The following is a 102,723-nucleotide window of genomic DNA, read 5'->3' as shown; positions in this document are numbered from 1 at the left end:
CCCTCAACCCCCCCACTCCTACACTAACCCCCCCCCCCCCCCACCCACCCACCCCCCTTGTTTTTTAAAAAACACCCCCACACCCCCCCCCCCCCCCCCCCCCCCCGCCCGGCGCGCACTAGGAACTCGTCATGATCCGCTATGTCCTGCGACGGCTGCTCCAGCTGATCCCGGTGTTCTTCGGCACCACGTTCCTCATCTACGTCCTGGTCTGGGCCGTGCCCGGCGACCCGTTCTCCGGCAAGTGCGGCCAGACCGCCTGCCCCGCGTCCTACGTCGCCCAGATGACCGAGAAGTTCCACCTGAACGACAACATCTTCGTGCAGTACTTCAAGTACCTGGGCAGCCTCTTCACCGGCGACTGGGGCGAGACCTTCAACGGCACCTCGGTCGGCGACCTGATCGCCACGTCGTACCCGATCACGCTGCGCCTGGCCGTGATCGCGGTGCTCATCGAAGCCGTCATCGGCCTGTCCGCCGGCGTCCTGACCGGCTTGCGCGGCAAGGGTTTCCTCGACAACCTCGTGCTGGTCTCGACGACGTTCCTGATCTCGATCCCGGTGTTCGTCACCGCGATCGTGCTGCAGCTCGCCCTGGGCGCCAACGGCCTCGGCTGGATCGAGGCGAGCGTCTCGGACGACCCGAGCATCGGCGAACTCATCGTGCCGGGCATCGCGCTCGGCAGCCTGTCCATGGCGTACGTGGCCCGGCTGGCGCGGACGAGCATCGCCGAAAACCGCCGTGCCGACTACGTCCGGACGGCGATCGCGAAGGGCCAGCCGCAGAGCCGCGTCGTGCTCGTCCACCTGCTGCGCAACTCCGTCATCCCGGTGCTCACCTTCCTGGGCACCGACCTGGGTGCGCTGATGGGCGGCGCGATCGTCACCGAAGGCGTGTTCAACATCAACGGGCTGGGCGGGCTCATCTACCGCGGCATCCAGAACCGGGAGAGCGCGACGGTCGTCGGCGTCGTCGTCCTGCTGGTGCTGGTGTACCTGCTGATGAGCCTGGTCGTCGACCTGCTGTACGCCGTTCTCGACCCGAGGATCCGCTATGACTGACCCGAACCTGGTGGGCGGCGGCGGGGCCGACGCGGCCGAGCTGAGCCGCATCGACGACTCCGCCGCCGGCCCGCAGAAACCCCGCAGCCTGTGGAACGACGCCTGGCGCCAGCTGCGGCGCAAGCCGGCGGTCATCGCCTCGGCGGTGATCATCCTGCTCATCGTGCTGATCGCGATCGCGCCCGGCCTGTTCAGTTCGCGCGACGCGGGGTTCAGCGACCTCGCGCACGCCAACGAAGGCCCGTCGGCCGACGCCTGGTTCGGCTACGACAACCAGGGCCAGGACGTCTACGCCCGCACGATCTACGGCACCCGCGCCTCGGTGCTGGTCGGCGTGTTCTCGACGCTGGTGACCGTGCTCTTCGGTTCGGTGGTCGGCATCGTCGCCGGGTACTACGGCCGGCTCGTCGACAGCCTGCTTTCGCGCTTCGGCGACATCTTCGCCGGCCTGCCGTTCGTGCTCGGCGCGATCGTCATCCTGACGACGTTCAACGCGCCCGGTTCCAACCCCGGCGCGGTCGCGATCATCGTCCAGGTGGTCTGCTCCATCGCGGCGCTGAGCTGGCCGGTGGGCATGCGGATCATGCGCTCGGCGACGCTGGTGGCCAAGCAGCTCGACTACGTCAAGGCCGCGCGCGGCCTCGGCGCGAGCACGCCGCGGATCATCTTCCGGCACCTGCTGCCGAACACGATCGCGCCGGTGCTGGTGTACGGCACCATCGCGCTCGGCGCGTTCATCGGCGCCGAGGCGACACTCGCCTACCTCGGCATCGGCGTGCGCGCGCCGGTGATCTCGTGGGGCGTGCTCATCGCGGACTCGCGGGACTACTTCCGGAACGACCCGCACATGCTGCTGTTCCCCGGTGCCTTCGTCACCCTGACCGTGCTGGCCTTCGTGATGCTGGGTGACGGCATCCGCGACGCGCTCGATCCGAAGTCGAGGTAAGCCTTGTCCGACAACGAACTGCTCCTCGAGGTCGAGGACGTGCACGTCGAGTTCCGGACCGCCGACGGCGTGGCGAACGTCCTCAACGGCGTCAGCTATTCCGTGCACGCGGGCGAAACCCTGGCCGTGCTGGGCGAATCCGGCTCCGGCAAGAGCGTCACCGCCCAGACGGTGATGGGGATCCTCGACATGCCGCCCGGCGTGATCACCAAAGGCGTGGTCCGCTGGCGCGGCGAGGACCTGTTGACGGCGTCGGCCGAACGCCGCCGCGAGGTGCGCGGCAGCGAGATCGCGATGATCTTCCAGGACGCGCTGTCCGCGCTGAACCCGGTGTTCACCGTGGGGTTCCAGATCGAGGAACAGCTGCGCGTCCGGCTCGGTATGTCCAAAAAGGACGCCCGGAAGCGGGCGATCGAGCTGCTCGACACCGTCCGCATCCCGGCCGCCGAACGCCGGATCAAGGACTACCCGCACCAGTTCTCCGGCGGCATGCGCCAGCGCGCGATGATCGCGATGTCGCTGGCGCTCGACCCCGACCTGCTCATCGCCGACGAGCCGACCACCGCGCTCGACGTCACCGTGCAGGCCCAGATCATGGACCTGCTGCACGAGATCCAGGCCGAACGCCGGATGGGCCTGGTCCTCATCACCCACGACCTGGGCGTGGTCGCCGAGGTCGCGGACCGGATCGCGGTGATGTACGCGGGCCGGATCGTCGAGCAGGCCGACGCCGTCGAGCTGTTCCGCGCCCCGGCCCACCCGTACACCGCCGCGCTGATGGACTCCCTGCCCCGGCTCGACCTCAAAGGACAGACCCTGGAAACCATCAAGGGCCTGCCGCCCAGCCTGCTGGACATCCCGCCCGGCTGCCCGTTCCACCCGCGGTGCAAACGAGCGGAAGCGAAGTGTTCGCAAGAGGTTCCGTCCCAGCACGCGATCGGTTTCGGCCGCACCAGCGCGTGCCACTTCGCCGAAGAGGTGGTGAGCTCCCGTGCCTGATCCGATCCTCTCGGTCAAGGACCTGAAGAAGTACTTCCCGGTCCGCACCGGCATCCTGTTCAAGCGCACGATCGGCCAGGTCAAGGCGGTCGACGGCGTTTCGTTCGACCTGATGCCGGGCGAGACGCTCGGCGTCGTCGGCGAGTCCGGCTGCGGCAAGTCGACGCTGGCCCAGGTCCTGATGCGCCTGGAGGAACCGACCGGCGGCACCGCGCAGTTCGAGGGCCGCGACATCTTCGCCATGCGCGGCGCCGAGCTGCGGAAACTGCGGCGTGAGATCCAGATCGTGCTGCAGGACCCGTACACCTCGCTCAACCCGCGGATGACGGTCGGCGACATCGTCGGCGAGCCGTTCGAAATCCACTCCGAGGTCGCCCCGAAGGGCTCGCGGGCCGGGAAGGTGCGGGAACTGCTGGAGGTGGTCGGGCTCAACCCCGAGCACCTCAACCGCTACCCGCACCAGTTCTCCGGCGGGCAGCGCCAGCGCATCGGCATCGCGCGGGCGCTCGCGCTGCGACCCAAGGTGATCATCTGCGACGAGCCGGTGTCCGCATTGGACGTCTCGATCCAGGCGCAGGTGATGAACCTGCTCGGCGAGCTGCAGGGCGAGTTCGGGCTGTCCTACGTCTTCATCGCGCACGACCTTTCGGTGGTGCGGCACCTGTCGAACCGGGTCGCGGTGATGTACCTCGGCAAGGTCGTCGAGCTCGGCACCGACGAGGAGATCTACGAACGGCCGTCGCACCCGTACACCCAGGCGCTGCTGTCGGCGGTCCCGGTGGCGGACCCGTCGGTGCGCGGGCGCCGCCAGGTGATCCGGTTGACCGGGGACGTGCCGAGCCCGCTGGATCCCCCGTCCGGGTGCCGGTTCCGCACGCGGTGCTGGAAGGCCGAAGACCGGTGCGCGACCGAGGTGCCCGAACTCGTGCCCAGGACGGACGGGCACTTGTCAGCTTGTCACTTCGCCGAGCAGAAGTCGGTTGTTCCATAACGTACTTTTTGCCGTTGTACGTGCTATGTCCGGTCTATACGGTGCAGGAACCGCTTTCCGCGAGGAGGAGAAACGTGAAGAGACCCAGGCTTCTGGCCGCGGTGCTGGCCGTGCCGCTGTTCGGCGCGGTTTCCGCCGTCGCGGTCCCGGCCGCGTCGGCGCAGCCCGCGCTGTCCGGCCCGGCGACCGAATTCACCGTGCTCGCCCAGGACGTCCAGAGCATCGGCACCGCCCAGCAGGCGATCAAGGCCGCGGGCGGCACGGTCCTGGAGACCAACACCGCGGTCGGCCTCATCAAGGCCAGCGCCCCGGCCACCGGCTTCACCGAGCGCGTGTCCGCGAACCGCGCGGTGTTCGGTGCGGCGAAGTCGCAGGTCATCGGCTCGCTGCCGAAGAACGGCAAGAAGACCAAGAACGACAGCGTCGAGAAGGAAGGCCGCGGCGCCGCGTCGAAGAAGGCCGCGGCGAACAAGGCCGTCGGGATGGACCCGCTGGACGACCAGCTCTGGGGCCTCAAGTCCGTCCGTTCGGACCTCTCGCGCACCAAGCAGCCGGGCAGCAGGCAGGTCAAGGTCGGCGTCATCGACACCGGCATCGACGGCACGCACCCGGACATCGCGCCGAACTTCGACGAGGCCGACTCGCGCAACTTCACCCGCGACATCCCGACCGACGTCAACGGCGTCGAGGTCGACGGCCCGTGCGAGTTCCGCGGCTGCGTCGACCCAGTCAACCACGACGACGGCGGTCACGGCACGCACGTCGCCGGCACGATCGCCGCCGCGGCCAACGGCTTCGGCGTCTCGGGCGTCGCGCCGAACGTGACGCTGGTGAACATCCGCGCCGGCCAGGACTCGGGCTACTTCTTCCTGCAGCCGACCGTCGACGCGCTGACCTACGCCGGCGACGCGGGCATCGACGTCGTCAACATGAGCTTCTACACCGACCCGTGGCTGTACAACTGCGCGGCGAACCCGGCGGACTCGCCCGCCGAGCAGGCCGAGCAGCGCACGATCATCGAGGCGACCCAGCGCGCGCTGAACTACGCGCACCGCAAGGGCGTCACGATGGTGGTCGCGCTGGGCAACCAGCACACCGACCTGGGTGCGCCGCAGCCGGACACCACCAGCCCGGACTACCCGGCGAACACCACGCACCCCCGCACGGTGGACAACTCGACCTGCCTGAACCTGCCGGTCGAGGGCAACCACACGATCGGCGTGAGCTCGTTCGGGCCGTCGCAGAAGAAGGCGGACTACTCGAACTACGGCCTGGAGCAGATCTCGGTGTCGGCCCCGGGCGGCTACTTCCGCGACGGCTTCGGCACGCCGTGGTACCGCACGGTCGAGAACGAGATCCTCTCGACGTACCCGAAGAACGTCGGCGTCGCCGAAGGCAACATCGACGCGGACGGCAACATCACCGAGGCCGGCCTGACCGCGGGCGTCAAGAAGGCGACCGCGCCCGACGGCCGCGTCGGCTACTACCAGTGGCTGCAGGGCACGTCGATGGCGACCCCGCACGCGACCGGCGTCGCGGCGCTGATCATTTCGCAGTACGGCAAGAAGTCCCACGGTGAGTTCGGCATGGACCCGGACAAGGTCCAGCGCGTCCTCGAGGGCACGGCGGCGAAGATCGCCTGCCCGGTCCCGCGCACGGTGGACTACCTGAAGGAGGGCCGCGACGCGACGTTCACGGCCACCTGCGAGGGCGACCCGTCGTTCAACGGCTTCTACGGCCACGGCGCGGTCGACGCCTACGCGGCGGTGACCCGCGGCTCGCAGTACCTGAAGTAAGCACGGCGAGAACGCCCCGGGAAGGCAACCTTCCCGGGGCGTTCCGCGTGTACGCCGGGACTGGGGGAGGGTGTTCCGTTGACCGTGCGTGAACCGGCGATGCCGACCGATCCGAGGCTGCCGGATCAGCCGACGGCCGCGGAGGTCAACCTGACGAGGGCGTGGCTGGCCCGCCGCGGCGTCGTCGTGGACTGGCCCTCGCCGCTGCTGGCGGTGCGTGTCGGGGCTCGCGAACAGGCCCGGCGGTCGTACTCGGTCTTCGGCGTCCTGCTGGGCGTGATCTGGGTGGCCGCCATCCTGCCGCCCATCCCGGTGCCGGCCAAGTTCGTGCTGGTCAGCGTGGTCTTCACGGCGTATCCACTCCTGCAGTGGCGCCGGTCCCGCCCGCGTGAGCGCGTCGCCGCCCGGCTGGCCCCCGGCGGCGCCCGGCCGTCGTGGCGGGTGGCGGCGGGGCAGGTGGGCTGGTGGTACCTGACGTCGGTGGCGATCACCTACGCCGGCGGCGTGGTGCTGTGCGCGGCGCGGTTCGCGACCAGCCCGCCGGCGGCCGCGGGCTGGGCGGCGGCGCTGGCGGTCGGGGTCGCGGGCACGGTGCTGGTGCTCGGCCCGGTGCTGCGCGGCCCGGTCATCGCCGACGACGAGACGTCACTAGGCGTCGACGCGGCCCTGCGCGCCGAGGACGCCGTGACGTTCGCGCCCGCGGCGGCGCTGGCGTTGCTGGCCTGGATCGACCTCGACGCCACCTGGCCGTCGGTGCCGCCGTGGTTCCCGGTGCGGGTGGCCTACCTCGTCCTGGCGGTCGGGACCCTGCTCGCGGCCCGGTTCGGCCGCCGGTCCCGGTCCCTGCCGCCGGGCACCTACGGCACGGCGGCAGGGTGAGCCTCAGCGGTTCGACGCCCGCTTGACGAACTTCGCCAGGTCCTTCGACTGCTGCACCCGGGTCGGCTCGTGGACGTACATCATGTGCCCCGCCGGGTAGTACGCCGTGTCGATGTTGTCCCGCAGTTCCTCCGGGATCTGCAGGTGGGCCAGGACGTGTTCGGCGGCGAAGTACGCCGTCGCGCCGTCGTAGTGGCCGAACGCCACGTGCACCCGCAGGTGCGGGTTCGCGCGCATCGCCGCGCTCACCGAGTCGACCACCGACACCGAGCGGCCCTCGAAGTCCGAGTACGACCACGCCTTGAACGTGTCCTCGCTGATGATCTCGTACGGCAGGTCGTTCTCGTAGCCGAGCTCGGCCCGCACGTAGTGGTTGAACGCCGCGGCGTAGGCGCCGACCACGCGGGAGATCGACGGGTCGTCGCTCATGTGCTCGCGGCCGCCGTCGGGCTCCCACGTGGTGAACCGGCCGTCCATCCGGCCGACCGCCAGGCCGCGGTCGCGCAGCAGCTCGGTGAAGAACCGGACGTGCTCGATCCGCAGGTTCACCCGGTCCACATAGGACTCGCTGAGCCCGGTCAGCGACGCCAGCGTGGCCACGGCCTCGGTACGGTCCTGAGTGGACAGCCGGGCCCCGCGGCCCAGCACCCACGGCAGGTCCTTCGCCGCGAAGTCCTCCGCGTCGGCGAGGACGTCGTCGAGCGGGCGCTCGCCGTGCAGGCCGTGGTAGTGCGCGATGGCCGCGTACGTCGGCACGTACAGCGAGTAGGGGAGGTCGTTGCCCTCGGTGAACTGCAGCGTGCCCAGGTCGAGCACGGAGGAGATGAGCAGCAGGCCGTTCAGGTAGAGCCCGTGCCGGTCCTGCAGGTGCGCGGCCAGCCCGGCGGCGCGCAGCGTGCCGTAGGACTCGCCGGCCAGGAACTTCGGCGACAGCCAGCGCTGGTGCCGCGACACCCACAGCCGGATGACCTCGCCGACGGACTCGATGTCGCCCTTGAAGCCGTGGAAGTCCTTGGTCTCGCCACCTTCGGACGCGCGCGAGTAGCCGGTCGACACGGGGTCGATGAACACGAGGTCGCTGTGCGCGAGCAGCGTCTCGGGGTTGTCGGCCAGCCCGTACGGCGGCGGCACGAGGTCGTCGACGTCGCCGGACAGCACCCGCCGCGGCCCGAGCAGCCCCATGTGCAGCCAGATGCTCGAAGAACCGGGGCCGCCGTTGAAGGCGAAGGTCACCGGCCGCTCGCCGGGGTCGGCGTCGTCGAGGGTGTAGGAGGTGACGAACACCTCGGCCTTCGCCTTGAAGCCCTCGGACTTGCCGTCCTTGACGATCTCCTTGCGGAGGACGATCCGCCCGGCCTTCGCCGTGTACGCGAGTTTCTTGCGCTTCACGGTGAGGGTGTGCTGGGTCGTGACGATGTCGTCGGTCGGCGCCGCCGGGATCTCGGTCGTTTCCGCGGCCTTCTCGGGAGCCTCTTCGGGGGTGGTGTCCGCCATGGACCCAACCTAGTCGGCGCGAACGGCCCCCTGTGGCAGGGTGACCTGGTGCACACCGAGGACTGGCCGGCGACGATCGGCGAGGCGCTCGCGGTCCAGGAGCGGCTGCGCGGCCTGGTCGACCTCGCGGACGACTGTCCCGAGCTGCCCCCGACGGTGACCGGCCTCGACGTCGCCTACGACGGGGACGGCGGGGTCGCCGCGGCCGTCGTCACCCTCGAGACCGCCGGGCTCACAGTGGTCGAGGCGCGGACGCACCGCGCGAAGGCCGTCTTCCCGTACGAGCCGGGCCTGTTCGCCTTCCGCGAGCTGCCACCGCTGCTGGCCGCGCTCGGCGAGCTGGAGCGCGAGCCCGACCTCCTGGTCTGCGACGGCCACGGCCTCGCCCACCCGCGCCGCTTCGGCGTGGCCTGCCACCTCGGCGTGCTGACCGGCCGCCCGGCGTTCGGCGTGGGCAAGACCCGGTTCGTCGGCACCCACGGCGAACCGGGACTGTCGCGGGGGAGGTCCGTACCGCTGGTCGACGCCGGGGAGGAGGTCGGCGCGGTGCTGCGGACCCAGGACGGCGTCAAGCCGGTGTACGTCTCGGCCGGGCACCGGATCGGCCTGGCCCACGCCTGCCGGGTGACCCTGGCGCTGACCCCGCGCTACCGGCTGCCCGAGACCACCCGGCAGGCCGACCGGCTGTCCCGGGCGGCCCGGCGATGAAGTCCCTGGCCGAGCTCGACACCGCGGTCGCCGGCTGCCGCGCGTGTCCCCGCCTGGTCGCCTGGCGCGAGGGCGTCGCCGGGACCAAGGCCGCCTTCCGCGGTGAGCCGTACTGGTCCCGCCCGGTCCCCGGCTTCGGCCCGCCGGACGCCTCCCTCGCCGTCGTCGGCCTCGCCCCCTCCGCGCACGGCGCCAACCGCACCGGCCGCATGTTCACCGGCGACCCCTCCGGCGACTTCCTCTTCCGCGTCCTGCACGAGGTCGGCCTCGCGTCGCAGCCGACGTCGACGGCGATCGGGGACGGGCTGGAGCTCCACCGCACGCGGCTCGTCTCGCCGGTGCGCTGCGCGCCGCCGGAGAACAAGCCGACGCCGGCCGAGCGGGACACCTGCCGTCCGTGGCTCGCCGAGGAACTGACACTGTTACGTCCGACACTGCGCGCGATCGTCGTGCTCGGTGCGTTCGGGTGGCAGGCGTTGCTGCCCGTGCTCGAGGCGGCGGGCTGGGCCGTCCCGCAGCCGCGGCCGGCGTTCGCGCACGGTGCCGTGCTCGAACTCGGCGACCTGCGGGTTTTCGGCTGTTATCACGTCTCGCCGCGCAATGTCCAGACACACCGCGTGACCCACGCCATGGTGGCGGCCGTCTTCCGGGCCGCGACCTCGGTGACAGGTCAGAACTGAATCGTTACGGAAACCGCAGCGACGCTGGTCACAGCCGGATGGGGCCCCCGAGCGAGGTCGCGGCGAAGGTGTCACCATGAGGACATGGCTGCTGCGAAGTCGAAGTCGGAACCGACTCGGATCCTCGTCCTCGGTGGTGGGTACGTCGGGCTCTACACGGCGTACGGCCTCCAGAAGATGCTCCGGGCCAACGAGGCCTCCGTGACCGTCGTTGACCCGCAGCCCCACATGACCTACGCGCCGTTCCTGCCGGAGGCCGCGGCCGGCGCGATCGAGCCGCGGCACGTGGTCGTGCCGCTGCGGCGGGTGCTCAAGCGCTGCCACGTGCTGACCGCGCGCGTCACCAAGATCGAGAACGACAAGAAGTCGGTCACGGTCGAGGCGGCCGACGGCCACATCGAGCAGCTCGGCTACGACGTCCTGGTCGTCGCCCTCGGTGCCGTCGCGCGCATCCTGCCGATCCCGGGCCTGGTCGAGGAGGGCATCGCCTTCAAGACCATCGGCGAGGCGATCTACCTGCGCAACCACATCATGACCAAGCTCGACGAGGCCGCCAGCACGCTCGACCCCGAGCTGCGCAAGCGGCTGCTGACGTTCACCGTCGTCGGCGGCGGGTTCGCCGGCATCGAGGCGCTGGCCGAGCTCGAGGACATGACCCGGTTCGCGGTGGAGAACTACTACCCGAACATCAAGACCTCCGACATCCGCTGGGTGCTCGTCGAGGCGGCCGGCCGGATCCTGCCCGAGGTCCGCGAGACCCTGGGTGTCTACACGGTCGAGCAGCTGGAGAAGCGCGGCATCGAGGTCTACCTGTCGACCGCGGCGAAGTCGTTCGAAAACGGCCACGTCGTGCTCTCGGACGGCACCGAGTTCGACACCGACACGATCATCTGGACCGCCGGTGTCAAGGCCAACCCGGTCGTGGGCCAGTCGGACCTGCCGGTCGACAAGCGCGGCCGGCTCGAGGCGACCGCGGCGATGCAGGTCGTGGGTCACCCGGACGTGTGGACCGCGGGCGACAACGCGGCCATCCCGGACCTCTCGCGCACCGAAGAGGACCCGTCGGCGACCTGCCCGCCGAACGCGCAGCACGCCGTCCGCCAGGCCCGCCTGCTGGCGAAGAACATCATCAAGGTCCTGCGCGGCGGCAAGCCGAAGGACTACTTCCACAAGAACCTCGGCGCGGTGGCGAGCCTCGGCCTGCACAAGGGCGTGGCCGACGCGCTGAACCTGAAGATCAAGGGCTTCCCGGCCTGGCTGTTCCACCGCGCGTACCACCTCAAGGCGATGCCGACCTGGAACCGCCGCATCCGGATCCTGTTCGACTGGATCCTGGGCGGGCTGTTCCGGCGCGAGGTCATCTCGCTCGGCCAGATCAACAACCCGAAGGACGAGTTCGCGCGCGTCTCGAAGTCCTGACGCTCTTCCGTCCGAAAGCCCCCGGCCCCGCGGCCGGGGGCTTTCGGCGTTTTCGGGGCTATTGCGGGAAATGACCGGCTGGTTGCCGGTGAGCGGGATGGTCTGGACAACTGGCCCGGTGGGCGGGTAAACCCTTTCTTCACAACGCGGAATAAGTCCGCTCCCGCTCCGCCCCTCGCCTCCCCTGGAGCCCCCATGTCCTTTTCCCGTACCAAAGCCGCCCTCACGGCGGCGGCGCTGAGCGTCGCGGTCGTCGGCGTTCCGCAGGCCGCCGCGGCCGGCGGCGCGTTCCCGGCCCACTACGCGGCGCCCTACCTGCAGATCAGCGACGCCGACGCCGGCGACATGGCCGCCGACCTCAACGCCACCGGCACGAAGTTCTTCACGCTGGCGTTCCTGACCCCGCAGTCCGGCTGCACCCCGGTGTGGGAGGCGAACGGCACCGGCGTCGGCTCGTTCAAGACCCAGATCAGCGCGCTGCAGGCGGCGGGCGGCAACGTCATCCCGTCGTTCGGCGGCGCGGAAGGCGGCGAACTGGCCCAGACCTGCACGAACACCGCCAGCCTGACCGCCGCGTACGCGAACGTGGTCAACACCTACGGCACGCCCCGCCTGGACTTCGACATCGAAGGCGGCGTCCTCGGCGACACGGCGTCGAATCAGCGCCGCAACTCGGCACTGGCCGCGCTGCAGCAGCAGAACCCGGCCGTCCAGGTCGACTACACGCTGGCGGTCGACCCGTCGGGCATCCCGTCGAACGAGCTCGACCTGCTGCGCGACGCGAAGAACAAGGGCGTCAAGGTCAGCGTGGTCAACCTGATGGTGATGGACTTCTACGACGGCCGGCCGGTCCTGTCCGACGCGCTGTCGGCGGCGCGCGCTTCGGCGTCGCAGCTGGCGAGCCTGTACGGCATTTCGACGTCGGCCGCGTACGCGATGATGGGCCTGACGCCGATCGCGGGCCGCAACGACGACGGCGCCCAGTTCAGCCAGTCCGACGCCCAGCAGCTGGAGACGTTCGCGGCCCAGAACGGCGTCGCGGAGCTGTCGTTCTGGGAGGTCCAGGACTACGACCGGGCCACCGGCTACGCGTACTCGCGCATCTTCAACGCGATCACGGGCGGCGGCACGACCCCGCCCCCGGCGGGCGGCGGCACGATCACCGGCTACGGCGGCAAGTGCGTCGACGTGGCCGGGGCGTCGGCGGCGAACGGCACGACGATCGACCTGTACACCTGCAACGCGACGGCCGCCCAGCAGTGGACGTCGACGTCGGGCACGCTGCGGGCGCTGGGCAAGTGCCTGGACGTGGCCGGGGCGGGCACGGCGAACGGGACGAAGGTCCAGCTCTACGACTGCAACGGCACCGGCGCCCAGCAGTGGAGCCGGTCGGGCAACCAGCTGGTCAACCCGGCCTCGGGCAAGTGCCTGGACGCCACCGGCCCGAGCTCGGCCGACGGCACCCCGCTGCAGATCTGGACCTGCACCGGCGCGGCGAACCAGTCCTGGACCCTGAACTGACGGACCGCGGGTGGCCTCCGAGTACGGCGGCCACCCGCTTTTTCACGCCCGGGGCCGGAGCATGGCCGGGTGGAGCGTGGTCGCGGGACCGCGGCGGTAGACCGTCGCCGGCCGCCCGGGCTGCTTCGGCTCGCGTTTCCCGGCCGGCACCAGGAACCCGGCCACGCTCGTGATCTTGCGGTGGAAGTTCCGCGGGTCGAGCCGCTGCCCCCAGACGATCTCGTACACCTCGCGCAGCTCCGACATGGTGAACTCCGGCGGGCAGAACGCGGCCGCGAGCGTGGTGTACTCGAGTTTGGCGCGGGCGCGTTCGACCGCGTCCCCGATGATCTTCTTGTGGTCGAAGGCGAGCCGCGCGCGCGGCTTCAGCACCTTTTCGACCGGCATGAGTTTCGCTTCACGCGCGTCCCCACCGGCCACGGGCTCGGGCAGCCGGGGTGAAAAGGCGACGTAGCAGACCGTGATCACGCGCCGGCGCGGGTCGCGGTCCGGCGTCCCGTACGTGCGCAGCTGCTCCAGGTGTAACGCGGCCGCGTCCAAGCCCGTCTCTTCACGTAGTTCGCGTGCCGCCGCGTCGTCGAGGCTTTCCGAAGCCGACGCGAGGAAGCCACCCGGCAAGGCCGGCATGCCTTCGTAGGGCGGGATTCCACGGTTCACCACCATGATCTGCAGCGAGCCGTCGTGCACGGTCAGCACGGCCAGGTCCACCGCGACCGCGACCTCGGGGATCGTCCACCCGCCGGGCTCAGGCATGGTCGACGGCGCGGCCGGTCGCGCTCGGTGGAGTGTCCATAGTGCACAGTGTACTCGCGGGTCAATATACGTCTTATTGACGAGAATACGCCGATGGGGCTACCTTGCACGGTGCATTCGGCATCCTGCGCCGCGCGCGTCACGCCGCGGGAGCCGTCGATCGAGGGCGCCGCAAGGCGGACAGAGGGAGATCGTCATGGCGGAACGGCACGACGGGGCGGTGGTCGCGTGCTCGCGATCCTGACCGCGATGGAAGTGGAACGGGCCGCGGTGCGCGCCCGGATGAGCGGGGTGCGGCGGCACCAGCACCGCGCGGGCACGGTGTTCGAGGTCGGCGAGCTGTCCGGCCACGAGGTGGCGCTGGGCATGGTCGGCAAGGGCAACGCCGGTGCCGCGGCGGTCGCGGAACGCGCGGTCGCCGAGTTCTCGCCGTCCGCGATGCTGTTCGCGGGCGTGGCCGGCGGGCTGCGGGACTGGCTCCGGCTCGGCGACGTCGTCGTCGCCCGGAAGGTGCACGCGTTCCACAGCGGCTACAGCGACGACATGGGGTTCCGGAACCGGCCGCAGGCGTGGGAACCGTCCCACCGCCTGCTGGAACTCGCGCGGGCGTTGGCCCGGGAAGGCACCTGGGCCGGCCCCGGCAACCGGCCGGAGGTCCACTTCGAGCCGATCGCGGCGGGCGAGGTGGTGGTCGACGGGCTGACGTCCGACATCGCGCGTCACCTGTACGACAACTACAACGACGCGGTGGCGGTCGAAATGGAGAGCGCCGGGTTCGCCCTGACCAGCCACCTCAACGACGTCCCGGCGCTGACCGTCCGCGGGATCAGCGACCGCGCCGACGGCGCCAAGGACGCGGCCGACGGGGCCGACTGGCAGGCCGTCGCCGCCGGCAACGCGGCCGACTTCGTCCGGGCGCTGGCCGCCGGGCTCGACGTCCCGGACCGCGGCCGTCCGGCGGAGCCCGCCGGCGTGCCGGTGCTGCACAACACCAACGTGGCCAACGGCAACGCCCGCGTCGGCCAGCAGATCGGCGCGGTCCACGGGGACCTGAACGTGGCCGCGCGGACCCGGGGAGAGCGCGCGTGACCGAGTTCCACAACACGAACCACGCGGCCGACGAAGCGCACGTCGAGCAGCAGATCGGCGCGATCTACGGCGGGACGTTCCACCGCAACGAAACGACGTACAACATCAACCCGTCCGACCCGCCGGAGCGGCGGTTCGAGGTTGCGCGCGAACGCCTCAAGGGCGGGATGCCCCGGCTCGCCGAATCCCTGTTCCAGGAACTGGTGGAGCAGGGCCGCGACTCGACGATGCTCGCGTACTACTACGCGTTGTCGATCCTCAGCGACCGCTCGCTCAGCGAGGTCACCGACGACATCCACACGCGGTTCTGGGCGGCGGGCCAGATGGCCCGGCGGTTCGGCCACGACGACTGGCGTGGCGCGATCGACGTGGTGGGGCAGCTCATGTCCTGCGTGTGGCGCCAGGAAATGGGCGACGTCCCGGACACGGCCGACCTCGAGAAGGCGACGGCGAGCTTCCACCAGCTGCACCCGGACCGCCAGGCCGAGATCCGCAGCCACCTGGCGCTGATCCTCGGCGGCGCGCTGCAGGACACCCTGGACGCGGAGGACGCGCACCGCATCCGGACGGAACGGCTGGAGCACGACCGGGTCGGCCGGGCGTGGAAGTTCTTCGAGCCGGACCCCGCGCGCCCGCGGTTCTTCGTGCCCGCGCGCACGGCGATCCCGACGGACGAGTGGGTGAAGGCGGCCTTCGCGGGCGTCGGCGTGCTGCTGGGGGTTTTCGCGTTCCTGAACGGGTTCTCGACCGGCCGGCCGGTGGTCGGCATCCTCGCGCTGCTCGTCCTGGTGGCCGGCTTCGCCCTCGCGATCTGGGCGGGTCGCGAGCAGGAACTCGGCACGATGCGGTTGACCGCCCGCGACCGCGAGCACGGGATCCCGCTGCAGTTCCAGCCGGCGGCGTCGCCGGGCCACTGGGTGCGGACCGACTTCGTCGAGCAGATCCACAAACTGGTCGAGCTGCGTTTCTGGGCGGCGGGCCCGAAGCCGCAGGGCAGCTGGGTGAACGACACGCGCGGCATCTGCGAGTACTACAAGTGGCGTTTCGTGGCGCTCTACGGCAACGCCCAGGTCGAAGCGGGCGCGGTGAACTGGCTGATCCGCTGGCACGCCCGCCGCGTGGCGGCGCGGTGGCGCAACGGAACGTTGTTCGCCTACCGCGACGAGGTCCGCCCGGCCCCGTCGGTGCTGCTGGCGCACAGGACCGGAATCGCGGTCGCGGTGGCGGGCGCCCTGGTCATGCTGGGCGGCGGTGGCGGTTTCACCGGCGCGGCGTTCTTCCTGGGTATCGCGGGATATTTCGCGATGAAGCAGGGTCTGCGCATTTTGGTGGCCCAGCAGTTCCACGCGGAGGAGAGCGAGCGCGGCCAGCGTCTGCTGCGGGAGGAGGAGCAGGCGTTCGCGGACTGGACGCAGGTGCTGTCCGACCGCCCGGACGACGCGGAGATGGCCCGCTGGCTGGACCTGGACAAGGCGTACCTGAAGACGGAGGCGTTGCGCCGCTGCGCGTTGACGAACCGCGACCTGGTGGCGCACGTGACGTTGACGGAGGGAGCGGCCAACGCCCGCCGGGCCCGCGTCTTGGGTGGCCCGATGCGCTATTCGCGGTACGTGATCCTGGTGTTCCTCCTGACCCGCAGCGGAGTCCGCGAGATCGAGGTGGACCTGGACTTCCTGAAGGCGAACGTCCACGACGAGCGCCGCACATCGTTCCGTTACGACGCATTGGCAGCAGCCCGCGTATCCGAGGTCGGCGTCCGGTACGCGGCGGGCTGGCGCTACGAAATCATCAACGGGGACAGTCAGGTACTGATGCAATCGCAGTCCCTGCGCAAGAGAGCGTTCCGCTTGACGTTGGTGAGCGGCGAGAAGATTTCGGTGGTGGCCGAGGGATTCGAGGGCCTGACGGACGAGAACCTCGAGAACGAGGCGATGTTGCAGCGAATGGCCATGGAGTCCTCGGGCATCGCGGGAGCGCTGCACGTACTGGAGGCAGTGTCAGCGGAGGGCCGCGACTGGATCACACGGGAGCAGGAGCGCCGCCGCCGCCGATCTGAAGACTGGCGACGTCGCAACCAGGGACCGAGCATGCTGGATAGCGAGGGTTACCGGACAGGAGCGGCCCCGATCACCTAGAGTGTGCGGTGCCCCCGTAGCCCAACCGGCAGAGGCAGTCGACTTAAAATCGATTCAGTGCGGGTTCGAGTCCCGTCGGGGGCACCACGCAGACCATCATCACCTGAACGGCCCCGACTGACCGGCACGCTGGTCATCGAGGGCACGTACGACCTCTCGTCGAAGCGCGGGAGGCCGTGATGGGCACCTCGTCCGGCGTGAGCAGGTTCGTCACGACGATGATGAGCATCGTCATCGGCCTTACTTTCTTGTTTGGCTTCGGGAACGTCTTGGCGCTCGCCCTGCGGATCGGCGTTCCTGCGTACGTCGCCCCGCTGGTTGCACCGGCCGTCGACCTGACCGTGATCGGTTTGCTGGCGGGTACCAGGCACCTGGCAATGCAGGGTGCTCCGGACCAAGTACTGCGGCCAGCTCGGCGCCTTCTGCTGGCGGCCAGCATGGTTACGCTCGCCTTGAACGTCGCTGATCCGGTTTGCGCGGGTGAGTGGGGCAAGGCCGCCTTCGACGCAGTCGGTCCTCTGCTTCTCATCGGCTGGGCCGAAGTCGGCCCAGTCTTGCTCGGAGGCCTGCAGGCCGCGAATGCCGAGCCGGAATCACCTGCGGAACCCGTAGGCGAGTTGATCGGTGCGAGCGTGAACCTGGTGGAGCATTCGCGCCACGACAGCAGCCGGCGAGACGTCATGGGGGCGGAGCCTTGTCGGGAAAGGCTATAGATGAGCTGGACCGCGCTCGGGTGCTCAACCTAGAGCACTGGACGTTGCACGGACGCCCGATCTCCGCGGAAACGCTACGTCGCGAGCTGCGAATCGGGGCAGCGAAATCGCGCGCCCTCTGCGCGGCTGTGCGTCAAGAAGTTCGAGTGCCCTGAGGATGCTCAGGGTAGTCGCAAGCCTGCCGGTGTAGTCATCTGTGCTGAGGGGTCAGACGTCAATGGAATTTTTCAAGTAGGTTTTCTGAGGTGGTGCGGCGTGGTACTCTCCTGAGGTAAGGAGGTGGCCCGTGGCTGCGACCAGAGCGAATCCGATGATGCTGACGCTCGCCCGGGACTCTCGCGAGCTGACCCAGTCGGACGTTGCCAGGGAAATGAGCGAGCGGCGAGGTGACGGTCCGAAGATCACGCAAGGCTACGTCTCGAAGGCTGAGGCCGGGGCGACTTCGGTCAGTGGTGAGCGGCTGGAACTTTTCGCCGCCGTCTTGGGCTACCCCGTCGAGTTGCTGGCATTGCCGGGGAACGTCTTCGGGTTCGGGACGACGTGTGTGCACCACCGCAAGCGTCAGTCCCTGTCGGCTGCTGCCGGTCGGCGCGTGCACGCATACCTCAACCTCGCGCGGATCCAGACCCGCCATCTCCTGCACGGCACCGGTGTTCAGCCGGCGAACGCGTTCTTCCGCGTCCCGGTGTCCGTTATCGACACCGCGCGCGACGCCGCGGCCGAGGTACGCAAGCGTTGGCAGATGCCACCGGGGCCAGTGGAGTCGATGGTTGACCTGTTGGAGCAAGCAGGCGGCATCGTAATTCAACGCCGGACGCCTTCGGCTGCGTGGGACGCCGTCAGCCAGTGGCCTGACGATGAGGCACCAGTCTTCCTCCTGAATGCCGCCACACCGCCGGACCGGCAGAGATTCACGCTGGCACACGAGCTGGGACACATTGTCTGCCACCCGGTTGCCGGGCCGAATCAAGAGAAGGAAGCTGACGAGTTCGCTGCCGAATTCCTGATGCCGGCCGCGCAAATCGTCGCGGATCTGAAGAGCGACTTGGACATCGCCATGCTCGGCGCGCTGAAGCAACGGTGGAAGGTGTCCATGGCAGCGCTCGTCCGGCGTGCCCACGACCTGGGCGTGATCACGGACTGGCGCTACCGAACCCTCAATGTCGAGCTCTCCAGCCTCGGCTACCGGACGGACGAACCCGGTGTACTGCCGACGGAGCACCCGCGGCTGCCGCTCAAGGCGGCACGCGAGTGGATCACCCGACAGCAGGATGGCCTTGATGACCTGGCCGCTCGCACTCTGTTAACAACTGCCGAATTCACCGAGGTGTTCGGGCTCGCCGGGCAGTCCGGTCCTGAGCTCGCCTCGACTCTCGAAGGGGGCACGCGTGGCTGACGACGACCGTGCCGGATCGCATGAAGGCGGCGCGCTCAACGCCGCCATCAAGGACGCCGAACGGCTCCGGCCACCTGGCCGCGTCGGCGTGCTCTTCGATCGCCTGCTGACCGCCGCGGGTACCCGCGAACTGCAGCCGGTCCTGGGGGCCGTCGACCCGACGTGGGGTGGGGTATGGGTCAGTGGCGACAACGCGGCATTGAAGATCGCCGGGTACCGCGATGCGGGCTTCGGCGAGCTGGTTCTCGTGCCGGATCCGGAGGCGTACTGCAAGCGTTGTGCTACGCCGGAAGTGCCGTTCGACTTGCCCGACACGCTTGACGGCGGCTTGGAAGCTGTCCTGGACGACCAGCTGGATCGCGGGGCATCGGTCGCCGCCACGCCCTCGCTTTACGTCGCCGCTGGCGATTCGGCCAGCCTCAAGGCCCAGGTGCGCCGAGTGTCTGAGCTAGAACGCGACGACACGGTGTTCGTCGTCGCGGCAGCGGTCGCGTGGCTCAACAAGACCTTCATTGACCAGTTCAGCGCGTTGCTGCAGGCTGCGAAGACGCCGATCGGGCTGCGGCTGGGCGGCCAGTTCGACCCACTGGCCAAAGTCAAGGAGGCGCCCGAGAACCTCCGTCGCCTCGAGCGCGAAGTCCCCCACCTCATGCGACTGGGGACCGACCTTTCGGCTGTCGACGGGCTTTGCCACAACGCCTTCGCCGGCGCGATCGGCTTGACCTCGACGCGCCGGCACCTCGTCCCACCCGGGGAAATACCGAAGTCGGCGCCCAGCGACGGACCACCGCCGCCGAGCGTGCTCGTCGGCGAGTTGTTGAGCTTCATTCGGACGACGTCGCTCGCCGAAAAGTTCGCGAACTCGGCGCCGCCGTCGTGCTCCTGCTCGATCTGCCACGGACAGAAGCTGACCCGGCTGCTTCACCCGACTGAGGACAAGCTCGAAGCCCGCTCGCACAACATCGCGGTCTGGAGCGCTCTCATGCGCACCCTGCAGCGGGAGCTCCCTCGACGCGCCGATCGAGGGGAGTGGTGGAAGAAGCGGTGCCAGGTCGCGGTGGACCACCACACGCTGTTCAACGACCAGCTGCGCAACCCCAAGGCGTTCAAGTCTCAAGCTGTCCTGACGCGCTGGGCGACACTGCCCGCTTAGTTCGAGCCGGAGAGGTGCAGGGCGTACACGCGCTCGGCGAACGCCCAGCGGGCCGCTGAATGCTGCTGGACGAAGAAGGCGTCGGGTTCCAGGATCCAGTTCCCGTCGTCACCTTCGAGGACTACTCCCACTCCGCTGTAGGACGCCTCGAGCACCTGTTCATGAGTAGGGCTCGACGTGCAGACCAGGACCCGTTCGGCGAACTGGCTGAACTCGAGAACGCGGTGCAACGCTGCCGTCCACGAACGTCGGACAGCTACGGTGATCCGCTCGATCCGCACTGGGTGCCGGGCGAGCCTGCGTAACCTGTCCTCGCTCTGAGACACCGCTGACTCTGGTAGTCGGGCGACGATGCGCTGGACGCGCCCGGACACCGACTCCCGGGAGATGTCCGCTTCCTCCGGCAGTTCCAACATGGCGTCCAGAGCTGCGAGATCATCCAGGCTGCCGAGTTCAGCCAGCTGTCGTCGCTCGTGTTCGCGACGGTCGAGGAGGTAGTGCGCGACGGCCCCAACGCCGCGACCAGGCAGGTGTCGAGCGTAGATCTCCTCGCCGAGGCCGACCTGACGGGTGGAGCTGACCGCGACGTCCACGTTCTGCTCCCTCGCGTTGCTGGTCCTCGATGGTCTACCGCACCATCACCGGTCTCACCAGGCCGTGTATTTGACTGGCGCAGCCTATCAACTATCTTGAAAGTTGATACTAGACACCCGGGAGCGTTCGTGGAGACCGACGAGCTGGGGCGGCTCCTCTTCGGGAGACCCTGCCGGCTCAAGCTCGCGCTCTGGATCCTCGACCACCCGCAACGCCGGTTCTACCAGTCCGAGCCTCCGAGCGAAGTCATCGCCCAGAGCGCGGTCGGCGTCGAGCTGCGTCGGCTGGCATCGCTCGGCATGCTCACGGAGTCAAGAGGCAAGGAACGACGCCGGGTCTACTACGACCGCACCGACAGCAGCCTTTGGTCGATCATCGAGGCGGCCAGGCGATCTCTCGGACGATAAGCAGGTCTCAATCCGTGGTCCGCCGACTATGGCGCGTCCCATCAGGACAAGCCGGCTCACCGGGGTGCGCACGGTCACGGTGCTGGTCAGGGGACAATGCACGGGTGAGCGCTCGACTGGCTGAGGCCGATTACCAGCTCGTGTGGCCGCGGGCCCTGTTCAAATCCGAGGCTGCCAAACTGCTCAACCAACGCGATCTGAACGACTGGAATGATCGCTGCGCGTTGCTTCTGGACGATGCCTTCGTGCGAGGCATCAGAGGTGGGCGTGTGGAGGAGTTCGCTGAGATCGGCGAACTCCCGTATGCCGGTCCTCGAGATGGCCGGGATGCGCCCCGTTCGGCCATGACCTTCAAGCAACAGTTCCTCCGCGATCTCATGGTCAACGCGGACCGCTTGAACGAGGATCCGCCGCCTCGTCGTCCGTACTGGAGTGAGCGGAAGACGGGTCTGCGCTCCGCTCGAGCCCTGACCCGGGACGAGACTATCCGTGAATTCGTCGACCTGGTCCATGAGCTCGAGATGCTGGGCTATTTCGAGAAGCGTTTCGGAAAATATTGCATCGATGATCCGTATGGGGACAGGCCAGCGCGGTGGGTCGAGCGTGAGCTAGGGGTCGCCGACCTGTGGCCCCTACGTACGGATCGCCTGGTGCAGGAACACGATCTCTTCTTCGATGTTGTTGAGTTGTTGCACGACACGGCTGCGCGGCCGCTGCGGCACTGGCTTCACAGCCACGGGGAATGCGGCTGGCACAATGAGCTCTTCGAGATCGAACCGGGGCGCCTCGCTTACCGTTGGCGGGTGAACAAAATCCTCGACAGGAGCGAGTTCGGTTATCGATTGGCCGAAGAGGGTGCCGATGTGGGCCGCCTTGTCTTGGCGACCGACGACGCCCGCTCGACGCTGGTTCGCAAGCTGATCACGCGAGATGGCGGAGGACCGGCCGACCAGGTCCGCCACGCGATCGAGTTGTTCCGCGCCCGCGGGGCGGACCGCAACCAGAAGCGCTCGGCGGTGGTGGCCTTGCCCTCGTCCTCGAGGAGCGTCGGCACAACGTGTTGGTGTCTGCCCTTGTCAAGAAAGACAGTGGTGCGCTCTTCGAGATCGCCAATGGCTTCCACGTTCGTCACCAGGATGCAAAGCAGAGGCGAGACTACGACGAGTTCTACCTCGACTGGATCTTCTGGATCTACTTGGCTACAGTCGAACTGACGAACCGAGTGATCGACGGGCAAGGAACCTGACTACTTGACCGGAATTCGGGCGGCCGCCCCCAGGACGTGCTCGCAGTCGTCGAGCCCCCGGAGGAGTTTGCCGGCGCAGGTGCTCTACCAGAGCGTCTGGACGACCTTCCTGGCTGCGAGCTTTAGCATGAGCTGGTGGAGATGCGATCAGCCTGGCTGAAGTGGGCGCGTGCCGTCGAGCACCAGCGATTACTCGCTCGCCGTACCCGCGAATTCCTAGCCGACGGTTCGTACGAGTACGTCCGTTGGGACAACCTGACCGACAGTACAGACCCGTTGGTGCGGATGCAGTGGCGGGTGAGGACGAAGAAGCAGTTCTCCGAGTCCTGGAGCGTCCTGCTCGGCGACATCTTGACCAACCTGCGAGCCGCGTTAGACCACGCGATGTGGACGGCCGTGGTGATGCACTCCGGCCGGCCGGACAAGCCGAACCAGGTGCAGTTCCCCATCACGACCAAGGCAAGCAGCTTTGCCGAGTCGAGGCGCAAGTTCAGCGCGCTGGTACCGTCGGAGTTCTGGGGGATGATCGAAGCGCTGCAGCCATTTCACGGTGGCGACCGAGCACACACCTCGCCACTGGAGGTCCTTCGCTGGCTGTCCAACCTGGACAAGCATCGCGCCGTCCACATCGTCGGCCGCATCTACTTCGACCTCGCGCCGGTGGCCATCCGCTCCGAGACGCCAGTCAAGATCGTCGAGGAGCGACGCCACGAGGGGCCGATCGACGGCGACAACAAGGCCGTGCTCTTTCTTAAGTTCGAGCGTCCCCGGGGGGACGCGCCGATCGACGTGGTTCCGACGTTCGCTTTCTCACCCTCGATCCAGATCAGCGAGGACCCGGTCGAGTACCGGACACTCGCCAGCGCGATGGAGGTGATGACCGACGGTGTCTTGAAGGTGCTGACCTACTGCACCAGCTCGCTGGGCTTGCCGATGCCCGACATCGATTCTCTCGAGCTGGGAGAGGAGCACGATCTGGTGGCAGCCGAACTGGCAGGTGACGTGCACACGTTCCGGGATTTCGATGGCACGGTCCATCGGTTCACCGATCCGGCTTCGCGGGGCGAAGAAGTCAAGTCCCGCTAGCGAGCCTTCGGTTCGCGGTTCATGAGGTGGTGCATCGTTCCTTGCCGGTTTACAGGTCGGCTGCGCGGGGTCCCGGCGGTCCGCCTACGACCCCAACTGCTACGCCGACACCATGGCCCGGGCGACGACGCAGGCGGTACTCGGCCTCGGCAGCCGAGGACTGGCTCAGCTGACCTCGGCAGGCTCGTTACTCACCGAGCCGACGCTCACCCGCCCATGAACAACGCGGGGCCGGCGCACTGTCCGGTCCCCGGTGCTCGCGCGCGGCGGAACTCCGGCGGCTGCCTCTCGGTGAACGCCGCCATGCGTCAGCTTTACGGCCGTCACCGAGGTTGTTCAATGGCGGTCGCCTTGGTGGGTGTCGTGAGTGAGTCACCTCCGTGTGGAACTGCTGTGCTGGTCGCCAATGCTCGTTGGATCAAGCTGGTAGTCTTGCCTGCCAATTGAGTAGTAACTACGTCTTGGCAATCATTGAAATCAAATTAACGTGCTGCGTAAATCTCCTCTTGAAGTATCGTGAACGCCGCGTTAATCTGGGCGCGGATGACGTTCCATGCTTCGATAGGCTCACGCACCGGGAACGGCAGGCCCAGGTGGTCATGCGCCTGGAGAAGTTGGGTGTTCGGCTTAGGGTACTGGCCCGAGTTGCGAATCACTCGCACTGCCTCCATAGCAGCGATCGCACCCTCGATCCGACCCTTATCGGCGTTCGGGAGCTCCTGTGTCAAGTAGTCCAAAAGGCGCCCTGTTGGATGGATCGTCTTTTTGCCCGGTACATCAAGCTCGCTCAGTATTTCGCCAAGCGCGCTGAGTCCAGCCTGGAGATCGCCGTGGCTTGCAGCGTCAAGCGCGAAGCGTGCAGTGCGGTCAACCGCTGGTTTCTTGATCAGCTTCCGCTTGAGCACCAACTCGCAGGTAACATCGAGGCTGGTAATCGCTCGCGACAGTGTGAGCGGGTTTATGTAATTTGTGGTCGCTGTCGGCTGCTGCGGCACGGTGAGCGCCGAGATGGCGTCGATATACTCCTCTATGGAGTAGAAGTTCGCGTCCGTTAGTACACCAAGCTCGCCTGTGATTTGGCCTGGTTCGGAGTTCGGCGTGACTCGGAACCATGGCGACTCGTGTTCGACTATCGCCGCTACGCTCGGAATGAATTCGAGATCAAAGTTTTGGCTTTTGAACACTTCGTCGATAGTCACAGGTGCTTCCACTACGCCAAAGGGGTTTTGCTCAGCAAGCACCTCGCTGCGCGTGGACAGGGTGCGCAGATAGGTCAGTACGATGTTGATAATTGGCTTGGCTTCATCGTCGAGGTGGTAGAGGCCGGCCATGGTGAGGCACACGGGGCTCTCAGGGAGAGGGTGCGCGCCGCCACGCCACTCCGTCCAAACGGCGCCGTAGCGGCCTCGGTATCCGTTGATGCCAATCGACGGGAACGACTCGAGCACCTGGAAAGCATCCATTCCCAACTTCCTCATACGGATTTCGACGTAGCGGAACACGGGGAACTGCCGATGCTTGGCAAATAACGGCCACACGATGCTCAGCAACGCTCGCTGTGCGTCGTCCGGTGGCTCCGTCAGGTCGATCATCGCAGTAATCCTCTCCGGGGCTTGAGCAAAGCTGACCAGGATACCTTGTCTGTCAAGTGTCCTGGGCGCTTGACCTGTCGCACGAAGCAAGGTTCAGTTCTTCTTGGGTCGTGTCTCCAAGTGGTTCTTGTCGTGGTCCTGCTGGACGACCAGCTTTGCGTTTATCGGTAGAGTTGGCCTCTGTGCTCTAGGTGAAACGAGGTGTCATGAAGTCCGGTCAGTCGGAGCCAGCCAATGTGCATGCACCATGGAGTTGGCTTGAGAAGGTCTACATGGACCATGAGTCCGCATATTTGGGAAGCACGGAGTACCTTTTGTACTCTGACTCTTATTTTACAGGAGGTCCGCAATTTGCAAGCCCGCCATTCACATTTGTCAATTGTATTGCCGATACGCGCGATGGGAACGTTGGGCCAGGAATCGCGCTTCAGCATGAGCATTACATGCCGGATCAAGAGGTTCTTCATGCGAAGAAGACTGTGACGTCGTCGTGGCTGAATTTGACGCCAGATGATGAAATTGCATGCCTTATCTCGCTGGTTACGGGTACGCGTGTTCGTTCAGGGGGTCCAGTCCGAAAGTTCGCGGTAGGTGGACCGACTAGAGGGATTCCGGAGTTTCATTCCCACCGTGTTCCTGTTTGGAACCCTCCGGAGCGACCTCTTTGTCCGATACCAAAGCAAGTTTCGCTTGAACCGGTTGCCGAATGGGTGAGTCGATACTATAAACTGGATGCCGAAGATTCGGTAACTCTGATTCGGTCTGCGCACCAATTCCGTGATGCGCTATGGATAGCTGATGCTGATCCCGAGTTGGCGTGGCTACTGTTGGTCAGTAGTCTGGAAACTGCAGCCAGTCGGCATGCTCAGGCGGACATCTCCCCGGCGGAACTCTTAGGGCAGGAATCCCCGGAGCTTGCAAGCAAGTTGTCACCTTACGGTGAGCGCCACGTAGAAGAAGTCGCCCAAATTCTGACGCCGATCATGAAAGCCACTAAGCGATTCAAGCTATTCGTTGAAGAATATGCGCCTGAACCCCCGGAGGGTAGGCCTGACAAGTATGCACAGGTTGAATGGTCCAGAGTTGTCAAACTATCGATGAAGGTGTACGGTTTTCGGTCAGAAAAGCTTCATGCAGGAATACCCTTTCCTGCTCCACTGTGTCGCCGCTTGTTGTTTCACGAGCCGCCATATGAAGAGCGTCCTTTTGGTATCTCGGCCGCTGTTGGTAATAACACATGGCAAAGTGATGACCTGCCCATGCATCTACATATTTTTAGTTACATTGCTCGAGGCTGCCTCAAGAACTGGTGGACTTCGCGCATAAAATAGCAGCAATTGTCATCCTTATCTCTTTGCTGCCATTGCTTATGTGAACTGTGTTCAGGATCCTTCTCCGGAATCGTTCGTCATGCGCTGCATCACCTCGGCAAAACTAGGTGCCCCAGGCTTCAGTAGGCCGAGCTGGTCCTGTTGGAAGTATCGGGCGAACACGATGCTGTGCGGTCCCGGGAACACCATCGTCTTCGAGCTGAAAGGCCGAAATCCAGCGGGGAAAGTAGATTCCAGGAGACCATCGCTGTCGCGAAGGGTGGTCGTGACGATCTCTGGCAACGCTTCAGGGGCGAGCGGTGTCGCGGCCCAGGGGTTGAGGAACAGTGTCAGCCCTTCGGCAAAGTCTTCTTGCTCACCAGGGCGTTCGCCGACGAAATAGGCGAACTCGCTGGGCGACGCTGAGTTCGGTGTGTAGTCGAAGCAGGTGCCGAAACGTACGAGCGCGGTCTCGTCGTTGCCGAGTCCTTGCTCGATGCCGATGCGATTGAACTTCGCGATCGTGTGGGAGTTGCTGAACAACACACCGGCGAGGTGAGCGGCTTCAGGTTGCTTGAACAGTCCGCTGGGAAGTGGCTTGGGCTTCGCCGACCAGCGGTGCTCCGTCAGTTCCTGCTGCGCGATGGTGAGGTTGCCGGCCTCGTCGTGGCTGAAAGACTGGTCCAGGCCATAGAGATAGCGGGCGAGGAGGGCATCGGGGTGGAGCTGTGCGTGGTCGTTGTGGAAAGCGCCGACAGCGATCACAAAAGGAATTCCTTCGACATGGGGCAATTCCCAATAGGCTCGATCCTGGGCGTCGCGGTGGGTCAGTTTGCGACGGAGGGCCTTGCCGAGCTGGAAGACGAACTCCTGGTCGGCTGCCTCCAGGTCGTCCGGCAGCAAGCTCGGCGTTGGCGGAGCGCCAGGCTGCGATTCTTGGGAAGGATTGGTGGTGGTCAATTCGATGGCGACGGGGTGGTCGCTTCGGATGACAAAGTCGGGCGCGGGGGCGGTGCGGTCGAGCGGAAGATCCTGTTCTTCGATGTAGGCGAAGAGCGCCAGTTCGAATAGTCGTGGTGAGAACCCGGTCGTCTGGAACTCCCGGACGAAGCTGCCATCGACGTCGACGAAGTTCTCGAAGATGCGGTTCATCAGCTCTCGAGCGGCTCCGTGGCGGGGGCCACTGGAGGCGTGCGTGAACAGGCGGTCGAGCTTGCCTGCCGGTACTACAGGGACAAACAGGTCGCGAGACTTCTTGGCCATGATCCCGCTCCTCGTGACGGACGAAGGCTCCGTTGACGTTCAACTGGCTGGCAGCTGATGGTCGGCTTGGTCGGCAATTCAAGCTCATTGCCTTCCTGATGGCCACAGGACCGATCACGACGAGTCGTGCTGGGTCGCTCGGTCAAGCACGCGGCAGAGGGGCTGGATGCATCGCTTCGCGCAGGAACAGGCGCGACGGAGGCCCTGGCGGTCCTGCGCAGCTTCATGTCCGCATGCTACGAGATCCCGTCGATGCGACAAGCGCCTCTTCTGTTGTGCGATCTGGGAGCAGGGCAAATGCCCCTGGCTTGCTCGACAGCGGGCCGGGTGTCCAACGAGTCCACAGCTGGCAGCGCCCGGGCGTTACCTCGCAACTCTTTGGCTGCAGCGGTGGTGAGCGTGACTGGCGACCGGGATCGGGCTGCACCGCGCGGCCGGCTACGCACGCTGGGCGTCCGCGAGCGCATCGCCCAGCGGACGGCGTCTGGCACGACACCGTCTTTCTGGAGCGTCGCAGCCCAGTCGGCTAATAGGGACGAGTGGCCCGGCCCGCGGAAACGACGTTCGAGCAGGCTGTCACTCGACTGGGTGTCCTGTCGGCGGTGTATCCACGCCGGATGAAGCGAATGCACTGTTCACGGCTGCGTCGTGGCGTCCGCCGGTCTCCTGATCCACGAACAATGCCGACCCAGGAGCAGACACACGCGAAGTGGCGCCAGATCGCCACGTTGGCCGAGATTCTGGCCGAGCGCTCGGGCACCAGCAATGGATTCGCTGTCGCCCAGGGCAGCCCGCTCGCGGGTGATGATGTCCACTGCCAGCCGTATCACGCATCCCACGCTGTGCGGACGAGTATCACCGCGGCGGTCGACCACCTGCATGCCTTGTGCGCGTTGGTGGTGGAATCCGGGTACCTCCACCTGGCTGCTCCGGCGACCTTGGCGCGCGGGGTCCTCGAGTGCGCCTCGACCGCGATCTGGATTGCGAGCCCGACCACCAGGGATGAGCGCGTTGAACGCGCCCTGCGGTGGAACATCGCCGATGTCAAGGACGGCGACCGCGCTGCTACGGGGGCGGGCTTGGCCGTTCCGACGCCTCTTCAGGACCGGAAGGACAAGATCGAGGCGGTCGCCAACAGGCGAGCCTTGTCGTTCAAGCGGATAAGCGGCGGCTACACGAGCTCGGAAGCGGTTGCCGCCGCGGAGGACTTCCTGAAGCCTCCACTCGGTGTCGTTCTGCCTTGGCGGCTCGCGTCGGGTTTCGCGCACGGGCGGCGATGGGCGATGCTCGCCTTCTCGGACACCATGCAGAAGCAGGCGAGCGCCGAGCCTGGCGTAGTGAACGTCAAGATGGAGAATGACCACACCAAGGTGTTGTTCCTGGGACTGGCGGGCGCTCAGGTTCTGAAGGGGGCGGTGCGGCTGTTTGAGCAGCGCGGGACGGCGCCGTGAATCGCAATCCCTGCTTGAGCCAACAAACCTTGCCGCGAACGTTGGTGACGTTGTGGTCGCGTCCACCCGATCGTGTGGTTGACCCTGGAGTGTGGTCCGAAGTTACCTCCGGTGCATGACCGACTACCGCATCTCGGAGCTGGCCGCGATGGTGGGACTTCCGCCGACGACGTTGCGTTTCTACGACCGGCTCGGGTTGCTGCCGGCCCCCCGGTCACCGGGCGGGTTCCGGCTGTACGACGACGCGATCGGCCGGGTGCGGGTGATCTCGGCGGGCAAGTACCTGGGCCTGCCGCCGCAGGAGATCTATGATCTGCTGACCGCGCTGGAAGGCGGCCTGTGTGCGGAGGTCCGCGACCGGTTGCGGCCGCCGCTGGCCGCGCGGCTCGAGGAGGCGCGGCGGCAACTGGCCGCCCTGGCGACCGTCACACCGTGCCTGGCCGACGACCCGCAGCACGCCCCCGACCGCGGCGCCGTCGCATGCGCCGGTGTGCCCGCGACCGTCGAGCCCGTGCTCGACGCCGCCCCGGTACCGGCGGAGTCGTCCTGTGCGCACGTCCCGATCGCCTGCTTCCTGACGTCCGGGGACGCCGCGGCACGAGTGGCCGATTGGCGTCGCCTGCTGGCCCGGGCGCGTGAGCGCTGCGACGTGGAGTGCGGGCCAGCAAGCAACGACGCCCCAGGCCTGCAGGTTCTTCGGATAGTCGACGGCTTCGAGCGGTAGGCACGCGGCCGCCGATAATCTGGCTCCGTGATCTCCCGCTACTACCTCAAGTGTCCCGGCTGCGAGGAAATGTTCGTCGCGCGGCTCGGAGTTGAGCCGACCCGCGGGACGCGCTTCTATTTCCCGTGCCCGCTGTGCCGGCTGCCGATTCGAGGGTCGATGTCAGGCTCCGAGCTCTCGAACCACCGGATCGCCATCGACTGCGAGGTTCTGAGCGGCCGTGACCCCGAGCCGGACGGAGTTTCGGTGGTGACCATCAACTCCTTCGTGCCGTCGCTCTACGAAGCGGACTCGTTCTCTCCCGCAGGGGCTTTCCCCACGATGACTCTCATGGGGATCCTCGGTAGTGACGTCTTCCTTGCGTTCGAGTCGGAGCGGCACCAGGCCCTCGAAGCTGGCCAGGCCATGTGGCCCCAGGTCCGGATGCTGTTCCAGTACTACCTCCAAGGCAATGCCGAGATGTTCACTCGCATCGCCAAGAAGCATTTCGGGCTTGAGTGGGATCCAGCTACGAGCCACCAGCGGACCAGCGTGGCGTACCAGGTACTGGGTACAGCCACAACGACGATCACAGGCAGCACAGGGGCGTGCTACGAGAAGGTGATCGGCCGCTTCTCGCGGAAGCACACCGCGGCGATGAAGCGGCACACGGACCACCTAAGGGCCTTCCGGCGTCGGGGTCAGGCGTCTGCAGCGCTGGAGCGAGATCTGTTCACTGAGCTTAACCGTTTCGTGGAGCAGCAAGAGTCGTGGGAGATGGGCCTACTCGGCAGGTTCGTCGGTGCGGAGGAGAAAGCGGCCTTTGATGAGCTGGTGCTCTTCCGCGACGAGTTCTCGACGGTGAGGGACCTCTACCAGCACGGATTCGAGCTCGCTTGTAAGTGCCTGTGGCCGTTGGTGGCAGCTCAGAACACCGTGATGCGCGGCAGCCCCGATGACTTCGGGGACGTCCACCCCGAGAGTGTGCCCGCGAACAAGCGCCCCAGAAGCCTCGAGAAATTCGACAAGCTGTCCAGTGCGTACAAGATCGCTTACGTGGCACAGGTTCCGGGATGGGAGCCGTTCGCGGTACTGCTCGATAACCGCCGGCGCAACACGATCGGGCACGCCACGGCGCACCACGATCTTCAGACGGGCCGCGTGGTCAGCGACGAGGACCCCTCCGGGATGACGTACCTCGAGTTCCTCGGCGAGACTCTCGGCGTCTTCGAGGCGCTCTCGACGCTCGCCCAGGTCTTAAGAGCAAGTCGCGTCGCTTCATCGCCGGATTTCGGCCTGTCGGAGTAACAGAGTCTGAGAGAGCGCCTTGGAGGTCTCTCCGCCGCCATCAAGATCAAATTCAGTTCAGGCATCTTCCTCTCCGTCGACCGCCTCTGCCAGCCGGCGCTCGACGCGCTGAGCGGCCCGGACGCAGACCGGTGCATCGTCCACGCCCTGTCCTGGGCGATCGCCTCGGCGCTGCACCGCGTACCGGCGCCGCCGAGCACCGCGCCGCCGGTGCTGCTGGCCTGCGACGTCCTCCCAGTAGCGGGCGGGGCCACGTCGTTGGTCGGGTTGGAGCAAGGGTTGCAAAAGTGGCATTGCTCCGATCTTCCAGTGCTTTCTGGGCTACACTCCGTGAATCGGCTGCGTCGGCCTGGTGCCGGCTGTCGGCCTGCGTCCCGCTCCGGACCCCGGCGGTACGACCCGGAAGAGGTCAGTTACCGGCGGAGGATCTGATGATCGTCGTGATGGTCGGGCGAGCGGTGGGCGCACGTCTGCGTTCGAGTCGATGAGGCTTTCGCGGCGTCGCCCGAGGAAACCACTACCACCGGACTCACCCGCGAACAGCGCTATCGCGGCGCGCGGATGGTCGCGTCGTGCGCGAGCGACGCGGGTGACTGCGCGTTGCTGCTCGCCGCACTCAGGCTCGAAGCCGCCGACGGAATCGCCGGTGCGCAACCCGTGCCGGCCGGCCTTTCGCGCCCGCTCGGGAGATGACCCGATGCCTTCGTCGTTCAGGCAGCGCCCCACGCCGTCTCCCGAGATCGAGGCGAGTTCATAATCAGCGAAACAGCCTGCACCTGGTGCCGGACTACCGGGTCGAGTCGACGGTGGCGACCGTGACCGGCACTCTGACCTCGGCCAACAGCGCGGAGCTGCGGGACAGCGTCCTCAGGGTGGCCACGGACGCGCCGGTGAGCGTCATCGCCGACATCCGGGGCCTGGACATCCACGACATCGCGTTGATGACGGTGTTCTCCGCCATCGCGGTGCGGATCGATGCCTGGCCGGGGATCCCGTTCGCGGTGGTGACCGACCGCCCGGACCACGTCGAGCGGCTGGCGACGCAGGCGGCGGACCGGTTGGTGCCGACACATGCTGACGTCCCCGCGGCCGAGCTGGCCCGCGACCGCCTGCCTCGTCGACGGGCCCTGCAGCTGCAGGCCGCGTCGCCACGCCCAGCCTCGTAACTTCGCGATGTGTGAGCATTGAAGCGTGAGTACTGCCTCGAAGGTCGTGATCTCTGTCGTCAGCGCGTCGCTGGCTGTCGTTGTTCTCGGGCTGCTCCTGTGGGGCTGGATCGCCGGCATGCACACGGACTGGTGGGCGTCAGCGGGGCAGTGGACTGGTGGCCTCGGGTCGATCGCAGCGGCCGGTGCCGCCATCTGGATAGCCATCAGTGGGTGGAGCCGGTCGGAGCGGCAGCGGAAGGACGATCAAGAGCGTGAGCTGGCCGGCCGGTTCGGCATCTGGGTGCGTCGATCGGGTGGCGGCGATGCCGAGGTGCTCTACGTCAACGCGGGCCCGCTGCCGATCTACGATGTCGTGGCGCAACCGGTCGTCGATGGTGAGCCCGTCGATTTCCGCCTGGATCTCGCGAGCCTGGGTCCCACCCAGGAGCCGACACTGCTCCCTGATCTGACAAGTGTCATTCCTCGTTTCGTGTCCGAACGGTTGCGCGTCGAATTCGACGGCCCGGGCGTTGACGATGGGGACCTCTCCGCGGTCGACGAGACTCTTTCCGGCCTCCTGGAACACATGTCCGGCCGGCTGGCGGTGATCAACAGTGCCTCGGTCAGGGTGACGTTCCGGGATGCCAACGGCCTCCGGTGGGTGCGGGAGGCGGACGGACGGCTTGCCCGGCTGGTGTCGCAGGAAAGTTGAGGCCATTCCGGACGTCCGCCGGGCGGACGGGGCGCCCGGAATGCGGCAGGATGCCCACCATGACACTGCCTGCCCTCCCCGAGGAAACCTTCCAGCGCGTCCTCTGCGTCGTCGCGCATCCCGATGACATGGAGTACGGCGTGTCCGCCGCCGTGGCGAGGTGGACCTCTCGGGGGATCGATGTCGCCTACCTGCTGCTCACCCGCGGTGAGGCCGGGATGCCGAATCCGCCCGAGGAGACCGCCCGGTTGCGGGTTGCCGAGCAGCGGGCCGCCTGTGATGTCGTCGGGGTTGACCAGCTCACCGTTCTCGAACACCCCGATGGGGTGCTCGTCTACGGCCTCGACCTGCGGCGGGACATCTGCCGGGAGATCCGGCGGTTCAAGCCCGACGCCGTCTTCGGGTCCGCCTTCGACGTCGAGACCGGGTTCGGTTTCGACCAGGCCGATCACCGGGCCGCCGGGCTGGCCACGCTCGATGCCATCCGGGATGCCGGGAACCGGTGGGTCTTCCCCGAGCAGGTCACCGACGAGGGCCTCGAACCGCACTCCCCGCGGTGGTACCTCCAGCCCGGCTTCCAGAACGCCACCCACGGCGTCGACGTCACCGGTGAGCCGCTGCGGCGCGGTGTCGCCTCGCTCGAGGCGCACGCCGAATACCTGGCCGCGCTGCCGGACCACCCCGTTCCGGCCGAGTTCATCCCGCAGTTCGCCGCCATGGGCGGGAAACTGCTGGGGGTCGAGCACGCCGTCCTGTTCCGGGCGCACGACCTGCAGGCGCCGCCGGACTTCGACGCCGTGGACTGACTGCGAAAAGCGTGGCCGCGGCGGGGAACCGCTGCGGACAATGGCCGCATGGCGTTCACCGAACCACCCGATCCCGGTCACGCGCGCACCCTCGCCGAGCTCCTCGGGCAGCTGCGGCTGCTCAAAGCGTGGGCGGGCGGGCCCTCGTACGCGCAGATCGCCGAACGGGTGAACCGGCTCTGGACTGCCGCCGGGCGGCCGGCCGCCGAACGGACCGCGCGGACCACCGTGGCCGACTGCTTCAACGTCGGGCGGGCCCGGCCGAACACCGATCTGCTGCTGGCCGTCGTCGAGGTGCTGCACCCGGATCCCGGCTACGTCGCCTGCTGGCAGGACGTGCTGCGGGTCGTGCGCGGCCGCGCCGAGGCGGCGACCTTCGTGCAGGCCCAGCTCGGGCTGCCCGAGGCCGTCCCGCACTTCACCGGACGGCGGGCGGAAGCCGCGCTGCTCGGCGGCGTGACCGGCGGGCAGGTGGCCGTGATCGCCGGCATGGCCGGGGTGGGCAAGACCGGGCTGGCCGTGCACGCCGGGCACGAACTGCTGCGCGCCGGCCGGTGCGACAACGCGCTGTTCGTGAACCTGCGCGGGTTCCACCCCGACCCCGGTCAGCCGCCGGTGGACCCGGCCGCCGTGCTCGACTCCTTCCTGCGGCTGCTCGGCGTGCCCGGGCACGCCGTGCCCGCCGACCTGGCCGCCAAGACGCGGTTGTACCAGGAGCGATCCGCCGGACGGCGACTGCTGGTCGTCCTCGACAACGCGCGCGGCGAGGACCAGGTCCGGCCCCTGCTGCCCGGCGAGCGCGGCGGGCCGGTGCTCGTCACCAGCCGGATGGCGCTCACCGGGCTGGAGGCCCTGCACGTCCGGCTGGACGCGCTCAGCCCGGACGAAGCGCTGGCCTACCTGCGGCGAACCGTCGGCGCCGAAAGAGTCGACCAGGCGCCCGGGGTGGCGCGGCGGATCACCGCCGAACTCGGGCGGCTGCCGCTCGCGCTGACCCTGGCCGCGTTGTGGATGACCGCGCCGGCCCACCGGTCGTGGCTGCTGGCCGACCACCTCGAACGGCTCGAGCAGCGGCGCGCGCACCTGCGGCTCGACAACGCCGTGGACGCGTCGATCAGCCTGTCCTACGACCAGCTCGGCGAACCGGAACGCCGGGCCCTGCGGCTGCTCGCCCTGCACCCGGGCGCGGACCTGGACGCCTACGGCATCGCCGCGCTCACCGGCACCGGCCTGGCGGAGGCGACGCGCATCGCGGACCGGCTCGTCGCCGCGAGCCTGGTGCGGCGCGGTGACGGCGACCGGTTCGAGCTGCACGACCTCATCCGCGCGTTCGGCATGGCCCGGGCCCAGGACGAGGACGCCCCGGCGGGCCGCAAGGCCGCGCTTTCGCGGCTGCTCGACTACTACGCGTTCGCCGCGGCGAACGCGATGGACCACTATGCGCCGCGCACGCGCCGCCACCGGCCGCACGTCCCCGACCCCGGCCTGCCGGTCCCGCCGCTGACCGGCCGCGAGCCGGCGAGCGCGTGGCTGGACGCCGAACGCGCCAACCTGGTCGGGGCCGGCGTCCACGGGGTGGCGTCGGGCCACGCGGGACTGCTGTCGCGCCTGCTCTTCCGGTACCTGCAGACCGCCGGCTACATCCGGGAGGCGCTGGCCCTGCACACGAGCGCGACGGAGTCGGCGGACCCGGTCGCCCGCGGGCACGCGCTGACGAGCCTCGCGGCCACCCACAGCCAGGTCGGCCGCTACGAGGTCGCGACGCGATACGCCGACCAGGCGCTGGCCTGCTTCCGCGCGGCCGGCGACCGCACGGGCGAGTGCCGGGTGCTCGGCACGCTGGGTGCGATCGCCTCCTGGAACGGCGACTTCCTGCGTTCGGCGGAGGTCCTGGGCGAAACGCTGGCCCTGGCCCGCGAGATCCGCGACCGGGTCGGCGAACGCACCGCGCTGACCAACCTCGGCTACGTCTACGGCCGGCTGGGCTGGTTCGCCGAAGCGCTGGAGAACCACGGGAAGGCCCTCGCGATCGACCAGGAAACCGGCGACCTGTGCGACACCGGCCGCACCCTGCTCAACATCGGCGACACGCACCTGCGGTCGGGCAGCCACGAGCAGGCCTGCGCCCACTTCCGCCGCGCGACGGCCATCGCGGAGCAGGCGGGCGACCGGGACCTGCACGTGGAGGCGTTGCTGTGCCTCGCGGACGTGTCACTGGAGCTCGGCGACCCCGGCGACGCCCGGACGACGCACGAGTGCGCGCTCGCGATCGCCGTCGAGCTCGGCAGCCTGCACGCGGCGGCCCGCGCGCACACCGGCCTCGCGCGGGCGCTGACCGCGCTGGGCGATCGGGAGCGCGCCCGGCAGCACTGGCTCGCGGCTCGTGATCACCACCGTGAGCTGGGCCTGCCGGAGTCGGCCGAGATCACCGGGGGCATCGGCGCGTCGGTCGCGGCCGGGAACTGAGGGCGTGTCCGGGTTCGTCCGGGATTGCTGCCGGCGGCGCGGCGCACCGCAATGCTCGCAGCCGGCGCGGGCGGCGGGGAACCGCTTCCCGCACCGTGGACACCCACCGTCGAAGGGAGACACCATGGGGCGCCTGATCGACCGCGTGCTCAACCGGATCGTGCCCACCGCCACGGCTTCGGCCTGCAGCGGCGGCTACTTCTGCAACGCGCAGGGCCACCCCGGCTACTGGTACCGGTTCTGCTGCCCGCAGACCGGCTGCGAGTGGTCCAAGGTCCGCAGCTCCTGCTGATCCGGCGACGTGCCGGGCGGTGTCCGCCGCCTTCCCCGCGGACACCGCCCGGCGTGGAGGAAGCGTCATGGAGTACCTCCGGGCCGCCGGCGCGGCGCTGATCGCCGTGGTGTTCGCCGTCTCGTCGGTCTCGAAGCTGCGGGACTTCCGCGGGTTCGCGCGCTCGGTGCCCGCGCTGGTCCCGATGCCCGCGCGCTGGGTCACGCCGGTCGCGCTGACCGTCGTCGTCGCCGAGGCGGGCAGCGCGGTCCTCGTCGTCGTGCCGGCCACGGCGCCGGCGGGCTTCCTCCTCGCGTCGGCGTTGCTGCTCGCCTTCACCGCCGCCATCGCCGCTTCGCTGCGCCGCGGGCGGCCCGCACCGTGCCGCTGTTTCGGCGTGTCCGAGACCCCGGCCGGCCCGCGTCACCTCGCCCGCAACAGCGTGCTGCTCTGCCTCGCCGTTCTCGGCGCGCTCGCGCCGGAAACCCTGCCGCCGCTCGCCGGGGCCGTCGTCGCGTGCGGCGCGGGCGTGGTCGTGGCCGTGCTCGTCATCGCGATGGATGACATCGCCGTCGTGTTCGCAAGGAGTTCCTGATGCCCTTCGTCGTCGCCGCCCTGGTGCTGCTCGGCCTGCTGTGCCTGCTGAACCTGCTCCTCACCGTCGGGATCCTGCGCCGGATGCGGGCCCAGACCGCCACCGCGGCACCTTTCGCGCTGCGCCCCGGTTCGGCCGTCGGCGAGTTCGCCGCGACCACGACCGACGGCGAGCCGCTCACCGCCGCCGCGCTGGAGGGCACGGTGGCGTTCTTCTCCGCCGACTGCCCGGCCTGCCACGACACCCTGCCGGACTTCCTCGCCTACGCCCGCGAACAGGGCCGCGACCGCGTCTTCGCCGTCTTCGGCGGCGAAGACCCGGAAACCGTGCGCGCGCTCGCCGAGGTCGCCCGCGTCGTGCCGGCGGACCTCGACGGCGGCCCGGTCGCCGCCGCGTTCCGCAACACCTGGACACCCGCGCTGTACGTGGTGGCCGGCGGCCGGGTGGTCGCGACCGCGGGCCGCGTGCACGAACTGCCCGTCCCCGCCGGGCGGTAACCGTGGGGGAGACGCGGATGCGCGCGGCGGCCGCGGCCGCCGCCGTGCTGCTGTGGCGGTCGGGCCCGGCGCGGCTGGCGGCGTTGCTGCTCATGACGGCGGCCGCGGCCACCGCCCCGATCGCCACCGCCTGGCTGACCAAGCTCGTCCTCGACCGGCTCGTCTCGCGGACGGGCGCGGTCGGCGGTCTCGCCGTGGCCCTGGTGTTCGCCGGGCTCGCCCTCGCCGCGCTGCCCGTGGTGGTCCACTACGTCCGCGCGCAGATCGGCCGCGCGGCGAGCACGGTCGCCACCGGCGGGCTGTTCGACGCGCTGGGCCGCCAGGTCGGGTTGCGCACATTCGAAAACCCGGCCTACCAGGATCGGTTGCGGCTGGCCCAGGAGAGCTGCGGCCGGATGCCCGAGATCGTCGACGGCCTCGGCGGTGTCCTCGCCGGAACGCTGTCGCTGGCCGGGTTCCTCGGCTCGCTGCTCGTGCTGAGCCCGGCGATGACCGGGGTGGTGCTGGCCGCCGCGGTGCCCGCGCTGCTCGCCGAGTTGTTGCTGGCCCGGCGCCGCGCGGCGGTGGAGTGGCGCATCGAGCGGTTCACCCGGCGCGAGTTCTTCTACAGCCAGCTGCTCACCGGCATCGCCGCGGCGACCGAGATCCGGCTGTTCGGCATCGGGGCGTTCCTGCGCGCCCGGATGATGGACGAGCGCCGCAGCGCCAACGAAGCGCAGCGCCGGATGGACGAGCGTGAACTGTGGACGATGGGCGGGCTGACCGTGCTGAGCGCGGCGGTCGCCGGGACGGGGCTCTGGTGGGCGATCACGTCGGCGCGTGACGGGTCGTTGAGCGCCGGTGACGTGTCGATGTTCGTCGCCGCCGTCGCCGGGGTGCAGGCCGCGCTGGGCACGCTGGCGTCGTCGATCGCCGGTGGCCAGGCCCGGCTGCTGTCGTTCGCGCACTACGTCGCCGTGGTCCGCGCGGCTCCCGATCTGCCCAGCGGGGATTTCCCGGTTCCCGCGCTGCGGCAGGGGATCGAGCTGCGGGACGTCTGGTTCCGCTACAGCGACGAACACCCGTGGGTGCTGCGCGGGGTGGACCTCACCATCCCGCACGGCACGGCGGTCGCGCTGGTCGGGCTCAACGGCGCGGGCAAGAGCACGCTGGTGAAGCTGTTGTGCCGCATGTACGACCCGACGCGCGGGCAGATCTGCTGGGACGGCGTCGACCTGCGGGACGTGCCGCACGCGTTGCTGCGCAACCGGATCAGCGCCGTGTTCCAGGACCACATGAACTACGACATGACGGCGGCCGAGAACATCGGGCTCGGCGAACTGTCCGCATGGGACGATCGGGCCCGGCTGGTCGATGCGGCGACGCGCGCGGGCGCGCACGACCGGATCGCCGCCCTGCCGAGCGGGTACGACACACCCCTCACCCGGATCTTCGAGATCGGCACGTCGACGGGCGTGGTGCTGTCCGGCGGCCAGTGGCAGCGCCTGGCGCTGGCCCGGTCCCTGGTCCGCGAGGGCCGTGACCTGATGATCCTCGACGAGCCGAGCTCCGGCCTCGACCCGGAGGCCGAACACGAGGTGCACGCGAGCATCCGCGAGCACCGGCAGGGCCGCACGAGCCTGCTCATCTCGCACCGCCTGAGCGCGGTGCGCGACGCCGACCGCATCGCGGTGCTGGCGGACGGCCGGATCGCCGAGCTGGGCACGCACGAGAGCCTGCTCGCCGACGATCGCGGGTACGCGCGCCTGTTCCGCCTGCAGGCCGACGGTTACCAGGCGGTGCCGTGAGAGCGCTGGCTTTCGCTGTGGCGCTGGCCGTCTTCGCCGCCCGCCGCGTGCTGATCCTGACCACAGTGGACGGACCGAGCATGACCCCGGCGTTGCGGTCCGGCGACCGCGTCCTGGTCCGCCGCACCCGCCGTCCCCGCCGCGGCCAGGTGGCCCTGCTGCGGTTCCCGCAGCTGCCGAGCGGAGCCCCGGCGGGCGACCAGCTGCTCCTGAAACGCGTGGTGGCGGTGGCGGGCGACCGCATCCCGGCGGGCTGGGCGGAGCCGGACGTCCACGGACTGGCGGGCGCGGTGGTCCCGGCGGGGTGCACGGTGGTGCTGGGCGACAACCGGGCGACCAGCTGGGATTCGCGGCACTACGGGTTCGTGCCGCGGGAGCAGCTGGTGGGCGTGGTGGTGCGGCAGGTTTCGCGGGGGTAGGCCGTTGGGGTGAACGTGGGGCGGATCGTTCGCGGGAGAGTGCCGGGCCGCCCCTGGGTGGCATGACGCGAGTGAACAAGGGACAGCCGGACGGATCATCACCGGTCGACCGCCTCTTCGTCGGCGCCGGATTCCGGGTCGACGTCGATGTCGTGGCTCCTGACCGACCCTCCGGCACACTGACCCTCCGGCACACTGATCTCGTGGCCCTGCACGAGCTCGGAACCGCCGTCCGCTGGTTCCGCGAGCACACCGACCCCGCCGCCCTCGGCCTGCCGTCCACCCGTGCCAGGCGGGTCCGTGGCCTGCGCCGGGAGGAGCTCGCCGAGCTCGCCGGTGTCTCCGCCGACTACCTCCGACGCCTGGAGCAGGGACGCCGCCGGCCCTCTCCGGGTGTCGTCAACGCCCTCGCCCGGGCTCTGAACCTCAAGCGCGCCGACTACGAACGGCTCTGCGCCCTCGCCGGGTACGCCGCCGACGACGGGCACGTCCCGGCGGACACCGGGCCGGGCGCGCTGCGGCTGCTCGAGCGGTTCGGGGACACCCCCGCCTTCCTCACCGACGCCGCCTGGAACGTCGTCGCCGTCAACACCGCCTGGCTCGCCCTGCAAGCCGGGACGCCGGCCGCGCACCCCCGGGACTGGAACGTCGCCTGGCGCACCTTCTGCAACGCACTCGGCGGGATCAGCCGGACCGACGACCGCGCGGCCGGGTTCCGGGCCGTGCTCGCCGCGCGGCTGCGGGACACCGCCCTGCGCCACCCCGCCGACCCCGCCCTCGCCGGGCTCGTCGACGACCTGCGGACCCGGAGCCGGTCGTTCGACACCCTGTGGCGCACGCCGGAAACCGTGGCCGGCTACGAAAACCAGGCCGTGTTCCGGCATCCGGACGGCACCGACATCACGCTCGACGGAAACCTCCTGCACGTGCCCGGGGACGACCTGATGGCGGTCGTCCTCGCCGCCGCACCGGACTCGGCCGATGCGGCACGCCTGGGGGAGGTCGTCCGGGCCGGCGGGCCGCCGGGTGTCGTCAGGGTGGGCCAGGCCGGCCCAGGCTGATCGCTGCCGCTCCCGTGATCATCGGGGGCGGGAGGCCGGATGGAATCAGGCTCCGTCCTTGCGGCGGCGAGGCGCGGCCGAGCGGGGCGGTGTCGCGCGCATGTGGTCCCGCACCGGCGTCAGCAGGCCGGCGAGCGCCTCGACCTGGTCCCGCGAGAGTGGCGCCAGCAGCATGCTGTCGACCACCTCGACGTGCCCGGGCAGCACCTTGCCGAGCAGCGCGCGCCCGGCGTCGGTGATGGTGACCGTGACGCCGCGCTCGTCGTCCGCCGACGGGCCGCGGACCACCAGACCCGCCTTCTCCAGCAGCCCCGCCTGGTAGGTCAGGCCGCTGCGGCTGTAGACGACCCCGTCGGCCAGGTCGGTCATCCGGTGGCGGCCCGACGGCTCGTCCCCGAGCCGGGCCAGCAGCTGGAACTGCACGTAGCTGAGGTCGCCGGCCTCGCGCAGCTGCTGCTCGACCGCGTGCCGCAGCAGGCTGGCCACCTCGATCAGGGCGAAGTAGGCGCCGAGCTGCACGGGGTCGAGCGACGGGGGTGAGTCAGCCATCCCGCCAGCCTACTGCTTCGAATTCGAAGGGTTGTCAAGGTGACCGGTCTCACTTGCTTCGAATTCGAAGTAGCCGTACTGTCATCGGCAGGTGCTTCGAATTCGAAGCAAGAACGGGAGAGAGTCCGATGAAGGCAGTGCGGTTCCACGAGTACGGCGACGCCGGCGTCCTGCGCTACGAAGACGTCGAGCAGCCGGTCCTCGGCGCCGGGCAGGTCCGGCTCCGCGTCGCCGCGACGTCGTTCAACTCCGTCGACGGCAACATCCGCGGCGGCTTCATGCGCGGCCCCATCCCGGTGGAGCTGCCGCACACGCCCGGCATCGACGTCGCCGGCACGGTCGACGCGGTCGGCGAAGGGGCCGGCCTCGCGGTCGGCGACGAGGTCATCGGCTTCCTGCCGATGGACAAGCCCGGCGCCGCCGCGGAGTACGTCATCGCCCCGGCCGAAGCCCTGACGCCGGCGCCCAAGAGCGTTCCGCTGGCCGACGCCGCCGCGTTGCCGCTGGTCGGCCTGACCGCGTACCAGGCCCTGTTCGACCACGCCGGCCTGCAGGCCGGGCAGCGCGTGCTCGTCAACGGCGCCGGCGGCGCGGTCGGCGGCTACGCCGTGCAGCTGGCGCACCACGCCGGCGCGTACGTCATCGCCACCGCCAGTCCCCGCAGCGGTGACGCGGTCAAGTCGGCCGGTGCCGACGAGGTCGTCGACCACACGAGCACCGCGGTCACCGCGGCGGTCACCGAGCCGGTCGACGTCGTGCTCAACCTCGCGCCGGTCGCCCCGGAGGACCTGGCCGCGCTGGTCACCCTGGTGCGGCCCGGCGGAGTCCTGGTCAACACGACGGTGTGGATGCCCGCGCCGGGCGACGAAGCGCGCAACGTCCGCGGCATCGACCTGTTCGTGCGCAGCGACGCCGGCCAGCTGGCGGAGCTGGTGGCGCGGGTCGACGGCGGCGAGCTGCACGTCGACGTCGCCGAGCGGCTGCCGCTGCCCGAGCTGCCCGCCCTGCACGCCCGGCCGGCGGTGCACGGCAAGGTCATCGTCGTTCCGGCGTCCTGAGGGCGGACGTCGCCGGGGCGGTGCGGGTGAGCGTGGTGGTCATGACGAATTCCGTTCGTGCGAAGGGGATCAGAAGGTGACGCCGGCCCGGGCGGCTTCGGCGTCGTCGAGGAAGTCCTGCTCGATGCGCGGCGAGGCGTGGATGCACATCATCCGCAGCGGCTCGGGCCCGACCGCGCGGAACGCGTGCGCCGTGCCCGCGCCGACCACCACGACGTCGCCCTGGTTCGCCGTCACCTCACCGTCGGACGTGCGGACGAGCGCCTCGCCGGCCAGCACCACCCAGGTTTCCGAGTACGGGTGCACGTGGGCGCCCGGGCCCTGGCCTTCGGTGTTGTGCACGTGGAAGAACGAGACGCCGGAGCCGTAGGCCTCGCCTTCGAACCGGGCCGTGCGGCCGGTGCCGATGCGCAGGTCGTCTTCCTTCGCGATGACCACCATGGGAGTTCCCCTTCCGGGAGTGTTTTCGGACTGGGGACCATCGTGGGGAAGCGCCGCCCGCCGGACATCCGTGGTGGCCACGGAACCCACCACGGAGATCCGGTACGGACACCGCGACCAGGCACGATGCGGCATACTCGGTGCCATGCCGACCGCGCCGACGATCTCGCCGCGCGAGCGCGAGGTGCTGCTGGCCGTGGCCGAGCACCTGACCAACGCCGAGATCGCCGGCCGGCTCTACGTCTCGGTGCGGACCGTCGAAAGCCACGTCTCGGCGTTGCTGCGCAAGCTCGGCGCCCGCGACCGCCGGGAGCTGGCCGCGCGGGCGTCCGGACTCGAGGCGGACGAGGACCGGCCGGCCGGGCTCGTGGTCGGCGCGCCGCGGCCGCCGACCAGCTTCGTCGGGCGGGCGGCCGAACGGGACGCCGTCGTGCGGCTGGTCGCTGAAAGCCGGGTGACGACCGTCCTCGGTCCGGGCGGGGCCGGGAAGACCCGGCTGGCCCTGGCCGCGACCGAGGCCGCCGCCGAACAGTTCCCCGGCGGCGCGACCTTCGTCAACCTGGTGCCGGCCCGGCCGGGTTCGGTGCTCGAGTCGGTCGCCGCCGGACTCGGTGTCCTGCCGCGGCCGCAGCAGCCGCTGCCCGACGCCGTCGCCGGGCAGCTGCCCGGCCGGTCCCTGCTCGTGCTCGACAACTGCGAGCACGTCGCGGACGACGTCGCCGACGTCATCACCGCGCTGACCAGCGCGAATCCGCGGCTGAGCGTGCTGACGACCAGCCGCGAACGGCTCGGCGTCCCGGGGGAGACCGTGCTGCAGCTCGGGCCGCTGCCCGTCGGCGGCGAGGCGGTGGCCCTGTTCACCGAGCGGGCGAAGGCGGTCGATCCGGCGTTCGACGCCGATCCCGCGCAGGTGGCCGAGCTCTGCCGGGAGCTGAACGGCTCGCCGCTGACCATCGAACTCGCCGCCGCGCGGGTCGCGTCGCTGGGCCTCGACGGGCTGCGGACCGGGCTGGCCGACGACCCGCTGCGCGTGCTGGCCACCGGGCGCGGCGAAGCGCGGCACCGGTCGCTGCGCTCGGTCATCGAGTGGAGCCACCGGCTGCTGAACGCCGAAGAACGCACGGTCCTGGCGCGGGTTTCCCGCTTCCGCCACGGCTTCGACCTCGACGGCGCCGCCGCGCTGTCGCCCGAGCTGTCCGTCGGCGCGGTGTCCGACGTGCTCGGGCGGCTGGTCGACAAGTCGCTGGTCACCGTGCACCGGGAGCCGGTTTCCTGGACGCTGCTCGACGGCGTCGCCCGGTTCGCGCGCGAGCAGCCGGAGCACTCGGCCGAGGTCGCCGTCCGGTACCGGCAGTGGGCCGCCCGCCGCGCGCGGGAGCTGACCGGACGCCTCGGCGGCGACTGGCGCGACGAGTTCGACCGGGTCGCCGACGACCTGCGCGCCTGCGTCGCGGACGAGCCGGAGTACGCACTGGCCGCGGATCTGGCCCGGCTGACCTACGCGCGCGGCTTCCTCGCCGAAGCGGCGGCCCACTGGCGCACGGCCGCGGACCGGGCGCCGGCTCCCGCGGCCGCCGCCGCGGAGCTGGCCCGCGCGGGCAGCTGCGTGCACCTGCTCAGCCACGCCCGCGACCACTACGACCTGCTGCTCGTCGCGGCCGATCCCGCGGCCCGGGCGGTCTGCCTGGCCACCGCCGTCGTCCTGGCCGAACGGTTCCGCGGCGCCGGGTTCGTCACCGACCCGGTGCCGTCCGCCGAACTGGACCGGATGCTCGCCGAAGCCGGCCGGCTGGCCGGGGACTCGGCGCCCGTCGCCGTCGCCCGGGCCTGGCACTCCGGCCCGGGCCCGCAGACGGTCACCGCCGAGGCGGCCGGACAGGCCGTTTCGGCGGCGGCCGGTGATCCACTGCTGCTCAGCGCCGCCCTGGATGCCCGGTGCACCGCCGAAGCCCTCGCCGGCCGCCCGGACCTGGCCCACCGCACCACGCAGGACCGCGTCGAGCTCGTCACGAAGGCGGATCGCACCGACCCGCACGCGGCCCTGGAGGTGCTGGACGCGTTCCGGTCCGCCATCACCTACGCCGTCGCCACCGGCGAGCTGTCCGACGCGCTGGCCGTGAGCAGGCGCGCCGCCACCGATCCGGCGCTGGCCGGGCACCCGTACTGGGGCCGCAGCGGCCTGGTCACCACCCTGGCCCTGACCGGCCGGTTCGGCGACGCCCTCGCGCTCGCCGGCGAGATGTGGCGCGCCACGGCGGGGACCGGGCCACCGCGCAACGCCACCCTCGGCGTACCGCTGCTGGCGGCCGCGCTGGCCGCGGGCCTCTCCGGCGACGAAGCGGCGATGACCCGGTGGCGGGCGCGCGCGGCCGACGTCGCGGGCGTGGCGACCCCGGCCGCGTCCGCCAACCTGGCCCCGCTGGACGCGTTCGTCCAGGCTCGGGTGGCCCTGCACACCGGCGCCGGCCTGGCGGAGCTGCTCCCCGTGCTCGGCGCCGAGTTCGCGCCCGGCCGGTTCGACGGGTACGCCATCGGCTTGGCCGCCGAACTGGCCGTGGCGCTCGACACCGACGTCGAACACCACCTCCGGCGCGCGGAGCGGCTCGCCCCTTACAACCGCTGGACGGCGGCGGTCCTGACCCGCGCCCGCGCCCGTCGCGAAGGCGATTCCGGGCTGCTGAAGGAAGCCGCGGACCGGTTCGCCGAACTCGGGGCCGGCTTTGAAGCCGAGGTGACGGCTACCGAGGTGTCGGCAGCCGGATCGTGACGAGGAGACCACCGGCCGCGCGAGGGGTCAGCTCCAGCATCCCGTCGTGCGCCCGGACGATGCTGTGCACGATCGCCAGCCCGAGTCCGACGCCGGTCTGCTCGCCGGCGCGGGTGCGCTCCGACCCGCGCTGGAAGGGCTCGACGAGGGTCGGTACCAGGTCCGGCGCGAGCGGCCGGCCGGTGTTCTCGACCCGCAGCACGCTCGCGTAGCGCCGCGGTTCCGTGTGGACGGTGATGCGGCCGCCGCCGGGGAGGTTGTGGACGATCGCGTTCTGGACGAGGTTCGTCACCATCCGCAGGATCAGCGCCGGGGAACCGGCCGCCCGGGCCGGCTCGCCGGTGACGTCGAGCGTGATCCCGCGCTGTTCGGCCAGCGGCAGCAGCGTTTCGGCGGCTTCCTCGGCCACCAGGGAAAGGTCGACGGCCTCGCGGGTGAAGTTCCGGCCGTCGCTGCGGCTGAGCAGCAGGAGCGCCTCGGTCAGGTCGATCGCGCGCGCGTTCACCGAGTGCAGGCGTTCGACGAGTTCGCCGCGGTCGAACTCCGGGTCCTTGCGGGCGACGTCGAGCAGGGCCTGCGAGATGGCCAGCGGGGTGCGCAGTTCGTGGGACGCGTTCGCGGCGAACCGCTGCTGTTCGGCGACCCGGGATTCGAGCCGTTCGAGCATCGCGTCGAAGACGTCGGCGAGTTCGCGGAATTCGATCGCCGGCCGGCCGCCGAGGCGGATCCGGTGCGCCAGCGACCCGCCGGCGGCCAGCCGGGCCGCGTCGGTGATCCGGGTGAGGGGCGCGAGCATCCGGCCGGCCAGGAGCCAGCCGCCGAGCAGGCCGAACACCAGGAGGAACCCCAGCGCGCCGGCCGCGGCGGGCGCGAACGTGCGCACCAGGAGGAAGCGGTTCGGGGAGATCCCGAGCAGGCCCTGGTCGTTGTCGGGCACGTACCGCAGCAGGTACGCCCAGACGACGGCGAGCAGGACAACGCCGGCGAGGAGGAGGAATCCGGCGTAGCTGAGGGTGAGCTTGAGCCGGGCGCTGCGCATGGCCGGAGCCTAGGACGGACGGGTTATCGCGGGCGTATGCACCAAAGCCGCTTCGGGCGCGGGTGCCTCCGGCCGGGGCAGCCGCTTGCGGGCATCGGCCGAACGCGGCGGACGCTGTTCGCCCGAATCGGCCGTTGGTGATTGACAACCCCGGCCCGGGCGGCGACGGTGTGCACGGGCGTCTGGGAACGCTCCCAGACCCTTCCGTCGTCCGGGTGCACAAGGGAGTGCCGATGTGGGGAAGAGCCGGAAAACGTCCTGCCGTGCTTGCGGTTGCGGGTCTCGCGGCCGCGGCCGCGTGCGTCGTCACGTCGACGACGGCCGTATCGGCGGCGAATGAACCGAGCGCGGCCGCCGCGGCGTTCGCGTGCAAGGTCACCTACGCGGCCAACGACTGGGGAAGCGGTTTCAGCGCCACCGTCGGGATCGCCAACACCGGTTCGTCGGCCGTGACCGGCTGGACGCTGACGTACTCCTACACCGGCAACCAGACCCTGCAGCAGGGCTGGATGGGCACGTGGACGCAGTCCGGCAAGTCGGTCACGGTGACCAACGCGAGCTGGAACGGCACCATCCCGGCCGGCGGCTCGGTCAGCACCGGCGCCAACTTCTCCTACAGCGGCACCAATGCGACGCCGGCCGACTTCGCGGTGAACGGCGCCGCGTGCACCGGAACGCCGCCGACCACGGTCACGACCCCGATCACGAAACCGACGACACCGACCACCACCACGTCGACCCCGCCGCCACCCGGGCCGGCGCCCGCGCTGCACGTCTCGGGCAACAAGCTGCTGACCGCGGCCGGGAAGACCTACCGCCTGCTGGGCGTCAACCGGTCCAGCGGCGAGTTCGCCTGCGTGCAGGGCAAGGGCATGTGGGACAGCGGCCCGGTCGACCAGGCGTCGGTCGACGCGATGAAGGCGTGGAACATCCACGCCGTGCGGATCCCGCTGAACGAGGACTGCTGGCTCGGCCTGTCCGGCTCGCCCGGCGGCGCCGCCTACCAGCAGGCCGTCAAGGACTACGCGAAACTGCTGGAGGCCAACGGGATCAACCCGATCCTCGACCTGCACTGGACGCACGGCCAGTACACCGGCAACTCCTCGGCCTGCACCGACGTCAACGCGACCTGCCAGAAGCCGATGCCCGACCGGCAGTACACGCCCACGTTCTGGACCCAGGTGGCCACCGCGTTCAAGGGCGACAACGCCGTGGTGTTCGACCTGTTCAACGAGCCGTACCCGGACGCGGCCGCCAACTGGTCCGACGCGGCCGCCGCGTGGCGCTGCCTGCGTGACGGCGGGACCTGCACCGGGATCTCGTACCCCGTGGCGGGGATGCAGGAACTCGTCGACGCCGTCCGCGCGACCGGGGCCGCGAACGTGGTCATGACGGCCGGCCTGACCTGGACCAACGACCTGACCCAGTGGCTGGCCTACCGCCCGAACGACCCGGCGGGCAACGTCGTGGCGTCCTGGCACTCGTACAACTTCAACGCCTGCGTCACGGTGTCCTGCTGGGACAGCCAGATCGGGACGGTCGCCGCGCAGGTCCCGGTGCAGGCCGGCGAAATCGGCCAGAACAGCTGTGCGCACGACTACGTCGACCAGGTGCTGGCCTGGCTCGACGCGCACAACGTCGGGTACACCGCGTGGACGTGGAACCCGTGGGGCTGCAGCGGCGGCAACGTCCTGATCGAGGACTACGCCGGGACGCCGACGAAGACCTACGGCGAGGGCTTCCGGGCGCACCTGCTGACCGTCAACCCGTGAGCGGAGCGGGTGCGGCGAGCACCGGCTCGCCGCACCCGTGCGAGTCTGGGGGCGGGAACCGCCGCACTCGCACCGGGAGACGCCATGGGCAGGCTCGTGCTCGTCGCGCTGCTGGTGGCGTTCGCGCTCGTGCCGCCGCCGGGCTCGGGGACGGGTGGTGGGCCGGCCGGCTCGCCCGTCCCGGCCGACCCCTTCGGCTCGCAGCTGCGGGCGCGGATCGTCCGGGCGCAGGCCTACGCCGACAGCCGGCCGGGTGTGACCGGGATCGTGCTGCGGGACCGGTGGACCGGCGCCGTCTACCGCAGTCCCGCGGCCGGGACCCTGATCTGGGCGTGCTCGACGCCGAAGCTGGCGATGGCCGTCGACCTGCTGCTGCGCCAGGACTCCGGCGCCGTCAAGCTGACCGCCCAGGACCGCGAGCTGATGCACCGGATGCTGCACTCCAGCGACGACGCGGCCGCCCACGCGCTGTGGAACCGCTTCGGCGGCGAGGCCGAGTTCGCCGCGCGGTTCCCCTCGTACGGCCTGATCGACATGCAGTTCAGCGACCGGCACCCCCATCACTGGGGCTGGATCCGCACCACGGCGGCCGACCTGGACCGGCTGATCGGCTACGTCCTGACCCGCCTGCCGCCGCAGCACCGCGACTACCTCGTCCGTGAGCTGCGCACGGTCGACGGCAACCAGCAGTGGGGTGTCTGGGGTGCCGGGGCGGCCGCCCGGCCGGGGAACAAGAACGGCTGGTCCGACGACAACGACGACGGTTCGTGGATCATGAACTCGGTCGGTTTCGCCGGTCCTCAGGAGCGCTACACCCTCGCGCTGATGAACGACACCAAGGTGGTCGAGAACGGCGAAGAGACCGGGCGGGAGACCACCACCCGAATCGCCGGAATCCTGTTCGAGGAGTATTTCGGTGGCTGACATCCGTACCCCGTTCTGTGGGATTTCGGGCAAATCCGTGTTTGCGGGGGCACCCTGCGTAGCTCCTGTGGGGTCTGTGTAAGCTCCGGTGTCGCTTGACCGGGTGATCACTCACCCGAATCAGTGGCCGCCGTGGTCGGGGTTTGTCATCGCGCGGCCCCTAACGGTGTGGTTCGGGCTCGGATAGGAGATTTATGCAGGTCAGGTCAGCTTTCGTGCGTGGCGGGATCGCGGTGCTCGCCGCGGCCGCCGCGGTCATGGTCGGCGCTCCCTCGGCGCTCGCGGACGACGGCGCCGCCCGCGGCCGGGTCAGCGAGAACTCCGGCACGGTCGGCTACCGGATCAACCTCGACGGCGGTGGTGACTACATCGCCAAGCTGTTCGACTTCAAGCTGTCGGACGGCAAGTCGCTCAAGCTCTACTGCGTGCAGATCACCGTCGGCATGCGCACCGACGTGGACATGGTCGAGCGGCCGTGGAACAAGTACCCGGCGGCGAACTCGCCGTTCCAGAAGAACAGCGACAAGATCAACTGGGTGCTGCACCACGGCTACCCGGGCGTCAAGCTGGACGCGATCGCGGACGCCCTCGCCAAGCAGGGCGTCCAGGTGCACGACGGCGTCTCCGAGCGCGAGGCGATCGCCGCGACGCAGGCCGCGGTGTGGCACTTCAGCGACGGCGTGAACCTCAACCTGCAGAAGCCGCTGGCCGAGAACAACCCGGCCGAGGCCAACGCCGACGTCGCCGCGCTGTACAGCTACCTGACCGGCGACCAGAACAAGGGCCTCGGCGCGCAGCCGAAGCCGACCCTGAACATCGCGTCGCCGAAGGGTGACGGCAAGGCCGGCACCAAGATCGGCCCGTTCGAGGTCGCCACCTCCGGTGACATCACGTCGCTGACCACCGAGCTGCCCGACGGCGTCAAGGTCACCGACGCCGACGGCAAGGAGCTGAAGACCGCGGACGTCAAGGACGGCAGCAAGCTGTTCGTCGACGTCCCGGCCGACGCCAAGCCGGGCAACGGCTCGTTCTCGCTGAAGGCCACCGGCGAGCTGGACACCGGCCGCCTGTTCGTCTCCGAGAACTACGCGAAGCAGCCGGCGCAGTCGCTGATCGTCGCCGACTCGGAGAAGACCCAGGTGGCCGCGAAGGCGACCGCCGGCTGGACCGAGGCCGGGGCCGTCCCGAGCACCACGCCGAGCACCCCCGGTGGCGCGCCCTCCGGTGGTGGCGAGCTGGCCAACACCGGTGTCGACGCTGCGGTTCCGTTCACCATCGGCGGCCTGCTGCTGGGCGGCGGCGCGCTGATGCTGCTGCTGAACCGGCGCCGCAGCCGCGCGTAAGCAGTAACGCACCACTCCGCGAACCGGGGCCGGTCCACAGTGGACCGGCCCCGGTTTTCGCGTCCGCACCCGACGTTCGGATTGCGATCTTCGGGGCAAAAGCGGCGAACCGCGGGTGAATTGGTCTAGACTTTTTCGCCATGCGCGGTACGACCGTTCCGTCCGGTACGCCCTGCCTGCCGCCCCGGGCGGGGGAACTGCCGCTGCACCGCCTCGAGGTGCCGGCCCCGCACGCCCCGCCGTTCGCCGTCGGCACGTTCGACGCCCTCGGCCCGCTGGCCCGCGCGGAGTTCCCGCACCGGCACACGTTCTACGAGCTCGTCCACGTCACCGGCGGCACCGGCGCGCACGTCGTCGACACCGCGCGCTGGCCGCTGCGGCCGCCGCACCTCGGCGTCATCACGCCGGGCCAGGTGCACCAGTGGGCCGGCGTGCGGGGGCTCACCGGTCACGTCGTGCTGTTCACCGACGACTTCCTCCTCGACCACCCGGCCGACCGCGAGCTCCTGCGGCGGCTGGGCGAACGGCCGTGGCTGCAGCTGGACGCCCACGCGAACGCCGGTGTCGCGCGGCTGGTCGCCGACCTGGAGGAGGAGCACCGCCGCGGCGGCGACGGCACCGAGTCGGTGCTGCGGGCCCTGGTGCACGTCCTGGTCGTGCGGGCGGGGCGGCTGCTGGGTTCGTCGCCGCCGACACCCGCCGGCGCGGTGGCGGCCGAGTTCGTCCGGCTCGCCGGCCGCCCCGGGCCGGGGCCGTGGTCGGTGAGCGAGCACGCCGAACGCCTCGGCGTCACCCCGGGACACCTGACCGAGGCGGTGAAGGCCGCGACCGGCCGGACGGCCGCGCAGCTGCTGCGCGAGGCCCGGACCCGCGAGGCCCAGCGGTTCCTGCTCCGGACCGACCTCACGGTCCGGCAGGTCGCCCGCCGCGTCGGCTTCGCCGATCCGGCGTACTTCTGCCGGTTCTTCCGCCGGGAGACCGGCCTGAGTCCCGGCGACTTCCGGCGCGGCGGGGAGAAGCACCACGACTGACCGGTCCAGTCCATCGTCGGCCACCGGGTGCGCTGCCTACGTTCGAGGGGATCCCCGACCTCCCCACGAGGAGCAGGCATGGACGAAGAAACCAGGCTCAGCCGCAAAACGGTGCTGAAGGCCGCGCTCGCCGCGGGCGTCGCCGCGCCGGTCGCGTTGATCGGCGGCCCGGCGCTGGCCCGCACGAACGCCGCCGGCGGCACCGCACCGGAGCTCACCCCGGCGTGCCACGACGGCGACGAGCCGACGATCGAGCAGACCGAGGGGCCGTACTTCAAGCCGAACTCGCCCGAACGGACCAACCTGGTCACCCCCGGCACCCAGGGCACCCGGCTGACCGTGACCGGCTACGTCTTCGGCCGCGCGTGCCTGCCCGTCAACCGGGCCCTGCTGGACTTCTGGCAGGCGGACGTCAACGGCGCGTACGACAACACCGGCTACACCTTCCGCGGCCACCAGTACACCAACGCCCAGGGCGCGTTCACGCTGTCCACGATCGTGCCGGGGCTGTACCCGGGCCGGACCCGGCACATCCACGTGAAGGTCCAGGCACCCGGCCGGCCGATCCTGACCACGCAGCTCTACTTCCCGAACGAGCCGCGCAACAACACCGACACGATCTTCGACGCGCGGCTGCTGATGACCGTGCGGGACAACGGTTCCGCGAAGGAGGCCGCGTTCGACTTCGTGCTCGACGTGCCGCAGACGCCGACGTCGACGTCGAACCCACCGACGTCGACGCCGACCGGCACGCCGACCTCGACGCCGCCCGGGGGTACGTCCTGGGCGGTGGGCACCGCCTACGCGGCGGGTGCCCGGGTCACCTACGGCGGGGTCGCCTACGTGTGCCTGCAGGGGCACACCGCCCAGCCCGGATGGGAACCTCCGGCCGTTCCGGCGCTGTGGCGGGCGGCGTGAGGCGTTCCGCCTGAGGAGGGAGGGAGAACCGGCAGGCCCCGGCCGCATCCCGGGGCCTGCCGCCCCCCAGACTGCGCACGTTAGGGGTCGACGACGGCCCGGCGGCCTGCCAGATTGGGGCCATGACGATTTCCCTCGACGCTTCGCAGTGGGTGCGGCGCTTCCACCCGGCGCCGTCGGCCGCCGCGCGGCTCGTGTGTTTCCCGCACGCCGGGGGATCGGCGAGCTACTTCCACCCCGTGTCGGCGGCGCTGGCGCCCGCGGTGGAGGTGCTGGCCGTGCAGTACCCGGGCCGCCAGGACCGGCACACCGAAGCCCCGGTGGACGACCTGTTCGTGCTGGCCGACCGGCTGGCGGACGTGCTCGCCGCGGAGACCACCGGGCCGGTGGCGTTCTTCGGCCACAGCATGGGCGCCAGCCTGGCCTTCGAGGTCGCCCGGCGGCTCGAAGCCCGGGGCACGCGGCTGCGCCACCTGTTCGTCTCCGGCCGCCGCGCGCCTTCGACGGTCCGCGACGAGCGGATCCACGAGAAGGGCGACGACGCGCTGCTGGCCGAGGTCAAGCGGCTCGGCGGCACGGACACGTCGGTGCTGGACGACGAGGACATCCGCGGCCTGGTGCTCCCGGCGCTGCGCAGCGACTACAAGGCGGCGGAGCTCTACCGCTACCGCCCCGGCCCGGACGTCAGCTGCCCGATCGTGGCGCTGATCGGCGACAGCGACCCGAAGGTCACCGAAGCCGAGACGCGCCCGTGGGCCGAGCGCACGTCCGGTGAGTTCGAGCTGGAGACCTACCCGGGCGGCCACTTCTACCTCAACGACCACGCCGCCGCGGTCATCCGGCTGATCGGCGACCGGCTCGCCCGCTGAGCAAGCGGGCGGGGTGCGCCGCGATCCGGCGCACCCCGCCCGCGTCAAGCGTCAGCAGTAGAGGTTGGCGCCGGGGTCGACGCCGAGGACCGAGCTGATCTGGCGGTACTTCGACACGCGGCTCTCGACCTGCGCCGGGTTGCCGCCGTTGCACTCGATCGAGCCGTTGATGCTGCGGATCGTCTCGCCGAAGCCGCGGCTGTTGACCATCGCGTTGTGCGGGGTCATCGTGCCGGGGCCGCTCTGGGTGTTCCAGTACCAGAGCCCGGTCTTCCACGCGACGGCCGAGTTCTGCTCCACCTGCCACGGGTTGCCGAGCAGGTCGATGCCGAGCGCGTCGCCGGCGGCCTTGTAGTTGAAGTTCCAGCTCAGCTGGATGGGGCCGCGGCCGTAGTAGGCGGACTGGCCGGCGGGGCAGCCGTAGGACTGGTTCCAGTCGCAGTAGTGCGGGTAGTTGGCGGTGTTCTGCTCGACGATGTAGACGAGCCCGCCGGTTTCGTGGTCGACGTTGGCCAGGAAGGCCGCGGCTTCCTGCTTCTTGACCGTGTCGCTGCCGGTGGTGGCGAAGCCGGGGTAGGCGGACAGGGCCGCGGTGAGGCCGCTGTAGCTGTAGAAGGAGTTCCGGCCCGGGAAGATCTGGTTGAACTGCGCTTCGCTGACCACGAACGAACCCGGGTTGCCGGGGTCGGTGCCGCCGCCGCAGCTGAAGGGTTCCCAGTACCAGGTGCTGATCACGGGGTCGTAGCCCGGGTTGGCGTTCTTGGCGCGGTAGTAGCCGCCGTTGGTGTAGCGGACGATGGCCCCGACGTCGTACCACTGGCCGGCGACCCAGTTCGGGTAGCTGCAGCTGGTGCCGGGATCGGTGCCGCCGCAGCTGTAGGGCTCCCAGTACCAGGTGCTGATGACCGGGTCGTAGCCCGGGTTGGCGTTCTTGGCGCGGTAGTAGCCGCCGTTGGTGTAGCGCACGACGGCGCCGACGTCGTACCACTGGCCGGCGACCCAGTTCGGCGCGCTGCACGCGGCGGCGGCCGCCTGCGGGGCGTGCCCGGTGGCGGCGGGCACGCCGAAAACGAGCCCGGCTACGGCGGCGACAGCGGACAGGACCGCGACAAGACGTCTTCTCAAGACTCGCTCACTCCTTCGGCCACGACGGAATCCGGGCGCGCGAGGCGCCCGTGTCGGGATCGGGGGTGCTCATCCGGCCGAGACGAACGTGACAACGGTCACTAGAGCAGATTGGTCTAGTCCAGTCAAGAACGCCGGGGACGGCGGGCAAGGGTTCTGCGCGAACGTCCCTCGGGCGGCCGGAGCGGGTTTGACGGCCGGGCTCGGCGGCTCGGTCGGTGTCGTCCGAAAAGGTGCTGTGGTGCGGGGCGGGCGACGCGGCGCGGAAGGCAGCCGCGTGGCCCGCCCGGCCGTCACCGCGCTTGCGGGATCCGCACCTGCGCGGCCGGGGCGAAGTGCAGGATGCGCTGCAGCCGTGCCCGGCCCAGCCGGTGGAGCATCTCCCCGAGCTCCTCCGGCGCGATGCTCCCTTCGAGGTCGATGCGCGTCGTCCGGACGACGCGGTCGATCTCCGAGGCGGGGAGCCGTCCCGCGAACTCCCCGGCCAGCCACACCCCGACCTCGTCCACGACGTCGTCCGCCCGGTGGCTCCGTACGGTCATCGCTCTCCTCGTTTCGGATCGCCTTCTTGCCCAGGTCGAGGCCGGAAAATCCCAGCCCGACGCGAGTCCGACGGGCGAGTGCGGGAGCCATGACGCCGAATCGGCGAACTTCGTCGCACAAAAGCTTTCCGTGGTCGGACCGGTGAGTACCGTGACGGCCGTTATCACTCACATGGGCTGTTCGCCGCCCGAAGTTGTCGGCCGTTCGGGTAGAAATCGGCGGAACCCGCCCCATGAGGCGTCCGGCTCAGGACCCTGGAGGCGTCCGACAGAGCGGGCGTTCCTCGCGGGACGCGGAACGGAGACGCGATCCATGGGCCGGTACGACCGGACCGACCTCGGGGCGTACAGCCTGGGCCTGCTCGACCCGGCCGACACGGCCCGCGTCGAGCGGCACCTGGCGGCGTGCCCGGACTGCCGCCAGGAGGTCCGGGAGTTCGAAGCCGTCCGCGGCATGCTGGACCACCTGGTCGACGTCAAATCCCCGTAGGATCGCCGCCGGTGCCTCACCGGGACGCGGCCGCCTTGACGGTCCGCAACACCGGTGCCGTCTCCAGCGTCCGGATGGCGTCGAGCGCGCCCAGCCGGTGGGTGAGGTAGTGGTGCAACGCCGCCGCGTCCGGGCAAAGCGCCTGCGCCACCAGGTTCGCCGGTCCCGTCGTCGCCGCGACGATCGCCACTTCCGGGTGCTTCGCCAGGGTCTTCGCCACCCGGTCGAGGTGGGCCGGCGCCACCGCCATCCAGAGCAGCGCCTGCGTCGTCGCGCCCAGCAGCGCCGGGTCGATCTCCAGGTCGAAGAACACCGTCCCGCCGGCCTGGAGGTCGGCCAGCCGGCGGGCGACGGTCGCCGCCGACCAGCCCGTCGCCGCCGCCAGTTCCGCGAGGCCCGTCCGGCCGTCGCGCTGCAGCGCCGCCAGCAACGCGGCGTCTTCGCCGGTCAGGGGCTTGCCCGGGCCCGCGTGCACCGGGGTGAGGGCCGCGATCTGCGCCGCGTCGAGTGAGTTCGCGCGGCCGAGCCACGCGGTCGGGCCGCCGAAGTAGCGGTGCAGCAGCTGGTGCGCCGACACGGCCGTGACGCTCGCCGTGCGCGGGATGTCCCGCAGCAGCAGCGAGTGGTCGCTCGCCGCCGGCGTCTGCACGTTCACGCAGATCTCCGTGCCGCCGGACATCAGCTTGATCCACGCTGTGTCGGCGCGGCGCGCGAGCGCCTGGGCGAGGTCCTGCGCGGCGTGCGGGGTCGCGGTCAGCCGGACCATCCACTCGGCCTGCCCGGCGCGCTGCGGGTCCGGCAGGCCGACGACGCGGAGCGACGCCTCCGCGCAAAGCCGGCGGTAGCGCCGCGCCACCGTCTGCGTCGAGACGCCGAGGACGTCGCCGATCTTCGTGAACGGCGCCCGCCCGTCGATGTGCAGCGCGTGGATCAGCGCAAGATCGACGTCGTCCAGTGTGGTCATATCCCTCATTAGACCGCAGGAAACGGAACAAATCCGCTATCGAATGCCGACAGCTGGAACAAGGGCCGGGCAGGCCATCAGGGTGGGCAGCGAAACGAAAGGAGCCACCCGTGCCCACCATGACGCGTCACCGGCGGCGCTGGGCCGCACTGGCCGTGCTGCTCGTCGCCGAGGCGATGAACCTCCTCGACGCGACGATCGTCCAGGTCGCCGGCCCCGCGATCCACGCCGAGCTGCCCGGCCCGGCCGCCGACGTCCCCTGGTTCAGCGCCGCCTACACGCTGCCGTTCGCCGCCTTCCTCATCACCGGCGGCCGGCTCGGCGACGTCTTCGGCCGGGCCAGGACGCTCCGGATCGGCGTGGCGGGCTTCGTGCTCGCGTCGCTGGCCTGCGCGGCCGCCCCGGGCGCCGGGCCGCTGATCGGGGCGCGCGCGGTGCAGGGCGCGGCGGCCGCACTGATCATCCCGCAGACCATCGGCCTGATCCGCGCCCTCTTCGACGGCGACGAGCGCGCGAAGGCCCTCGGCACCATCGGGCCGGTGATGGGCCTGTCCGCGGTCACCGGGCCGCTGCTCGGCGGCCTGCTGACGCAGTCGCTGTCGTGGCGGGCGGCGTTCCTGGTGAACGTCCCGCTCGGGCTGGCGGTGCTCCTCGCCGCGCGCCTGCTGCGGGAGGACCGGGCCGCCACCCGCCCCCGCCTCGACCTCGTCGGCACGACGCTCGTCGTCGCCGGCGCCGGGCTGCTCGTCTACCCGCTGATCGACCCGGCCGGGACGAACTGGGGCCTGCTCGCGGCCGGGGCGGCCCTGCTGGCCGTGTTCGGCCTCCACCAGCGCCGCGCGGCGGCGCCGCTGGTCGAGCCGAGCCTGTTCGCCCACCGCGGGTTCCCGGCCGCGCTGGCCGGATCGCTGCTGTTCTTCGCGGTGATGACGGGCCTGATGCAGGTGGTGCCGATGCAGCTCCAGCTGGGGCTGGGCGCCGACGTCCGCACCGCGGGCCTGACGCTGCTGCCCCTCTCGGCCGGCCTCGCGGTGTCGTCGTACGTCGCCGGCGCCCGCCTGGTGCCGAAGTTCGGCGCCCGCGTGATGTTCGCCGGCCTCGCCCTGCTGACGGCGGGCCTCCTCGCCGCCCTGGCCGCGGGGGCGGGCGCGTACCCGTGGGCGCTGGCGCTGTGCGGGCTCGGGATGGGGACGTTCACGGTGCCGTTCTTCACGGCCGCCCTCGACCGGGTCCGCCCGTCCGAGACGGGTTCGGCCGCCGGGCTGCTCAACGCGGTGCAGCAGCTCGGCGGCACGCTCGGCGTCGCCCTCCTCGGTGGCCTCTACCTGGGCACCGGCACGGCGGCCGCGGCGCTCGGCCTGGGGGCCGCGCTCGCCGTGGCCGCCGCGGTGGCGGTGGTGCCCCTCAACCACCGGCCCGGGGCGACGCCCGGCTCGTTCAGTAGTCGTCGCGGCCGGTGAACTGCTGCTCCAGCAGCTCGGCCGCGCCGGCGACCAGCTCGAGCGGGTCGATGAACTCGTTGATGTCCAGGTTGATCAGCGGCAGCGAGTGGCGGAGCACGACGTGCTCGCCCATCACCGCGATCCCGCCGACCACGATCGCCTCGCCCACCTCGGTCAACACCTCGAGGAGGTCGACCTCCTCGTGCCGGGCGAACGGCGTGGCGATCTGGACCCAGTCCTCGCGCTGGTCGAGGATCTCGCGGGCGATCACCACGATCTGCGCCCGCTGCTCGGTGTCGGGGTCGTCGCCGAACACCAGGCGGATGCGCAGTTCGTCCGGCTCGTCGCGCACCACCCGGTACGCCTGCCTGATGTACGCGACCAGGTCGCCCCACTCCGCCACGCTCGACTCCGTCCTCGTGCCTGTCCGAGCGCTCAGCGTAGCGATCAGGCGGCACCGATCCGGTCGAGATCCGCGAGAACGTCCGCGGGCAGTTCGAGTTCGGCGGCGGCGAGGTTCTCGCGCAGGTGCGCCGTCGACGACGTGCCGGGGATGAGCAGCATCGACGGCGACCGCTGCAGCAGCCAGGCCAGCGCGACCTGCATCGGCGTGGCACCGAGCCGGGTGGCGCAGTCGTCGAGCAGCCCCGACTGCAGCGGGCTGAACCCGCCGAGCGGGAAGTACGGCACGAAGGCGATCCCTTCGGCGGCGCACTTGCCGACCAGGTCGTCGCTTTCGCGGTGGGCCAGGTTGTACTGGTTCTGCACGCAGACGACGGGCGCGATCGCCTTCGCTTCGTCGAGCTGTTCGGCGGTGACGTGGCTGACGCCGAGGTGCCGGATCAGCCCCTGCTGCTGGAGATCGGCGAGCACGCCGAACGGTTCGGCGAGCGACATTTCGACCGGGTAGCCGCCCGAGGCGTCGCTGAGCCGCAGGTTGACGACGTCGAGCGCGTCGACGCCGAGGTTGCGCAGGTTGTCGTGCACAGCCTGGGTGAGGTCTTCGGCCGAGAGGGCGGCCGGCCAGCCCTTGTCCGCGCTCCGCCGCGCCCCGACCTTCGTCACGATCACGAGCGAGTCGGGGTACGGGTGCAGGGCCTCCTTGATCAGCGCGTTCACGGTGTGGGGCCCGTAGTAGTCGCTGGTGTCGAGGTGGGTGACCCCGCGTTCGACGGCCTCCCGCAGCACGGCGACGGCGGCGTCGTGGTCCCGCGGCGGCCCCCAGACCCCGGGACCGGCCAGCTGCATGGCGCCGTAACCCATCCGGGTCACGGGGAGTTCGCCGCCGAGGGAGTACGTGCCACCGAGGTTCGCCATGCTGCTCCTTGCTCCGGGGTGCCTCCACGGAAGTCTAGGCGCGGCGGCCCGGCTGTTCGCGCCAACCGGTTTTGTCGGTGCCCTCCGGTAAGCTGGAAATCGGGGGCCTGCTCACATCGATTCCCTTGCGCCGCAACGGAAATCTCCGCCGGGCTTTCACCCGGTTCAGTGATGATCTTTCGCACGTCTGTTCGGTAGCGTCGTTCAGGTGACCGCGAAAGGAGATCACCGCATGCCGACCTCAACCGCAGAGACCCTTGCCCCGCAACACCCGCGCCACCGACTCCTGCACCCGGTCCGGGGGCAGTTCCCCGGCCTGCACCGCCTTCACCAGGCGGTCGAGCACCTCGTCCACCCGGCCCCCGGAGGACCACAGCGCCTGGTCCGCGCCGGCCTGCAACGCCTTCAGGACCGCGTCCGGCAGCGCATACTGGGCCGTGATCGCCTTCATCGCCCCGAGATCGTCGGTCACCACCGGCCCGGTGAAGGCGAATTCGTCGCGCAGCAAGGTGTACGCGGCCGGAGACAGGGAAGCCGGGATCCCGCCGGTGAGGTCCGGCACGTCGAGGTGGCCCATCATCACCCCGACCGGGCCGTAGCCGGCCAGGTCGCGGTACGGCACGAGGTCGACCGCCCGCAGCTGCGCGAGCGGCGGCGTGACCACCGTGCCCTTGTGCGAGTCGCCCGAGCCGTGGCCGTGGCCCGGGAAGTGCTTCAGCACGGGCTGGACACCGGCGTCGCGCAGCCCGGCCGCGAACGCGGTCGCGTAGGTCCGCACCCGCACCGGATCCGGGCTGAACGACCGGTCGCCGATCACGTCGTCGTCCGGCGCGTCCGTGACGTCGGTGTCCGGGGCGAAGTCCACCGTCACCCCGCGGGCGCGCAGCTGGCGGCCGCGCTCGGCGGCCAGTGCGCGAACCTCCTCCGGCGACTTCGTCGCGGCCATCGTCCGGGCCGACGGGAGATCGCCGTCGAGGTCGTCGATGCGCTGGACGCGGCCGCCTTCCTCGTCGACCGCCACCGCCACCGGCACCTTGGCCGCGCCCTGGACGGCGGCGAGCGCGCGGTCTTTCAACAACGCTGTTGCGTTACCGCCGATGAAGATCCCGCCGACCTGGTGGTCGCGCACGAGGGCCACCGTGGCCGCCGGGTCGTCGCCGGAGACGCCCACGACCACCAGCTGGGCGACCTGGCCGCGGGCGTCGAGGCCGTTCACCACGGAGGCGCAGTCGCCCGGCCGGGCGAGCCGGGAGGTGGGCACGGACGGGCCGGGCGCCGGAGCCGCGGGAACCGAGGCCGGTGGTGTGGTGGCCACGGGCAGGGCCAGCCCGGAAAGGGTTCGCGGTTGCAGGCCCACGACCAGGGAACACCCGGCCACGATGGCGAACGCCGCCCCGAAGGCGGCAAGACGTCGGCGGTTCATCGGTCCCTTCACTCGTCCGGGTACCTCCCGACCGTAGTCGACGGCCAAACTTCACGGCGTGAAGAATGGCCTCGGCCGCCCTAGAGATTTCGTGAAGGCGCCCTCACCAGACTGACGCTGTCAGGGAGCGGCGTGCGCGGAGGAGGGTTCGATGGACCAGGTGCGAGTGGCGGCGTGGGCGTCCGACCCGATCGCGTTGACCGGGCTGATCAACCACCTGAAGACCCGCCCGGAGCTGCTGGTCCTGCCACGCGCCCGCCGGGGCGAGGCCGCCGTGCTGGTGTTCGCCGTCGGGGAGGTCGACCGGGAGGCCGTCGCCGCGCTGCGTGCCGCGGCCGCCGAGTCGCCCGCCGCGATCGTGCTGGTCGCCGGGCACGTCGACCCCGCGCACGTGAACCTGCTCGCCGACTGCCACGTCTCCGCCGTGCTGCCGCGGACCGCGCTCGACCGGCTCACCGCGAGCGTGCTCGCGGCCGCCCGGGGCCGGTCGTCGTCGCTGCGCGAGCAGGTCGAGGCCCTGGCCGGCGAGGGCGGCGGCGCGGCGCTGACGCCGCGCGAGGTGGATGTGCTTCGCCTGATGGCCGAAGGCTGGGACACTGCCGAGATCGCGGGCAAGCTCTGCTACTCGGAACGGACCGTGAAGAACGTCATCTACGCCATGACCAACCGGCTCAACCTGCGCAACCGGCCGCACGCGGTCGCGTACGCCGTGCGGGCCGGTGTGATCTGAGGACGCCTGTTGCGCACGATCGCCCGCCGGACCGCCATCGTGGTCGCCGCGTTGATCCCGCTCGCCGCCTGCAGCCCGGCTGACACCGGGGGGAAGACGAAGCTCACCATCGCGACCTTCGGCGAGTTCGGGTACGCGCCGCTGATCGCCGAGTACGAGAAGCTGCACCCGGACATCACCGTGCAGAACCGCGTCACCGACTTCGACACCCACCACAAGGGGCTCGCGACGCAGCTCGCCACCGGGCACGGCGCGGCCGACGTCGTCGCGATCGAAGAGCAGTACATGCCGCAGTACCGGAAGGCGAAGGACAAGTTCACCGACCTCGCCGGCTACGGCGCTCGCGACCTCGAACACCAGTGGGTGCCGTGGAAGTGGGCGCAGGGCACCGACGGCGCCTTCGTGCTGGGCCTCGGCACCGACATGGGCAGCCTCGCGCTCTGCTACCGGCGTGACCTGTTCCAGGCCGCGGGCCTGCCGACCGACCGTGACGAGGTCGCGAAGCTGCTGCCGGACTGGGATGCCTACGCGGCCACGGCGGAGCGGTTCACCGCCAGGACACCGGGCGTGAAGTTCGCCGACTCGGCGGGCACCGTCTACACGGCGATGCTCAACCAGTCGCCCGAGAACTACTTCTCGCAGCGGGACGACTCCTTCATCGCCGACCGCAACCCGAGCGTCCGCGGTGCTTTCTTCCTCGCCGGCGGTATCGCGGCGAAGGGACAGACCGCGGCGGCGACCACCTTCACGCAGGCGTGGAACGTGGCGATCAAACAGGGTTCCTTCGCCACCGTCGCCTGCCCGGCGTGGATGCTCAGCCAGATCAAGGAAGCCGGCGGCGACGGCAACCGCGGCAAATGGGACGTCACGGCCGTGCCCGGCCGGAGCGGCAACCAGGGCGGCTCGTTCCTGACCGTCCCGAAGCAGAGCCAACACCCGAAGGAGGCTTACGAGCTCGCCCGCTGGCTGACCGCGCCGGAGCAGCAGAAGAAGCTCTTCCTGTCCGACGGCATCCTGCCCAGCGAACCGGCCGTCTACGAAGATCCGCAGGTCATCGCGCACACCGATCCGTACTTCGGCAACGCGCCGATCGGGCGCATCTTCGCCGTCTCGGCCGACCAGCTGCGGCCGAACTACCGCGGCCTGCGGGACGCCGACGTCCGGCCGGAGTTCGGCCGGGCACTGGGGCGGATCGAGGACGGGACCGAGAAGAACGTCGACCAGGCCTGGGCGCAAGCCGTCCAGCAGGCGCAAGCCGTCCTGAAGTAGCCGCGCGTGCAGCACCGGCTCGCCCGTTTCGACCGCAAAGTCACGCCGTTGCTGCTCGTCGTGCCCTTCTTCGCGCTCTTCGTCGTCTTCGGTGCCTTCCCGCTGCTGTACACGGCCTGGGTTTCGCTGCACGACTGGAACCTCCTCGAAGGCGACCGGGGTTCCTTCGGCGTCGCGAACTACGGCGCCCTGCTCACCGACCCGAACTTCTACAACGCGCTCGTCAACACCGTGAGCATCTTCCTGCTCGCCGCGGTGCCGGAGTTCCTGCTGGCCCTGGGCATCGCGGCGCTGCTGGACCGGCCGCTGCGCGCCGCGACCTGGTGGCGCACCGGGATCCTGCTGCCGAACGTCGTTTCCGTCGTCGCCGTCGGGCTCGTGTTCGGGCAGCTGTTCAGCCGCGACTTCGGCGTGGTCAACGAGGTCCTCGGCTGGTTCGGCGTGGCGCCGGTGAACTGGCAGGCGACGGCGTGGTCGTCGCACTTCGCCGTCGCGAGCATGGTGCTCTGGCGCTGGACGGGCTACAACGCGCTGATCTACCTGGCCGCGATGCAGGCCGTCCCGGGCGACCTGTACGAGGCCGCGGAGCTCGACGGCGCCTCGCGGTGGCGGACGTTCTGGTCGATCACCGTGCCGGGCATCCGGCCGGCGCTGGCCTTCACCGCCATCGCCGGCACGGTCAACGGCCTGCAGCTGTTCGCCGAGCCGCAGCTGTTCGACGCCGGCGGTTCGGGCGGGACGGGCGGCAACGACCGCCAGTTCCAGACGCTCGTCATGTACCTGTACGAGAAGGGTTTCACGCACCTGGACGCCGGCTACGCGGCCGCCCTGACGTGGGTGATGTTCGTGATCTGCGCGGGGTTCGCGCTGGTCAACTACCGGCTGGTGCGCCGGTTCGTGAGGTCGGCGTGACGGCCCGGCGCCGGCCCGGCGGCTGGGTGTACGCGGTGCTGACCGGGGTGCTCGGCGCGTCGGTGTTCCCGCTGTACTGGTCGTTCGTCGTCGCCACGCGCGACAACTCGGCGATCGGGGAGACGTCGCCGCTCCTGCTGCCGGGCGGGCACCTGGCCGAGAACGTCCGGCGCGTGTTCGACACCGTCGACTTCTGGCTGGCCATCGGGAACTCGCTGATCGTCGCGACCACCGTCACGGTGGCCAACGTCGTGCTCGCCAGTCTCGCCGGGTTTTCCTTCGCGCGCCTGCGGTTCCGCGGCCGGAACACGCTGTTCCTGCTGGTCGTCGGCTCGGCCATGGTGCCGGCGCAGCTCGGGGTCATCCCGCTGTACCTCGTCGTCGGCGACCTCGGCTGGTACGGGCGGCTCGAAGCGGTGATCGTGCCGGCGCTGGTCAGCGCCTTCAGCGTGTTCTGGATGCGGCAGGCGTGCGAGAACGCGATCAGCGCGGACCTCGTCGACGCCGCGACCGTCGACGGCTGCTCGGTCCTGCGCACCTACCGGCACGTGGCCGTGCCCGCGCTCCGCGCGCCGGCCGCGGTGCTCGCGATGCTGACGTTCGTGGCCACCTGGAACGACTACTTCTGGCCGCTGGTGGTCCTCGACCCGAACGAGACGCCGACCGTGCAGGTCGCCCTGTCCCAGCTGGCCAGCGGCTACTTCACCGACTACGCGCTGATGCTCACCGGCGCGACCGTCGCGGTCGTGCCCGTCATCGCGCTCTTCCTGCTGCTGGGCCGCCACATCGTGCGGGGCATCCTGAGAGGGGCACCGGTATGACCTTCCCGACCGGCTTCCTGTGGGGCGCGGCGACGGCGTCCTACCAGGTCGAGGGCGGTGTCACCGAAGGTGGCCGCGGACCGTCCGTCTGGGACACCTTCGCGGCCACCGAAGGCAAGGTGCTCGGGGGCGCGACCGGCGCCGTCGCCTGCGACCACTACCACCGCTACCCCGAGGACATCGGCCTGCTGGCCGGCTTGGGCCTCAACGCCTACCGGTTCTCGGTCGCCTGGCCGCGGGTGATGCCGGACGGCCGGACGCCGTCCGCGGCCGGACTCGCCTTCTACGACCGGCTGGTCGACGAACTGCTGAGCCGGGACGTCGTGCCGGTGCTGACGCTCTACCACTGGGACCTGCCGCAGGCCCTGGAGGACGCCGGCGGCTGGCCGGAGCGCGACACGGCCGCGCGGTTCGCCGACTACGCGGCGGTCGTGCACTCCGCGCTCGGCGACCGCGTGCGCCACTGGACGACGATCAACGAGCCGTTCTGCGCGGCCTTCCTCGGCTACGGCAGCGGCGTGCACGCGCCGGGCGTCCAGGACCACGACACCGCGCTGGTCGCGGCCCACCACCTGCTGCTCGGACACGGTCTGGCGACGCGGGCGCTCACCGCGCAGGCGCGGCCGGGCCACGAATTCTCGCTGGCCCTCAACTTCGCCCCGGCGATCGCGGACGGCGACACCCCGGCCCACCGCGAAGCGGCCCGGAAGTTCGACGGCATCCACAACCGGTTCTTCCTCGACCCGGTGCTGGGCAAGGGGTACCCGGAAGACGTCCTGGCCGACGCCGAGCACCACGGCGGCCGGTTCGCCGCGGCCGTCCGCGACGGCGACACCGACGTCATCGCGACCCCGATCGGCTGGCTGGGCGTGAACTACTACGCCCCGGCCCGGGTCACGCCGCTCGAGGACCCGCACGCGCCGGGCAACTGCCCGCTGCCGACGTTGCGGGGGATGGACGTGCTGCCCGCGAAGGGACCGTTGACGGCGTTCGGCTGGGAACAGGCCCCGGGCAGCCTGACCGATCTGCTGCGCTGGATCGACGACCGGTCCGGCGGCCTGCCGTTGGTGGTGGCCGAAAACGGAGCGTCCTTTGTGGACCAGGTCGTCGACGGCCGCGTGTTCGACGCGGCGCGGGTGAACTACTTCATGGAGCACCTGCAGGCGGTCCACGACGCCATCCGGGCCGGCGTCGACGTCCGCGGCTACTTCGCCTGGTCGTTGCTGGACAACTTCGAGTGGGCGATGGGGTACACGCAACGGTTCGGCCTGGTGCACGTCGACTTCGAGACGCAACAACGCACGGTCAAGGAGTCGGGCCGCTTCCTCGGCCGGGTCGCGAAGGCCAACGCGCTAGGTGCGCCGGCGGACGGCGTCGGCGACGCCCGAGCGTGACGGCGTCTCCAGCTTGCCCAGCAGCCGGGCCACGTGGGCCTGGACCGTCCGGCGCGGCAGCGACAGCTCCGCCGCGATGTCCGGGTTCGACCGGCCCTCCGCGACCAGGCCGGCGATGCGGATCTCGATCGGTGTCAGCGACTCCCAGCCGTGGCCCGGGCGGATCGCGGAGAACAGCGCACCGCGGCGGACCCCGAGGCGCCGCAGCCGCGTTTCCGCCCGCCGCAGGTCCCAGCGCGCCGCCAGCGCCGTGTACAGCTCGGCGGCCTCCTCGAACGCCGCGTGCGCCACGTCCAGGCGGCCCGCGCGGGCCAGCAGCACCGCCGCGTCCTCCAAGGCCGCGGCCAGCTCCGGGCGGCGCCCGACCGCGCGGAAGTGCTCGGCGGTCGCCAGCACCGGGGCCGGGTCCTCGTCGATCAGCCCGCGGCACCACGACGCCGCCGCGTGCGCCCGCGCCGGACGCCGCTCCTTCGCCGCCTCCTCCTCGCACACCGCCAGGGCCCGGCGCGCGCGGACGACGTCGTCCTGCTCCATCGCCAGCCGCACGAACGCCGGCAGCCACTGGTGCCGCAGCATCATCTGCGCGTACGTCGGGTTCAGGATCGGCTCGAGGACGGCCATCGCGCGGACGCGGTCGCCGCGCTGCTCCGCCGCCAGGGCGTCCGCGACCAGCAGGAAGTCGAAGCTCTCGCGTTCGGCGCCGGTGGCCGGGGCGTACTCCTCCGCCGCGTCGAGGTGGGCCGCCGCCTGGGCCCGGTCGTCGCGGCGGCCCGCGATCAGCGCCGCGACGCCGTGCAGCAGCAACGCGGCCGGGCCCGGTTCGCGAAGGCCGTTGAACGTGATCGCCGGGCCGTCCTCGATGACTGTGTCCAGCTCGACCAGGGCCTCGTCCCAGCGGCCTTCCCAGTACCGGTGCACCGCCGCTGACACCTGCAGCCCGACCGGCAGCGCGTGCCGCGCGGCGACTTCGCCCGCGGCCCGCAGGGCGTCGCCCGCCTCGGCCAGCCGGTCGAGGTTCTGCAGCGTGAACACGCGGTTGTCGAGCAGGTCCAGGTGCAGGTCGGCCAGCTCGTGCTCGTCGCCGACGGCCTCGATGGCCGCGTCGATGTGCCCGAGCGCGCGGTCGTGCTCGCGGCGCACCGAATCCACCAGCCACAACGACTGCAGCGCGTGCGCGGTCAGGTAGGGATCGCCCCCGGCGAGGGCTCTCGTCTCGTGCGCCGTCCGCTCCGCACTGTCCAAATCGAACAGATCGCCGCGGCGGAAGTTGGCCAGCAGCTGCCGGTGCTTGACCCGCCAGAGCTCCGGCACGGCCGGGTCGTCGACCGACGCGGCGAGCGTCTCGACGGCGCCTTCGGTGTCCCCGCGGCGATGTCGCAGCGCCGCGAGCACGTGCCGCATCTCCTCGACGGCGTCCGGTTCGACGGCGACGTCGAGCGCCTGCCGCGCCAGGGCCTCCGGGCTGCGTTCCAGCCGGAACAGCACCTTGACCAGCGCCACCAGCAGCGTCTCCCGGCGCGGATCGGGGCCGGTGCACGCGGCCAGCGCGCGTTCGAGCAGTTCGACGGCGATCAGCGGCGCCCGGGTCGACACGGCGGCGTGGTGCGCGGCGAGCCAGTCCAGCACCCATTCGTCCACTGTGGCCGGTGCCGCCACCAGCTGCTCGGCGACGCGCTTCACCGGCGCGCCGATCCCGGCGAGCGCCTCGGCGGCCTGCCGGTGCAGCGCCGCCCTCGTCCCCGCCAGCAGCCGGTCGTACAACGCCTGGCGCAGCAACGGGTGGCGGAACGCCAGCTGCGTCCCGGTGTCGATGAGCACGTTCGCCGTCACCGCTTCTTCGAGCGGTTCCAGCAGGTCCGACGGCCGGGAGCCGAGCACCGCGGCGACGTCGCCGACGGCGAACTCCATGCCCAGCAGCGCACCCCAGCGCAGCACCTCCTGCGTCCGCGCGGTCAGGAAGTCCAGCCGCCGGTCCACCGCGGCGACCAGCGACCGCGGGGCCTCGAACTCGGCCGGGTCGTCGACGTCGGCCTCGCCGCCGCTCACCTCGACCGCGCCGGCGCGCGTCAGGACGTCCACCATTTCCTTGACGTACAACGGGTTTCCCGCGCCACGGGCGGCCAGCTCGCGCAGCCCCGGCCCGGGCGGCGCCCCGAGCTGGTCCTCGATCAGGCGCCCGACGTCGTCGCCGGTCAGCGGCGCGAGGTCGAGGACGACCCCGTCCCGTGCCTGGACGCCGCGGCGCAGCTGGGCGAGCTCGGCGCGGTCGGGCGCCGGCCGGGTCGCGGCCACCAGCAGCAGCGGCAGCTGCCGGGTCGCCGCGCAGAGCCGGTGCCAGACCAGCACGGACGCCTCGTCCGCCCACTGCAGGTCGTCGAGCACCAGCACCTGCGGCGCCTGTGCGCACAGCTCGTCGACCAGGGCCAGCAGCCGGTCGACGGCGCCGAGTACCGGGTCGGCTGGGCCCCAGCTGCGCCGCACCGGGCTTTCGCCGGCGAGTTCCGCCGCCACCCGCGCGCGCCGCGGGTCGGGCGAGTGCACGTCGATGGCCAGGCACTCCAGCACCACCTGCAGCGGGAACCGGGTGCTCAGCTCGTCGGCGGCGGCCCAGAGCCGCTGGAAGCCGGGCCCGTCCGGCAGCGAGCCGGCGAGCAGCGCGGACTTGCCGATCCCGGCCTCGCCTTCGATCCAGACGGCCCGGCCGCGCCCGGCCCGGACGTCGGCGACGAGCTCGGCGAGCCGCGCGGTCTCGGTTTCCCGGCCGAACAACCGGTGCCCGGAGACGACGACCGGCGCCGCGGGCGCGTCGAGCGCCGGGTCCTGGGCGAGGATCTGCCGCTGAAGCCGTTGCAGCGCGGGGCCGGGCTCGACGCCGAGCTCGGCGACGAGCGTGGCGCGGGCGTTGCGGAAGACGTCGAGGGCGTCGGCGGGCCGCCCGCTGCGGTAGAGGGCGAGCATGAGCGACTCCCGCAGCGACTCGCGCAGCGGGTGTTCGCCCGCCAGCACGGCCAGCTCCGGCGCGAGATCGAGGTGCCCGCCGAGGGCCAGCAGGGCTTCGGCCCGCCGCTCCAGGGTGTCCAGCCGCAGTTCGGCGAGGTATTCGCGGTGCCGTTCGGCGAACCCGCCGGGCACGCCGGACAGCGCCTCGCCCTGCCAGAGCGCGAGCGCGGCGTCGAGTTCGGTGACGGCGGCCCGCGGATCCCCCTGGTCGAGGTGCTGCCGGGCGCGTTCGCGGTGCCGCTCGAACAGGGCCGCGTCGAGCGCGTCCTCGCCGAGCAGCAGCGAATACCCGGCCGGATCGGAGACCAGCACACTGGCGGCGGACCAGCGCGACCGGTCCGGTTCGAGGGCCCGCCGCAGCCCGGAAACGTAGGTGTGCACGCTGCCTTCGACGCTCGCGGGCGCGGAATCACCCCAGACGCCGGCGATCAGCTCGGCCCGGGGGACGGGACGGCCGGCGTTGACGGCGAGCACGGCGAAGACGGCACGCTGACGGGCGGGGCCGAGACCGATTTCGGCCGCCCCGCGCCAGGCCCGCAGCGGGCCGAGCACGCCCACCCGCAGGCCGGGGTCTTCCGCTGGCATGTCGTTGCCGTCCCCTCTGGGACTTCGCGTCCCAGACCCCGTTCCCCCAGGGACATCTCGCTACCGGCTACTCCGGTGACCTTACCGACGTGGCAACCCCCACCGAGGTTGCGTGTGCAACCCAGATCCGCGAAACCCGCGCGGACCCAGCACCCCGGCGCGAAGCCGCCGGGTCATTCCCCCGCGACGGCCCGCGACCGCACCGGGTGCGCCCGCCGGATCCCGAACGGCTGCATCCGCGCCTCCGCGCGCCGGACGTCCCACACCGCGCCCATCCCCGTGTACGCCGTCAGCGCCGCCCGGAACGCCGTGCGGGCCTGCGTCAACTCGCCCGACTCCGCCAGCAGGATCGCCGCGTCCTCCGTGGCCTTCGCCTCCTTGAGCAGGCGGCCCGCCGCGCGGTAGTGGCCGGCCGCCGTCAGGACCGGCTCGGGGTCGCCGGAAACCAGGCCGCGGCAGTGCGCCGCCGCCGCGGCGTGGGCCGGCGGTACCTCGCCCTGCGGCTCCAGCAGGCGCACCGCCTCCTGCACCCGCGGCCCGTCGCCGAGGGACAGCGCGATCCGGACCAGGTCCGGCAGCCACTGGTGGCGGGCCGCCGGGGGGTAGTTGTCCTCCAGCAGGGGCAGCAACGCCGCCAGCGCCGCCTCCGGCCGGCCCTCCTGCTCGGCCAGCAGCGCCCGGGCCGCCAGCAGGAAGTCGCCGCCGTCGGGTTCGAGGCCCGGTGGCCACTGCTGCCGGTCGGCCGCGTCGAGGTGCGTGCGGGCCTGGGCCGGCTCGCCGCGGTGGCCGGCGATCAACGCGCCGACGCCGTGCACCAGCAGCGCCGAGCCCGGGCTGCGCAGCACGTAGGACGCGGTTTCCGCGCCGTCGCGGATCACCGCGTCCAGCTCGGCCAGCGCGGCGGGCCAGCGGCCCAGCCAGTAGTAGTGCACCGCACCGGCCAGGTGCATCTCGCCCGGCACCGCGCGGGTCGCGGCGATCCGCCGGGCGGCGTCGAGCGGCTCGGCGGCTTCGTCGAGGCTGTTCAGGTTCGGCACGGCCAGCGCCGCGTCGTCCAGCGGGTGCAGCCCGGCCGGGGCCAGCGCCGTCTCTTCGCCGAGCTTCTCGAGCGTGGCCAGCAGCGACTCGTGCCGCCCGCGCCACATCTCCGGGACGTCGGCGTCGTCGAGGGTCCGCTTGAGCTCGGCGGTCGCCTCGGAAAAGTCGCCGCGGCGGTAGTAGACGTAGGCCAGGATCCAGCGCATCTCGGCCGCGCGCCGGCTGTCGGACGTCCGCGCGACCACCGAACGCGCCTCGGCCTCGGGTTCCCGGCCCAGCCAGAACAGCAGCCGGGCCAGCGTCGCGGTCAGCGTCTCCCGCGCGTCCGGCGGCAGCGTGCCCTGGGTGACGGCGTGGCGCAGCAGGTCCACGGCGACGCGCGGGGTTTCGGTGGCGACCGTGCCGATGTGCTCCAGCAGCCACCCGGTCACCCACGGGTCCACCTGCGCGGGCGCGGCGGCGAGCTGCCCGGCGACGCGGTCGGCGGGCACGCCCGCGGCCGCGAACGCCTCGGCCAGCTGCCGGTGCAGCGCGACCCGCATCGCCGCGGGCGTCTTTTCGTAGAGCACGCGGCGCACCAGCGGGTGCCGGAACGCCAGCCGGTCACCCGACTCGACGAGCACCCCGGACGCGATCGCCTCGTCCACCGCGCCGACCAGCGCCGTCGGCGGCCGTTCGGTGGCGACGGCGATGTCCGCCAGGGAGAACTCCGCGCCCAGCAGCGCGGCCCAGCGCAGGGTGTCTCGGGTCCCGCTGGAGAGGAAGTTCAGGTACATCGTGATCCGCGAGCCCAGCGGCGACGGGATGCTCTGGCACGAATTGCCGTCCAGGTGCGCGTGGACGCCGTCGAGCACGATCATCGCCTGCGCGAGCAGTGTCTCGACGATTTCCCGGACGTAGCGCGGGTTTCCGGCCGCGTAGGACACCAGCAGCTGCAGCCCCGGCCCGGGCGGCGCGCCGACCAGCTCGGTGGCCAGCTCGCGGGCGGCCGGCTCGGCCAGCGGCGGCAGCGCGAGCAGGGTGATGTCATCGTTGTCGAGCTCGGCACGCAGATCGTCGAGCGCGGCCGGCCGTGGCACCGGGCGGCAGGCGCCGACGAGCAGCAGCGGCAGCTGCCGCGTTTCGCGGCTCAGGTAGCGCCAGACGCGCAAGGTGGCATCGTCCGCCCAGTGCAGGTCGTCGACCACCAGCACCAGCGGCCCGTCCGCGCACAGCTCGCGGACGAGCCCGAGCACGCCGTCGACCGGGTCCTCGCCGGACTGCGCGGCGAGCGCGGCCCGGCGCTCGTCGGTGGCGCGCGGGTGCACGCCCAGCGCGTCGAGCAACGGCCGCAGGGAGAACCGCTGGTCCAGCGCGTCCGCGGCGGCGAAGGCGGGGTGGTGGTCCTGGGCCATGGCGAGCAGTTCGGCGAGCAGCGCCGTCCGGCCGCTGCCCGGCTCGCCTTCGAGCCACACCGACCGGCCCACCCCGGCCCCGAGGCCGTCGACGGCTTCCCGCAGCCGGGCCAGCTCGGCCTCGCGCCCGACGAAGATGTCCGCACGCTCCGGCAGCGCCGCGGCCGGGAACCGCGCCGGCCGCGGCGGCTGCGGCGGTTTCGGGGGCGGCGCCGCGGGTTTCTCCAGCATTTCGTCGTGCAGCCGCCGCAGGGCCGGGCCGGGTTCGGTGCCCGACGCCTCGACGAGCCGGTCGCGGACGTCGGCGTACACCGCGATCGCCTCGGTCCGCCGGTCGGCCCGGACCAGGGCGCGCATGAGCAGCCCGCGCAACGTTTCGCGGAACGGGTGCTCGCGGGTCAGCGCGGTCAGTTCGGCGACCAGTTCGGCGTGCCCGCCGGAGTCCAGCACGACTTCGGCGCGCCGCTCGACGGTCGCCAGCCGCACCTCGGTCAGCCGCGCGCGCTGGGCGGCGGCGAACGGCCCGGGCAGGCCGGACAGCGGAACGCCGTGCCAGAGCCCCAGGGCCTCGTCGAGCGCTTCACGCGCGCCGCGGAGGTCGCCCGCCGACTGCCGGCGTTGCGCCTGCTCCCGCAGGGCTTCGAAGCGGTGGACGTCGATGGCTTCGGCGTCCAGGCGCAGCGAGTAGCCGGAACCGATCGACGCGAGCAGCTGCGGACCCTCGCCCTTGGCGCGGCCGGGTTCGAGCGCGCGCCGCAGCCCGGAGACGTAGGTGTAGATGGAGCCTTGCGCGCTCTGCGGCGGCGCTTCGCCCCAGACGGCGTCGATCAGCTCCTCGCGCGAGACCGTGCGGTTCGGGTGCATCGCCAGAGCGGCGAGGACCGTCCGCCGGTGGGCGGAGCCGAGGTCGAGCTCCGTGTCGCCCCGGAACGCCTTCATCGGGCCCAGCAGCTGGAGTCTCGGTGCGGAGCCGTCCGCGGCCGACATCGGTCTCCCTTCGTGCGCGACGAACCGTCACGCGCCGGATGCCTGCCGTGAGCATACGCGGAAGGCGTGAACCGGCAGGCAAGGATGGCGGACATTCGGGCAAGGGCAGGCGGGCGGGGTTCCGCGCCGCCCCCGCGGTGCGCCACCCTCGGAAGGCCCGAGAGGAGCTCCGCATGCCGACCGAAGACATGCAGCGGGCCGCCGCCGGCTTCGCCCACGCCCTCGAAGCGGCCCGTTCCCGCCTTCGCGACGTCAACAGCGAGATGGCGGTGGCGCAGGCGTCGTGGCGCGGGGAGGCGTCGGTGCGGTTCGGCCAGGCGATGCGCGACTGGGAGCAGGAGTACGACGTGATCCTCTCGCGGCTGGCGCAGCTGCTGGAGACGACCGGCGGCCCGATGCCGCGGCCGCGGCTGCCGTGACCCGGCTCGAGTTCGGCTTCGCCGACCTGGTGCTGGACCGGATGGGCGTCATCACCGGGGAGCTGGCCGAGCTGCTCGCCGACCTGGAGGCCCGGGTCGAGCCGGAGCTGGCCGGCTGGACGCCCGAGGCGCGGGAGGAGTACCTGCGTGCCCGGCGCGACTGGGCCCGCGCGGCCGAGCGCATGCCGGGCTGCCTGGAGCGGGCGCGGGCGGCGTTCGGGGAGCTGTCTTCACGCGCGTGAAGACGGAATAGGGACGGCGTGAAGACGTCCCGGCCACACTGCGGGCATGAAGCCCGTCGAAGTGAGCGTCCTCGCCTCGGACCCGATCACGCACGCCGGCGCGGTGAGCCTGCTGGACGCGCACCCGGACCTCCGGCTGACCGACCTGGTGCCGGACGTGCTGCTGGTGATGGAGGACCACGTCACGGAGGCCGTACTGGGCGAGATCAGCGCGGCCAAGGCGTCCCACGTGGTGCTGGTGGTCGAACACTTCCGCGAGAGCGACCTGATGGCGGCGCTGGAGTGCGGCGTGGTGGCGGTGCTGCCGCGCCGCGAGACGGGCGGCGCCGAGCTGGTCACGGCGGTGCTCGCGGCGGGTGACGGCACGGCGAACCTGCCGCCGCGGCTGCAGGGCGCGCTGCTGGCGCAGGTGCAGCGGATGCGCAAGGACGTCCTGGAACCCAACGGGCTGACGCTGTCCGGGCTCGCGGCCCGCGAATGCGACGTCCTGCGGCTGGTCGCCGAGGGGTTCGGGACGGAGGAGATCGCGGCGAAGCTGTGTTACTCCGAGCGGACCGTGAAGAACGTCCTCTACGGCCTGATGACGCGCTGCGGCCTGAACAACCGCGCTCATGCCGTCGCCTACGCCTTGCGAGCGGGCGCAATCTGAGACGCTTTCTTTGCCACTGCCACCTTTTCGTGGGCTAGGGTCGGCGATCATGGTGCTCACGGCAGTGGAGATCGCGGCGTCCGTCCGGGCCGGGAAGCTCGATCCGGTGCGGGTGACCGAGGAAGCGCTGGAGCGGATCGCGGCGGCGGACGGCGTGGTCGGCGCCTTCCGGCGGGTGCGCGCCGAGGAGGCGCTGAAGGAGGCCGCGGAGGTCGCCGCGCGGCCGGATCTGGCGTCGCTGCCGCTGGCCGGGGTGCCGGTCGCGGTCAAGGACGTCACGGAGATCGCCGGCGAGCACGCGACGCACGGTTCGAAGGCGGGGCCGTCGGCGCCGGCGGGTGCGGACGGCGTGATCGCGGCGCGGCTGCGTGCGGCGGGCGCCGTGCTCGTCGGTCTGACGCGGGTCCCGGAGCTGTGCATCTGGCCGATGAGCGACACCCCGGACGGGATAGCCCGCAACCCGTGGGACCCGACGTACGCCTCGGGCGGCTCGTCGGGCGGCAGCGCGGCGGCGGTGGCGGCGGGCCTGGTCCCGCTGGCCCACGGGTCCGACGGAATGGGCTCGGTCCGCCTCCCGGCGGCGATGTGCGGCCTGGTCGGCCTGAAGCCGGGCGCGGACCTGCTGCGCGAAGGCGGCTGGTTCGGCATGTCGGTCCACGGCCCCCTGGCGACGACGGTCGCCGACACGGCGTTGTTGTTGTCGGTCCTGGCGGACTCGCCTGACCTGGCGTCGGTGCCTTCGCCGTCGCCGGTCCGCATCGGCACGTCGACGACGGTGCCGTTGCTGCACTCACCGGTCCCGAAGGAGCTGACGGCGGCGGTCTCGACGGCGGCGGGCCTGCTGGCGGCCCAGGGCCACACGGTGACATCGGCGGCCCCGCGCTACCCGGCGACGATGGTCCTGGGCATGACGGCCCGCTGGCTGGCGGGCCCGGCGCAGCAGGCCCGCGACTTCGCCTTCGCGGGTCTGCAGAAGCGAACCCGGGCGCACGTCCGAGCCGGGCGGCTGGTGGAGCGGGCGGGCCTGATCCGCTCGCGCACCCGGGACGCGTGGGTCTCGCGCGCGGAGGAGTTCTTCAGGGAGTACGACGTCCTGCTGACGCCGACGCTGTCGCACTGGCCGGTGAAGGCGGGCCGCTGGCACGAGCGGGGGTGGCTGTCGAACGTGCTGCCGTCGACGCGCTTGGCGGGTTTCACGGGACAGTGGAACTTCGCGGGTTATCCGGCGATCACGGTCCCGATGGGCCGCTCGGCGGTGTCGGGGTTGCCGACGTCGGCGCAGCTGGTGGCCCGTCCGGGGGAGGAGCAGATGCTGCTGGGCCTGGCGGCCCAGCTGGAGAAGGCCAACCCCTGGCCCCGGACGGCCCGCAGCTGAAAGCTCTCAGGACCCCGGCTTGCCCGCCGCGGGCGAAAGCGGCTTCGCGCCGTTCCCGTTCGCCGGCTTGGTCGCCGGGCCGTTCGAATTCGCCGGCTTCGCCGCCTGGGGGGCCGCCTTCGGGGCCGCAGCCGGTTTCGGTGCGGGCTTCGGAGCCGGCTTCGGCACCGACGGCTGGACCACCGGGACCACGGGCGCGGCCGGCGTCGTCGCCGACTCGTCGGTGTCGCCGCCCACCAGCTTCGACGCCTGCGGGATCACCGCCTCCTCCGGCAGGGTCGCCAGCTGCGTCTCGCTGCGGTTGAGGATGTCCTCCGCCATCGCCAGGCTCTTGCGCGCCTGCTCGCGGATCTCCGCCAGGCGCTCGACCTTGCGGTTGGCCGCCGTCGTGCGCTGGGCCGCCTGGGTCGTCGCCTCGTCCAGGCGCCGCCTGGCCTCCGCCGTGGCCTCGTCGAGGCGGCGCTTGGCCTCCGCCGTCGCCTCCGCGATCCGGCGCTCGGCCTGGTTCTTGCTCGCCGTGCGCTGGTCCGCCACGTGCTTCTCCAGCGTCGCCCGCTGGGCCGCCATCGACGCCTCGAACTCGCGCTCCAGCTTCCGCCGCTTGCGCTCGGCCTCGTTGTCCAGCAGCTCGCGCCGCTGGGCCGCCTCGACGGTCAGCCGCTGGACCTCCGCGCGCGTCTCGGAAAGCGCGTTCTCGTGCTCCGAGTGCAGCAGGTCGGCCTGCTTGTCCAGCTCCGCGACCAGCTTCGTGTAGCGCTCACGCAGCTTCGTCGACGCCTCCGTCGAGCCCGCCCACGTCTTCTCCGCGGCGGCCTCGGCGCGCTTGATGATCTCGTCCGCGCGGGCCTGCGCGAGCGTGACCGTGCGCTGCATCCGCTCGTCGAGGTCCTCGAGCCGCTCCGGCGGTTTCTTCAGCTCCTCGACGCGGCTCTCGAGCGAGGCGACCTGCTGCCGGGCGGTTTCCGCCTCGCGGGTCGCGGCGGCGGCCTGCGCCACCGCGGCGTCGCGCTCGCCGAGCACCCGGCGCAGCTGGCCTTCGATGTGGTCGAGGTACTGCCGCACCTCGTTGCGGTCGAAGCCGTGCCAGGCCTGGGTGTACTCACGACGGAGGGGGAGGAGGCCGTTGAGGGCGGTTGCGGCGGGGTCGCGCTCAGGAACCATGCGCCCGACCGTACCCGGGCACCCGCCGCCTCCGCCGTCCGGCTTAACGAATCACCAACACGTGTCGCCGTGTCGCCGGAATGGCCGTACCCCGAGAACCCTCAGTCACCAGTGGAACCCGCGCGAAAGCCGCGCCAGCGCCATCGCCGCACGGGACAGGTGTTTCTCGCCACGCCCGATCTTCAGCTCGCCCGAACCGCCCGCCGCGGTCGAATCCGGGAAGATCCGGAAACCCTGGTACGCGACGGCGTCGGTGAGGCCCGGCGTGAGCGTGTAGGCCAGCCCGATCGCCTGCCCGGCCGGCGTCCCGATGTGCTTGGGCCGCTCGACCAGGGCCTTCAGCACCATGTCCGCGGCCTGTTCCGGCGACTTCGTCGGGAACGCGTCGTAGATCTTCGTCGGCCGGATCATCGGCGTGCGCACCAGCGGCATGTGGATGGTGGTGAACGTGATCCCGTCGCCGTGCGTCTCGGTCGCCGCGATCCGCGAGAAGTAGTCCAGCGCCGCCTTCGACGCCGCGTACGCCGAGAAGCGCGGCGCGATGCCCTGCACACCGATCGAGGACACGTTCACGATGTGCCCGAACTTGCGCTCCGACATGTGCGGCAGCACCGCGAGGATCAGCCGGACCGCGCCGAAGTAGTTGATCGCCATCGCGCGCTCGTAGTCGTGCATCCGGTCGTAGGACAGCTTGATCGACCGGCGGATCGACCGGCCGGCGTTGTTGACCAGCATGTCGATCCGGCCGTGCTCGGCCAGCATCGCGTCGACGGCCTTGCGCACCGAGTCCTCGTCGGTCAGGTCCGCCGGGTACACCGACGCCGTGCCGCCGGCGGCGACGATCTCGTCGCGGACCTCCTCCAGCTCGTGCTGGCGGCGCGCCACGAGCAGCGGGATGCCGCCCGCCGCCGCGACCTTCAGCGCCGTCGCCCGGCCGATGCCCGAGGACGCGCCGGTGATGATCACGCGGCGGCCGTCGAGCTCGCCGCGCGGGCCGTGCTTGCGCGCGCGGAACGGGTCGAGGTGCTCGCGCCAGTAGCGCCACAGCGTCGGCGCGTACTCCTCCAGCCGGGGGACGTCCACGCTGCCGGCCAGCGCCTTGCGCGTCTCGGCCGAAGAGAACACCGACGGGAACGCCATCGTGTCGAGCAGCACCGGCGGGATGCCGAACCGCTCCATCACGGCGTCCCGCGCGATGGTGACGCCGGGGATGTGCTCGGTGAGCTTGACCAGCCCGACGATCCGCTTCGAGATGCCCGAGCCCAGCTGCACGGTGATCGTCGGCGCGCCCGCGGCCCGCGCGAAGGCGTTGTACACCGAGACGACCGGCTGCGGCTCGGGGTTGACCAGGTGGAACGCGTGCCCGTCGAGCCCCGGCTTGACCACCAGCTCCAGCAGCGCCTTGGCGACGTAGTCGACCGGCACGATGTTGGTGTCGCCGAGGTCCGGGCCGACGACCGGCAGCACGTCCGGCAGCCCGGAGAGCCGGTTGATCGCCGGGAAGAGGTAGTACGGGCCGTCGATCTTGTCCATCTCGCCGGTCTCGGAGTGCCCGACGACGACGGCGGGCCGGTACACCCGCCACGGCACCCGGTCCTGCTCGCGGACGATCTTCTCGGCCTCGAACTTCGTCCGGTGGTACGGCGTGACCAGCCGCTGCCCGGCGTCGAACATCTCCTCGGTGAACACGCCTTCGTGGTCGCCCGCGACGGCCACCGACGACACGTGGTGCAGGCAGGCCGCGCGCAGGTCCGCGGCGAGGTCGACGACGGCCCGCGTGCCGTCCACATTGGCCTTGACGCTGGCTTCGTCGTCGGCGGTGAGGTCGTAGAGGGCGGCCAGGTGCACGATGTGGTCGACGCTGCCGCGCAGCTGCTCGCGGTCCGCTTCGGACACGCCGAGCAGCGGCTCGCCGAGGTCGCCGGTGACGAGCGTGACGCGGTCGGAGTGCGGCCACTGGTCGACCAGTGCGGCCAGCTTGGCCCGCGAGGACGCGCGCACGACGAGGGCGACGCGGTCGTCGTCGGGGCGGGAGAGGAGCAACCGGGTGAAGTGACGCCCGATCAGTCCGGTCGCCCCGGTCACCAAGAACGTCGCCATCTCACTCACACCTCTCGCTCCGCAGCCCTGACCCTGGGCATTCTGCTGCATGGCGAGAGCGGTGACCACCGTGTCGAAACGTGATGTTACCCACGAGTAACTTATTCGGCCTCCGCGGTGACGACGCGGTTCTCCTCGTAGCCGTCCGCGCCGCCCACCCAGCGGCCGCCGCAGGTCACCAGCACCACGCGGTGCGGGCCGGACGGGCCGAACAGGTAGTCCGCGCGGGCCGGCAGGTCGCTCTTGTGCACGGTGACCAGCTGCGAGATCCGGTACCGCCACGTCTTGCCCGCGGTGTCCACAATGGTCACTTCGGCCCCGATCCTGGCGTTCCACAGCTCGGCGAACGGCCCGGTCGCGCCCCGCCAGTTCACGTGGCCGGCGAAGACGCTCGCCCCGCCCGCCGCGTCGAGGGCGGCGCCCCACCAGGTCGCCTGCCCGAGGTCCGTGGGCACCGGCAGCTCGCCGCCCGGGCCGAGGTCGGTGCGCACCAGCGTCGCCGTCCCGCCGGCGGGCAACCGGAGGGTGTTCGGCCGCTGCGGCGGCGGGGACGGCGGTGGCGCGGCCGGCGACGGCGTCTGCGCCGCCGGAGCCGCGGGAGCGGTGGCCGTCGGGGACGGGGACGGCACCGGGGCCGCGGCTCCGGCCGCGCCCGCGGCGGGCAGCGCCGTGCCGGTCACGACGGCCACCGGCGCCGCGGTGACCACCGGGTAGCCGAACTGCACCGCCAGCACCGCCGCCACGCCGAGGGCGAAGCCGGCGAGCAGCCGGCCCCGTCCCGGCCGCGCCGCGGGCGGATCCGGCCGCCGGGGAGGCTCGTCGTCGGCGACCGCCCAGCCGATGCCCCGGTGCCACTCGTCGACGAACCAGTCCTCGCCCCGCCAGCCGTCGTGCTTCGCCACGCCGTTACCGCCGGGACGCCCGCCGCGCGGCGAACCCGATCAGCCCGGCCGCCAGCAGCACGAGCAGGCCGAGCCCGGCCAGGAGGCCCGGTACGGAATAGCGCGTCTCGACCACGCCGTGCGCCAGGGCGACCGGCTGGTCGCCGGCCGGGATCGCCCGCGGGACTTCGTTGGGCTTGTTCGACACGGTCAGGGCCAGCGTCTCGCCCGGTTTCACGGTGCCGCAGGCCGAAGGCGGGTTCTGCGGGTCGTAGGCGTTCGTGTAACCCGGCGGCGGGCTCGCCTCGACGACGCAGATCTCCTGCGGGGCGCGGAGGCCCTCGACCGTCACCCCGCCGGTCTTGCCGTCGGTGGTGACGACGGCGGGCTTGCCGTCGGCCCCGGTGAGCGGCTTGCCGTCCTGCCCCAGCGCGGCCGACGTCCGGTCGGCGCCGGTGATCCGCAGCACGGCGCCGCCGACGCCCTGGCCGGTGGTCGCGTCCGTCTTGGTCACCTGGACCTTGCCGGGCTTGGCGACGTTGACGACGCCCTGGGCGGTCAGCTCCTTCTCGCCGCCGGTGGAGACGACGCGCTGCTTCGCGGTGTCGATCGGCAGCCGGACGTAGGGCCGGTCGGCCGGCGCCTTCAGCGAGGCCGCCAGCTTCGGCTGGTCGCCGGTCGGGGTCAGCTTCACCGTCACGGTGCCGTCGGCGCCGGTCTTCAGCGTGACGTCCTTCGCGGCGGCCTGCGGGCTCGCGTTGCCCGCGGCGCTGTCCGCCTTCCCGCCGTCGAGGGTGGCGGCGGTCGCCGTCAGCTTCACCTCGACGCCCGGGACGCCCTTGCCGTGGGCGTTCTTCACGGTCGCGGTCCACTCGGCCGCTTCGCCGAGGTGCTGGTCGCCCTTCGGCGCGGTCACCGAAGCGGTCCACGGCCCGCGGTTGGTTTCGGCGTCCGTCCGCAGCCGCTCGACGGCGTCGGCCGCCGCCCCGAGGTCGTTTCCGCGCATGTAGGCGAGGTGCCCGGGCGCGTCGTAGGCGATCTTGGCGGGCGGCAGGCTCGGGTCGAGGTCGGCCGGGGTGCGCGGCGCCGCGGTCCACGAGTGCAGCAGGTGGGCGAGCGCGGTCGCCTCGTCCGGGTTCTTGGTGTCGCCGTAGCGCAGCAGCAGGTACGAGATGTTCGCGGCCTGGTCGGCGGGCAGTTTCGTGCCCCACTTGGTGAGCAGCTCGTCGCCGGGCTTGTACTGCTCGTCGGTGTCCGGCGCCTTGAGCAGGAAGCTCACGCAGAACACCTGCTGCCCGCCGACGACGTACGACCCGAGCCACACCGTTTTCCCGGCGTCGCCGGCCTGGCCGCCGACGCGGTGCCCGATGCCCTCCTGGCTCGCGGCCGAGGCGACGGGTGCGCCGGCGGTCGCGGACAGCGTGGCGAGCAGGGCCGCGGCCACGAGGCCGGTGAGCGCGCGAGCGGCCGCGCGCGGGCGTGATGACCACCCCATGTGTCAATGCTCCTTCGTTGGACGCGCGGCATCGCACGGCGTCTCTGCAGGTCACACGACTGATCAAGTCCCCGACGCGCGTTCGGTGATGATCCGGGCACGCCAGGTGAGCGTTGCGCCACGCGGCAAAACTGTGTACCGCTCTTCGGGTGGCTGTCGCCGAACGGTCGTGACCTTCGTCGCTTACCGTGTCGATCGAGGTCACCGGGGTGCCGCCGGGTAAAGTCGTCTTTACTCGGCGGGAACCGCTGGTCCCCGGCTGTCGTTGAACCCGATGCAGCACGAAAAACGAAGCAGCAGATCCAGGAGGATCAGGTGCGTTCCAGTAGCAACCCGGCGTTCCGCAACCTGCCCGGTGGCGGAACCCAGACGTACGGGCAGTACGGCCCCCCGGTGGGCTTCGAGCAACCCCAGGGCGGCGTGCCCGGGTACGGCCCCGGCCGGGCCGCCTCCGGCGAGGGCGATCGCCCGATGACCGTCGACGACGTCGTCGTCAAGACGGGCATGTCCCTCGGCGTCGCGCTGCTCGTCGGGGTGATCACGGCCATCTGGGCGCGGGTTCAGATCGAGGAGACGGGCCGGATCTCCGGCGCGCTCCTCGGCGCGATGCTCGCCGGCCTCGTCGTCGGGCTCGTCATCTCGCTGGTGATCATCTTCCGCCAGAAGCCGAGCGGCGCCCTGACGCTGACGTACTCGGCGGCCGAAGGCCTGTTCCTCGGCGCGCTGAGCGGGGTGTTCGAGGCGATCTACCAGGGCATCGCGCTGCAGGCCATCGTCGGCACCGCGGGTGTGTTCATCGGCATGCTGGTGGTCTACAAGACCGGCGCGGTGAAGGTCACGCCGAAGCTGACCAAGTGGATCGTCGGCGCCACCGTCGGTGTCGCCATCCTGATGCTGTTCAACCTGATCAGCACGTTCGCCTTCGGCTTCAACCCGCTCCGCGGCGGCGGCACGATGGCCATCATCTTCAGCCTCGTCTGCATCGGCATCGCGGCCTTCAGCTTCCTGCTCGACTTCGACCAGGCGGACCGGATGATCCGCGAGGGCATGCCGTCGAAGTGGGCGTGGTACACCGCGTTCGGCCTGATGACGACGCTGGTCTGGCTGTACCTCGAAATCCTGCGGCTGCTCTCGTACTTCCGGGAGTAACCCTGGCTCACAGTCCCGCAGTGAAGGCGCTCCGTAATCGGCGGGGCGCCTTTTCTGTAGGTAATTCGTGCATTTGTGGACCCCGCTGCGGACCGTGCTCACCCTGCGTGTTTGATGTGCCGGTCGGTTCTTCTCTTCACATGTGTGAGGTTCACAGTGAGCGTTCCCCCTCCGGCCCCCGGGGGCCAGCAGCCGGTGGGTCAGCCCGATCCCTACGGTCCGCCGCCGGGCGGCCAGCCGCAGCAGCCGCAGCCGCCGTACGGCCAGCAGCAGCCGGGTCAGTACGGCCAGGCGCCGCAGGGCCAGCCGGGCCAGTTCGGCCCGCCGCCCGGCCAGTTCCCGCCCGGGCAGTTCCCGGCGGGCCAGCCGGGCTTCCCGCCCGCGCCGCCGGCCCCGCCGAAGCGCTCGAAGGCCAAGGGTCTGATCGTGGGCGGCATCATCGCCGTCGTGGTGATCGCGGTGGCCGTGATCGGGATCGTGAACTTCATGAAGTCGCCGGCCACCTCGAACGCCGGTGACTGCCTCACCATCACCGAGTTCACCCAGGGCGGCGACGACCCGGCGAAGGCCGACTGCAACGACCCGAAGGCGAACGTCAAGATCGCCAAGAAGCTCGAAAGCGCCTCCGACGACTGCCCCGGCGGCTCCGGCGCCGGCTACGACACCTACTCGGTCAGCGGCCGCAGCTCGTACAAGCTGTGCCTGATGATCAACGCGAAGCAGGGCGACTGCCTGGCGAACTTCACGTCCCAGACCAAGGGCTACCTGAAGGTCCCGTGCAGCGACCCGACCAAGGACGGCGAGCTCGTCAAGGTCGTCACGGGCCAGGCCGACAAGAACGTCTGCGAGGGCACCGACGCCACGCGCGTCGCGGTGTACCCGGAGCCGGCCACGACGATGTGCGTCAAGACGAACGAGTAACCACGACATCGAAAAGGCCCCCTCGCCGAGCCGGCGAGGGGGCCTTCTTCGTCACAACGTCAGGAAAGGCGCTCGATGATCAGCGCCATGCCCTGCCCGCCGCCGACGCACATCGTCTCGAGGCCGAACTGCTTGTCGTGGTGCTGCAGGGAGTTGATCAGCGTCGAGGTGATCCGGGCGCCCGTCATGCCGAACGGGTGGCCGACCGCGATCGCGCCGCCGTTGACGTTCAGGCGGTCCAGGTCGATGCCCAGGTCGCGGTAGGACGGGATGACCTGCGCCGCGAACGCCTCGTTGATCTCGACCAGGTCGATGTCGCCGATCGACAGGCCCGCGCGGGACAGCGCCTGCTTGGACGCCTCGACCGGGCCGTAGCCCATGATCTCCGGCGAAAGCCCGGTGACGCCGGTGGACACGATCCGCGCGAGCGGCGTCAGGCCCAGCTCGCGCGCCTTCGTGTCGGACATGACGACCAGCGCCGCCGCGCCGTCGTTGAGCGCGCAGCAGTTGCCCGCCGTGACCCGGCCGTCCGGGCGGAAGACCGGCTTCAGGCCCGAGACGCCTTCGACCGTGACGCCGGCGCGCGGGCCGTCGTCCTTCGAGACGACCGTGCCGTCCGGCAGCGTCACCGGGGTGATGTCCTTGGCCCAGAAGCCGTCCGCGATGGCCTTCTCGGCCAGGTTCTGCGAGCGGACGCCGAACTCGTCCATCTCCTCGCGCGTGACGCCCTTCAGCCGGGCCAGGTTCTCCGCGGTCTGGCCCATCGCGATGTAGACGTCCGGCACGTCGCCGGAAGTGCGCGGGTCGGTCCAGGTGTCGGTGCCCGATTCCGCGGTCGCCTTGGTCCGCGACTCGGCGTCGGCGAACAGCGGGTTGTGCGTGTCGGGCCAGGAGTCCGAGCTGCCCTTGCCGAACCGCGAGACGGTCTCGACGCCGGCCGAGATGAACACGTCGCCCTCGCCGGCCTTGATCGCGTGGAACGCCATCCGGGTGGTCTGCAGGCTGGAGGAGCAGTACCGCGTGATGGTGCAGCCCGGCAGGTGGTCGTAGCCCAGCTCGACGGCGACCGCGCGGCCCATGTTGAACCCGGACTCGCCGCCCGGCAGGCCGCAGCCCAGCATCAGGTCGTCGATGTCGGCCGGGTCCAGCTGCGGCACCTTCGCCAGTGCCGCCTGGACCATCTGCACGGTCAGGTCGTCGGGCCGCAGGCTGACCAGCGAGCCCTTGTTGGCGCGCCCGATCGGCGAACGCGCGGTGGAGACGATGACGGCTTCAGGCATGACGTGACACATCCTCGTATCGCGAGCTAAGCAGTTGCTCACCATACTGCCGGGTACGACGCCCGGGTCAAAGCCGAACGCGACCTGCGCCACTCCTGGCATGATCCGGTGACGTGCCGAACGACCTCGAACGGGTGCTGCGGACCAGGACGATCCTGCTGTGGGGAGCCGGCCTGCTGGTGGTCGCCGCGGTCGCCGCCACCCTGCTGCTGACGCTGCTGGGCGGGGGCCGCCCGGAGGACTCGGCGCGGCTCGACGCGCTGAAGACCGCGGCCAACATCGTCGTCGGCACCGGCGGGGCCGCCGCCCTGCTGCTCGCCGCGCGGCGGCAGCGCTCGGCCGAGCTGGACCTGGTGCAGAAGGACCACGACGCCACCGAGCGCCGCGTCACCGAGATCTACGGCAAGGCCGCCGACCAGCTCGGCAGCGACAAGGCCCCGGTCCGGCTCGCCGGCCTGTACGCCCTCGAACGGCTCGCCACCGGGTACGCCGAGCACCGGCAGACCATCGTCAACGTCCTCTGCGCCTACCTGCGGATGCCGTTCGACGACCCCGAGAAGGACCTCGAGGAGCTGCAGGTCCGCAAGACCGCCCAGCGCATCCTGCTGCTGCACCTGCGGCCCGGCTCGGCGGAGGAGCCGGGCGGGGGGTTCTGGCCGGACGTCGACCTCGACTTCTCCGGGGCGAAACTCGTCGGCCTGACCCTCACGCACTGTTCGATCCGGTCGATCACCTGCTACGGCGCGGGGTTTTTCGGGCTGGCGTCCTTCCGCGGCACCGAATTCCGCACGAAGGCCGACTTCAACCAGGCGACCTTCCACGATCGCGTCGATTTCCGCGGAACCGTTTTCGGCGGCGAAGGCGAAAGTTTCAACGGCGCCGTTTTCGCAGGTCCGGCGGTTTTCGGCACGAAATCGACGGCCCGGCTCGCCGGTGCGGAAGCGAACCCCGGTTTTCCGAGAACGTGGCCGCGGGACTGGGAAGAACGGCCGATCGCCGGCCGCGCCGACCGGGTGGAATTGACACGAAAGGGTGAACCAGGGCAACCCGCGGGCCGATAGGATCGTCGCACCTGAGAAAGGTCGCCGTCACACGGGAGGTGAACTGGCGATGACACCCACCCGGGCCGCTTACTGGCTGTCCATGGCCCTCCGAGGCGGCTGCCGCACGGTCATCAGCGCCGGGCGGGACCTCCGGGACGGGATGACGGCTCAGTGCGCAGCGGCCCTCGGGCCGGAACCGGTGCGGACGAGCGGCTTGGTGGCCGCCTGAGGTCCGGGCCGGACGGCCCGACCTCGCGCTCACTGACCCGGCGTCGCCGACGCGCACCCGGAGTCCCCCCGATCGCGCACGACTGGACAAGCCCGTCGGTCGGCCGTTTAGGCTGGCGGCTGTGGAGTATGCAGAGCACATCGCCGACCTCGTGGGCAACACCCCCCTGGTCAAGCTGAACTCACTGACCAAGGGGCTCAAGCCGCTCGTGCTGGCCAAGGTCGAGTACCTGAACCCGGGTGGCTCGGTCAAGGACCGCATCGCGCTGCGCATGATCGAGGCCGCCGAAGCCTCCGGCGCGCTGCGCCCCGGCGGCACGATCGTCGAGCCGACGTCCGGCAACACCGGTGTCGGGCTGGCCATGGTCGCGCAGCGCAAGGGCTACCAGTGCGTCTTCGTCTGCCCGGACAAGGTCAGCGAGGACAAGCGCAACGTGCTCAAGGCGTACGGCGCCCGCGTCGTGGTGTGCCCGACCGCCGTCGCGCCCGAGCACCCGGACTCCTACTACAACGTCTCCGACCGCCTGGTCCGCGAGATCGACGGCGCCTGGAAGCCCAACCAGTACGCCAACCCGCAGAACCCCGAAAGCCACTACCTCTCCACCGGCCCCGAGCTGTGGAAGCAGACCGAAGGCAAGATCACGCACTTCGTCGCGGGTGTCGGCACAGGCGGCACGATCTCCGGCACCGGCAAGTACCTCAAGGAGGTCAGCGACGGCCGCGTGCAGGTCGTCGGCGCCGACCCGGAGGGCTCGGTCTACTCCGGCGGCAGCGGCCGCCCGTACCTGGTCGAAGGCGTCGGCGAGGACTTCTGGCCGGACACCTACGACCGGAACATCGCGGACGAGATCATCCCGGTCTCCGACGCCGACTCCTTCCAGATCACTCGCCGCCTCGCCCTCGAAGAGGGCCTGCTGGTCGGCGGCTCCTGCGGGATGGCCGTCGCCGCCGCGCTCAAGCTCGCCGAGCGGCTCACCGAGGACGACGTCGTGGTCGTGCTGCTGCCCGACGGCGGCCGCGGCTATCTGACGAAGGTGTTCAACGACACCTGGATGTCCTCCTACGGCTTCCTGCCGCCCGACTCCTCGGGCGCGACGGTCGCCGACGTGCTCACGAAGAAGAGCGGCCACCTGCCGGCGCTGGTGCACTCGCACCCGAACGAGACCGTCGCCGAAGCCGTCGCGATCCTGTCCGAATTCGGCGTCAGCCAGATGCCGGTCGTCAGCGCCGAGCCGCCGGTGATGGCGGCCGAGGTCGTCGGCGCCGTCAACGAGCGCGACCTGCTCGACGCCCTGTTCACCGGCAAGGCGCAGCTGGCCGACCGGCTCGAGCAGCACATGTCCCCGCCGCTGCCGACGATCGGCGGCGGCGAGCAGGTGAGCGCCGCGATGACGGCCCTCGAAGGCGCGGACGGCGCGCTCGTGCTGGTCGACGGCAAGCCCGCCGGGGTCGTCACCCGGCACGACCTGCTGGGGTTCCTCGCCGGTCGCTGAGCAGGAGCTGTGAAAGTACTTGATCGGCTCACCCGGCCGGGGCGTTACGAGCGCCCGGCCGGGTGATCCGATAGCGTGAGCGCGAGTACAGAATTTTCGCGTCCTCGTCAAGGGGGTTCAAGACCCACATGAGTGCACCGCAGCCACCGAACCAGCCGTGGGGTGGCGGCCAGCCACCTCAGGGCCCGCCGAGTGGCCCCCAGCCTCAGCATGACCCGTTCGGCAGCCCGGAGCCGACCCAGGTCGTGCAGCCCGCCCAGCCGGAGGGCGGCTCGCCGTTCGGGGAGACGCCGGAGCCGACCCAGGTCGTCCAGCCGGCCCAGCCGGGGGAGGGCGGGGCGGGCGCGACCCAGGCGATGCCGCCGTTCGACGCGAACGCGACCCAGATGGTGAACCCGGCCGGCGGCGGTGACGCCCCGGTCGCGGACTCGACGCAGCTGGTGCCCCCGGGCTCCCAGCCGCCGGCGATCCCCTACACCCCGCCGCCGAGCGCGGCCGACAACCCGGCCGCGGCGTTCGGCCAGCCGGGTGGTTACGGCCAGCAGCCGGGCGGGTTCGGCCAGCCGGGCCAGCCGGGCCAGCCTGGACAGCCGGGCGGCTTCGGTCAGCAGCCGGGCTTCGGCCAGCCGGGCCAGCCGCCGCAGGGCTTCGGCGCACCCGGGTTCGGTGGCCAGACCGGCTTCGGCGGTCAGCCGCCGCAGTTCGGCGGGCCGGCCGCTGGGGGCAGCCGCCAGCTCTACGGCTACATCGCCGGGGGCCTGGTCGCGCTGTTCGCCCTCATCGCGCTGATCTACTCCTTCGTCTACATGGGCGACGCGAGCGACTACTCGGCGATCTTCGACCGCGCGCCGGACCAGGCGGCGATCGACCGGGTGCTCGACGCGGCCGGCATCGTCGGCCCGGGCACGGTCTGGTTCTACGTGATCATGATCCTGCTGGGCTCGCTGATCTCCCTGGCCGGCGGCGTCGGCCTGGCGCTGGCGGGCCGGCTGGGCGGGATCCGGAAGTTCGTCCCGATCGCGGTCGTCGCGGGTGGTGCGGTGCTCACGCTCTTCGCGCTGCTGCTCAAGATCGGCATCACGCCCAACGCCGAGACGCTCGCGCAGGCGTCGGCGTCGGAGAAGGACACCTTCGGCCTCGGCCTCCCGCCGCTGATCTTCGGCATCCTGATCCTCGTCGTGGGCGTCCTCGCGCTCATCCCGGCCACCGCGCAGTACGCCGGCCTCGGCGGTGGCGGCGGTGCCGCGCCGGGCGGGCCGCAGGGCTTCGGGGGACCGCAGGGCTTCGGCGGCCCGCAGCAGCCGGGCGGCTTCGGCCAGCCGGGGCAGGTCGGTCAGCCAGGGCAGCCGGGTCAGCCGGGCGGGTTCGGGCAGCAGCCGGGCGGCTACGGCCAGCCCGGTCAGCCGCCGCAGGGCTACGGCCAGCCGCCGGCCTACGGCCAGCCGGGCGGCCCCAACCCGGCCAGCGGCGGGTTCCCGCAGCCGTCGAGCGGGGGCTTCCCGCAGCCGGGCCAGCCGCCGCAGCAGCCGGGCGGGTTCGGCCAGCCGGGTCAGCCGCCGCACGGCTACCCGCAGCAGCCCGGCCAGCCGCCGCAGGGCTGGGGCCCGCCGCCGGGCCAGCAGGGCCCGCCGAGCGGCGGGTTCGGCCAGCCCGGCCAGCCGCCGCAGCAGCAGTGGTGACCTGACGCAGCACTCGTGCCCCGGAGCCGGTCGGCTCCGGGGCACGTTGCGTCAACGGCCCGGCACGCAATTGTCCGAAGAGGACAAAAGCGGGGGTAGTGGTTCCCGCGTGATCGCGTGACAGCATTTCTGCCGCTACCGCACAAAAATGATCTTGGGTTCCGCCGTCCGGCCGAATTACCTTATTTTTCCGGCTCCTTTCTCCCCATTCCGGTTAGGGTGGGCGCCGTCGTCCCGCGCTCGGCTGATGGGGGAGTTGTGACCGGTTCGTACGGCCACCCGGTATCGCATTCGCATTCGTATTCACCGACTCGGCCATCCGGCGTAACGGCGGTCCTCGCCGGTGTGCTCGGATTTCCGGCCGCGGTCGCCGCGGGGTACGTGCCGGTGAAGATCTTCCTCGACATGCCGGCGGAATTCAGCCTCGGCGCGCTGCCGTCGTGGGTGCTGGTGGACCTCGCCGGCTACGTCGTCGCGGGCTTGGTGCTGCTGCTCGGTTCGCTGGCGACGCTGTTCCGCGCGACGGCGGGGGCGGTGCTGCTCGGACTGGGTGCGCTGCTGGCCATCGGGGCCCTGCTCACCGAGCCGCTGTCGGTGGGCGTGCCGCCGGCCAGGTTCGCCGACGCGATGTTCACCCACGGCGGGCTGGCCATGGCCGACCGGGTCGGCCTGGCCGCGCTGGCCGTGCTCGTGCTGGTCCTGGCGTTCCTGCCGCCGACGTTCCGCTACCTGCGCTACCGCACGTCCACCGTGCCCGCCCTGTCCGGCGCGTATTCGTCCTCGTCGCGGAGCTGGTGAATGGCGGTCACGGCCCCGGTGAAGTCCCCCGCGGGGACGGCGGTCGCCGCCGGCGTGCTCGCGGTGTTCGGCGGGCTGTGGTTCCTGCTGGGCATCTTCTGGGCGACCCTGGTCCTCGGGTACAGCCAGGTGGACGCCATGGTCCCGGGTCAGATCGCCGACGCGGTGATCGGCCTGCTGCTCCTGCTCGGCGGGGTTTCGCTGCTCGCGCGCGTGGAGGCGGGCCGGGTGGTGTGCCTGGGTGCGGCGGTCCTGGCCCTGATCGCCCCGGTCGTCGACATGGTGCTCCGCTCCCAGCGCATCATCATCTTCGTCGTGGGCGGCCCGACGGGGATCGACGTCCTCGCGCCGCGCGCGATCGTGATGGCGGCGCCGTTCGTGGCGCTGCTGGTGCTCGCGGCCCTGCCGGCCACCCGCCGGTGGACCCGTAACTGAGATCCGTCCCACCTGACGGGAATGTCAGAGCCTCGCCGTACGCTGTGCCCATGGTGGACGACTACTCCGTACTGGGCTTCGAGACGCGCGCGATCCACGCCGGTCAGAAGCCCGACCCCCGCACCGGCGCGGTCATCGTGCCGATCTACCAGACCTCGACCTACGCGCAGGACGGCGTGGGCGGGACCCGCGAGGGCGACTACGAGTACTCGCGCACCGCGAACCCGACCCGGTCGGCGCTCGAAGAGGCGCTGGCCTCGCTGGAAGGCGGCCGGCACGCGCTGGCCTTCGCCTCCGGCATGGCCGCGTCCGACGTGGTGCTGCGCAGTACCCTCCGCCCCGGTGACCACCTCGTGCTCGGCAACGACGCGTACGGCGGCACGTTCCGCCTGATCGACAAGGTGCTCAGCCTCTGGGGCGTCGAGCACACCGTCGCCGACCTGGCGAACCTCGACGAGGTGCGCGCGGCCATCCGCCCCGAGACGAAGCTGGTCTGGTGCGAGTCGCCGACCAACCCGATGCTCGGCATCGCCGACCTCGCGGCGCTGGCCGGGGTCGCGCACGACGCCGGCGCCCGCCTGGTGGTCGACAACACCTTCGCGACGCCGTACCTGCAGAACCCGCTGTCGCTGGGCGCGGACATCGTCCTGCACTCGACGACCAAGTACCTCGGCGGCCACTCCGACGTCGTCGGCGGCGCGATCATCACGAACGAGGACGAGCTGCGCGAGCAGTTCTTCTACCTGCGCAACGCCGCGGGCGCGGTGCCGGGCCCGTTCGACGCGTGGCTGACCCTGCGCGGCATCAAGACGCTGGCCCTGCGCATGGAGCGCCACAGCGACAACGCCGAGAAGATCGTCCAAGCCCTGGTCAAGCACCCGAAGGTGGCGAAGGTCTACTACCCGGGCCTGCCGGAGCACCCGGGCCACGAGACGGCGGCGAAGCAGATGCGCCGCTTCGGCGGAATGGTCTCGTTCAGCCACGCGGACGGCGAGCAGGCGGCCCTGGAGGTGGCGTCGCGCACGAAGCTGTTCATCCTCGCGGAGTCCCTCGGCGGCATCGAGTCCCTGATCGAGCACCCGGGCAAGATGACCCACGCGAGCACGGCGGGCTCGACCCTGCAGGTCCCGGCCGACCTCCTGCGCCTGTCGGTCGGCATCGAAGACGGCCGCGACCTGGTCGCGGACCTCCTGCAGGCCCTGGGCTGATCAACCGGCGTCGAGGCCGCTGCCGTGGAGCCGGATGACCACGCGGCGGCCCTCGACCCTGTTCCCCAGGGACGCGGCCTCGTGTCCCCGAGGTGACCCCAAGGTCAGGGGTTGTAGTTCCCGTGCACGACACCGCCGGTCGCCGGGCCGCGGGTGGCCGGGAGGTTCGAACCGTCGACGCAGCCGCCGACCAGCTCGACGTGGCTGTCGTGGCGGATGTACTGGGCCGGCGCGCCGCACGAGGCGCTGTCCACCGTGAAGTACGCCGCTCCGGTGAGCGCGGCCGCCGAAGCCACGCCGATCACCAGCGGGAGCAGGCCGGCGGAGCGGGTGGCGCGAGCCCGTCGGGCCGGTTCCGCGTCGTTCCCCGTCGCCATGGTTGCTCCTTGTTTACCGCGTGTTGACGCGACCCAGGGTACCCGGCTCACGGTGCCGTCAACCTGTGGAGTTCCTGAGTGGCATAGTCCGGCCCATGGAACTCGTCACCCTCGAGCGGATCCAGGCCGCCCGGGAACTCCTCAAAGGAGTGACCCGGGTGACGCCGATGGAGCACGCGCGCGACCTGCGCCGGCTCCACGGCGGTCCGGTGCACCTGAAGTGCGAAAACCTGCAGCGGACGGGGTCGTTCAAGATCCGCGGCGCCTACACCCGCATCCACGGCCTGACCGAGGCCGAACGCGAGCGGGGCGTCGTCGCGGCCAGCGCCGGCAACCACGCGCAGGGCGTCGCGCTGGCCTCTTCGCTGCTCGGCGCCAAGTCCACCGTCTTCATGCCCCTGCGGGCGCCGCTGCCGAAGCTCGCCGCCACCCGCGGTTACGGCGCCGACGTCCACCTCCACGGCGCCCTCCTCGAAGAGACCCTCCGCGCGGCGATCGAGTTCGGCGAGCAGACCGGTGCCGTGTTCATCCACCCCTTCGACCACCCCGACGTCATCGCCGGCCAGGGCACGGTCGGCCTCGAAATCCTCGAGCAGGTGCCCGGGGTGAAGACCATCCTGGTCGCCACCGGCGGCGGCGGGCTGGTCGGCGGGGTCGCGTCGGCGGTGAAGGCGCTGCGCCCGGACGTCCGCGTCGTCGGCGTCCAGGCCGAGGAAGCGGCCGCGTACCCGCCGTCGCTGGCCGCGGGCGCGCCGGTGCGGCTGAGCCAGACCTCGACCATGGCCGACGGCATCGCGGTCGGCGAGCCCGGCCTGGTCAGCTTCGCCCACGTCGAATCCCTGGTCGACGACGTCGTGACGGTGACCGAGCAGTCCCTTTCCCGGGCCGTGCTGCTCTGCCTGGAACGCCGGAAGCTGGTGGTCGAGCCGGCCGGCGCGGCGACGGTCGCCGCGCTCCTGCAGCACCCGGGCGCGTTCGAGCCCCCGGTCGTGGCCGTCCTTTCCGGCGGCAACGTCGACCCGGTGCTCCTGCTCCAGATCATCCAGCACGGCATGACGGCGGGCGGCCGTTACCTGCGCCTGCACCTGCGCGTCCCGGACCGCCCGGGGTCCCTGGTCGGCGTGCTGAAGTGCGTCAGCGAGCTGGGCGCGAACGTGCTCGACGTCGAGCATTCCCGCATCTCCGGCAGTCTCGACCTCGGCGAGGCCGACATCGTGCTCGCGCTGGAGACCCGCGGCCCCGAGCACTGCAAGGAGGTCGAGGTCGCGCTGACGAACGCGGGCTACACGGTCGTTTAGCTGCTGGTGATGGCGGCCAGGGCCAGGTCCTTGGCCGCTTCGCCGACCTCGGCCGGTGCGGTGAAGCGCCGGGCGCGGAGGTGGGCGACCAGCTCCGGGTCCGGTGGTACGCCGTGCTCCCGCAGGTAGTACGCGACCGCGCCGGGCCACGCCCAGACGCCGTCCGTGCGGAAGTTCAGCGGCACCGCGTCCGCGCGCGAGGGGTCGAACGCGTCGGGCCCGTTGCTGCGGGACGCCAGGATCACCGGGGCCGCGTCCAGGTAGGCGAGCACCTGCGCCACCTCGGCCGGTGGCACGGGCGGCCGCCGGACGAGCGGGCGGCCCGCCGCGTCGACGCCGTCGTGGATGCGGGGCGTCCGGATCCCCTCGGACGGCGCCGGGCCCGCGGCGCGCCGCCGCAGCCACTCCGGGACGTGCTGGTCGGCGCGTGGGAACGCGCGCAGCTCGTCCTGGAAGCCGATCGGCGGCGGTGTGCGCCGCCACTGCGGTTCGCGGTCGAACACGAAGTCCGCGCCGACGCCCTGGACGGCGTCCACAGTCACCACCGCGGCCGGCCAGGTCCCGATCCCCGGCCGGTACATGCCCGCGCGCAGCGCGCCCAGGAGCTGGAGCAGCTCCGCGGGCGGCGGGACCGCGCGGCGCACGCCGTCCTGTCCCGTGACGACGACGTCGGCCTCGATGTGCCGGCCGACCGCCCGGTACTCGGTCCGGATCTGCCGCCAGGTGCCGGGTGGCGCCATCGACGCCAGCCCGTGCCCGATCCGGTTGACGAGCTGCTGCTGCTGGTCCGGGCTCAGTGGCACCGGCGGTGTGGTCATGGTCAGCCCCGCTCCGGCGACGGCGGCCGCGTGGTCGCCTCCGGGAGCTCCTCGGCGGCGCCGTCGGCCAGCAGGTCGGCGAACGGCCGCTCCAGCACGTACGCCGTCCCGCCGCCGGGCTGGTCGTACCAGGCGATGACGGTGCCGGTGACCGCGCGCACGGGCCGCCGCAGGCGGTACACGTGGTAGGTCCACTCGCGGACCTCGTCGGGCTCCGAACGGTGAGGCCATTCGGTCCGCGCGGCGTACGCGGTGTTGCCTGCCGGGTCGCCGTAGCGGTCCACCTCGGTGCCCGGCGGCAGGGTGACCAGGCGTTTCCCGCCGTACATCTGCAGCCCCGCGTCACCGCCGGCGGGCTGGATCGGCCAGTCCGCGGTGGGGCGCCTGGCGTCCGGCGGCAGTTCGCCGCGCAGCGCCGTGCGGTTCAGGTAGAGGTGCCCGGTGAAGTAGCGGGCGGCCGCCGCCGCCGTCGGGAACGTCGCCACGTCGAGGCGCTCGCCGCCCTGGGCCAGGAAGACCGCCCAGCCGTCGCCCTCGTGCACCAGGCACCAGGCGCCGTCGGCGGCCTCGCCGATCCGGTAGGCGGCCGCGGGGATCTCCAGCTCGGCCGCGGCGTCCTCGGCCGCGCGCAGGGCTTCCTTCGTGGCCGTTTCCGGATCCGCCGTCGCGACCGGCGTCGCCGCGGCGCCGGTGGCCTCGGCCAGCCAGTCCGGCAGCGCTTCGCCGGTGCGCGGGAACTGCGCGAGCTCACGGGCGAACTCGGCCACCGGCCGGGTGCCGTCCCAGGCCGGCTCGTCGTCCCACGTGTACGTGTACTCGACGCTCGAATTGAGCGCGACGTGCGCGACGACCTGGAACCAGGTGCCCCGGCCGTCGTGGTACATCGCGGCCCGCAGCTCGGCCAGCAGCTCGGCGACCTCCCGCGGCGGCTCCCACAGGTACAGCCCGCCGTCGGTGGCCCGGCGGACCATCACCGGCAGCTCGGTGTACCCGCCGATCGCCCGGTAGGTCAGCATCACCTGCGTCCAGTCCGGCGGCACGGACAGCGCGACGATGTTCGCGATCTGGTCCCAGTACCAGTTCTGGTCCGGCGGGGCCAGCGGCGGCCGCGGCCGCGCGACCGGCACGTCCTCGGGCACCGGACGGCCGGCTTCGGCCAGCCGCGCGCGCAGCCACGGCTGGATGCGCTCCGGGTCGCGCGGGTAGGCGCCGAGGTCGCGCGCCCAGCCCGCCGGGTCGATCGACGGTGCCCAGTGCGGGTCCCAGTCCAGGTTGAACAGCGTCTGGATGCGCCCGGGCGGGTCGATCAGGTACCGCATCGAGAACCAGGTGCCCTCGCCCGGCACGTAGAACGCGTCGCGCATGCGGCGCACGGCGGGCACCACCCGCTCCGGCACCGCGACCGGCACCTGGCTGCCGTCGGCCAGCAGCACGGTCAGCACGAAGTCCTGGACGTCGACGTTGACCCGGCTCACCAGGTCGATCCGCCGCCATCCCGGCGGCGCGACGTCGACGAGGGCGTTGCCCACTTCGTGCGACTGCTCCCGCCACTGCGAGGCGTCACGAGGCATGAGTGCCGGTCCTTTCCGAGGCCGCGGCGGGGCGCATCAGGGCGTCCCGGCCGGGGTGTTGGTGAAGCTGCGCAGGTGGACGCTCCGGTGGCCGGCGGCGTCCACTTCGACCCACCGTACTTGGATGGTGTGCGGCACCAGATCGCCGTCGTGCCGCAGCGGGAACACGTCGATCCCGTCGATCCCGCCGCCCTTGCGGAGGTGCTCGGCGAGGTCGGATTCGAACGCGTACCAGTGGTCGCGGCCGGCCTGGTTCGGCCAGCCCTGGTTCTGCGGCCGCCACTGGGACATCATGTTGACCAGCTCGCCGGGGCCGCGGAACTGGTTGCCGGCGATGTGCCCGCCGTCGTAGAGGCCCATGCCCGCGCCCAGCCGGCCCGACTGGCCCTGCGCCGTGCCGTCCCGCCGCAGGAACTCGTGCTCGGGCGCGAGTTCCGGGTTGGCCGAGTGACCGTGCACGGTCTGCGCCGGGCCGCCGGTGACCTCGGGGCCGGTCTGGTAGGTGAACCGCCCCTCGTCCACGTGGTAGACCATGTTCGGCGCCGGGTTGTTGAGGTCCGGGTGGTGCGGCCGGAAGGTCTCGACCACCGCGACCCGCCCGTGCTCGTCGGTCCAGTACACCGACCTCGCCTGGTCGATCGTCTTGTCGCCGTCCCGGTATTCGCTGTGCACGACGTACTTGGAGTTCGGCTCGAGCTTCGGGCTGCCGTCGGGGTTCTTCGGCTGCGCGTCGAGGAAGGACTTACCCTTGGGCAGGTCCACGTCGTGCTGCGTCGCGCCGCGGAACCGGTCCGGGTCCCGGACGCCTTCCGGCACCTCCGCCTTCGGATCGATCCCCTGGCGCAGGTGGACTTCGGCGTCACGCGGGACGAACGCCGGGTTGTCGATGCCCTTCCAGTCCGGGTTGGTCCGCGCGATCCGGCCCGAGTCGACCTCCGCCCACCGCACGTGGCCCTCGGCGTCGGTGTAGAAGGTGCCGCGGTGGACGCCCTTCTTGTCGACGACCTCGTACTTGGTGTGCGGGTCGTAGGGGCCGCCCTCGGCGAACGAGCTCTTCGGCCCGGGCGCGCGCGGGTCGTCGGCCTTGATCGGGACGGCCGGGCCGTCGAAGTCCGGCCGGTGGTACTGCACCGAGGGGTGCGGCACGCCGTCCGCGTCGGTGTGGAAGGTCTGGTGGTGCCCGTCGATCTCCACCCGGTAGGTGGTGTCCGGGTGCGGGTGCACGACGTCGGGGTTCGGGTGGTAGTCCGGGTTCGGCTTGAACGCCGGGTCCGCCAGCCCGGTGGGGATCCGCGGCGGCACGTTCGGGTGCGCCGCGTCGATGTGCGTGACCCGGCCGGTGCCGTCGGTGTGGTAGGTGCCGCGCGGGTTCCCGTCGGCGTCGACCACCTGGTACGACCGGTTCGGCTGCAGCGGCTGGTCGGCCGGGAAGCGTTCCCCGGCGTGCGGCGGCCGCGGCGCGTCCGGGTGCGTGCTGCCCGGCCCGACCGGCACGTGCTCGCCGCCGGTCGGGGTGAAGTCCGTGCCGTGCTGCGGGTTCCGCCGGACCTCGGCCTGCCGCTGCGGATCGGTGAGGTCGTGTTCCTGCTGCCGCGACAGCGGGTTCCGGTCCTCCGGCACGTGCCGCGGCGGGGCGTCGGGGTCCGCGTCGGGTGCGGGGTTGTGGCGCTGACGCGTGTCGTCGTCACCGCGGTGCCGGGCACTGCCGGCGTCGACGTCGTGCGGATCGTGGTGCCGCGTGTCGGGCGCGAACCCGCTGTCCCCGGCGGCGTGCGTGGAACCGTCGGGGTGGTGGACGCTCCACTCGCCGTCCGGCGGGATCCGCGGCCGCATCTTCCCGTCGGGCCCGATCTCGTAGTCGGACGAGAAGACCCGCCCGTGCGAGTCGGTCCACGCGGGCTTGCTGGGCGCGAGGACTTCGGTGTCGAGTTCGCGCGACAGCCGGTGCGCGAAGTCGTTCGAGCTCGCATCGCACCCGATGAGACGAACGGGCCGGCCGTCGTAGTCCCCGTTGCGGCGCAGCACTTCGGCGAACTCTTCGGGCGTGTAGAGGCGATCGCCGATCCGGGCGTGGCCATCGGGCGTGACGTGCACGTCGACGGTGTAGCGGCCGTCGGGATCGGGCTGGACGCGGTGCGGCAGATCGCCCATGTCGGGGTCGCCGGCGTGGTAGGAGCTGCCCGAGGGGGTGCTTTCGGCGTGCCGGGCGTTGACCTCGTCCGGGGGGAGGGGGTCGTGGGGGGTCGGGGCGTCGGGGTCGGGGGGTGTGTGGTCGTGCGGGGTGCCGCCGTCGGGGGCGTGGTCGGGGGTGCCCGGGTGGGTGCCGGGGGAGTCGGGGCCGTGGGTGCCGGGGTGGGTGGGTGCGGGGCCGCCGCTGGGCCGGGTGTCGGGGCCGTGCGTGCTGCCGGGGCCGGAGTTACCGGGGCGGCTGCCGGGGCCGTGGGTGCTTGGTGTGGGGCTGCCGGGCCGGGTGTCCGGACCGTGGGTGCTGCCGGGGCCGGTGTTGCCGGGCCGGGTGTCGGGGCCGTGCGTGCTCGGGGTGGGGCCGCCGGGGCGGGCATCGGGGCCGCGAGTGCCGGGGCCGAAGCCGCCGCGGGCTGCGGGGGCGGGCGTGTCGGGTGTGCGCGGGCGGCCGGCGGGGAGGTCGCCGCCGGTGCGGGGCCGGGCGGACGGGTCGACGTGCGGGGTCGAGGCCCCGGGGCTGCCCGAGGTGCCGGTCCAGCCACCACCCCCGCCACCGGAACGCGGCGAACCACCACCGGCACCCCCCGTGGGAGCACCACCACCGGCAGGCGGCATGCCACCACCCATCGCCGGCTGGCCCCCCTGCGGCGGAACACCATCCCCGCCCCCACGCGGCGACGGCACGGAAGTACCGGGCTCACCGGTCCGCGGAGCGGTGGGAGCGGTCCCACTGGCCGAGGTGGAACCATCGACCCGCGGCGGCGCGGCACTGCTCGGGGTATCGCCACCGGAGTGCGCCCCCGTCCCACCGGCCGACGAACCGGAGTGCGCGGGAGCACCCCCCTCGGCACGACCGGGCGCGGGACCGCCGCCATCGGCATGCCCGGGTGCCCCGGAGTGCGCGGGAGCAGAACTGGCGTCGCCGACGTGCGACGGCGGGGCATCCCCGCCGCGGGTGGGCGCGGGGCCGCTGTCGCTGACGTGCGACGGCGGGGCATCCCCGCCGCGGGTGGGCGCGGGGCCGGTGTCGCTGACGTGCGACGGCGGGGCATCCCCGCCGCGGGTGGGCGCGGGGCCGGTGTCGCCAACGTGCGACGGCGGCGCATCCCCACCTCGGGCGGGCGCGGGACCGGTGTCGCCAATGTGCGACGGCGGCGCATCCCCACCCCGGGTCGCCGCGGGGCCGCTGTCGCCAACCTGCGACGGCGACCGGGTCGGCGCAGGGCTGGTGTCGCCCGAATGCGACGGTGCACTGCCCCCGGCCCGCGCCGGGTCACCGTCGCCGACATGCGACGGTGCGCTGCCTCCGGCCCGCGCGGGGTCACCGTCGCCGACATGCGACGGTGAGCTGCCTCCGGCCTGGTTCGGCGCGGGACCGCTGTCCCCCGGAGCCGAGCTGTCCCCGGAACGCCCCGGCGAAGAGGCAGCCTCACCGCCATCACCCGAGCGAGCCCCGGAGGAACTGCCGTCCGCCGACCCCTCGTCCCCGTGCGACGGAGCATCGTCCGCGTGCGAAGCCGAGCCGGAATCCCCGTCCGCGGAACCGCCTTCCCCGCCGTGGGCGCGGGCGTGGACCCCGCCGCCCTCCTTCGGGATCTTCCGGACGAACCCGCCCTCCTTGACCTTCAGCCCGTCCAGCCCGCTGACCTTGCCCAGCACCTTGCCGAAGACCTTCGCGATCTTCTCGAACAGGTCCACCAGCTTCGACAGCAGCGGCGACACTTTCCGGATCGTGTCGGTCAGCTTCTTGAGCAGCTCCCCGATCTTCTTGCCCCACTTGGCGATCGCCGCCGTCGCCTGGGCCACCACCACCGGCGTGCCGAAGCCGAGGCTGAACACCTCCTCCATCACCCACGCGACCAGCTTGCCGACCAGGTCCGCGATCAGCTGCCGCACGGTCTCCCGCACGAACGAGACGACCTGGCCCATGATCATCGTGACCGTGCTGATCGCCCCGGCCACCGTCGCCGCGCCCGACAGGGCGTCCGAGTGCTCGGCCGCGAACTTGCGGTAGGCGTCCGCGCCCGCGCCGGTCCAGCCCGTCGTGCCGTTCTTGACCGCGTTGTCGAAGTCCGTCTTGCGCTCGCCGAGCGCCTTCGAAACGTTGCCCCAGGTGTCCGCATAGGACTGGATCACCGGCGGATTGCCCGCCACCGAGTCCAGCATGTCCTTCAACGGCTGCACGTGCTCCATCAGGAACGACGCCACCGACGACATCAGGTACCCGAACGGGTCGATCGCCGCGCCGGCGATCTCCCCGGCCAGGGACAGCATCCCGAGACCGCCGGAGACCCAGTCGCCGTCCTTGATGCCGTTGAACGCGTCCATCGACGACTCGGCGATGCCGATGCCGCCCGCCCAGCCGTAGTCGCCGTTGCCCGCCGTGAACGCGCCCGGCCCGTCCGGGTCCTTCTTGGCGTCGACGACGAGCGGGTTGCCCTCCGGCATCAGGCACCGTCCACGGACTTGTTCAGGTCGTCGGCGACGCCGCCTTCGTACGTCCGGTAGGCCGCCGCGGCCTCGCGCACCTTGCCGGAGACGGCCGTCATCGCCTGCACGGCGTCCTTCAGCGCGTCGATCCCGTACTGCTCCACCGGGTCGAGCAGCATCCGGAACGGCTGGCAGAGGATGCCGTACGCGTCGGTCGGCATGCTCACCTGGTTCGCCGCGTCGACGGCCTGCTGCAGCCCGTCACCGATGGCGTCGAGCTGCTTCGCGTGCGCCGTCAGGTCGGTGCTGAGTTCCACATCCGTCATCGGTTTCCCCCTCAGGAAAGAATCGGACCGCCGAAGTCGTCGTCATCGTCGTCGACCGGACGCCGGCGCCGCGGCTGCTGCGGCGGGGCGGGCGGCGCGGACGGCGGCGGGGTGCGTGGCGGCTCGTCGGTGTCCTCCGGCAGGAACCGGCGGACGCGGTCGGGTTCCGGGAACGCCGGCTCGGGCTCGGGCGGCGGCGCCGGGAACGTGCTCTGCGCCTCCCGGACGATCTCCGCCGCGGCCTGGTCGCCGGTGCCGGTCGTCTCGGTCATGGCCTGCTGCAGCAGCTCGGGGATCCGCGCCTGCGCCCGCTGCACCAGCTGCATGACCTGCGCCGACACCTCGGCCATCCGCTTCCCGGCCGCGGTTTCGGCGATGACGAGGTTCTTCAGCAGCCCGCGCGAGTCGATCGTCACCTGGACGGTGCCGTCCTTCGACCGCTCGGTGACCGTCTGGCCCTGCATGCGATCGGCCAGCGCCTGGTACCGGGCGGCGTTGTCCTCGAGCCGCTTGGTCCAGTTGTCGATCATCGCGTCGCTGGCGTCGATGCTGTCCGGCATCACGGCCCCTTCTCTCTGCTTCCCTGCACTGACGGATCCCGGGGCTCGTCGGTTCCCCGGAAACGCCAAAGGCCACCATAGGGGACCTGGCGGTTCCCGATGGTGGCCTTCGCCGAGATGTGTCAGAGGTTGCCGCGGCGCTCCTGCTCACGCTCGATGGCCTCGAACAGGGCCTTGAAGTTCCCCTTGCCGAAACCGAGCGAGCCGTGCCGCTCGATCAGCTCGTAGAACACGGTCGGCCGGTCGCCGATCGGCTTGGTGAAGATCTGCAGCAGGTAGCCGTCCTCGTCGCGGTCGACCAGGATGCTGTGCTCCTTGAGCGTCTCGATCGACACGCGGACGTTGCCGATCCGGGCGCGCAGCTCCGGGTCGTCGTAGTAGGAGTCCGGGGTGTCGAGGAACTCGACGCCGGCGGCGCGCATCGCGGTGACGGTGGCGATGATGTCGTTGGTGGCCAGCGCGATGTGCTGGCAGCCCGCGCCGCCGTAGAACTCGAGGTACTCGTCGATCTGCGACTTCTTCTTCGCCACCGCGGGCTCGTTCAGCGGGAACTTGACCCGGTGGTTGCCGTTCGAGACGACCTTGCTCATCAGCGCCGAGTACTCGGTCGCGATGTCGTCGCCGACGAACTCCGCCATGTTCACGAATCCCATGACGCGGTGGTACCAGTCGACCCAGTAGTCCATCTTGCCGAGCTCGACGTTGCCGACGCAGTGGTCGACGGCCTGGAACAGCCGCTTCGGCGCGCCTTCCGGCCGCTTGATCGTGCTCTCGCGCGGCTCGTAGCCGGGCAGGTAGACGCCGGTGTAGCGCGACCGGTCGACCAGGGAGTGGCGGGTCTCGCCGTAGGTCGCGATCGCGGCCACGCGGACCGTGCCGTGCTCGTCGGAGACGTCGTGCGGCTCTTCGAGGATGGTCGCGCCCTGCGCGCGGGCGTGCTCGACGCACTTGTCGACGTCGGTGGTCTCCAGCGCCAGGTCGATGACGCCGTCGCCGTGCTTGCGGTGGTGGTCCAGCAGCGGCGAGCCCGGCTGCACGCCGCCGGTGATGACGAACCGGGCCGAGCCGGACTTCAGCACGTAGGACTTGCGCTCGAAGACGCCGGTCTCGGGACCGGAGTACGCGACGAGCTGCATCCCGAACGCGATCTGGTAGTACCAGGCGGTCTGGGTGGCGTTGCCGGCGATGAACACCACCGCGTCCATGGCCTTGACCGGGAACGGGTCGGTCGAGGCGTCGTGGTCCACGAGCCCGACGAGCTGACGCAGCTGGTCGTAGCTGACGTCGTCGAGTGCACCCTGGGGTTCGGCAGTCTGGGTCATACCTCGAAGGATCAACCCAGCGAGGCAAGATGAGCAATGGTCTCTGATTTTACTGGACAATCTGACCAGCTACTGGCCGTCATCGGCGGTCATCGTGGACAATCTGTGCATGTCCGAGAACCTCGATGCGCTGGATGCGCGACTGCTGTTGCTGCTCACGGACTCGCCGCGCCTCGGCGTGCTCGAGTGCGCCCGCCGGCTCGGGGTGGCGCGCGGAACGGTCCAGGCCCGCCTGGACCGCCTGACCGAGCGCGGCATCCTCGGCGGCTTCCCGCCGGAGCTGGACCTGGCGGCGATGGGCTACGGCCTGACGGCGTTCGCGGTGCTGGAGATCGCCCAGGGCCGCCGCACGGAGGTCGCGAAGGCGCTGGCGGCGATCGACGAGGTCTGCGAGGTCCACGCGACAACCGGCCAGGGTGACCTGTTCGTCCGCATGGTCGCGCGCGGCAACGACGACCTGCAGCGGGTGATCGACGAGGTGGTCGGGGTGCCGGACGTCCTGCGCACGTCGACGTCGATCGCGTTGTCGACGCCGGTGCCACCGCGCGTCCGCCCCCTCCTCGAACGCACGGCCCGGGGGGGGGGGGTGGGGTGGGGGTGCGTGCGGCGGGCCAAAACCAACAAGACGCGCTCCCCGTCGGGGCGCGGCTCGACCGCGACTTGCGCGCGGGGGCGGGCGAAC

Annotated in this window: 88 protein-coding genes, 1 tRNA gene and 1 pseudogene; 62 read left to right on the top strand and 28 right to left on the bottom strand. The window is 71.2% G+C overall.

Annotated features, from left to right (window positions below):
* Positions 1–131: 131 nt before the first annotated feature.
* From ABZW17_RS11535 to ABZW17_RS11510, 6 genes are all read left to right on the top strand, one after another.
* Complete coding sequence (locus ABZW17_RS11535) at positions 132–1,061, top strand: ABC transporter permease (RefSeq protein ID WP_354812224.1); 930 nt, start codon at positions 132–134, stop codon at positions 1,059–1,061.
* Positions 1,054–2,007, top strand: coding sequence for an ABC transporter permease (locus tag ABZW17_RS11530; RefSeq protein ID WP_354812222.1), 954 nt, complete (start codon positions 1,054–1,056; stop codon positions 2,005–2,007). The genes ABZW17_RS11535 and ABZW17_RS11530 overlap by 8 nt, the downstream gene beginning before the upstream one ends.
* Positions 2,008–2,010: 3 nt before the next feature.
* Positions 2,011–3,006 carry an ABC transporter ATP-binding protein gene (locus ABZW17_RS11525; RefSeq protein WP_354812220.1) on the top strand — a complete coding sequence of 332 codons (996 nt, stop codon included), beginning with the start codon at positions 2,011–2,013 and terminating at the stop codon, positions 3,004–3,006.
* Positions 2,999–3,997 carry a dipeptide ABC transporter ATP-binding protein gene (locus ABZW17_RS11520; protein ID WP_354812218.1) on the top strand — a complete coding sequence of 333 codons (999 nt, stop codon included), beginning with the start codon at positions 2,999–3,001 and terminating at the stop codon, positions 3,995–3,997. Before ABZW17_RS11525 ends, ABZW17_RS11520 begins: the two co-directional genes overlap by 8 nt.
* Positions 3,998–4,071: 74 nt before the next feature.
* A complete protein-coding gene (locus ABZW17_RS11515) occupies positions 4,072–5,793 on the top strand; it encodes a S8 family serine peptidase (protein WP_354812216.1) in 1,722 nt (573 codons plus the stop codon).
* A 78-nt stretch (positions 5,794–5,871) separates the two neighbouring features.
* Entirely contained in the window at positions 5,872–6,672 is an 801-nt protein-coding gene (locus tag ABZW17_RS11510) for a hypothetical protein (protein ID WP_354812214.1), read from the top strand.
* 3 nt (positions 6,673–6,675) lie between these two features.
* Here ABZW17_RS11510 and ABZW17_RS11505 read toward each other — a convergent pair whose 3' ends face one another.
* Positions 6,676–8,166, bottom strand: a complete 1,491-nt coding sequence (locus ABZW17_RS11505; protein ID WP_354812212.1) for a peptidase S10 — start codon at positions 8,164–8,166, stop codon at positions 6,676–6,678.
* A 48-nt stretch (positions 8,167–8,214) separates the two neighbouring features.
* On the opposite strand from ABZW17_RS11505, the gene ABZW17_RS11500 reads away from it, so the two are divergent.
* The 4 genes from ABZW17_RS11500 (at position 8,215) to ABZW17_RS11485 (ending at position 12,494) form a co-directional block, all read left to right on the top strand.
* Positions 8,215–8,874, top strand: a complete 660-nt coding sequence (locus tag ABZW17_RS11500; RefSeq protein WP_354812210.1) for an endonuclease V — start codon at positions 8,215–8,217, stop codon at positions 8,872–8,874.
* On the top strand, positions 8,871–9,554 hold the full coding sequence (locus tag ABZW17_RS11495; RefSeq protein WP_354812208.1) for a uracil-DNA glycosylase: 684 nt from the start codon (positions 8,871–8,873) through the stop codon (positions 9,552–9,554). Before ABZW17_RS11500 ends, ABZW17_RS11495 begins: the two co-directional genes overlap by 4 nt.
* An 84-nt stretch (positions 9,555–9,638) precedes the next feature.
* Positions 9,639–10,973, top strand: a complete 1,335-nt coding sequence (locus ABZW17_RS11490) for an NAD(P)/FAD-dependent oxidoreductase (protein ID WP_354812206.1) — start codon at positions 9,639–9,641, stop codon at positions 10,971–10,973.
* A gap of 195 nt (positions 10,974–11,168) precedes the next feature.
* Positions 11,169–12,494, top strand: coding sequence for a ricin-type beta-trefoil lectin domain protein (locus tag ABZW17_RS11485; protein WP_354812204.1), 1,326 nt, complete (start codon positions 11,169–11,171; stop codon positions 12,492–12,494).
* A 42-nt stretch (positions 12,495–12,536) separates the two neighbouring features.
* Here the strand turns inward: ABZW17_RS11485 and ABZW17_RS11480 are convergent, their stop codons facing one another.
* Positions 12,537–13,247 (bottom strand): NUDIX domain-containing protein, encoded by a 711-nt coding sequence (locus ABZW17_RS11480; protein WP_354812202.1) that lies wholly within the window; start codon positions 13,245–13,247, stop codon positions 12,537–12,539.
* A gap of 228 nt (positions 13,248–13,475) precedes the next feature.
* Here ABZW17_RS11480 and ABZW17_RS11475 point away from each other — a divergent pair, with 228 nt between their 5' ends.
* The 6 genes from ABZW17_RS11475 (at position 13,476) to ABZW17_RS11450 (ending at position 19,733) form a co-directional block, all read left to right on the top strand.
* A complete protein-coding gene (locus tag ABZW17_RS11475; protein WP_354812201.1) occupies positions 13,476–14,336 on the top strand; it encodes a 5'-methylthioadenosine/S-adenosylhomocysteine nucleosidase in 861 nt (286 codons plus the stop codon).
* Complete coding sequence (locus ABZW17_RS11470; RefSeq protein WP_354812199.1) at positions 14,333–16,471, top strand: hypothetical protein; 2,139 nt, start codon at positions 14,333–14,335, stop codon at positions 16,469–16,471. The genes ABZW17_RS11475 and ABZW17_RS11470 overlap by 4 nt, the downstream gene beginning before the upstream one ends.
* A 10-nt stretch (positions 16,472–16,481) precedes the next feature.
* Positions 16,482–16,558: transfer RNA gene (locus ABZW17_RS11465), tRNA-Leu, on the top strand.
* 92 nt (positions 16,559–16,650) lie between these two features.
* Positions 16,651–17,184 carry a hypothetical protein gene (locus tag ABZW17_RS11460; protein ID WP_354812197.1) on the top strand — a complete coding sequence of 178 codons (534 nt, stop codon included), beginning with the start codon at positions 16,651–16,653 and terminating at the stop codon, positions 17,182–17,184.
* A gap of 286 nt (positions 17,185–17,470) precedes the next feature.
* The gene (locus tag ABZW17_RS11455; RefSeq protein WP_354812195.1) at positions 17,471–18,580 is read left to right on the top strand and encodes an ImmA/IrrE family metallo-endopeptidase; all 1,110 of its coding nucleotides are present in this window, start codon (positions 17,471–17,473) and stop codon (positions 18,578–18,580) included.
* Positions 18,573–19,733 (top strand): hypothetical protein, encoded by a 1,161-nt coding sequence (locus ABZW17_RS11450; RefSeq protein WP_354812193.1) that lies wholly within the window; start codon positions 18,573–18,575, stop codon positions 19,731–19,733. The genes ABZW17_RS11455 and ABZW17_RS11450 overlap by 8 nt, the downstream gene beginning before the upstream one ends.
* Here ABZW17_RS11450 and ABZW17_RS11445 read toward each other — a convergent pair.
* Positions 19,730–20,326: a hypothetical protein gene (locus ABZW17_RS11445; protein ID WP_354812191.1), complete on the bottom strand. Its 597-nt coding sequence runs from the start codon at positions 20,324–20,326 to the stop codon at positions 19,730–19,732. The genes ABZW17_RS11450 and ABZW17_RS11445 overlap by 4 nt on opposite strands.
* Before the next feature lie 129 nt (positions 20,327–20,455).
* On the opposite strand from ABZW17_RS11445, the gene ABZW17_RS11440 reads away from it, so the two are divergent.
* The 3 genes from ABZW17_RS11440 (at position 20,456) to ABZW17_RS11430 (ending at position 23,066) form a co-directional block, all read left to right on the top strand.
* Positions 20,456–20,734 (top strand): hypothetical protein, encoded by a 279-nt coding sequence (locus ABZW17_RS11440; protein ID WP_354812189.1) that lies wholly within the window; start codon positions 20,456–20,458, stop codon positions 20,732–20,734.
* 104 nt (positions 20,735–20,838) lie between these two features.
* On the top strand, positions 20,839–21,948 hold the full coding sequence (locus tag ABZW17_RS11435; RefSeq protein WP_354812187.1) for a hypothetical protein: 1,110 nt from the start codon (positions 20,839–20,841) through the stop codon (positions 21,946–21,948).
* A gap of 173 nt (positions 21,949–22,121) precedes the next feature.
* On the top strand, positions 22,122–23,066 hold the full coding sequence (locus ABZW17_RS11430; protein WP_354812513.1) for a hypothetical protein: 945 nt from the start codon (positions 22,122–22,124) through the stop codon (positions 23,064–23,066).
* 482 nt (positions 23,067–23,548) lie between these two features.
* Here ABZW17_RS11430 and ABZW17_RS11425 read toward each other — a convergent pair whose 3' ends face one another.
* Entirely contained in the window at positions 23,549–24,658 is a 1,110-nt protein-coding gene (locus ABZW17_RS11425) for a hypothetical protein (RefSeq protein WP_354812185.1), read from the bottom strand.
* A gap of 272 nt (positions 24,659–24,930) precedes the next feature.
* Between ABZW17_RS11425 and ABZW17_RS11420 the strand changes: the two genes are divergently transcribed.
* Positions 24,931–25,989, top strand: a complete 1,059-nt coding sequence (locus ABZW17_RS11420) for a hypothetical protein (RefSeq protein WP_354812183.1) — start codon at positions 24,931–24,933, stop codon at positions 25,987–25,989.
* Positions 25,990–26,040: 51 nt separating this feature from the next.
* On the opposite strand, the gene ABZW17_RS11415 is transcribed toward ABZW17_RS11420, so the two are convergent.
* Entirely contained in the window at positions 26,041–27,231 is a 1,191-nt protein-coding gene (locus ABZW17_RS11415) for a hypothetical protein (RefSeq protein ID WP_354812181.1), read from the bottom strand.
* Positions 27,232–27,911: 680 nt separating this feature from the next.
* On the opposite strand from ABZW17_RS11415, the gene ABZW17_RS11410 reads away from it, so the two are divergent.
* From ABZW17_RS11410 to ABZW17_RS11350, 13 genes are all read left to right on the top strand, one after another.
* Positions 27,912–28,682 carry a hypothetical protein gene (locus ABZW17_RS11410; protein ID WP_354812179.1) on the top strand — a complete coding sequence of 257 codons (771 nt, stop codon included), beginning with the start codon at positions 27,912–27,914 and terminating at the stop codon, positions 28,680–28,682.
* A 115-nt stretch (positions 28,683–28,797) separates the two neighbouring features.
* Positions 28,798–29,406 (top strand): MerR family DNA-binding transcriptional regulator, encoded by a 609-nt coding sequence (locus ABZW17_RS11405; protein WP_354812177.1) that lies wholly within the window; start codon positions 28,798–28,800, stop codon positions 29,404–29,406.
* 27 nt (positions 29,407–29,433) lie between these two features.
* The gene (locus ABZW17_RS11400; RefSeq protein ID WP_354812175.1) at positions 29,434–30,693 is read left to right on the top strand and encodes a hypothetical protein; all 1,260 of its coding nucleotides are present in this window, start codon (positions 29,434–29,436) and stop codon (positions 30,691–30,693) included.
* Positions 30,694–31,472: 779 nt separating this feature from the next.
* Positions 31,473–31,859, top strand: a complete 387-nt coding sequence (locus ABZW17_RS11395) for a hypothetical protein (protein ID WP_354812173.1) — start codon at positions 31,473–31,475, stop codon at positions 31,857–31,859.
* Positions 31,860–31,884: 25 nt separating this feature from the next.
* Positions 31,885–32,553 (top strand): hypothetical protein, encoded by a 669-nt coding sequence (locus ABZW17_RS11390; RefSeq protein WP_354812171.1) that lies wholly within the window; start codon positions 31,885–31,887, stop codon positions 32,551–32,553.
* A gap of 50 nt (positions 32,554–32,603) precedes the next feature.
* The gene (locus tag ABZW17_RS11385; RefSeq protein WP_354812169.1) at positions 32,604–33,359 is read left to right on the top strand and encodes a PIG-L deacetylase family protein; all 756 of its coding nucleotides are present in this window, start codon (positions 32,604–32,606) and stop codon (positions 33,357–33,359) included.
* A gap of 48 nt (positions 33,360–33,407) precedes the next feature.
* On the top strand, positions 33,408–35,825 hold the full coding sequence (locus ABZW17_RS11380; protein ID WP_354812167.1) for a tetratricopeptide repeat protein: 2,418 nt from the start codon (positions 33,408–33,410) through the stop codon (positions 35,823–35,825).
* Between the two features lie 124 nt (positions 35,826–35,949).
* A complete protein-coding gene (locus tag ABZW17_RS11375) occupies positions 35,950–36,117 on the top strand; it encodes a hypothetical protein (RefSeq protein WP_354812165.1) in 168 nt (55 codons plus the stop codon).
* A 67-nt stretch (positions 36,118–36,184) separates the two neighbouring features.
* Positions 36,185–36,691 (top strand): MauE/DoxX family redox-associated membrane protein, encoded by a 507-nt coding sequence (locus ABZW17_RS11370; protein ID WP_354812163.1) that lies wholly within the window; start codon positions 36,185–36,187, stop codon positions 36,689–36,691.
* On the top strand, positions 36,691–37,188 hold the full coding sequence (locus ABZW17_RS11365; protein ID WP_354812161.1) for a TlpA disulfide reductase family protein: 498 nt from the start codon (positions 36,691–36,693) through the stop codon (positions 37,186–37,188). Before ABZW17_RS11370 ends, ABZW17_RS11365 begins: the two co-directional genes overlap by 1 nt.
* A 17-nt stretch (positions 37,189–37,205) precedes the next feature.
* Positions 37,206–38,975 carry an ABC transporter ATP-binding protein gene (locus ABZW17_RS11360; protein ID WP_354812159.1) on the top strand — a complete coding sequence of 590 codons (1,770 nt, stop codon included), beginning with the start codon at positions 37,206–37,208 and terminating at the stop codon, positions 38,973–38,975.
* The gene (locus ABZW17_RS11355) at positions 38,972–39,394 is read left to right on the top strand and encodes a S26 family signal peptidase (protein ID WP_354812157.1); all 423 of its coding nucleotides are present in this window, start codon (positions 38,972–38,974) and stop codon (positions 39,392–39,394) included. Before ABZW17_RS11360 ends, ABZW17_RS11355 begins: the two co-directional genes overlap by 4 nt.
* A gap of 203 nt (positions 39,395–39,597) precedes the next feature.
* The gene (locus ABZW17_RS11350; RefSeq protein ID WP_354812155.1) at positions 39,598–40,455 is read left to right on the top strand and encodes a helix-turn-helix domain-containing protein; all 858 of its coding nucleotides are present in this window, start codon (positions 39,598–39,600) and stop codon (positions 40,453–40,455) included.
* Between the two features lie 45 nt (positions 40,456–40,500).
* Here the strand turns inward: ABZW17_RS11350 and ABZW17_RS11345 are convergent, their stop codons facing one another.
* Positions 40,501–41,004 (bottom strand): MarR family transcriptional regulator, encoded by a 504-nt coding sequence (locus ABZW17_RS11345; protein WP_354812153.1) that lies wholly within the window; start codon positions 41,002–41,004, stop codon positions 40,501–40,503.
* Positions 41,005–41,132: 128 nt separating this feature from the next.
* Between ABZW17_RS11345 and ABZW17_RS11340 the strand changes: the two genes are divergently transcribed.
* Positions 41,133–42,062 carry an NADP-dependent oxidoreductase gene (locus tag ABZW17_RS11340; protein WP_354812151.1) on the top strand — a complete coding sequence of 310 codons (930 nt, stop codon included), beginning with the start codon at positions 41,133–41,135 and terminating at the stop codon, positions 42,060–42,062.
* Positions 42,063–42,131: 69 nt separating this feature from the next.
* Here the strand turns inward: ABZW17_RS11340 and ABZW17_RS11335 are convergent, their stop codons facing one another.
* Positions 42,132–42,503, bottom strand: coding sequence for a cupin domain-containing protein (locus tag ABZW17_RS11335; protein ID WP_354812149.1), 372 nt, complete (start codon positions 42,501–42,503; stop codon positions 42,132–42,134).
* A gap of 145 nt (positions 42,504–42,648) precedes the next feature.
* Here ABZW17_RS11335 and ABZW17_RS11330 point away from each other — a divergent pair, with 145 nt between their 5' ends.
* Positions 42,649–45,270 carry a LuxR C-terminal-related transcriptional regulator gene (locus tag ABZW17_RS11330; protein ID WP_354812147.1) on the top strand — a complete coding sequence of 874 codons (2,622 nt, stop codon included), beginning with the start codon at positions 42,649–42,651 and terminating at the stop codon, positions 45,268–45,270.
* Here ABZW17_RS11330 and ABZW17_RS11325 read toward each other — a convergent pair.
* Positions 45,242–46,309, bottom strand: coding sequence for a HAMP domain-containing sensor histidine kinase (locus ABZW17_RS11325; protein ID WP_354812145.1), 1,068 nt, complete (start codon positions 46,307–46,309; stop codon positions 45,242–45,244). The two genes, ABZW17_RS11330 and ABZW17_RS11325, sit on opposite strands and share 29 nt — an antisense overlap.
* Before the next feature lie 263 nt (positions 46,310–46,572).
* Between ABZW17_RS11325 and ABZW17_RS11320 the strand changes: the two genes are divergently transcribed.
* From ABZW17_RS11320 to ABZW17_RS11295, 6 genes are all read left to right on the top strand, one after another.
* Entirely contained in the window at positions 46,573–48,081 is a 1,509-nt protein-coding gene (locus ABZW17_RS11320; RefSeq protein ID WP_354812143.1) for a cellulase family glycosylhydrolase, read from the top strand.
* Between the two features lie 84 nt (positions 48,082–48,165).
* A complete protein-coding gene (locus ABZW17_RS11315; RefSeq protein ID WP_354812141.1) occupies positions 48,166–49,005 on the top strand; it encodes a serine hydrolase in 840 nt (279 codons plus the stop codon).
* Between the two features lie 215 nt (positions 49,006–49,220).
* Complete coding sequence (locus ABZW17_RS11310; RefSeq protein WP_354812139.1) at positions 49,221–50,348, top strand: thioester domain-containing protein; 1,128 nt, start codon at positions 49,221–49,223, stop codon at positions 50,346–50,348.
* A gap of 203 nt (positions 50,349–50,551) precedes the next feature.
* Positions 50,552–51,379, top strand: a complete 828-nt coding sequence (locus ABZW17_RS11305) for a helix-turn-helix domain-containing protein (protein WP_354812511.1) — start codon at positions 50,552–50,554, stop codon at positions 51,377–51,379.
* A gap of 78 nt (positions 51,380–51,457) precedes the next feature.
* A complete protein-coding gene (locus tag ABZW17_RS11300; protein ID WP_354812137.1) occupies positions 51,458–52,297 on the top strand; it encodes a carbohydrate-binding protein in 840 nt (279 codons plus the stop codon).
* A gap of 122 nt (positions 52,298–52,419) precedes the next feature.
* Entirely contained in the window at positions 52,420–53,166 is a 747-nt protein-coding gene (locus ABZW17_RS11295; RefSeq protein ID WP_354812135.1) for an alpha/beta fold hydrolase, read from the top strand.
* 51 nt (positions 53,167–53,217) lie between these two features.
* On the opposite strand, the gene ABZW17_RS11290 is transcribed toward ABZW17_RS11295, so the two are convergent.
* Together ABZW17_RS11290 and ABZW17_RS11285 are read right to left on the bottom strand one after the other, a co-directional pair.
* Complete coding sequence (locus ABZW17_RS11290; protein WP_354812133.1) at positions 53,218–54,291, bottom strand: glycoside hydrolase family 19 protein; 1,074 nt, start codon at positions 54,289–54,291, stop codon at positions 53,218–53,220.
* A 293-nt stretch (positions 54,292–54,584) separates the two neighbouring features.
* Positions 54,585–54,833 (bottom strand): hypothetical protein, encoded by a 249-nt coding sequence (locus tag ABZW17_RS11285; RefSeq protein ID WP_354812131.1) that lies wholly within the window; start codon positions 54,831–54,833, stop codon positions 54,585–54,587.
* Positions 54,834–55,146: 313 nt separating this feature from the next.
* On the opposite strand from ABZW17_RS11285, the gene ABZW17_RS11280 reads away from it, so the two are divergent.
* Positions 55,147–55,323 carry a zf-HC2 domain-containing protein gene (locus ABZW17_RS11280; protein WP_354812129.1) on the top strand — a complete coding sequence of 59 codons (177 nt, stop codon included), beginning with the start codon at positions 55,147–55,149 and terminating at the stop codon, positions 55,321–55,323.
* A 16-nt stretch (positions 55,324–55,339) separates the two neighbouring features.
* Here the strand turns inward: ABZW17_RS11280 and ABZW17_RS11275 are convergent, their stop codons facing one another.
* Positions 55,340–56,287, bottom strand: a complete 948-nt coding sequence (locus ABZW17_RS11275; protein ID WP_354812127.1) for an AsnC family transcriptional regulator — start codon at positions 56,285–56,287, stop codon at positions 55,340–55,342.
* Positions 56,288–56,397: 110 nt separating this feature from the next.
* Here ABZW17_RS11275 and ABZW17_RS11270 point away from each other — a divergent pair, with 110 nt between their 5' ends.
* A complete protein-coding gene (locus ABZW17_RS11270; RefSeq protein ID WP_354812125.1) occupies positions 56,398–57,747 on the top strand; it encodes an MFS transporter in 1,350 nt (449 codons plus the stop codon).
* On the opposite strand, the gene ABZW17_RS11265 is transcribed toward ABZW17_RS11270, so the two are convergent.
* From ABZW17_RS11265 to ABZW17_RS11255, 3 genes are all read right to left on the bottom strand, one after another.
* Entirely contained in the window at positions 57,725–58,132 is a 408-nt protein-coding gene (locus ABZW17_RS11265) for a hypothetical protein (protein WP_285986212.1), read from the bottom strand. The genes ABZW17_RS11270 and ABZW17_RS11265 overlap by 23 nt on opposite strands.
* Positions 58,133–58,176: 44 nt before the next feature.
* Positions 58,177–59,046 carry an oxidoreductase gene (locus ABZW17_RS11260; RefSeq protein WP_354812123.1) on the bottom strand — a complete coding sequence of 290 codons (870 nt, stop codon included), beginning with the start codon at positions 59,044–59,046 and terminating at the stop codon, positions 58,177–58,179.
* A gap of 241 nt (positions 59,047–59,287) precedes the next feature.
* A complete protein-coding gene (locus ABZW17_RS11255) occupies positions 59,288–60,469 on the bottom strand; it encodes a glycoside hydrolase family 3 N-terminal domain-containing protein (protein ID WP_354812121.1) in 1,182 nt (393 codons plus the stop codon).
* A gap of 151 nt (positions 60,470–60,620) precedes the next feature.
* Between ABZW17_RS11255 and ABZW17_RS11250 the strand changes: the two genes are divergently transcribed.
* From ABZW17_RS11250 to ABZW17_RS11230, 5 genes are read left to right on the top strand one after another with little or no spacing between them, the layout of a single operon-like run.
* Positions 60,621–61,199 (top strand): LuxR C-terminal-related transcriptional regulator, encoded by a 579-nt coding sequence (locus ABZW17_RS11250; RefSeq protein WP_354812119.1) that lies wholly within the window; start codon positions 60,621–60,623, stop codon positions 61,197–61,199.
* A gap of 9 nt (positions 61,200–61,208) precedes the next feature.
* Positions 61,209–62,468 (top strand): extracellular solute-binding protein, encoded by a 1,260-nt coding sequence (locus ABZW17_RS11245; protein WP_354812117.1) that lies wholly within the window; start codon positions 61,209–61,211, stop codon positions 62,466–62,468.
* Positions 62,469–62,474: 6 nt separating this feature from the next.
* Entirely contained in the window at positions 62,475–63,380 is a 906-nt protein-coding gene (locus ABZW17_RS11240) for a sugar ABC transporter permease (RefSeq protein ID WP_354812115.1), read from the top strand.
* Complete coding sequence (locus tag ABZW17_RS11235; protein ID WP_354812113.1) at positions 63,377–64,201, top strand: carbohydrate ABC transporter permease; 825 nt, start codon at positions 63,377–63,379, stop codon at positions 64,199–64,201. Before ABZW17_RS11240 ends, ABZW17_RS11235 begins: the two co-directional genes overlap by 4 nt.
* Positions 64,198–65,595 (top strand): GH1 family beta-glucosidase, encoded by a 1,398-nt coding sequence (locus ABZW17_RS11230; protein ID WP_354812111.1) that lies wholly within the window; start codon positions 64,198–64,200, stop codon positions 65,593–65,595. Before ABZW17_RS11235 ends, ABZW17_RS11230 begins: the two co-directional genes overlap by 4 nt.
* Here ABZW17_RS11230 and ABZW17_RS11225 read toward each other — a convergent pair.
* On the bottom strand, positions 65,554–69,180 hold the full coding sequence (locus tag ABZW17_RS11225; RefSeq protein WP_354812109.1) for a BTAD domain-containing putative transcriptional regulator: 3,627 nt from the start codon (positions 69,178–69,180) through the stop codon (positions 65,554–65,556). The two genes, ABZW17_RS11230 and ABZW17_RS11225, sit on opposite strands and share 42 nt — an antisense overlap.
* A gap of 173 nt (positions 69,181–69,353) precedes the next feature.
* Positions 69,354–72,599 (bottom strand): BTAD domain-containing putative transcriptional regulator, encoded by a 3,246-nt coding sequence (locus tag ABZW17_RS11220; RefSeq protein ID WP_354812107.1) that lies wholly within the window; start codon positions 72,597–72,599, stop codon positions 69,354–69,356.
* A gap of 173 nt (positions 72,600–72,772) precedes the next feature.
* On the opposite strand from ABZW17_RS11220, the gene ABZW17_RS11215 reads away from it, so the two are divergent.
* Genes ABZW17_RS11215 through ABZW17_RS11200 form a run of 4 tightly spaced genes read left to right on the top strand, consistent with a single transcriptional unit; the run spans position 72,773 to position 75,284 of the window.
* Entirely contained in the window at positions 72,773–73,018 is a 246-nt protein-coding gene (locus ABZW17_RS11215) for a WXG100 family type VII secretion target (RefSeq protein WP_354812105.1), read from the top strand.
* Positions 73,015–73,260, top strand: a complete 246-nt coding sequence (locus tag ABZW17_RS11210) for a hypothetical protein (protein WP_354812103.1) — start codon at positions 73,015–73,017, stop codon at positions 73,258–73,260. The genes ABZW17_RS11215 and ABZW17_RS11210 overlap by 4 nt, the downstream gene beginning before the upstream one ends.
* A 46-nt stretch (positions 73,261–73,306) precedes the next feature.
* On the top strand, positions 73,307–73,909 hold the full coding sequence (locus ABZW17_RS11205) for a response regulator transcription factor (RefSeq protein ID WP_354812101.1): 603 nt from the start codon (positions 73,307–73,309) through the stop codon (positions 73,907–73,909).
* A gap of 49 nt (positions 73,910–73,958) precedes the next feature.
* Positions 73,959–75,284 carry an amidase family protein gene (locus ABZW17_RS11200; RefSeq protein ID WP_354812099.1) on the top strand — a complete coding sequence of 442 codons (1,326 nt, stop codon included), beginning with the start codon at positions 73,959–73,961 and terminating at the stop codon, positions 75,282–75,284.
* 6 nt (positions 75,285–75,290) lie between these two features.
* Here ABZW17_RS11200 and ABZW17_RS11195 read toward each other — a convergent pair whose 3' ends face one another.
* The 4 genes from ABZW17_RS11195 to ABZW17_RS11180 form a co-directional block, all read right to left on the bottom strand.
* The gene (locus ABZW17_RS11195) at positions 75,291–76,445 is read right to left on the bottom strand and encodes a cell division protein DivIVA (protein ID WP_354812097.1); all 1,155 of its coding nucleotides are present in this window, start codon (positions 76,443–76,445) and stop codon (positions 75,291–75,293) included.
* A 105-nt stretch (positions 76,446–76,550) separates the two neighbouring features.
* A complete protein-coding gene (locus ABZW17_RS11190) occupies positions 76,551–78,545 on the bottom strand; it encodes an SDR family oxidoreductase (protein WP_354812095.1) in 1,995 nt (664 codons plus the stop codon).
* A 101-nt stretch (positions 78,546–78,646) separates the two neighbouring features.
* Entirely contained in the window at positions 78,647–79,447 is an 801-nt protein-coding gene (locus tag ABZW17_RS11185; RefSeq protein WP_354812093.1) for a class F sortase, read from the bottom strand.
* Positions 79,448–79,451: 4 nt separating this feature from the next.
* Positions 79,452–80,921 carry a hypothetical protein gene (locus ABZW17_RS11180; RefSeq protein ID WP_354812091.1) on the bottom strand — a complete coding sequence of 490 codons (1,470 nt, stop codon included), beginning with the start codon at positions 80,919–80,921 and terminating at the stop codon, positions 79,452–79,454.
* A gap of 315 nt (positions 80,922–81,236) precedes the next feature.
* On the opposite strand from ABZW17_RS11180, the gene ABZW17_RS11175 reads away from it, so the two are divergent.
* Positions 81,237–82,070, top strand: coding sequence for a Bax inhibitor-1/YccA family protein (locus tag ABZW17_RS11175; RefSeq protein WP_354812089.1), 834 nt, complete (start codon positions 81,237–81,239; stop codon positions 82,068–82,070).
* A gap of 156 nt (positions 82,071–82,226) precedes the next feature.
* Complete coding sequence (locus ABZW17_RS11170; protein ID WP_354812087.1) at positions 82,227–82,991, top strand: hypothetical protein; 765 nt, start codon at positions 82,227–82,229, stop codon at positions 82,989–82,991.
* 59 nt (positions 82,992–83,050) lie between these two features.
* Here the strand turns inward: ABZW17_RS11170 and ABZW17_RS11165 are convergent, their stop codons facing one another.
* Positions 83,051–84,271 (bottom strand): acetyl-CoA C-acetyltransferase, encoded by a 1,221-nt coding sequence (locus ABZW17_RS11165; protein ID WP_354812085.1) that lies wholly within the window; start codon positions 84,269–84,271, stop codon positions 83,051–83,053.
* Between the two features lie 113 nt (positions 84,272–84,384).
* Here ABZW17_RS11165 and ABZW17_RS11160 point away from each other — a divergent pair, with 113 nt between their 5' ends.
* The 6 genes from ABZW17_RS11160 (at position 84,385) to ABZW17_RS11135 (ending at position 91,155) form a co-directional block, all read left to right on the top strand.
* Entirely contained in the window at positions 84,385–85,332 is a 948-nt protein-coding gene (locus tag ABZW17_RS11160; RefSeq protein WP_354812083.1) for a pentapeptide repeat-containing protein, read from the top strand.
* A 332-nt stretch (positions 85,333–85,664) separates the two neighbouring features.
* Positions 85,665–87,035, top strand: a complete 1,371-nt coding sequence (locus ABZW17_RS11155) for a cystathionine beta-synthase (protein ID WP_354812081.1) — start codon at positions 85,665–85,667, stop codon at positions 87,033–87,035.
* A 128-nt stretch (positions 87,036–87,163) separates the two neighbouring features.
* A complete protein-coding gene (locus ABZW17_RS11150; RefSeq protein WP_354812079.1) occupies positions 87,164–88,714 on the top strand; it encodes a hypothetical protein in 1,551 nt (516 codons plus the stop codon).
* A 345-nt stretch (positions 88,715–89,059) separates the two neighbouring features.
* Positions 89,060–89,512, top strand: a complete 453-nt coding sequence (locus ABZW17_RS11145; RefSeq protein WP_354812077.1) for a hypothetical protein — start codon at positions 89,060–89,062, stop codon at positions 89,510–89,512.
* On the top strand, positions 89,513–89,947 hold the full coding sequence (locus tag ABZW17_RS11140) for a hypothetical protein (RefSeq protein ID WP_354812075.1): 435 nt from the start codon (positions 89,513–89,515) through the stop codon (positions 89,945–89,947).
* A gap of 50 nt (positions 89,948–89,997) precedes the next feature.
* Positions 89,998–91,155, top strand: coding sequence for a cystathionine gamma-synthase (locus ABZW17_RS11135; protein WP_354812073.1), 1,158 nt, complete (start codon positions 89,998–90,000; stop codon positions 91,153–91,155).
* A gap of 104 nt (positions 91,156–91,259) precedes the next feature.
* On the opposite strand, the gene ABZW17_RS11130 is transcribed toward ABZW17_RS11135, so the two are convergent.
* The gene (locus tag ABZW17_RS11130) at positions 91,260–91,532 is read right to left on the bottom strand and encodes a hypothetical protein (RefSeq protein ID WP_354812071.1); all 273 of its coding nucleotides are present in this window, start codon (positions 91,530–91,532) and stop codon (positions 91,260–91,262) included.
* Positions 91,533–91,627: 95 nt separating this feature from the next.
* On the opposite strand from ABZW17_RS11130, the gene ilvA reads away from it, so the two are divergent.
* Positions 91,628–92,830 carry a threonine ammonia-lyase gene (ilvA, locus tag ABZW17_RS11125; RefSeq protein ID WP_354812069.1) on the top strand — a complete coding sequence of 401 codons (1,203 nt, stop codon included), beginning with the start codon at positions 91,628–91,630 and terminating at the stop codon, positions 92,828–92,830.
* Here ilvA and ABZW17_RS11120 read toward each other — a convergent pair.
* The 6 genes from ABZW17_RS11120 to hppD all read right to left on the bottom strand — a co-directional run bounded on the left by ABZW17_RS11120 (position 92,827) and on the right by hppD (position 102,041).
* The gene (locus ABZW17_RS11120; protein ID WP_354812067.1) at positions 92,827–93,648 is read right to left on the bottom strand and encodes a ferredoxin; all 822 of its coding nucleotides are present in this window, start codon (positions 93,646–93,648) and stop codon (positions 92,827–92,829) included. The genes ilvA and ABZW17_RS11120 overlap by 4 nt on opposite strands.
* 2 nt (positions 93,649–93,650) lie before the next feature.
* On the bottom strand, positions 93,651–95,219 hold the full coding sequence (locus ABZW17_RS11115; protein WP_354812065.1) for a TNT domain-containing protein: 1,569 nt from the start codon (positions 95,217–95,219) through the stop codon (positions 93,651–93,653).
* A 36-nt stretch (positions 95,220–95,255) separates the two neighbouring features.
* Positions 95,256–99,851 (bottom strand): hypothetical protein, encoded by a 4,596-nt coding sequence (locus ABZW17_RS11110; protein ID WP_354812063.1) that lies wholly within the window; start codon positions 99,849–99,851, stop codon positions 95,256–95,258.
* Positions 99,851–100,159, bottom strand: coding sequence for a type VII secretion target (locus ABZW17_RS11105; protein WP_354812061.1), 309 nt, complete (start codon positions 100,157–100,159; stop codon positions 99,851–99,853). Before ABZW17_RS11105 ends, ABZW17_RS11110 begins: the two co-directional genes overlap by 1 nt.
* Before the next feature lie 11 nt (positions 100,160–100,170).
* Positions 100,171–100,719 carry a YbaB/EbfC family nucleoid-associated protein gene (locus ABZW17_RS11100; RefSeq protein WP_354812059.1) on the bottom strand — a complete coding sequence of 183 codons (549 nt, stop codon included), beginning with the start codon at positions 100,717–100,719 and terminating at the stop codon, positions 100,171–100,173.
* A gap of 122 nt (positions 100,720–100,841) precedes the next feature.
* Positions 100,842–102,041 carry a 4-hydroxyphenylpyruvate dioxygenase gene (gene hppD, locus ABZW17_RS11095; protein WP_354812057.1) on the bottom strand — a complete coding sequence of 400 codons (1,200 nt, stop codon included), beginning with the start codon at positions 102,039–102,041 and terminating at the stop codon, positions 100,842–100,844.
* Between the two features lie 109 nt (positions 102,042–102,150).
* Between hppD and ABZW17_RS11090 the strand changes: the two are divergent.
* A pseudogene (locus tag ABZW17_RS11090) lies at positions 102,151–102,618 on the top strand (Lrp/AsnC family transcriptional regulator); the annotation flags it as partial.
* Between the last annotated feature and the right edge of the window lie 105 nt (positions 102,619–102,723).

This window comes from Amycolatopsis sp. NPDC004625 (assembly GCF_040609695.1).
Lineage (GTDB): Bacteria > Actinomycetota > Actinomycetes > Mycobacteriales > Pseudonocardiaceae > Amycolatopsis.
Note: the sequence above shows the minus strand (reverse complement) of the source record. Positions and strands in the feature narration are given on the sequence as shown.

Excerpts from the sequence above, each read along its gene's own strand:
- ABZW17_RS11535 (WP_354812224.1), top strand. The coding sequence starts at position 132 with ATGATCCGCTATGTCCTGCGACGGCTGCTCCAGCTGATCCCGGTGTTC.
- ABZW17_RS11530 (WP_354812222.1), top strand. The coding sequence starts at position 1,054 with ATGACTGACCCGAACCTGGTGGGCGGCGGCGGGGCCGACGCGGCCGAG.
- ABZW17_RS11505 (WP_354812212.1), bottom strand. The coding sequence starts at position 8,166 with ATGGCGGACACCACCCCCGAAGAGGCTCCCGAGAAGGCCGCGGAAACG.
- ABZW17_RS11495 (WP_354812208.1), top strand. The coding sequence starts at position 8,871 with ATGAAGTCCCTGGCCGAGCTCGACACCGCGGTCGCCGGCTGCCGCGCG.
- ABZW17_RS11490 (WP_354812206.1), top strand. The coding sequence starts at position 9,639 with ATGGCTGCTGCGAAGTCGAAGTCGGAACCGACTCGGATCCTCGTCCTC.
- ABZW17_RS11485 (WP_354812204.1), top strand. The coding sequence starts at position 11,169 with ATGTCCTTTTCCCGTACCAAAGCCGCCCTCACGGCGGCGGCGCTGAGC.
- ABZW17_RS11480 (WP_354812202.1), bottom strand. The coding sequence starts at position 13,247 with ATGCCTGAGCCCGGCGGGTGGACGATCCCCGAGGTCGCGGTCGCGGTG.
- ABZW17_RS11460 (WP_354812197.1), top strand. The coding sequence starts at position 16,651 with ATGGGCACCTCGTCCGGCGTGAGCAGGTTCGTCACGACGATGATGAGC.
- ABZW17_RS11430 (WP_354812513.1), top strand. The coding sequence starts at position 22,122 with ATGCGATCAGCCTGGCTGAAGTGGGCGCGTGCCGTCGAGCACCAGCGA.
- ABZW17_RS11425 (WP_354812185.1), bottom strand. The coding sequence starts at position 24,658 with ATGATCGACCTGACGGAGCCACCGGACGACGCACAGCGAGCGTTGCTG.
- ABZW17_RS11420 (WP_354812183.1), top strand. The coding sequence starts at position 24,931 with ATGGACCATGAGTCCGCATATTTGGGAAGCACGGAGTACCTTTTGTAC.
- ABZW17_RS11415 (WP_354812181.1), bottom strand. The coding sequence starts at position 27,231 with ATGGCCAAGAAGTCTCGCGACCTGTTTGTCCCTGTAGTACCGGCAGGC.
- ABZW17_RS11410 (WP_354812179.1), top strand. The coding sequence starts at position 27,912 with ATGCCGACCCAGGAGCAGACACACGCGAAGTGGCGCCAGATCGCCACG.
- ABZW17_RS11405 (WP_354812177.1), top strand. The coding sequence starts at position 28,798 with ATGACCGACTACCGCATCTCGGAGCTGGCCGCGATGGTGGGACTTCCG.
- ABZW17_RS11385 (WP_354812169.1), top strand. The coding sequence starts at position 32,604 with ATGCCCACCATGACACTGCCTGCCCTCCCCGAGGAAACCTTCCAGCGC.
- ABZW17_RS11380 (WP_354812167.1), top strand. The coding sequence starts at position 33,408 with ATGGCGTTCACCGAACCACCCGATCCCGGTCACGCGCGCACCCTCGCC.
- ABZW17_RS11375 (WP_354812165.1), top strand. The coding sequence starts at position 35,950 with ATGGGGCGCCTGATCGACCGCGTGCTCAACCGGATCGTGCCCACCGCC.
- ABZW17_RS11370 (WP_354812163.1), top strand. The coding sequence starts at position 36,185 with ATGGAGTACCTCCGGGCCGCCGGCGCGGCGCTGATCGCCGTGGTGTTC.
- ABZW17_RS11365 (WP_354812161.1), top strand. The coding sequence starts at position 36,691 with ATGCCCTTCGTCGTCGCCGCCCTGGTGCTGCTCGGCCTGCTGTGCCTG.
- ABZW17_RS11360 (WP_354812159.1), top strand. The coding sequence starts at position 37,206 with ATGCGCGCGGCGGCCGCGGCCGCCGCCGTGCTGCTGTGGCGGTCGGGC.
- ABZW17_RS11345 (WP_354812153.1), bottom strand. The coding sequence starts at position 41,004 with ATGGCTGACTCACCCCCGTCGCTCGACCCCGTGCAGCTCGGCGCCTAC.
- ABZW17_RS11340 (WP_354812151.1), top strand. The coding sequence starts at position 41,133 with ATGAAGGCAGTGCGGTTCCACGAGTACGGCGACGCCGGCGTCCTGCGC.
- ABZW17_RS11335 (WP_354812149.1), bottom strand. The coding sequence starts at position 42,503 with ATGGTGGTCATCGCGAAGGAAGACGACCTGCGCATCGGCACCGGCCGC.
- ABZW17_RS11330 (WP_354812147.1), top strand. The coding sequence starts at position 42,649 with ATGCCGACCGCGCCGACGATCTCGCCGCGCGAGCGCGAGGTGCTGCTG.
- ABZW17_RS11325 (WP_354812145.1), bottom strand. The coding sequence starts at position 46,309 with ATGCGCAGCGCCCGGCTCAAGCTCACCCTCAGCTACGCCGGATTCCTC.
- ABZW17_RS11315 (WP_354812141.1), top strand. The coding sequence starts at position 48,166 with ATGGGCAGGCTCGTGCTCGTCGCGCTGCTGGTGGCGTTCGCGCTCGTG.
- ABZW17_RS11300 (WP_354812137.1), top strand. The coding sequence starts at position 51,458 with ATGGACGAAGAAACCAGGCTCAGCCGCAAAACGGTGCTGAAGGCCGCG.
- ABZW17_RS11295 (WP_354812135.1), top strand. The coding sequence starts at position 52,420 with ATGACGATTTCCCTCGACGCTTCGCAGTGGGTGCGGCGCTTCCACCCG.
- ABZW17_RS11285 (WP_354812131.1), bottom strand. The coding sequence starts at position 54,833 with ATGACCGTACGGAGCCACCGGGCGGACGACGTCGTGGACGAGGTCGGG.
- ABZW17_RS11280 (WP_354812129.1), top strand. The coding sequence starts at position 55,147 with ATGGGCCGGTACGACCGGACCGACCTCGGGGCGTACAGCCTGGGCCTG.
- ABZW17_RS11275 (WP_354812127.1), bottom strand. The coding sequence starts at position 56,287 with ATGACCACACTGGACGACGTCGATCTTGCGCTGATCCACGCGCTGCAC.
- ABZW17_RS11260 (WP_354812123.1), bottom strand. The coding sequence starts at position 59,046 with ATGGCGAACCTCGGTGGCACGTACTCCCTCGGCGGCGAACTCCCCGTG.
- ABZW17_RS11255 (WP_354812121.1), bottom strand. The coding sequence starts at position 60,469 with ATGAACCGCCGACGTCTTGCCGCCTTCGGGGCGGCGTTCGCCATCGTG.
- ABZW17_RS11250 (WP_354812119.1), top strand. The coding sequence starts at position 60,621 with ATGGACCAGGTGCGAGTGGCGGCGTGGGCGTCCGACCCGATCGCGTTG.
- ABZW17_RS11230 (WP_354812111.1), top strand. The coding sequence starts at position 64,198 with ATGACCTTCCCGACCGGCTTCCTGTGGGGCGCGGCGACGGCGTCCTAC.
- ABZW17_RS11225 (WP_354812109.1), bottom strand. The coding sequence starts at position 69,180 with ATGCCAGCGGAAGACCCCGGCCTGCGGGTGGGCGTGCTCGGCCCGCTG.
- ABZW17_RS11220 (WP_354812107.1), bottom strand. The coding sequence starts at position 72,599 with ATGTCGGCCGCGGACGGCTCCGCACCGAGACTCCAGCTGCTGGGCCCG.
- ABZW17_RS11215 (WP_354812105.1), top strand. The coding sequence starts at position 72,773 with ATGCCGACCGAAGACATGCAGCGGGCCGCCGCCGGCTTCGCCCACGCC.
- ABZW17_RS11205 (WP_354812101.1), top strand. The coding sequence starts at position 73,307 with ATGAAGCCCGTCGAAGTGAGCGTCCTCGCCTCGGACCCGATCACGCAC.
- ABZW17_RS11200 (WP_354812099.1), top strand. The coding sequence starts at position 73,959 with ATGGTGCTCACGGCAGTGGAGATCGCGGCGTCCGTCCGGGCCGGGAAG.
- ABZW17_RS11195 (WP_354812097.1), bottom strand. The coding sequence starts at position 76,445 with ATGGTTCCTGAGCGCGACCCCGCCGCAACCGCCCTCAACGGCCTCCTC.
- ABZW17_RS11190 (WP_354812095.1), bottom strand. The coding sequence starts at position 78,545 with ATGGCGACGTTCTTGGTGACCGGGGCGACCGGACTGATCGGGCGTCAC.
- ABZW17_RS11180 (WP_354812091.1), bottom strand. The coding sequence starts at position 80,921 with ATGGGGTGGTCATCACGCCCGCGCGCGGCCGCTCGCGCGCTCACCGGC.
- ABZW17_RS11165 (WP_354812085.1), bottom strand. The coding sequence starts at position 84,271 with ATGCCTGAAGCCGTCATCGTCTCCACCGCGCGTTCGCCGATCGGGCGC.
- ABZW17_RS11150 (WP_354812079.1), top strand. The coding sequence starts at position 87,164 with ATGAGTGCACCGCAGCCACCGAACCAGCCGTGGGGTGGCGGCCAGCCA.
- ABZW17_RS11140 (WP_354812075.1), top strand. The coding sequence starts at position 89,513 with ATGGCGGTCACGGCCCCGGTGAAGTCCCCCGCGGGGACGGCGGTCGCC.
- ABZW17_RS11135 (WP_354812073.1), top strand. The coding sequence starts at position 89,998 with ATGGTGGACGACTACTCCGTACTGGGCTTCGAGACGCGCGCGATCCAC.
- ABZW17_RS11130 (WP_354812071.1), bottom strand. The coding sequence starts at position 91,532 with ATGGCGACGGGGAACGACGCGGAACCGGCCCGACGGGCTCGCGCCACC.
- ilvA (WP_354812069.1), top strand. The coding sequence starts at position 91,628 with ATGGAACTCGTCACCCTCGAGCGGATCCAGGCCGCCCGGGAACTCCTC.
- ABZW17_RS11120 (WP_354812067.1), bottom strand. The coding sequence starts at position 93,648 with ATGACCACACCGCCGGTGCCACTGAGCCCGGACCAGCAGCAGCAGCTC.
- ABZW17_RS11115 (WP_354812065.1), bottom strand. The coding sequence starts at position 95,219 with ATGCCTCGTGACGCCTCGCAGTGGCGGGAGCAGTCGCACGAAGTGGGC.
- ABZW17_RS11110 (WP_354812063.1), bottom strand. The coding sequence starts at position 99,851 with ATGCCGGAGGGCAACCCGCTCGTCGTCGACGCCAAGAAGGACCCGGAC.
- ABZW17_RS11105 (WP_354812061.1), bottom strand. The coding sequence starts at position 100,159 with ATGACGGATGTGGAACTCAGCACCGACCTGACGGCGCACGCGAAGCAG.
- ABZW17_RS11100 (WP_354812059.1), bottom strand. The coding sequence starts at position 100,719 with ATGCCGGACAGCATCGACGCCAGCGACGCGATGATCGACAACTGGACC.
- hppD (WP_354812057.1), bottom strand. The coding sequence starts at position 102,041 with ATGACCCAGACTGCCGAACCCCAGGGTGCACTCGACGACGTCAGCTAC.